This is a genomic window from Marinobacter santoriniensis NKSG1, from assembly GCF_000347775.1.
Classification (GTDB): Bacteria; Pseudomonadota; Gammaproteobacteria; order Pseudomonadales; family Oleiphilaceae; genus Marinobacter; species Marinobacter santoriniensis.
Genome location: NZ_APAT01000024.1, coordinates 1 through 115,343, shown reverse-complemented (window position 1 = coordinate 115,343; position 115,343 = coordinate 1). Strand labels below are relative to the sequence as shown.

At 60.4% G+C, this 115,343-nt stretch carries 103 protein-coding genes and 1 riboswitch (1 of these 104 running past the window's edge); of the genes, 48 read left to right on the top strand and 55 right to left on the bottom strand.

Going from position 1 to position 115,343, the window contains the following annotated elements; genetic code table 11:
* From MSNKSG1_RS16495 to MSNKSG1_RS16470, 6 genes are all read left to right on the top strand, one after another.
* Positions 1-789, top strand: the 3' portion of a protein-coding gene (locus MSNKSG1_RS16495) for a DUF2955 domain-containing protein (RefSeq protein WP_008940437.1). It extends 264 nt beyond the left edge of the window; only the last 789 of its 1,053 coding nucleotides appear in the window; its start codon lies off the left edge, out of view; it ends in the stop codon at positions 787-789.
* Between the two features lie 104 nt (positions 790-893).
* Complete coding sequence (nfsA, locus tag MSNKSG1_RS16490; protein WP_008940436.1) at positions 894-1,631, top strand: oxygen-insensitive NADPH nitroreductase; 738 nt, start codon at positions 894-896, stop codon at positions 1,629-1,631.
* Positions 1,632-1,779: 148 nt separating this feature from the next.
* Positions 1,780-3,306 (top strand): malate dehydrogenase (quinone), encoded by a 1,527-nt coding sequence (mqo, locus tag MSNKSG1_RS16485; RefSeq protein WP_008940435.1) that lies wholly within the window; start codon positions 1,780-1,782, stop codon positions 3,304-3,306.
* Positions 3,303-4,472: a Re/Si-specific NAD(P)(+) transhydrogenase subunit alpha gene (locus tag MSNKSG1_RS16480; protein WP_008940434.1), complete on the top strand. Its 1,170-nt coding sequence runs from the start codon at positions 3,303-3,305 to the stop codon at positions 4,470-4,472. Before mqo ends, MSNKSG1_RS16480 begins: the two co-directional genes overlap by 4 nt.
* Positions 4,472-4,759, top strand: a complete 288-nt coding sequence (locus MSNKSG1_RS16475) for an NAD(P) transhydrogenase subunit alpha (protein WP_008940433.1) — start codon at positions 4,472-4,474, stop codon at positions 4,757-4,759. The genes MSNKSG1_RS16480 and MSNKSG1_RS16475 overlap by 1 nt, the downstream gene beginning before the upstream one ends.
* Positions 4,760-4,761: 2 nt before the next feature.
* Positions 4,762-6,156, top strand: coding sequence for an NAD(P)(+) transhydrogenase (Re/Si-specific) subunit beta (locus tag MSNKSG1_RS16470; RefSeq protein ID WP_008940432.1), 1,395 nt, complete (start codon positions 4,762-4,764; stop codon positions 6,154-6,156).
* Positions 6,157-6,235: 79 nt separating this feature from the next.
* On the opposite strand, the gene MSNKSG1_RS16465 is transcribed toward MSNKSG1_RS16470, so the two are convergent.
* Genes MSNKSG1_RS16465 through MSNKSG1_RS16455 form a run of 3 tightly spaced genes read right to left on the bottom strand, consistent with a single transcriptional unit; the run spans position 6,236 to position 9,187 of the window.
* A complete protein-coding gene (locus tag MSNKSG1_RS16465; RefSeq protein WP_008940431.1) occupies positions 6,236-6,907 on the bottom strand; it encodes a LutC/YkgG family protein in 672 nt (223 codons plus the stop codon).
* A gap of 1 nt (position 6,908) precedes the next feature.
* On the bottom strand, positions 6,909-8,354 hold the full coding sequence (locus MSNKSG1_RS16460; protein WP_008940430.1) for a LutB/LldF family L-lactate oxidation iron-sulfur protein: 1,446 nt from the start codon (positions 8,352-8,354) through the stop codon (positions 6,909-6,911).
* Positions 8,351-9,187: a (Fe-S)-binding protein gene (locus MSNKSG1_RS16455; protein ID WP_008940429.1), complete on the bottom strand. Its 837-nt coding sequence runs from the start codon at positions 9,185-9,187 to the stop codon at positions 8,351-8,353. Before MSNKSG1_RS16455 ends, MSNKSG1_RS16460 begins: the two co-directional genes overlap by 4 nt.
* A 229-nt stretch (positions 9,188-9,416) precedes the next feature.
* Between MSNKSG1_RS16455 and MSNKSG1_RS16450 the strand changes: the two genes are divergently transcribed.
* Both MSNKSG1_RS16450 and MSNKSG1_RS16445 read left to right on the top strand, forming a co-directional pair.
* On the top strand, positions 9,417-10,202 hold the full coding sequence (locus MSNKSG1_RS16450; RefSeq protein WP_040887031.1) for a GntR family transcriptional regulator: 786 nt from the start codon (positions 9,417-9,419) through the stop codon (positions 10,200-10,202).
* 100 nt (positions 10,203-10,302) lie between these two features.
* Positions 10,303-11,262, top strand: coding sequence for an MBL fold metallo-hydrolase (locus MSNKSG1_RS16445; RefSeq protein ID WP_008940427.1), 960 nt, complete (start codon positions 10,303-10,305; stop codon positions 11,260-11,262).
* A 39-nt stretch (positions 11,263-11,301) separates the two neighbouring features.
* Here the strand turns inward: MSNKSG1_RS16445 and MSNKSG1_RS16440 are convergent, their stop codons facing one another.
* Genes MSNKSG1_RS16440 through MSNKSG1_RS16430 form a run of 3 tightly spaced genes read right to left on the bottom strand, consistent with a single transcriptional unit; the run spans position 11,302 to position 14,084 of the window.
* Entirely contained in the window at positions 11,302-12,060 is a 759-nt protein-coding gene (locus MSNKSG1_RS16440; protein WP_008940426.1) for a putative 4-mercaptohistidine N1-methyltransferase, read from the bottom strand.
* A 43-nt stretch (positions 12,061-12,103) separates the two neighbouring features.
* Positions 12,104-13,246, bottom strand: a complete 1,143-nt coding sequence (locus tag MSNKSG1_RS16435; protein WP_008940425.1) for a mechanosensitive ion channel family protein — start codon at positions 13,244-13,246, stop codon at positions 12,104-12,106.
* Between the two features lies 1 nt (position 13,247).
* Positions 13,248-14,084: an Nmad3 family putative nucleotide modification protein gene (locus tag MSNKSG1_RS16430; protein WP_008940424.1), complete on the bottom strand. Its 837-nt coding sequence runs from the start codon at positions 14,082-14,084 to the stop codon at positions 13,248-13,250.
* A 93-nt stretch (positions 14,085-14,177) separates the two neighbouring features.
* On the opposite strand from MSNKSG1_RS16430, the gene MSNKSG1_RS16425 reads away from it, so the two are divergent.
* The 7 genes from MSNKSG1_RS16425 (at position 14,178) to MSNKSG1_RS16395 (ending at position 20,019) form a co-directional block, all read left to right on the top strand.
* Complete coding sequence (locus tag MSNKSG1_RS16425; protein ID WP_008940423.1) at positions 14,178-14,807, top strand: metallophosphatase domain-containing protein; 630 nt, start codon at positions 14,178-14,180, stop codon at positions 14,805-14,807.
* Between the two features lie 8 nt (positions 14,808-14,815).
* Positions 14,816-15,811, top strand: coding sequence for an LLM class flavin-dependent oxidoreductase (locus MSNKSG1_RS16420; RefSeq protein ID WP_008940422.1), 996 nt, complete (start codon positions 14,816-14,818; stop codon positions 15,809-15,811).
* A complete protein-coding gene (locus MSNKSG1_RS16415; RefSeq protein WP_008940421.1) occupies positions 15,808-16,344 on the top strand; it encodes an alpha/beta fold hydrolase in 537 nt (178 codons plus the stop codon). The genes MSNKSG1_RS16420 and MSNKSG1_RS16415 overlap by 4 nt, the downstream gene beginning before the upstream one ends.
* Positions 16,345-16,486: 142 nt before the next feature.
* On the top strand, positions 16,487-17,521 hold the full coding sequence (locus MSNKSG1_RS16410) for a TRAP transporter substrate-binding protein (protein ID WP_008940420.1): 1,035 nt from the start codon (positions 16,487-16,489) through the stop codon (positions 17,519-17,521).
* A gap of 109 nt (positions 17,522-17,630) precedes the next feature.
* Positions 17,631-18,224 (top strand): TRAP transporter small permease, encoded by a 594-nt coding sequence (locus MSNKSG1_RS16405; RefSeq protein WP_008940419.1) that lies wholly within the window; start codon positions 17,631-17,633, stop codon positions 18,222-18,224.
* A gap of 34 nt (positions 18,225-18,258) precedes the next feature.
* Positions 18,259-19,545, top strand: a complete 1,287-nt coding sequence (locus MSNKSG1_RS16400) for a TRAP transporter large permease (protein WP_008940418.1) — start codon at positions 18,259-18,261, stop codon at positions 19,543-19,545.
* 30 nt (positions 19,546-19,575) lie between these two features.
* Positions 19,576-20,019 (top strand): universal stress protein, encoded by a 444-nt coding sequence (locus MSNKSG1_RS16395; RefSeq protein WP_008940417.1) that lies wholly within the window; start codon positions 19,576-19,578, stop codon positions 20,017-20,019.
* Positions 20,020-20,035: 16 nt separating this feature from the next.
* On the opposite strand, the gene MSNKSG1_RS16390 is transcribed toward MSNKSG1_RS16395, so the two are convergent.
* The 11 genes from MSNKSG1_RS16390 to MSNKSG1_RS16340 form a co-directional block, all read right to left on the bottom strand.
* Positions 20,036-22,222 (bottom strand): GGDEF domain-containing protein, encoded by a 2,187-nt coding sequence (locus MSNKSG1_RS16390; protein WP_227498049.1) that lies wholly within the window; start codon positions 22,220-22,222, stop codon positions 20,036-20,038.
* A gap of 158 nt (positions 22,223-22,380) precedes the next feature.
* A complete protein-coding gene (locus MSNKSG1_RS16385) occupies positions 22,381-23,238 on the bottom strand; it encodes an ABC transporter permease (protein ID WP_008940415.1) in 858 nt (285 codons plus the stop codon).
* A gap of 4 nt (positions 23,239-23,242) precedes the next feature.
* Positions 23,243-24,103 carry an ABC transporter permease gene (locus tag MSNKSG1_RS16380; protein ID WP_008940414.1) on the bottom strand — a complete coding sequence of 287 codons (861 nt, stop codon included), beginning with the start codon at positions 24,101-24,103 and terminating at the stop codon, positions 23,243-23,245.
* Positions 24,100-25,194, bottom strand: coding sequence for an ABC transporter ATP-binding protein (locus tag MSNKSG1_RS16375; protein ID WP_008940413.1), 1,095 nt, complete (start codon positions 25,192-25,194; stop codon positions 24,100-24,102). Before MSNKSG1_RS16375 ends, MSNKSG1_RS16380 begins: the two co-directional genes overlap by 4 nt.
* Positions 25,195-25,199: 5 nt before the next feature.
* The gene (locus MSNKSG1_RS16370) at positions 25,200-26,279 is read right to left on the bottom strand and encodes an extracellular solute-binding protein (protein WP_008940412.1); all 1,080 of its coding nucleotides are present in this window, start codon (positions 26,277-26,279) and stop codon (positions 25,200-25,202) included.
* Between the two features lie 112 nt (positions 26,280-26,391).
* Positions 26,392-27,429, bottom strand: coding sequence for an ABC transporter substrate-binding protein (locus MSNKSG1_RS16365; protein ID WP_008940411.1), 1,038 nt, complete (start codon positions 27,427-27,429; stop codon positions 26,392-26,394).
* A complete protein-coding gene (gene potC, locus MSNKSG1_RS16360; protein ID WP_008940410.1) occupies positions 27,426-28,196 on the bottom strand; it encodes a spermidine/putrescine ABC transporter permease PotC in 771 nt (256 codons plus the stop codon). Before potC ends, MSNKSG1_RS16365 begins: the two co-directional genes overlap by 4 nt.
* Entirely contained in the window at positions 28,193-29,053 is an 861-nt protein-coding gene (gene potB / locus MSNKSG1_RS16355) for a spermidine/putrescine ABC transporter permease PotB (RefSeq protein ID WP_040887020.1), read from the bottom strand. The genes potC and potB overlap by 4 nt, the downstream gene beginning before the upstream one ends.
* A complete protein-coding gene (gene potA / locus MSNKSG1_RS16350; RefSeq protein WP_083871128.1) occupies positions 29,046-30,167 on the bottom strand; it encodes a spermidine/putrescine ABC transporter ATP-binding protein PotA in 1,122 nt (373 codons plus the stop codon). Before potA ends, potB begins: the two co-directional genes overlap by 8 nt.
* Positions 30,168-30,277: 110 nt before the next feature.
* Entirely contained in the window at positions 30,278-31,354 is a 1,077-nt protein-coding gene (gene dctP, locus MSNKSG1_RS16345; protein WP_008940407.1) for a TRAP transporter substrate-binding protein DctP, read from the bottom strand.
* Between the two features lie 110 nt (positions 31,355-31,464).
* Entirely contained in the window at positions 31,465-33,141 is a 1,677-nt protein-coding gene (locus MSNKSG1_RS16340; RefSeq protein WP_008940406.1) for a methyl-accepting chemotaxis protein, read from the bottom strand.
* Between the two features lie 204 nt (positions 33,142-33,345).
* Here MSNKSG1_RS16340 and MSNKSG1_RS16335 point away from each other — a divergent pair, with 204 nt between their 5' ends.
* Together MSNKSG1_RS16335 and MSNKSG1_RS18990 are read left to right on the top strand one after the other, a co-directional pair.
* The gene (locus MSNKSG1_RS16335; RefSeq protein ID WP_008940405.1) at positions 33,346-34,701 is read left to right on the top strand and encodes a CHAD domain-containing protein; all 1,356 of its coding nucleotides are present in this window, start codon (positions 33,346-33,348) and stop codon (positions 34,699-34,701) included.
* Complete coding sequence (locus MSNKSG1_RS18990) at positions 34,670-35,032, top strand: thiol-disulfide oxidoreductase DCC family protein (RefSeq protein ID WP_008940404.1); 363 nt, start codon at positions 34,670-34,672, stop codon at positions 35,030-35,032. The genes MSNKSG1_RS16335 and MSNKSG1_RS18990 overlap by 32 nt, the downstream gene beginning before the upstream one ends.
* A 39-nt stretch (positions 35,033-35,071) precedes the next feature.
* On the opposite strand, the gene MSNKSG1_RS16330 is transcribed toward MSNKSG1_RS18990, so the two are convergent.
* Both MSNKSG1_RS16330 and rarD read right to left on the bottom strand, forming a co-directional pair.
* Positions 35,072-35,287 (bottom strand): DUF3565 domain-containing protein, encoded by a 216-nt coding sequence (locus tag MSNKSG1_RS16330; protein WP_008940403.1) that lies wholly within the window; start codon positions 35,285-35,287, stop codon positions 35,072-35,074.
* A complete protein-coding gene (rarD, locus tag MSNKSG1_RS16325; RefSeq protein ID WP_008940402.1) occupies positions 35,284-36,174 on the bottom strand; it encodes an EamA family transporter RarD in 891 nt (296 codons plus the stop codon). The genes MSNKSG1_RS16330 and rarD overlap by 4 nt, the downstream gene beginning before the upstream one ends.
* Before the next feature lie 104 nt (positions 36,175-36,278).
* Between rarD and MSNKSG1_RS16320 the strand changes: the two genes are divergently transcribed.
* Entirely contained in the window at positions 36,279-36,659 is a 381-nt protein-coding gene (locus tag MSNKSG1_RS16320) for a rhodanese-like domain-containing protein (RefSeq protein ID WP_008940401.1), read from the top strand.
* Between the two features lie 7 nt (positions 36,660-36,666).
* On the opposite strand, the gene MSNKSG1_RS16315 is transcribed toward MSNKSG1_RS16320, so the two are convergent.
* Positions 36,667-37,125 (bottom strand): YchJ family protein, encoded by a 459-nt coding sequence (locus MSNKSG1_RS16315; RefSeq protein ID WP_083871125.1) that lies wholly within the window; start codon positions 37,123-37,125, stop codon positions 36,667-36,669.
* 97 nt (positions 37,126-37,222) lie between these two features.
* On the opposite strand from MSNKSG1_RS16315, the gene MSNKSG1_RS16310 reads away from it, so the two are divergent.
* Both MSNKSG1_RS16310 and MSNKSG1_RS16305 read left to right on the top strand, forming a co-directional pair.
* On the top strand, positions 37,223-37,954 hold the full coding sequence (locus MSNKSG1_RS16310) for a sulfite exporter TauE/SafE family protein (RefSeq protein WP_008940399.1): 732 nt from the start codon (positions 37,223-37,225) through the stop codon (positions 37,952-37,954).
* A gap of 85 nt (positions 37,955-38,039) precedes the next feature.
* A complete protein-coding gene (locus MSNKSG1_RS16305; protein WP_008940398.1) occupies positions 38,040-39,011 on the top strand; it encodes a sensor domain-containing diguanylate cyclase in 972 nt (323 codons plus the stop codon).
* A gap of 1 nt (position 39,012) precedes the next feature.
* On the opposite strand, the gene MSNKSG1_RS16300 is transcribed toward MSNKSG1_RS16305, so the two are convergent.
* The gene (locus MSNKSG1_RS16300) at positions 39,013-39,438 is read right to left on the bottom strand and encodes a hotdog fold thioesterase (protein WP_008940397.1); all 426 of its coding nucleotides are present in this window, start codon (positions 39,436-39,438) and stop codon (positions 39,013-39,015) included.
* 110 nt (positions 39,439-39,548) lie between these two features.
* Complete coding sequence (locus MSNKSG1_RS16295; protein WP_008940396.1) at positions 39,549-40,301, bottom strand: substrate-binding periplasmic protein; 753 nt, start codon at positions 40,299-40,301, stop codon at positions 39,549-39,551.
* A gap of 199 nt (positions 40,302-40,500) precedes the next feature.
* Here MSNKSG1_RS16295 and MSNKSG1_RS16290 point away from each other — a divergent pair, with 199 nt between their 5' ends.
* Positions 40,501-41,184: a type 1 glutamine amidotransferase domain-containing protein gene (locus MSNKSG1_RS16290; RefSeq protein ID WP_008940395.1), complete on the top strand. Its 684-nt coding sequence runs from the start codon at positions 40,501-40,503 to the stop codon at positions 41,182-41,184.
* On the opposite strand, the gene MSNKSG1_RS16285 is transcribed toward MSNKSG1_RS16290, so the two are convergent.
* A complete protein-coding gene (locus MSNKSG1_RS16285; RefSeq protein ID WP_040887019.1) occupies positions 41,114-41,686 on the bottom strand; it encodes an acyl-CoA thioesterase in 573 nt (190 codons plus the stop codon). The genes MSNKSG1_RS16290 and MSNKSG1_RS16285 overlap by 71 nt on opposite strands.
* A gap of 184 nt (positions 41,687-41,870) precedes the next feature.
* Here MSNKSG1_RS16285 and MSNKSG1_RS16280 point away from each other — a divergent pair, with 184 nt between their 5' ends.
* On the top strand, positions 41,871-42,599 hold the full coding sequence (locus MSNKSG1_RS16280) for a hypothetical protein (RefSeq protein WP_008940393.1): 729 nt from the start codon (positions 41,871-41,873) through the stop codon (positions 42,597-42,599).
* Entirely contained in the window at positions 42,596-43,642 is a 1,047-nt protein-coding gene (locus MSNKSG1_RS16275; RefSeq protein WP_008940392.1) for a peptidoglycan -binding protein, read from the top strand. The genes MSNKSG1_RS16280 and MSNKSG1_RS16275 overlap by 4 nt, the downstream gene beginning before the upstream one ends.
* 36 nt (positions 43,643-43,678) lie before the next feature.
* Here the strand turns inward: MSNKSG1_RS16275 and MSNKSG1_RS16270 are convergent, their stop codons facing one another.
* Positions 43,679-44,791: an S-(hydroxymethyl)glutathione dehydrogenase/class III alcohol dehydrogenase gene (locus MSNKSG1_RS16270; protein WP_008940391.1), complete on the bottom strand. Its 1,113-nt coding sequence runs from the start codon at positions 44,789-44,791 to the stop codon at positions 43,679-43,681.
* Between the two features lie 87 nt (positions 44,792-44,878).
* Here MSNKSG1_RS16270 and MSNKSG1_RS16265 point away from each other — a divergent pair, with 87 nt between their 5' ends.
* The 8 genes from MSNKSG1_RS16265 to MSNKSG1_RS16230 all read left to right on the top strand — a co-directional run bounded on the left by MSNKSG1_RS16265 (position 44,879) and on the right by MSNKSG1_RS16230 (position 52,224).
* A complete protein-coding gene (locus MSNKSG1_RS16265; RefSeq protein WP_008940390.1) occupies positions 44,879-45,466 on the top strand; it encodes a TetR/AcrR family transcriptional regulator in 588 nt (195 codons plus the stop codon).
* A gap of 66 nt (positions 45,467-45,532) precedes the next feature.
* A complete protein-coding gene (locus MSNKSG1_RS16260) occupies positions 45,533-46,660 on the top strand; it encodes an alkene reductase (RefSeq protein WP_008940389.1) in 1,128 nt (375 codons plus the stop codon).
* A gap of 83 nt (positions 46,661-46,743) precedes the next feature.
* Positions 46,744-48,066, top strand: a complete 1,323-nt coding sequence (locus MSNKSG1_RS16255; RefSeq protein WP_008940388.1) for a DASH family cryptochrome — start codon at positions 46,744-46,746, stop codon at positions 48,064-48,066.
* Positions 48,067-48,101: 35 nt separating this feature from the next.
* The gene (locus MSNKSG1_RS16250) at positions 48,102-48,581 is read left to right on the top strand and encodes a DUF6231 family protein (RefSeq protein ID WP_008940387.1); all 480 of its coding nucleotides are present in this window, start codon (positions 48,102-48,104) and stop codon (positions 48,579-48,581) included.
* A gap of 41 nt (positions 48,582-48,622) precedes the next feature.
* On the top strand, positions 48,623-49,039 hold the full coding sequence (locus tag MSNKSG1_RS16245; protein WP_008940386.1) for a YkvA family protein: 417 nt from the start codon (positions 48,623-48,625) through the stop codon (positions 49,037-49,039).
* A 67-nt stretch (positions 49,040-49,106) separates the two neighbouring features.
* Positions 49,107-49,883, top strand: a complete 777-nt coding sequence (gene pomA, locus MSNKSG1_RS16240) for a flagellar motor protein PomA (protein WP_008940385.1) — start codon at positions 49,107-49,109, stop codon at positions 49,881-49,883.
* Between the two features lie 3 nt (positions 49,884-49,886).
* The gene (locus MSNKSG1_RS16235) at positions 49,887-50,804 is read left to right on the top strand and encodes a flagellar motor protein MotB (RefSeq protein WP_008940384.1); all 918 of its coding nucleotides are present in this window, start codon (positions 49,887-49,889) and stop codon (positions 50,802-50,804) included.
* A 211-nt stretch (positions 50,805-51,015) separates the two neighbouring features.
* Positions 51,016-52,224 carry an ammonium transporter gene (locus MSNKSG1_RS16230; RefSeq protein WP_008940383.1) on the top strand — a complete coding sequence of 403 codons (1,209 nt, stop codon included), beginning with the start codon at positions 51,016-51,018 and terminating at the stop codon, positions 52,222-52,224.
* On the opposite strand, the gene MSNKSG1_RS16225 is transcribed toward MSNKSG1_RS16230, so the two are convergent.
* The 5 genes from MSNKSG1_RS16225 to MSNKSG1_RS16205 are packed head-to-tail and all read right to left on the bottom strand — an operon-like array spanning position 52,221 to position 60,675.
* Complete coding sequence (locus tag MSNKSG1_RS16225) at positions 52,221-53,306, bottom strand: lipocalin-like domain-containing protein (RefSeq protein WP_008940382.1); 1,086 nt, start codon at positions 53,304-53,306, stop codon at positions 52,221-52,223. The two genes, MSNKSG1_RS16230 and MSNKSG1_RS16225, sit on opposite strands and share 4 nt — an antisense overlap.
* Positions 53,303-55,561, bottom strand: a complete 2,259-nt coding sequence (locus MSNKSG1_RS16220) for an FtsX-like permease family protein (RefSeq protein ID WP_008940381.1) — start codon at positions 55,559-55,561, stop codon at positions 53,303-53,305. The genes MSNKSG1_RS16225 and MSNKSG1_RS16220 overlap by 4 nt, the downstream gene beginning before the upstream one ends.
* A 6-nt stretch (positions 55,562-55,567) precedes the next feature.
* Positions 55,568-56,263, bottom strand: coding sequence for an ABC transporter ATP-binding protein (locus MSNKSG1_RS16215; protein ID WP_008940380.1), 696 nt, complete (start codon positions 56,261-56,263; stop codon positions 55,568-55,570).
* Positions 56,264-56,278: 15 nt separating this feature from the next.
* Positions 56,279-59,437 carry an efflux RND transporter permease subunit gene (locus tag MSNKSG1_RS16210; protein WP_008940379.1) on the bottom strand — a complete coding sequence of 1,053 codons (3,159 nt, stop codon included), beginning with the start codon at positions 59,435-59,437 and terminating at the stop codon, positions 56,279-56,281.
* The gene (locus MSNKSG1_RS16205; RefSeq protein WP_008940378.1) at positions 59,434-60,675 is read right to left on the bottom strand and encodes an efflux RND transporter periplasmic adaptor subunit; all 1,242 of its coding nucleotides are present in this window, start codon (positions 60,673-60,675) and stop codon (positions 59,434-59,436) included. Before MSNKSG1_RS16205 ends, MSNKSG1_RS16210 begins: the two co-directional genes overlap by 4 nt.
* Positions 60,676-60,801: 126 nt before the next feature.
* Here MSNKSG1_RS16205 and MSNKSG1_RS16200 point away from each other — a divergent pair, with 126 nt between their 5' ends.
* Positions 60,802-61,251 carry a potassium channel family protein gene (locus MSNKSG1_RS16200; protein WP_008940377.1) on the top strand — a complete coding sequence of 150 codons (450 nt, stop codon included), beginning with the start codon at positions 60,802-60,804 and terminating at the stop codon, positions 61,249-61,251.
* Positions 61,252-61,269: 18 nt separating this feature from the next.
* Here the strand turns inward: MSNKSG1_RS16200 and MSNKSG1_RS16195 are convergent, their stop codons facing one another.
* The 3 genes from MSNKSG1_RS16195 to MSNKSG1_RS16185 all read right to left on the bottom strand — a co-directional run bounded on the left by MSNKSG1_RS16195 (position 61,270) and on the right by MSNKSG1_RS16185 (position 67,758).
* Positions 61,270-64,494 carry an efflux RND transporter permease subunit gene (locus MSNKSG1_RS16195; RefSeq protein WP_008940376.1) on the bottom strand — a complete coding sequence of 1,075 codons (3,225 nt, stop codon included), beginning with the start codon at positions 64,492-64,494 and terminating at the stop codon, positions 61,270-61,272.
* Positions 64,491-65,552, bottom strand: a complete 1,062-nt coding sequence (locus tag MSNKSG1_RS16190; RefSeq protein WP_008940375.1) for an efflux RND transporter periplasmic adaptor subunit — start codon at positions 65,550-65,552, stop codon at positions 64,491-64,493. Before MSNKSG1_RS16190 ends, MSNKSG1_RS16195 begins: the two co-directional genes overlap by 4 nt.
* A gap of 214 nt (positions 65,553-65,766) precedes the next feature.
* Positions 65,767-67,758 (bottom strand): TonB-dependent receptor domain-containing protein, encoded by a 1,992-nt coding sequence (locus MSNKSG1_RS16185; protein WP_008940374.1) that lies wholly within the window; start codon positions 67,756-67,758, stop codon positions 65,767-65,769.
* A 142-nt stretch (positions 67,759-67,900) separates the two neighbouring features.
* Here MSNKSG1_RS16185 and MSNKSG1_RS16180 point away from each other — a divergent pair, with 142 nt between their 5' ends.
* The 3 genes from MSNKSG1_RS16180 to MSNKSG1_RS16170 all read left to right on the top strand — a co-directional run bounded on the left by MSNKSG1_RS16180 (position 67,901) and on the right by MSNKSG1_RS16170 (position 72,063).
* A complete protein-coding gene (locus tag MSNKSG1_RS16180) occupies positions 67,901-69,169 on the top strand; it encodes a sensor histidine kinase (RefSeq protein WP_008940373.1) in 1,269 nt (422 codons plus the stop codon).
* Positions 69,166-69,699 (top strand): response regulator transcription factor, encoded by a 534-nt coding sequence (locus MSNKSG1_RS16175; RefSeq protein WP_008940372.1) that lies wholly within the window; start codon positions 69,166-69,168, stop codon positions 69,697-69,699. Before MSNKSG1_RS16180 ends, MSNKSG1_RS16175 begins: the two co-directional genes overlap by 4 nt.
* Positions 69,700-69,936: 237 nt before the next feature.
* Entirely contained in the window at positions 69,937-72,063 is a 2,127-nt protein-coding gene (locus MSNKSG1_RS16170; RefSeq protein WP_008940371.1) for a sensor domain-containing protein, read from the top strand.
* A 38-nt stretch (positions 72,064-72,101) separates the two neighbouring features.
* Here MSNKSG1_RS16170 and MSNKSG1_RS16165 read toward each other — a convergent pair whose 3' ends face one another.
* From MSNKSG1_RS16165 to MSNKSG1_RS16135, 7 genes are all read right to left on the bottom strand, one after another.
* A complete protein-coding gene (locus tag MSNKSG1_RS16165) occupies positions 72,102-72,761 on the bottom strand; it encodes an energy-coupling factor ABC transporter permease (RefSeq protein ID WP_008940370.1) in 660 nt (219 codons plus the stop codon).
* An 82-nt stretch (positions 72,762-72,843) separates the two neighbouring features.
* Positions 72,844-74,580 (bottom strand): SulP family inorganic anion transporter, encoded by a 1,737-nt coding sequence (locus MSNKSG1_RS16160; protein WP_040887018.1) that lies wholly within the window; start codon positions 74,578-74,580, stop codon positions 72,844-72,846.
* Between the two features lie 7 nt (positions 74,581-74,587).
* Positions 74,588-75,454, bottom strand: coding sequence for an MBL fold metallo-hydrolase (locus MSNKSG1_RS16155; RefSeq protein WP_008940368.1), 867 nt, complete (start codon positions 75,452-75,454; stop codon positions 74,588-74,590).
* A gap of 82 nt (positions 75,455-75,536) precedes the next feature.
* Positions 75,537-77,054 carry a sensor domain-containing diguanylate cyclase gene (locus MSNKSG1_RS16150; protein ID WP_008940367.1) on the bottom strand — a complete coding sequence of 506 codons (1,518 nt, stop codon included), beginning with the start codon at positions 77,052-77,054 and terminating at the stop codon, positions 75,537-75,539.
* A gap of 72 nt (positions 77,055-77,126) precedes the next feature.
* Positions 77,127-77,915, bottom strand: a complete 789-nt coding sequence (locus tag MSNKSG1_RS16145; RefSeq protein ID WP_008940366.1) for an SDR family oxidoreductase — start codon at positions 77,913-77,915, stop codon at positions 77,127-77,129.
* Positions 77,902-80,088, bottom strand: coding sequence for an AMP-binding protein (locus MSNKSG1_RS16140; RefSeq protein ID WP_008940365.1), 2,187 nt, complete (start codon positions 80,086-80,088; stop codon positions 77,902-77,904). Before MSNKSG1_RS16140 ends, MSNKSG1_RS16145 begins: the two co-directional genes overlap by 14 nt.
* Positions 80,072-80,779 (bottom strand): thermostable hemolysin, encoded by a 708-nt coding sequence (locus tag MSNKSG1_RS16135; RefSeq protein WP_008940364.1) that lies wholly within the window; start codon positions 80,777-80,779, stop codon positions 80,072-80,074. Before MSNKSG1_RS16135 ends, MSNKSG1_RS16140 begins: the two co-directional genes overlap by 17 nt.
* A gap of 206 nt (positions 80,780-80,985) precedes the next feature.
* On the opposite strand from MSNKSG1_RS16135, the gene MSNKSG1_RS16130 reads away from it, so the two are divergent.
* From MSNKSG1_RS16130 to MSNKSG1_RS16100, 7 genes are all read left to right on the top strand, one after another.
* Positions 80,986-81,399 (top strand): GtrA family protein, encoded by a 414-nt coding sequence (locus tag MSNKSG1_RS16130; RefSeq protein ID WP_008940363.1) that lies wholly within the window; start codon positions 80,986-80,988, stop codon positions 81,397-81,399.
* Positions 81,383-82,378 (top strand): glycosyltransferase family 2 protein, encoded by a 996-nt coding sequence (locus MSNKSG1_RS16125; protein WP_008940362.1) that lies wholly within the window; start codon positions 81,383-81,385, stop codon positions 82,376-82,378. The genes MSNKSG1_RS16130 and MSNKSG1_RS16125 overlap by 17 nt, the downstream gene beginning before the upstream one ends.
* The gene (locus MSNKSG1_RS16120) at positions 82,362-83,873 is read left to right on the top strand and encodes an ArnT family glycosyltransferase (protein WP_008940361.1); all 1,512 of its coding nucleotides are present in this window, start codon (positions 82,362-82,364) and stop codon (positions 83,871-83,873) included. The genes MSNKSG1_RS16125 and MSNKSG1_RS16120 overlap by 17 nt, the downstream gene beginning before the upstream one ends.
* A complete protein-coding gene (locus tag MSNKSG1_RS16115; RefSeq protein ID WP_008940360.1) occupies positions 83,866-84,405 on the top strand; it encodes a cytochrome b/b6 domain-containing protein in 540 nt (179 codons plus the stop codon). The genes MSNKSG1_RS16120 and MSNKSG1_RS16115 overlap by 8 nt, the downstream gene beginning before the upstream one ends.
* 37 nt (positions 84,406-84,442) lie before the next feature.
* Positions 84,443-84,727 carry a PepSY domain-containing protein gene (locus MSNKSG1_RS16110; protein ID WP_008940359.1) on the top strand — a complete coding sequence of 95 codons (285 nt, stop codon included), beginning with the start codon at positions 84,443-84,445 and terminating at the stop codon, positions 84,725-84,727.
* A 67-nt stretch (positions 84,728-84,794) separates the two neighbouring features.
* A complete protein-coding gene (locus tag MSNKSG1_RS16105) occupies positions 84,795-85,475 on the top strand; it encodes a response regulator (RefSeq protein WP_008940358.1) in 681 nt (226 codons plus the stop codon).
* Positions 85,472-86,896, top strand: coding sequence for a sensor histidine kinase (locus MSNKSG1_RS16100; RefSeq protein WP_008940357.1), 1,425 nt, complete (start codon positions 85,472-85,474; stop codon positions 86,894-86,896). The genes MSNKSG1_RS16105 and MSNKSG1_RS16100 overlap by 4 nt, the downstream gene beginning before the upstream one ends.
* Here MSNKSG1_RS16100 and MSNKSG1_RS16095 read toward each other — a convergent pair.
* From MSNKSG1_RS16095 to MSNKSG1_RS16080, 4 genes are read right to left on the bottom strand one after another with little or no spacing between them, the layout of a single operon-like run.
* Positions 86,883-87,647 (bottom strand): ABC transporter ATP-binding protein, encoded by a 765-nt coding sequence (locus MSNKSG1_RS16095; protein WP_008940356.1) that lies wholly within the window; start codon positions 87,645-87,647, stop codon positions 86,883-86,885. The genes MSNKSG1_RS16100 and MSNKSG1_RS16095 overlap by 14 nt on opposite strands.
* Before the next feature lies 1 nt (position 87,648).
* Entirely contained in the window at positions 87,649-88,572 is a 924-nt protein-coding gene (locus MSNKSG1_RS16090) for a FecCD family ABC transporter permease (RefSeq protein WP_051067807.1), read from the bottom strand.
* Between the two features lie 37 nt (positions 88,573-88,609).
* Positions 88,610-89,491: a cobalamin-binding protein gene (locus tag MSNKSG1_RS16085; RefSeq protein ID WP_008940354.1), complete on the bottom strand. Its 882-nt coding sequence runs from the start codon at positions 89,489-89,491 to the stop codon at positions 88,610-88,612.
* Positions 89,492-89,519: 28 nt separating this feature from the next.
* A complete protein-coding gene (locus MSNKSG1_RS16080) occupies positions 89,520-91,352 on the bottom strand; it encodes a TonB-dependent receptor plug domain-containing protein (protein ID WP_008940353.1) in 1,833 nt (610 codons plus the stop codon).
* 130 nt (positions 91,353-91,482) lie between these two features.
* Positions 91,483-91,707, bottom strand: a riboswitch (cobalamin riboswitch).
* A 131-nt stretch (positions 91,708-91,838) separates the two neighbouring features.
* Here MSNKSG1_RS16080 and MSNKSG1_RS16075 point away from each other — a divergent pair.
* Positions 91,839-93,716: a DUF294 nucleotidyltransferase-like domain-containing protein gene (locus MSNKSG1_RS16075; RefSeq protein ID WP_008940352.1), complete on the top strand. Its 1,878-nt coding sequence runs from the start codon at positions 91,839-91,841 to the stop codon at positions 93,714-93,716.
* Positions 93,706-94,434, top strand: coding sequence for a 3'-5' exonuclease (locus MSNKSG1_RS16070; RefSeq protein ID WP_008940351.1), 729 nt, complete (start codon positions 93,706-93,708; stop codon positions 94,432-94,434). Before MSNKSG1_RS16075 ends, MSNKSG1_RS16070 begins: the two co-directional genes overlap by 11 nt.
* Here MSNKSG1_RS16070 and msrB read toward each other — a convergent pair.
* From msrB to MSNKSG1_RS16045, 5 genes are all read right to left on the bottom strand, one after another.
* Positions 94,431-95,612 carry a peptide-methionine (R)-S-oxide reductase MsrB gene (gene msrB, locus MSNKSG1_RS16065; protein ID WP_008940350.1) on the bottom strand — a complete coding sequence of 394 codons (1,182 nt, stop codon included), beginning with the start codon at positions 95,610-95,612 and terminating at the stop codon, positions 94,431-94,433. The genes MSNKSG1_RS16070 and msrB overlap by 4 nt on opposite strands.
* A gap of 96 nt (positions 95,613-95,708) precedes the next feature.
* Positions 95,709-97,199: an ATP-binding protein gene (locus tag MSNKSG1_RS16060; protein ID WP_040887016.1), complete on the bottom strand. Its 1,491-nt coding sequence runs from the start codon at positions 97,197-97,199 to the stop codon at positions 95,709-95,711.
* A gap of 3 nt (positions 97,200-97,202) precedes the next feature.
* Complete coding sequence (locus tag MSNKSG1_RS16055) at positions 97,203-97,904, bottom strand: response regulator transcription factor (protein WP_008940348.1); 702 nt, start codon at positions 97,902-97,904, stop codon at positions 97,203-97,205.
* Between the two features lie 106 nt (positions 97,905-98,010).
* Positions 98,011-98,907 (bottom strand): SMP-30/gluconolactonase/LRE family protein, encoded by an 897-nt coding sequence (locus MSNKSG1_RS16050; RefSeq protein ID WP_008940347.1) that lies wholly within the window; start codon positions 98,905-98,907, stop codon positions 98,011-98,013.
* Between the two features lie 3 nt (positions 98,908-98,910).
* Positions 98,911-99,891, bottom strand: a complete 981-nt coding sequence (locus MSNKSG1_RS16045) for an NAD(P)H-dependent flavin oxidoreductase (protein WP_008940346.1) — start codon at positions 99,889-99,891, stop codon at positions 98,911-98,913.
* Between the two features lie 55 nt (positions 99,892-99,946).
* Here MSNKSG1_RS16045 and MSNKSG1_RS16040 point away from each other — a divergent pair, with 55 nt between their 5' ends.
* On the top strand, positions 99,947-100,528 hold the full coding sequence (locus tag MSNKSG1_RS16040; protein ID WP_040887015.1) for a QsdR family transcriptional regulator: 582 nt from the start codon (positions 99,947-99,949) through the stop codon (positions 100,526-100,528).
* A gap of 56 nt (positions 100,529-100,584) precedes the next feature.
* Here the strand turns inward: MSNKSG1_RS16040 and MSNKSG1_RS16035 are convergent, their stop codons facing one another.
* From MSNKSG1_RS16035 to MSNKSG1_RS16015, 5 genes are all read right to left on the bottom strand, one after another.
* Complete coding sequence (locus MSNKSG1_RS16035; protein WP_008940344.1) at positions 100,585-102,003, bottom strand: aldehyde dehydrogenase family protein; 1,419 nt, start codon at positions 102,001-102,003, stop codon at positions 100,585-100,587.
* A 37-nt stretch (positions 102,004-102,040) separates the two neighbouring features.
* Positions 102,041-103,147 carry a zinc-binding dehydrogenase gene (locus MSNKSG1_RS16030; protein ID WP_008940343.1) on the bottom strand — a complete coding sequence of 369 codons (1,107 nt, stop codon included), beginning with the start codon at positions 103,145-103,147 and terminating at the stop codon, positions 102,041-102,043.
* Between the two features lie 45 nt (positions 103,148-103,192).
* The gene (locus tag MSNKSG1_RS16025; RefSeq protein WP_008940342.1) at positions 103,193-104,995 is read right to left on the bottom strand and encodes an acyl-CoA dehydrogenase; all 1,803 of its coding nucleotides are present in this window, start codon (positions 104,993-104,995) and stop codon (positions 103,193-103,195) included.
* A gap of 15 nt (positions 104,996-105,010) precedes the next feature.
* On the bottom strand, positions 105,011-106,195 hold the full coding sequence (locus MSNKSG1_RS16020) for an acetyl-CoA C-acyltransferase (RefSeq protein WP_008940341.1): 1,185 nt from the start codon (positions 106,193-106,195) through the stop codon (positions 105,011-105,013).
* Between the two features lie 197 nt (positions 106,196-106,392).
* Complete coding sequence (locus tag MSNKSG1_RS16015) at positions 106,393-108,486, bottom strand: 3-hydroxyacyl-CoA dehydrogenase NAD-binding domain-containing protein (protein ID WP_008940340.1); 2,094 nt, start codon at positions 108,484-108,486, stop codon at positions 106,393-106,395.
* A 327-nt stretch (positions 108,487-108,813) separates the two neighbouring features.
* Here MSNKSG1_RS16015 and MSNKSG1_RS16010 point away from each other — a divergent pair, with 327 nt between their 5' ends.
* Entirely contained in the window at positions 108,814-110,223 is a 1,410-nt protein-coding gene (locus tag MSNKSG1_RS16010) for an alpha/beta hydrolase family protein (RefSeq protein ID WP_008940339.1), read from the top strand.
* Between the two features lie 74 nt (positions 110,224-110,297).
* Here MSNKSG1_RS16010 and MSNKSG1_RS16005 read toward each other — a convergent pair whose 3' ends face one another.
* Together MSNKSG1_RS16005 and MSNKSG1_RS16000 are read right to left on the bottom strand one after the other, a co-directional pair.
* Positions 110,298-111,122 carry an IclR family transcriptional regulator gene (locus MSNKSG1_RS16005; protein ID WP_008940338.1) on the bottom strand — a complete coding sequence of 275 codons (825 nt, stop codon included), beginning with the start codon at positions 111,120-111,122 and terminating at the stop codon, positions 110,298-110,300.
* A gap of 275 nt (positions 111,123-111,397) precedes the next feature.
* Positions 111,398-112,747, bottom strand: a complete 1,350-nt coding sequence (locus MSNKSG1_RS16000) for a hypothetical protein (protein WP_008940337.1) — start codon at positions 112,745-112,747, stop codon at positions 111,398-111,400.
* Between the two features lie 176 nt (positions 112,748-112,923).
* Between MSNKSG1_RS16000 and MSNKSG1_RS15995 the strand changes: the two genes are divergently transcribed.
* Together MSNKSG1_RS15995 and MSNKSG1_RS15990 are read left to right on the top strand one after the other, a co-directional pair.
* Complete coding sequence (locus tag MSNKSG1_RS15995) at positions 112,924-114,129, top strand: 3-oxoadipyl-CoA thiolase (RefSeq protein WP_008940336.1); 1,206 nt, start codon at positions 112,924-112,926, stop codon at positions 114,127-114,129.
* Positions 114,130-114,146: 17 nt separating this feature from the next.
* Positions 114,147-115,316 (top strand): acyl-CoA dehydrogenase, encoded by a 1,170-nt coding sequence (locus MSNKSG1_RS15990; RefSeq protein ID WP_008940335.1) that lies wholly within the window; start codon positions 114,147-114,149, stop codon positions 115,314-115,316.
* Positions 115,317-115,343: the final 27 nt, after the last annotated feature.

The following is a 115,343-nucleotide window of genomic DNA, read 5'->3' as shown; positions in this document are numbered from 1 at the left end:
ACCGGGCTGGTGTTTCTGATTTTCTGCGGTCGCTTCCGGCTCATGGCCCGCGGCCCGATGTTCCTGTTCGGCGCGAACGGCGTGCTGACGCTGAGCATCATGTTCCATTTCGCCAGCTATCCCGGGGTCGACGTCTACGACCTGGTCACCAGCAACTTCGTGGCCAGCGTCCTGGCGGTCTTGATCGCGGGTCTCATGCACTGGCTGTTTCCCGACGTGGCACCGCGCCAGGCCATGGCCCGGCCGGCCAAGCCTGAGGCGCAGGTACGGCACGAAACCCTGATGGGGGCCGTTACCGCCACACTGTCGTTCGCCACATTCCAGATCTTTGACCTGAGAGATTCGCTCTCGGCACAGATGGCCACGGTTCTTATTTTGTTTGCCCTGAGCTTCCCCGGCGCCCAGACCTCGGCGTTCAAGCGGGCGGTGGGCGCGTTGCTGGGTTGTAACCTCGCGCTGGTGATGCAGGTGATCCTCTACAATCAGAACCACCATATTCTGCTGGTGATTCTCGCCTACTGGCTGGGACTGATGATCTTCGCGCGCCTGCACCTTCTGGAGGGGGGCGGATCGGCCATCGGTTTCGGTGGGCTGACCACCCTGGGCATCCTGTTCGGGCAATACCTGGCCCCCCACCAGGACCTGATCTACAGCGCCCTGTACCGGTTTTCATCGATGGCGGTTGCACTGATCGCAACGCTGGCGTTCATGGCCTGCCTGCACTGGCTGCTCAACCGCTGGGCCGCCACCCGAGCCCATGATCGCGATCCCCGGGAAATATTCGAATAGTGCGAACAGACCGGTTCTGGCACTCTGAACGTACTCAGATCAGCGATCTCTGGCAAAGATGCCATTTATTGAATCAAAGACAGCACACTGGGAAAGAGGGAACCATGAATCCGACGATTGAACTGCTCAAATCTCACCGCTCCATCCGGAAATTCAAGGATCAGAAGATTCCCCAAGACCTGTTCGAAGAGCTTATCCGCGCCGGTCAAAGCGCGGCCACGTCCAATCACGTCCAGGCCTACACCATTATTCATGTGGTGAACCCCGAGAACCGGAAAAAGATCGCCGAACTCGCCGGTGGTCAGTCCTACGTGGCGGATGCCTCGGATTTTCTGGTGTTCTGCGCCGACATGAAACGATCCACCGAAGCCGCCGAGCGGGCAGGCGCGGATGTGGTCCGGGGCACGACCGAACAGCTGGTGGTTGCCAGCGTGGACACAGCTCTCATGGCACAGAACGTTGCCATTGCCGCCGAATCCGAGGGGCTGGGCCTGTGTTACATCGGCGGGATCCGGAACAACCCCGCGGAAGTCGCCGACATCCTTCGCCTGCCGGAACACGTGTATCCGGTTTTCGGCATGTGCCTGGGTTACCCCGACCAGAATCCCGAGGTGAAACCCCGGCTGCCCGTCAGTGCAATCCTCAAGGAAGACTATTATGATGACCGCCGCGACGAGGAGCTGGTCGCGGAATTCGACGACCGGATGCACCGCTACTACCTGAAAAGGACCGGTGGCAACAAGGAAACCAACTGGTCCGAGCAGCTCAAACCGCTGTTCACGACGAAGTTGCGCCCCCACATGCGGGACTTCCTGAATGGTCGCGGATTCGGGGTCAAATGATCCCGGAAACAGAACCACTAATTGACGGTTATCAACTATTACATCGATATTTTCGATAAATACGTATTGTTAAAACCGGTTCTAATTGCTCGCAGTTTCGACTAAAGTATGACCCCTTTTGTTTGGGCACTACTGAAAAGGTCACGAAATGGCGAGTCAAAATACCGATATCCTGCTGATTGGAGGGGGCGTAATGAGCGTTACGCTCGCCTCCCTGATATCCCAGCTGGATGGCTCGCGATCAATCACCCTGGTCGAGCAGGCCGGGCAACTGGGCGACGAAAGTTCGGAAGCCTGGAACAATGCCGGCACCGGTCATGCCGGCTACTGCGAACTCAACTACACGCCGCAACAGGCCGACGGCTCGATCCAGACCGATCGCGCGCTGGCCATCAACGAGCGATTCGAGATTTCACTCCAGTTCTGGAGCTCACTGGTTGAACGCGGCCTTTTACCGGATCCCTCGCACTTCATTCATAACGTGCCCCACCTGAGCTGGGTCCAGGGTAAGGACGCCTGCGACTTCCTGCGACGCCGGCACGCTGCGCTCCAGTCGCACCCCCTGTTCGGGGAGATGGAGTTCAGCGAACAGCCTGAGACGCTGAATAACTGGCTGCCGCTGATCATGGGCTCCCGCCCGGACAACACGCCTACGGCCGCAACGAAGGTCGCCCATGGCAGCGACGTCAACTTCGGCGCACTGACCCGGCTCCTGGGCGAAACACTGTCAAAGCAGGCCAATACCGATATCCGGCTGGGCACCCGGGTGACCGGACTCAAGCGGAACGGCAAAGGCTGGCGCGTCACCCTCAAACACCTGGAGTCCGGCGAAACCACAGAGCTGACAGCCGGCTTTGTTTTCATCGGCGCCGGTGGTGCGGCGCTTTCCCTGCTCCAGAAAGCCGGGGTACCCGAAGCGCGTGGTTACGGCGGCTTCCCGGTCTCGGGCCTCTGGCTGGCCTGCGAAAACGAGTCGCTGGCCCTCGATCACCACGCCAAGGTCTATAGCCAGGCGCCTGTGGGGGCACCCCCCATGTCGGTGCCTCACCTCGACACCCGATTCATCGATGGCAAACCGGCCCTGTTGTTCGGCCCCTTTGCCGGCTTTACCACCCGCTTCCTGAAAACCGGAGGCATCCTTGATCTGGTCAAATCCGTGCGCGGACACAATCTGCGCAATCTGCTCGACGTTGCGGTCGCCAACTGGCCGCTGACCCGATACCTGATCAAGGAAGCGCTCAGCTCAAGGGATGCTCGGCTGGACGAACTCAACAAGTTTTTACCGGACCACGATCCGGAGCAGTGGCACCTGCGCCGGGCCGGACAGCGGGTGCAGATCATCAAGCCCAACGAACGCAACCGCGGCACACTGGAATTTGGCACCGAAGTCCTGAACACCGAGGACCGTTCCCTGGCCGCACTGCTCGGTGCCTCCCCGGGCGCCTCCACCTGCGTCTCCGCCATGCTGGATGTGATCGAACGCTGCCTTCCGGAACTGGTAACCGGCAGCCATCGCCAGACTCTACAAACACTGATCCCGAGCTACGGTCAGTCACTCCTTACCGACCGTTCCCTGCTCGGGGACGTGCGGCAAATGACTGTTTCCACGCTTGGGCTGAATTCAAAGTCCTCTCACCCCTCAAAACTCACCTCTGAACGGAGTGTTTACTCATGATGATTGGTATACCTAGGGAGAGAACGGCCGGAGAAAACCGCGTCGCTATCATACCGTCGGGCATCACCGAGTTGATGGAAGCCGGCTATGAAGTCATTGTCGAGAGCGGGGCCGGCCTGGCCGCCCACTTTACCGATGACGAATACCGCCATTGCGGTGCGATCATCGCCGACGACGCCGAGTCCCTCTACCGTCAGTCCCAGATCATTCTGAAGGTCCGGGCACCGGAGAAGGACGAAGCATCACTGATCCAGTCCGGCGCCACCCTGATCTGCATCCTGGACCCCTGGTTCAACAAACCTCTGCTGGAACAGCTGGCAAGCCAGTCCGTGCAGACCTTTGCCCTGGACCTGGTACCCCGCACCACCCGCGCCCAGTCCATGGACGTACTCAGCGCCATGGCCGGCATCAGCGGTTACCGTGCGGTGCTCAGCGGTGCCATGTCCCTGCCCCGTTACTTCCCGATGCTGATGACCGCCGCCGGCACCATTCATCCGGCGCGGGTACTGGTGATCGGTGCCGGGGTTGCCGGCCTGATGGCCATCGCCACCGCTCGCCGCCTGGGTGCGGTCGTGGAAGCCTACGACCTGCGTCCGGAAGTAAAGGAACAGGTGGAGAGCCTGGGTGCGGACTTCATCGAGATCGAAGTGCCTCAAACCGATTCCACCGGTGACAGCGGTTACGCCAAGGCCCAGAGCGAAGAGTTCTACAAGAAGCAGCGCCAGCAGCTGTCTGATTGTGTTGCCCGCGCGGACCTGGTCATCACCACCGCTGCCGTGCCCGGCAAGCGTGCGCCCCAGCTGATCGATGGCGACATGATCCACCGCATGAAGAGCGGTTCGGTCATCGTCGACCTGGCAGCCGACAAGGGCGGCAACGTCGAGGGCACGGTCCTGAATGAAAAAGTGGACGTCGATGGCGTCACGCTTGTGGGCCACGCCAACCACCCCTCCCGGGTACCGGTCCATGCGTCCCAGCTGCTGACCCGCAACATCACGGGCTTCCTGTTCAACATGACGGAAGAAGGCAAGCTGGCGCCCAGCATGGAAGACGACATTGTCGCCGCCACCCTGGTGATAAAGGACGGTGAGATCCTTCACGGCAAAGAGCCGAAGAAGGCCGAGAAGCCGAAGAAATCAGCAACCGACGTTGAGGAAAAAGCCTGATGGAAATGTTTGTTCTGAGCTTCACCATTTTCATTCTCGCCCTCTTTGTAGGGGTCGAGCTCATCAACAAGGTACCGCCCACGCTGCACACTCCGCTGATGAGCGGTACCAACGCCATTTCGGGCATCGTCATCGTCGGCGCCATCATCAGCGCCGGCAGCACTGACCTGTCGCCCACCGTGGCCGGCGTTCTCGGCTTCCTGGCCGTGACCCTGGCCAGTATCAACATCGTGGCCGGCTTTCTGGTCACGGACCGTATGCTGAACATGTTTAAGCGGAAAGGATAACCATGTTTGTACTGATCAACTTTTCATATCTGGCGGCTGCGGTGTGCTTCATCCTCGGCATCAAGGGCATGACCAAGCCCACCACCGCCGTACGGGGTAACCAGATCGCCGCCATCGGCATGCTGATTGCCGTGGTTGCGGCCATGCTGGACAAAGACATCATCAGTTATGCCACCATCATCGCCGGCATGCTGCTGGGCGGTGGCATTGGTGTCTGGCTGGCCAAGCGGACCGCCATGACCCAGATGCCGGAACTCGTGGCAAGCCTTAACGGCATCGGCGGCGCCGCCTCCGTTGCCGTGGCCACAAGCACCTGGCTCAACGCCCTGGCTGCCAACAACCTGGGTTCCAGCGGCTGGTCGGTCGCGATCCTGGCCTCCATCATCATTGGCGCCGTGACCCTGACCGGCTCTCTGGTCGCCGTACTGAAACTCAAAGGCAGCATTGGCGAAACCACCAAGGGCAAACTGTGGCAGGCCGTCACCCTGATCACCCTGATCACGGTCATCGCCGGCAGCGCCCTGTTTGTCACCAGCAGCGAACACAATCCGCTGGCGCTGGCTGCGCTCGTTGGCCTGTGCCTCCTGCTCGGCGTTGGCCTGGTGCAGCCGGTCGGCGGTGCGGACATGCCGGTCGTGGTGGCCCTGTTGAACGCCTATTCCGGCCTTGCCGGTGCGGCCACCGGCTTCGTGCTGGATAACCAGGGCCTGATCATTACCGGCTCCCTCGTGGGTGCTTCCGGCCTGATCCTGACCGCTGTCATGTGTAAGGCCATGAACCGGTCGCTCCCGAACGTCCTGTTCGGTGGTGCGTTCGGCCAGACCGACAGTGGTCCGAAGCAGGACGAAGGCGAGTTCTACGCGGGCAAGGTCAAGTACGCCACCCCGGACGACCTGGCACTGCTGCTCGACGGCGCCCGCAACGTTGTGATGGTACCGGGTTATGGCCTGGCCGTGGCCCAGGCCCAGCACGCGGTGAAAGAGCTGGCTTCCCAGCTTGAGAAGCGGGGCGCGAAGGTCAGCTACGCCATCCACCCGGTTGCCGGCCGCATGCCCGGTCACATGAACGTGCTCCTGGCCGAAGCGGAAATCCCGTACGACCAGCTCAAGGACATGGACGCGATCAACCCCGAGCTGCCCCAGGCAGACGTGGCCATCGTTCTGGGCGCCAACGACGTAGTCAACCCGGCTGCCGCCGAAGATCCGGGCTCGCCCATCTACGGCATGCCGATCCTCGACGTCCACAAGGCCAAGACGGTCATCGTGGTCAAGCGGAGCCTGTCACCCGGTTTTGCGGGCATCCCCAACGGCCTGTTCATCCGCGACAACAGCCTGATGGTCAAGGGCGACGCCAAGGACGTACTCCAGGCGACAACCAGCGCCTTCAAGGAACTGTAAGCCGCCACTTGATCGGCGCAGTTGCAGCCCCGGGGTCTCACGGCCCCGGGGTTTTCTTTTTCCCTTCCCCGCTTTTTTGCTATTCGTCCTCGATCACCAGAACAACCAGCTCCTTCGGCCCATGGGCACCATAGGCCAGAACCTGCTCGATGTCCGCCGTCTTCGACGGTCCCGAAATCAACAGGGCATTGGTGGGCAAGCCTGATGACCAGTTGTGTCGCTGCATCATCGTATAAAGGTTGTCTTCAATCTGGCTGGCCCGGAGCAGGGCAATGTGCAATGGCGGAAGCAGACTCATCAGGCGCGGCTCGTGCCGATCCGGCCAGAGCACCAGAGAACCGGTGGCGGCAATCCCCCCGACGGTCCCGGTAATACTGGCGTCCACGCTCCAGAACAGGGTGTCTTTCCAGTCCTCAACCGGCCGATCATAGGCCAGCAGTTCAATGGCCTGTTCCGTCGACCGCCAATAGTCCCCCAACTGCGTGCCATGACCGGTTTCCGGCGCATAGAGCAGGTTGTTGAGATTGCGTCTGGCCAGAAGGCCGGCCACGGTTTCTGGCCAGTCCTCACCGCGAACGGAATGAACCTCGGTCTGGACCGCCTCCATCAGGTTTTGTAGACGCGCGATGCGTTCCTCCGGTGGGTACTGCCAGGGTTCGGTCACCAGTCGCTCGTCGAAGTCGTCCGGACGTGGCGTGGCTCCGGCAAGGCCGGCCCGGAGCTTGTTCAATATATTACTTCGAGCACTCATGTTACCGCCCTCCCTGTCGGGCCAGATGGTCTTTCGCCAGGTCGTGCAGAGATCGCCGGGCAGGCACTGGCGCGGTATGGTTATCGGTCCAGGGACCGGCCTTCGCCGGCGTCAGTTTCCGGAACCGGGTCGCACCCCACAGAAATAGCCGGTAAAGCAACGGACGGGTATTGAGCTGCTGCCACAGGCCCCAGACCAGCCGTTCGCTCCGGGAGTATTTAGCGCCACCGTCTTTCACCTTTGGCGCCTCATCCGGGTTCTTCACGTTCTCCTGACGAAGGCGCTGGAGCAGTTCGGGAATCGGAATCTTGACCGGACACACCTCGCCACAGGCACCGCACAGGGACGAGGCGCTGGGGTGATCCGGCACCTTATGCAGGCCAACCATGTGTGGCGTGACGATCTTGCCAATGGGACCGGGATAGACCTCGCCGTAGGTGTGCCCACCCACCCGGGTGTAGACGGGACAGTGGTTCATGCAGGCACCGCAGCGGATACAGTTCAGGGTCTGGCGCATCTGGGCATCGGCAAAGGCACCGGTGCGACCGTTGTCCAGGAGCACCAGGTGCACCTCTTCCGGCCCGTCCAGTTCCTCCGGCTTACGCGGGCCGGAGATCAGGTTCACATAGGTCGTGATCGGCTGACCGAGTGCGGAGCGGGTGAGCAGGGACAGCAGCGGCACCACGTCCCGCAGGTTCTGGACGACCTTTTCGATACCGGTCACCGCAATGTGTACCGGTGGCGCGGTCGTGCTCATCCGGCCATTACCCTCGTTCTCAACCAGCAACAGAGTGCCGGTCTCGGCAATGGCGAAGTTCACTCCGGACACGCCCACGTCGGCGTCCATGAACTTCCGGCGCAGGGTCCGTCGGCCGATCCGGATCAGTTCGTTGACGTCATCGGTTTCGGGTTCGCCGAGATGGTCGTGAAACAGTCGGGAGACCTGCCGGCGATTCTTGTGGATCGCCGGCATGATGATGTGGGAGGGCTTTTCGTCATCCAGCTGGACGATGTACTCCCCCATGTCCGACTCGAGGCTCTCGATACCCCGCTCGGCCAGGTAGGCGTTCATCTCCATCTCTTCGCTGACCATGGACTTGCCCTTCACCACGCGGCTGCCCTGACGCCGCTCGATGATGCCGTGCACCAGCCGATTGGCTTCTTCCACCGTTTCCGCCCAGTGCACCTGGACGCCGTTTTCGGTCAGGCGGGTTTCGAGCTGCTCCAGCAGATCCGGGAGGCGGGACAGCGCCCGTGCCTTTATCCGGTTACCAAGCTCCCGCAACCCTTCCCGCTCTTCCTCGTCCGGGAAGGCGTCCGCCCGCTTGGTCATTAACGAATCCATCGCGGTGCGAAAGTTGGTCCGCAACTGGTCATCCCCCAGCGCATCTTCTGCACGCTGGCGAAAATCGCCGGTCAGCTCGGTGACGGGTATACGCTGGCTCATGCGACCTCCTCTTTACGTTCACCGGAAACCCGCTCCCAGAGGAAACTGGCCAGGTGCCGTCCCCGGAAGGCCTCCCGTTGCTTGTCGAGTGAACCATTGATGTTCATCAGGCAACCGCCATCGGCCGTTACCATTTCATCGGCACCGGAGGCGACCAGGGATTGCGTCTTGTCTTTCACCATGGCGCCGGAAATTTCCGGCATCCGCACCGAGAAGGTTCCGCCAAAGCCGCAGCACTCGCTTTCATGGTCATGATCGACACGTTCCACATTGGACAGTTTGTCCAGCAGCTCACGGGCGTGCAGGTGCGTATTCATCTCCCGCCGGGCCGAACAGGAGGTGTGCAACGCCACACGGGTTGGCGATCCCAGATCCTGCCAGTTCACGCGACAGACGTGGACCAGGAATTCCGACAGTTCGAAAGTCTGCTCCGACAGGCGTTCGACTTTTTCCAGCATGCCGGCATCGCCGGCGAACAGCTCACGGTAATGCTGCCGAAACATCCCGGCACAGGATCCCGAGGGGACCACCACCGGCAGGCCCGCATCCAGCAACTCCAACTGGGCCCGTGCGACGGCCCTCGCTTCCGCTACATACCCGGAGGTCCAGGCCGGCTGGCCACAACAGCTCTGATTTGCCGGAAAGCGGACCTGGATACCCTCCCGTTCCAGCAATCGGATCGCATCAAGGCCGGCCTCGGGAAAAAACAGGTCCACCACACAGGTGCCAAACAGAATGACCTCAGGCGGTTTGGCGGGGTAATGACGGGGTACCGGCCGCTCGGGCGCAACGCGGGTGGCATTGGGCGCTGCATCGTAAAACAGCTCACTCATCAGGATCTCCTTGGTGATCGCCCGGGTTCCGGAGCGACCACCCAAATTGGTCAGACCATTAAACACTCAGGGAAGTGGACAAATCTGGAGGGTGACGACGGGCCAGTCAAAGGCGTTATCTAATACTTTAGTATCAGGCCCTAGCGCGCACTCTGTAAACACAAGGCGCAGCAACGGTACACTAATTATTGGTCGGACCAATTTTTACACCAACATGAACGACGCCATCATGCCCATTGGAAAAATCACGCCCCAGCGACTGGCGGATACCATCGTTGAAGCGCTCGAAACGATGATTCTGGAAGGTACCCTCAACCCGGGCGAGCGACTCCCACCGGAACGCAGCCTTGCAGAGCAGTTCGGGGTGTCCCGCGCCTCACTGAGAGAGGCGGTGCACAGGCTCGCCGCAAAAGGGTTGCTGATCAGCCGCCAGGGTGGCGGCCATTATGTAACGGAGAACCTGGGCACCAGCTTCAGCGATCCGCTGGTCGAGCTGCTGGAACATCACCCGGAAGCCCGCCGCGATCTGCTGGAATTTCGGCGGACCCTGGAAGCCGACTGCGCTTATTACGCGGCTCAACGGGCGACCCAGGCGGATCGCGCCCGACTGACCGAGACTCACGACGCGCTTCAGGCCTGCTACGCTGATGACTCAGGCCGGAATGTGAAAGCCGAGGGCGAAGCCGACGCCCGCTTTCACCTGTCCATTGCCGAGGCCAGCCACAATGCGGTGCTGTTGCTCACGGTCCGGAACCTCTTCCGGATGCTTGAGCGCAGCATGGTAACCAACATCGACGGCATGAACGCCAGTGAGACCGAAAACCGGAACGGCCTGAAACAACAGCACAGCCTTCTGTTCAACGCCATTATGGAGGGCCGCGCGGAGGATGCCCGTTCGCTTGCTGGCGCCCATATCCAGTATGTCCAGCGAGCCCTGTCGGAACGCACTGAAACCCGTCGGCGTCAGGAACGCGCAAGCCGACGGGAAATGCTGTCCCGGGGACGGCCCGGGTAGGTCAGGGCAGCTACCGACTGATCGGCCTCGGCAGAAGAGCCGTATTCCTCCGTCTCGCAGTTCTGATGAAAACACCGACAACCTGAATCTGGAGGAACCTATGCAGACCACACTTCGCCGTTCAACAACCGCCGCTCTGGTGGCGGGGGCCCTGTTTACCGGACAGGCCCTGGCTGGAGCCCCCATGGTCAAGGAGCAGGCTCCGGGCTATTACCGGGTCATGCTCGGCAATTATGAGATCACCGCCCTGTCTGACGGCACCGTCAAACTGCCGGTCGATGATCTGCTGCTCAATACAACCAAAGAACACGTCCATGAGCGCCTGGCCAGTAATTACCTTTCGGCGCCGCTGGATACCTCCGTAAACGGCTATCTCATCAATACCGGAGAAAAACTGGTGCTGGTCGATACCGGTGCCGGCAGCCTGTTCGGACCCACCCTGGGAAATCTCGTTGAGAATCTGCGCGCCTCCGGCTATGAGCCGGAACAGGTCGACGATGTCTTCATCACGCACATGCATCCGGATCACGTCGGCGGTCTGATGTCCGATGGCAAGATGGCTTTCCCCAACGCCACCATTCGGGCCAGCCAGGACGATGCCGATTACTGGCTCAGCGAATCCAACCTGGAGGCGGCCAATGAAGACGCCAAGGGCTTTTTCAAGGGTGCCATGGCGTCCCTGAACCCCTATGTGAAGGCCGGGCACTTCAAGGCCTTCGAAGGCGACGCGCAGCTGCTCCCGGGGATCAAGGCGGTTGAAGCGCCGGGGCACACGCCCGGCCACACCATGTATCGCGTGGAAAGTGATGGCCAGGTGATGATGCTGTGGGGCGACCTGATTCACGTCGCGACGGTCCAGTTCCCTGAACCCGATGTCGCGATCCAGTTCGACACCACTCCCGAGAAAGCAGTCATGGAACGCAATCAGGAGTTCGCCCGGGCTGCGGACAAGGGCTATCTGATCGGATCGGCCCATCTGTCATTCCCGGGGCTCGGTCATCTCAACAAGGCCGACAAGGGCTATGAATTTGTGCCCGCCAATTACCACGGCGGCCTCTGATCGGCACAAAAATCCAGGCCGGGGCAGCAACGCCCCGGCTCAGCCTTCCCGTTTTTCCCAGACGGTCACTTCCGAGAAGCTGTGTTGGTATTTGTTGCGGGTTTCCCGAATTACGAACGGGATGCTGTGGGGCCCTACCAAGAGCTCGAAGTGCGGTGCAAGCAGGTCTTTAAGCCCATCGAGGGTCGTGTAGGCCTCCCCGTTCCTGAGAAAGCCCCCGACCCATTCCGCCTTCGGCGTATACTCCTCCAGCCACGTGTACGGAGATGCGATCACCAGCAGCCCCTGATCATTGATCCGCTCATGGATCCGGGTCAGGAATTCGGAGGGCTTATACAAGCGGTCGATCAGATTGGCCGCCAGTACCAGATCGTAGCCACCGAATTCTGAACCCAGCTGACAGGCATCACCCTGATGAAACGCCACTTTCCCGGCGGTCTCCGCCAGCCCGAGTGCGGCCAGGCTGACCTCCCGGTGACTGACCAGCTCCCCCTCTTCCGGCCTGGCGTAGCGCACCCATCCGTCCCGGGCCATCGTGGAGGCCTGCCGCACAAAAGCGTCAGAGAAATCAATGCCCTCAACATGATTAAAGTGGGTCGCCAACTCAAAGGTCGCGCGTCCGCATGCGCACCCGAGATCCAGTGCTTTGCCCGGATAACGACCGTCCATCGCATCGATGCACAGTCTCGCCAGTTCTTTTGGAAAGTTCGGTTCGCCATGCCAGGCCTCACCGAAATGAAATTCCAGGTATTGCGCCAGAGTCGTGTTGTTTTCGTAGTAATCGCCTGCCTCTGCCACGTGTACCTCCTTTGATCCGGTGGATTAATCCACGACGACCCTGCTACTGCGCCATCTTTGGATAAAGCGGTTCGATGACGGGCTTCAGGCCCTTGGCATCGTCTATAAAGAGCTGCAAATGAGGGAACGGAATTTCGATACCGGCAGCGTCGAGGGCTTCTTTGATTCGTTCCAGAATGTCCGCCATGATCCGCGGCTGCACATCAAGGCTGTCTGGTGCAATCCAGGCCTGGACCGTCAGGTTCACCGACGAATCCCCGAGGCTGGTCAACAGCACCCTTGGCTCGAATCCGATCGACTGGAGAACCTCGGGGTGAGCCCTCAATACCGGCATGATGGATTCCCTGGCCGCCTGGGCGGATTCCTTGTAGGCAATGCCAACCGGTATGTTCAGCCGCGTCGCGCCTTCGGCACTGTAATTGACGATTTCCGACGAGGCGACACTGTCGTTGGGGATCATGGTGAAGATGTTGTCCCGGGTTCGAAGCCAGGTGGTCCGGAGGGCAATCTTGACGACTTTTCCATCCTGAACGTTAATCGTTACCCAGTCACCAATCCGGAAGGGCCGCTCCACCAGCAGCGTAATACCGGCAATAAAATTGGACAGCGTCGACTGGGCGGCGAAACCCACGGCGATACCTACGACGCCCAGCCCCGCAACGATCGACACCACATCAAAACCGAACTGTGCCAGGACGGTGGCAATCGCGAAGGTCACCAGGAGTACGGAAAACAGGTTTTCGACCAGCTGTCGGATGGAGGGATCCACTCGATAACGGGCCATCGAGCGCCGGAGGACATGGCCGATGATCAGCCAACCCAGATAAAACCCCATGGCCATGAAACCGGCCTTGGCCGCCGCGGTCAAAAACGCAGCCCCCGCGCCGAACTGAGCCAATATTGCCAAAAAAGCACCCAATATCGCCAGATATCGCAGGGCGGCCGTCGCATGTCCGAAGGCCGGAGACTGGGCTCTCGATCGGCCAATCACCAGTCGCGCCACCCAGGTAATGACCAGATATCCCCCGAAAAACAGACCGAGGTAGACAAGGGAAACCAGAACCTGACTCAAAAGATAAACGCCCAGTTCGCCGAGATTCACCGGACCGCCTCCGAGCGCATCCAGAGTGTCGCCCAGGTTCTGTCTGAACTGCGCGACAAGAGACTCGATCAGATTCTCCGCCATCTTATATTCCCCGTTCTGTCGTCACTCCGGCCTCTTCAGTAAGCGCCGCCACCCAACCTTCAAGCTCTGAATACACGCTCAGATCCAGCACAAACTCCTGCCCCCTTGCCGCGCACGTGAGGTAACACCAGGGAGGATCGAGCCGCCAACGATCCGGATTATGGTGATAGCTTAGCGGGATTTTCCCACCGGATGGGAAAAACGCCGACGGCAGGCGCCATCGGGTCGGCAGTCGGGCAGCCGGATCGGTCAGTATCAGCCGGTCCGCCAAACGCGGAAAGACGCCGCTGTCCGACGCGACATACAGCGTATTCGAAGGGTCCTGCGAATACCGGAAGTGCGGATGATACCGGGCCCAGGGCAATTCGCTTGCCTCAAGTTTATCGACCGGGATCACCTGCCCCACTTCCAGCCACCCCCAGATGGCATGGAAGGGACGAGTGCCCGGCACAAATCGCCAACGCCGCTGATGTATATGCGCCGGGCGGAATACGCCAAAAAACAGAAAGAGATCACCCGCCTGCACGCCCTGGTTGCGCAGGTGGCCCTGGGCCGCTCCCATCTGGCCGAGCAGTGGCCGCCAGCCCGATGCTCTGGGCAGGGACGATGCCAGCAGATCGGGATCCAGGTGGGCTCCATGCCCCCGCCCCACCCGACCACCGGTCAGGTCAGCAGCAATCTTGCCAAGCTGTCGACCTCCGTAATGAATATCTGAATACCGTATGCCGGACTGGGGATCGGGAATGGGTAGCACACATAAAGAGCCGTCTGGCAGCACCGGGCTCGGACAACCACCGGCGGAGGAATCGAAACCCTTCCGGCTCAGGATCAGACGCATGAACGCTCCATAGGATGGGGTGTCAGTGGACGGAAATGGTATCGTAGATGCTGAACGTTTGCCCCTGGACCACGCGACACAGGATCCGAATCAATGAGAATCGTCTGTATTTCGGACACCCACGGCATGCACCGCCAAATTCAGGTCCCCGAAGGCGACCTGCTGATTCACGCCGGGGACAGCCTCGCCCGGGGCACACTCGACGATCTGGAAGACCTGGATGACTGGCTGGGAAGTCTGCCCCACCGACACAAGATCCTGATCGCCGGCAACCACGACTGGTGCTTTCAGGATGAACCGGAGGAGGCCCGTGGCCTGTTGAAACACGCCTGTTATCTGCAGGACGGCGGCGTCGAGATTGAAGGTCTTCGGTTCTGGGGCAGTCCATGGACACCGGTGTTCTTTAACTGGGCCTTCAATCTTGAACGGGGCGATGCCATCGCTGAACGCTGGTCCATGATCCCCGAGAAAATCGATGTTCTGATCACCCATGGGCCACCCGCGGGCATCCTGGATATCGTGCCGGACGGCAAAGGCGACCTGTCCGTCGGCTGCGAGGATCTTGCCGTCGCCGTTGAAAACCGGCAGCCCAGACTCCACATTTTTGGCCACATTCACGAAAGCTACGGGCAGAAACAGCAGGGTAACTCGCTGTTCGTCAATGCCAGCACCTGCACTGGCAGTTTCAAGCCACTGAATCCGCCCGTGGTTCTGGACCTCTGAGGAGCGCCATGTCCGATCAACCCGATTATTCCCTGCTCGAGCTTGCCTCGGTTCGCGAAGGTGACAACGTCGGCACCACACTGGCCAATAGCGTGGCCTATGCCCAGCATGCCGAGGCGCTCGGTTTCAGGCGATTCTGGCTTGCCGAACATCACAACATGGAAGGCATTTCCAGCTCCGCCACTTCGGTTTTGATCGGTCACATCGCCGGCCAGACCCGGAGCATCCGCGTGGGTTCCGGCGGTGTAATGCTACCGAACCATCCACCACTGGTGATCGCCGAGCAGTTCGGGACGCTGGAGTCCCTCTACCCGGGCCGGATCGACCTGGGCCTGGGGCGGGCGCCCGGCACCGATCCGGTCACCGCACGGGCCCTGCGCAGGGACGGACTGGGCGCGGAGCAGTTTCCGGAGGACGTAAGCCGCCTCCAGACGCTGCTGGGGCCACTTCAGCCCGGCCAGTCGGTCAAGGCAATCCCCGGCGCCGGCACCCATGTGCCCATCTGGCTCCTGGGGTCCAGTCTTTTCAGCGCCCAGTTGGCTGCCATGCGAGGCCTCCCCTACGCGTTTGCCGGCCACTTTGCGCCTCGTCTGTATCGGGAAGCGCTCCGGGTCTACCGGGACAACTTCCAGCCCTCGGATCAGCTGGACCGCCCCTACAGCATGCTGGCGGTGCCCGCGATTCCCGCCGACTCCGTGGATGAGGCCCGCTTCCTGGCCACCACCAGCTATCAGCGTATCCTCGCACTCTTCCGGGGCCAGCCGCTCTGGATGAAACCACCGGTCAAATCCATGGCGGGCCTCTGGAACGCCGGCGAGGAAGCCAGTGTGAAAGATTTTCTGGGGTTACAGCTACTGGGAGACGCCGAGGCCATTCGCCAGCAACTCGACCAGTTGCTGAGCACGGTGGAGGTCGATGAATTGATGTTTACCGTGGACATCTACGACCCTGAGAAACGGCGACACGCCCTCGATATTCTTGCAGCCACCCGGAGCCCGCAATGACCGACACTCTGCATGTCTTCCTTTCCCACGGCCTCGAAAGCGGCCCGGGAAGCACCAAGATCCAGGCCATGAAGTCGGCCGCAGGGGCCTTTCCAGGCGTCCATGCGATTGCAGTCGACCATCGCAGCAGCAAGGACCCGGACGTGCGGCTTTCCCAGATGCGCGACGCGATGGCGACCGCCGGGGCCACGCCTGAACGCACCGTACTCGCCGGCTCCAGCATGGGTGGCTGGGTGTGTGCACAACTGAGTTCAGAGTCTCCGGTGCTCGGGTGTTTCATGCTGGCACCGGCACTTGCCCTGCCCCGCTATCCCCAGTCACGCCCCCTGATCCAGGCCAGGTACAGCCGGATCATTCATGGCTGGGACGACGATGTCGTCCCGGTAATGCCGGTTCTGGAACTGGCCCATGAACAGCGCCTGACCACACTGGTGTTACCCGACGGGCATCGGCTCGAACACAGCGTTGATCGGGTGGTGCAGGAGTTCACGGAGTTCCTTGCCAGCTGCCTTGGCGAACCGAATCAATCCTAAATTCATGCACTTGCGATTCCGCTAAAACCTGTATACCGGGTTTAGTTATTTCCGCCATTTTCTTGCGAAAAGCCCATTGTTTTGCCAGTCTTTATAAATGTAACAATGGATTAACGTAAAAAAACGAAGCGGAGACAACCCGATGAGCAGCTTGAGTAAATTCAGGAAACTGGCCGGCATTACGGCCCTGGCCCTGGCAGGATTGACCGCAGCTAGCGTGGTTAACGCAGATACCTGGCGCTACGCCCACGAAGAGTACGAAGGCGACGTCCAGGACGTATTCGCTTACAAGTTCAAGGAATACATCGAGGATCATTCCGATCACGATGTGAAGGTTTACCGTTTTGGTGAACTGGGTGAATCCAGCGACATTATGGAGCAGACCCAGGCCGGTATCCTGCAGTTCGTGAACCAGTCTCCCGGTTTCACCGGTGCGCTGATTCCTGAAGCCCAGATCTTCTTCATCCCGTATCTGATGCCGACGGACATGGACAGCGTTGTCCGGTTCTTCAAGGAGAGCAAGGCCATCAACGACATGTTCCCGAAACTGTATGCGGAGCATGGCCTGAAACTCCTGCAGATGTATCCGGAAGGGGAAATGGTGGTCACGGCGGACGAGCCAATCACCAAGCCGGCGGATTTCAAGAACAAGAAGATCCGGGTCATGACCAACCCGCTTCTCTCCGCCACATACGAAGCCTTCGGCGCCACCCCGACGCCACTGCCCTGGGGTGAGGTCTACGGCGCACTGCAGACCAACATGATCCAGGGTCAGGAAAACCCGATCTTCTGGATCCAGTCCGGTGGACTGTATGAAGTATCCCCGAACCTGATCTTCACCCACCACGGTTGGTTCACTACCGCCATGATGGCGAACCAGGATTTCTACAACGGCCTGTCCGACAAGGACAAGCAACTGGTCCAGGACGCAACGGATTACGCGTTCAAGAAGATTCTGGTGCACATCGACGGTCTGGCTGAGGAAGCCCTTCAGAAGATCAAGGATGCCAGCGACAAGGTCACCATCACCCGTCTGACCGACGAACAGATCAAGGCCTTCAAGGCGCGCGCGCCGCAGGTCGAGAAGAAGTTCATCGAGATGACTGGCGACAGCGGGAAGAAACTGCTGGACCAGTTCAAGGCGGATCTGAAGAAAGTTCAGTCTGAAACCAACTGAACCCGGTAAGGAGGCTCCCCAACAGGGGAGCCTTCCTGTCTGAAGAGTTTAACCCGCGATCCTGACGACGTCCTTCCCGAACAGGGTCGCTTTTTCGGAGCAGAATCCCATGTCCGAGAAGTCTCCGGAGATTGAAGACGACACCGGTTCCTACGAGTCCGGTCTGCCCGGCTTTCTGGGCACCATCGATATCGCTATCAGCAAAATCGAAGCGGTCATGCTTGCCCTCGGCGTTATTCTCATGGCGCTCAACACCTGTGTGAACGTGATCGCCCGCTTTGTGTTCCAGGAGGGGCTGTTCTTCTCCGGTGAGATTAACCGGATTCTCATCATCCTGATCACCTTTGCGGGTATTGGCTATGCCGCAAGGCACGGGCGCCACATCCGCATGTCCGCGGTTTACGACGCGCTTCCCGTAAAAGGCCGAAAGGTACTGATGATCATCATCGCCCTGTTCACTTCTCTGGTGATGTTCTTCCTCTGTTACTACTCCTATGGTTACATCGAAACCCTGTTCAGCCGTGGGCGGATCCTGCCTGCATTGGGCTTCCCGATCTGGTGGATCTATATCTGGGCGCCCGTGGGGTTTGCTATCACCGGCATCCAGTATTTCCTGACCGCAATCAAGAATTTCACGAGCGAGGACGTCTACCTATCGACGGGGGTTGTCGATGGTTATGCGGATACCGAGTCGGAAATCTGAGCCCTGCAGCAGCATTAACGAAGGATAAGAGACCATGGCAACAATAATGATGGCCGTCATGATTGGGTTGCTACTGCTTGGCTTCCCAATGATGGTTCCACTGATTACCGGCGCGGTAATCGGCTTTGTGATGACGTTTGACGGCTTTGGCCAGATGCAGACGTTCGTCCAGCAAATGATGGGCGGCATCCGCCCGGCTTCTCTGATAGCGGTCCCCATGTTTATTCTGGCCGCCGACATCATGACCCGCGGACAGTCCGCAGACCGGCTGATCAATATGGTGATGGCCTTCATCGGCCACGTAAAAGGCGGCCTGGCCATCAGTACCGCCGCTTCCTGCACCCTGTTTGGTGCGGTGTCCGGTTCCACACAGGCGACGGTTGTGGCGGTGGGCTCTCCCCTACGCCCCAAAATGCTCAAGGCCGGCTACTCCGATGCGTTCACCCTGGCACTGATCATCAATTCCAGTGACATCGCATTCCTGATCCCCCCCAGTATCGGCATGATCATCTATGGGGTTATCTCGGAAACGTCCATTGCCGAACTGTTCATTGCCGGCATTGGCCCGGGGCTTCTCATTCTTTTCATGTTCTCTCTCTACTGCCTGTTCTACGCCTATAAGAACAACGTCCCCGTTGAAGAGAAATCCACCTGGAAAGAACGTGCAATCTCGGTGAGGGACGCCCTCTGGCCGCTGTTCTTCCCAGTCATCATCGTCGGCGGCATCTACGGCGGCATCTTTAGTCCCACCGAAGCTGCGGCGGTCTGCGTGCTGTATGCATTCCTGCTGGAATTCGTCGTCTTCCGCTCGCTCAAGCTCTCGCACATCTGGACCATTTCCAAATCCACAGGGCTGATAACCGCCGTCGTGTTTATTCTGGTGGCCGTCGGTAATGGTTTCTCCTGGATCATCTCCTTTGCCCAGATTCCACAGACCATCCTTGAATCTGTCGGCGTCAATGAAGCGGGACCGGTGGGCGTTCTGATCGCCATCTGCGTGTCGTTCTTTATCGCCTGCATGTTTGTGGATCCCATTGTGGTGATCCTTGTGCTGACGCCGATTTTTGCGCCAGCGGTCCAGGCGACCGGACTGGATCCAGTACTGGTCGGTGTACTCATCACCCTGCAGGTCGCCATCGGCTCGGCTACGCCGCCGTTTGGCTGTGACATCTTTACGGCCATAGCCATCTTCAAGCGTCCCTATATGGACGTTATCCGTGGCACACCGCCGTTCATTGTCATGCTGGTTGGAGCAGCGGGGTTGATCATTGCGTTCCCCGACATTGCGCTATTCCTGCGGGATATCGCCTTCAGAGATTAAAACGCCGGTCAGGTACCTGAGGAGAGATACATGTTCAAGCGAATGCTGGTGGCCGTCGATGGTTCCAAGACGTCAATGAAGGCCCTCGACCAGGCGATTGAGCTTCAGAAACTCATGCCGGACGCCGAGATTCTCATTCTGTGCGTCTACAAGCACCACAGTCTGTTCGAGGCCTCCCTTTCCATTGGCCGCCCGTCCGACATGGACATCCCGGACAAGGTTTTGTCTGAATACGCCAAGGGAGTGGTGAATCACGCCAAGGAACTGGCGAAGGAGCACGGTGCCACCAAAGTGCGGGGATTCGTAAAAGCGGGGAAACCGTCAAGGGCGATCATCAAGTTTGCCGAAGAGAAAGACGCAGACCTGATCGTCGTTGGCACCATGGGCACGAACAGCGACAAGGATGGCATCTTCCTCGGCAGTGTCTCCCACCGTGTGGCCTCCCACGCCAAATGTCCGGTACTGGTGGTCTGATTCGTCAGCCTGCCGTTCAAACGCTCTGGGGGGTGGCCGACGCAACCCGGTCACGCCCCCCGGCCTTTGCTCGGTAAAGAGCCTGGTCGGCCTGACGAATCAGGTTGCTCATAAGCTCTGTTGACTCGGGCCAGCTGGCCACTCCGACCGATACCGTGATTTTCCCCAGGTCCACGCCTTTTTCCAGACAGGTTGCCCGGGCAATGGATTGTCTCAGATCCTCGGCACGTTCCGCGGCTTCCGCCAGCGGCGCCTGCGGCATCATCACCAGAAACTCCTCGCCACCGTAGCGGCAGACAGTATCACTCTCCCGGAACTGTTGCCGGAGCAAGTCGGCCACCATCCTCAGGACGCCATCGCCCGCCGGATGACCATAGGTATCGTTGAACTGCTTGAAGTGATCGATATCGATCAGGAGCAGACTCAGGGGGTGGCCATTACGCTGTGCCAGCGCGCCTTCATGGGCGAAGAGTTCGTCGAAAAACCGCCAGTTTTTCAGCCCGGTGAGGGAATCTTCGTAGGAAAACCGCTGTAACTCCTCCCTCAGCAGGATGCCGGACAGTGTCACGCCTATCTTGTCGAGAAACTGTTGGGTGGAAGACACAATCCGGGCACTGCCGTAGTCTCTGAGCCCTTCTTCCAGGACCGGCCCATCGAGCAGGAGAACGCCTTCCGTTAAGAGGCCAGAGGGCGACTGCACGTTCATACGAAAACAGATAACGCCGTCGCCACGGCCCGCCATACTGCCGTCCTCCAGCAACCGCGTCTCCGGAAGTGGTCCGGCTCCTCCCAGGGACACAGGGAAGCGATGACTGGACGGCGCATCTGCCCAGCAGACGACCCGCTCATAGAAATTGTCCGCCACGCGTCGGTAAAACGCCCCTGTGAGGGGCCGGCAGAGTTCCGGTATGGAAGACGCGAGAACCTGAAAGGCCTGATCGATTCCGTCCTGGTCCTGCAGCTTCGCAATCACATTCGCCAGCTGACGTCCTTTGCGTGTTTCCAGCATTAGCAGCCTTGCCCGGGCCCGCTCGCGCTCTGCCAGCGACTCCGCCCGGGCGGTACGTTCCCTGACTTGCTGCTCCAGCGTCCGATTCAGTTCATTCAGGGAACGCTGGGACGAGACATAGTGCCGTGCAGTGATGGTCACGACCGCCAGCGAGAACGCCAGGGCGCCCCAGCTCACCGGAACCCGGCCCCAGGGCAGGATACTGTGGGCAACCGCCATGTCCAGGACCAGCAGCAGGGAGAAAAGCCCGAAAGTACCAAGCAGCACCTGTTGTTCCCGCAATAACCCTCGAAAATGACGGATGGCGATGGCCGTCATCAACACCAGACTCACCAGGAACAGGGCATCGAATACCGGAAACGTTGACGACAGATCCACGGCCCCGACCAAAGCCAGAGCAATCGCCCCGGCCGCGTATCCCAGATGAAACTTCCAGATCCACTCCAGCCATTGCACAGACTGTGACTTCAGCCATTGGGACAGGAGCAACGCCATGGCCACAGGAATCAGATAGTAGGACCCCGCCGCCAGGTAATCCCACACCAGGGGATGATATGAGATCAACAGACTCGCCTGACTCTCGGATACCAGCATGACGGCAGTCGCTGCAGAAAACAGCGCCAGACTGGTGAAGTTCGGGTTCTGGGGCTGCATCATCGCAAACAGCAATGCCAGCATCGCGATCAGCGCGCAAAAACCCGCGATCACCAGTGACTCAGTGGATGTGTCCAGAACTCTCAGAACGAGGTCCGGTTTGTCCATGATGGCCACTTCACCCCACAGGCCGATATCGGTGTAATTGGAGAAAACCCTGAAATAGATCGGTTGGCCCGCGTAGTTTTCCGGGAGTGAAATGGCGTGCCAGGGCCAGCCTTCGAAGGGCCCTTTCCCCTCGGCATCAAAGGTGCCGTACTGATAGATCTTCTTACCGTCGAACCAGACCTGGACGATGATGTCGACACTGTAGATATAGAGGATTGGTGCCTGCCAGCTGCCTTCCGGCAAGGTCACCCTGAACCAGGCATGGTCGTGACCGTTCCGGCCGGGTGGATTGGAGGGAAAGGCAATGGAGTGCCACTGCTCCGGGGCGTGCTGCCGGGTCCACACAGGCACGCCGGCCTTGTCGAAGGGTGAATCGCCCCAGCGGTACTCCCAGCCCTCATCCACGGACTGGGAGGCAGCAAATGCAGCCACCGGCAGACAGCAAATCAGCCAAAGCCGCAGAAACCAGATTGCAGGAGTTGCCAGTTGTTGCACCGTGAGGAACCTGAGAGATGAAGCCTTTGGCGTCAGTATAGCCTCAGTCCATGAACAAAAGGGAGCCTGGGATAAAACAGGCCCGGCAAGCCATCCTACGATTTCCTGGTGTCCCCCCGGGTCACCAGCAGGGCAAGGAGAGCGGACGCGACCATCAGGAACAGGGCGACCGCATTGAGCACCGGCGTCGAACCTTCCCTGAGGCGGTTGAAGAGCGCCACCGTTAACGGCGTATCGCTTCCGGTGAGCATCACCGTGGTGTTGAAGTTCTCGAATGACATCAGGAATGCCATGGCCGCGGCCCCGAGAATCGATGGCATCAGCCAGGGCAGCGTCACGGTAAACCAGGCCACAACGGGCGTCGCACCCAGATTGAGCGCTGCCTCTTCGAGCTGCCGGTCAAACTTTCGCAGCCGAGAGGCAATCACCAGGGTTGCCAGTGTGGTGATGAAGGTTACCTGTCCCATCACGACCAGCGTCATGCCCGGGCGGAATACATCCAGTTCTATGCCCCAACTCCGGGAAAGATCGTTGGCCATACCACTGTAGAACACCAGGATGGAGACCCCGAGAATCACGCCCGGGATCACCAGGGGAAGCAGCATCAGCAGGTACAGAAGCTCCTTGCCACGGAATTCGAGTCGCTCGAACAGCACGGCGTTGGCACAACCGAGTGCCACGCTGCAGAGCGTCACCCAGAATGCAATCTGGGCACTGACCCACAGCGCCGACAGCAGAGTGTCGTCATGGAACAGACCGGTCCTTCCACCGGACCCATCCGCGAAATACCAGTCCAGGGTAAACCCTTTCCATGGTAACGACGGAAAGGGGGCGTCGTTGAAGGCAAAGACCGCGGTCACCAGCAGAGGTAGGGCCAAGTAGACGAAAAACGCCACCAGGTAGGTCAGGTAAAGAGCATCAAACAATCGGGAGCGTGGAACGGAACGGATCATGACATTACCCCATCACCTTGCGCAGCGACTGTCCGGTCACCCGGAGTCCGATCCAGACGATGAAGGACGACAGGACCAGCAACAACACCCCCAGGGCAGCCCCCTGCTCCCAGTTGAAGCGTGTGATGAACTGGGTGAAGATCTGCTGGGTGAACCAGGCGCTGTCCTTGCCGCCCATCAGGATCGGCGTCAGGTAACTGCCGAGTGTGAGCATGAAGACAACGATGCAGCCGGAGACAATACCGGGCATGGCCCAGGGCACGACGATTTCCCGCAGAACGGTGAAATGGCCGCCGCCAAGGTCGTAGCCGGCTTCCACCAGGTTTTCGTCCATACCCTCAAGGGTTGTCACCAGCGGCACAACCATGAATAGCAGGCCGTTGTAGACCAGGCCAATAATCACGGCCACGTCGTTGTACAGCATCTCCACCGGGCCGTCCGCCCAGCCCAGCGCCTGTAGCCAGGTACTGAACACACCACTTTCCCGCAGCAGGATCATCCAGCCGTAGGTCCGGACCAGTTCGCTGGCCCAGAAAGGAATCAGGCAAGCGAGGAACAACAGCCCCTTGGAACGCCCCCGTGCCAGCTTCGCGATGTACCAGGCGATGGGAAACGCGATGACCAGGGTCAGAAAGGTCGTGAACAGGGACATCACCCCGGTCCGCACAAACGTCCGCCAGTAATAGGACTCGGAGAAGAAATTCTGGTACTGCTGAAGGCCCCAATCCAGCGTATCCCAGCTTTCACGGACCTGGAAAGACACCCTCAGCATCTGCAAATGCGGCAGGAGCACCAGCAGGACGATCCACAGCAGGAACGGGGTGAGTAAAAGCCACAGTGACAGGCGACCGGCGGAAGATCTCATGCACCCCCCGCAGGGAAAACCCGGGCCAGCATGGGATCCCAGCCGAGCTGCAATGTCGCGCCCTCGCTCAGCCCTGGCGCCGAACCGTCCTGGGGCAGGCGCGCGAACAGAGTTTGGCCGGAACTGGTCACTTCTACCCGACTGTTGGCGCCGTCAAACAGGGTTGTGTCAACGCTGGCCTGGACGGTCGAGAAATCCGGTTTGAGCGCCTCACCCGCCAGCACCAGCGATTCTGGCCGGACAAACAGTTCCGCCCGCTCGCCCACCGCCGGTGCCTGGGACGCCATACGACCCCGGACCAAGCCTCCATCGTCCAGCCGTACTTCTGCCAGCCCTTCACGGACACTGATCAGCTCACCCGCCAGGCGGTTGTTATCGCCGACAAAGCCAGCCACAAAGGGCGTTGCCGGTTCCCGATACAGCTCTTCCGGCGGTGCGACCTGGTCGAACCGGCCATTTTTCATGACCGCCACCTGATCGGACATCACCATGGCTTCGGACTGGTCGTGGGTAATGTAGACAAAGGTGGTGCCAAACGCCTTCTGGAGGTGCTTCAGCTCAACCTTCATCTGTTCGCGCAACTTCAGATCCAGCGCACCCAGCGGCTCATCGAGCAGCAGCAGGGTGGGCTCAAGCACCAGACACCGGGCCAGGGCCACCCGCTGGCGCTGGCCGCCGGACAACTGTTGGGGATTCCGGTTCTCCGTACCCGGCAAACCCACCTGCTCCAGCACCCGGGCGACACGCTTTTGCCGCTCCGCAGCCGGAACCCCCCGACGCTTGAGCCCATAGGCAATGTTGTCGCCGACGGACATGGTGGGAAACAGGGCCAGATGCTGGAACACCATGTTCACTGGCCGCCGGTTGGGCGGGACCTCATTCATCCGCTGGCCCCGTATACGGATTTCCCCTTCATCGGGGCGATCGAAGCCGGCCAACAGGCGCAACAGGGTCGTCTTGCCACAGCCAGACGGCCCCAGAATGGAGAAGAACGTACCCGCCGGTACGTTCAGGGAGACGTGGTCCACCGCGGCGTTATCGCCAAAGCGGCGGACCAGACCGCTGCAGGACAGGTCAGACTCGGATGCCATGGCAATCAGTTCGCCGCCTGAACCCGATCGAGCACCTGCCCTTCCATGGTTTCCAGTCCCGGGGGTACCGGCGGATACCATTTAATATTATTGATTGCCTGATCCGTGAAGCTGGCCCGGTAGGCATCCCGGAGATCCGATTTCACGTATTCGTCGGCGCCCTTGGAGGCGGTGAAATTCCCCGAGGCGTTGGTGATCTTGGCGGCAATCTCCGGCTGCATCACGAAGTTGATCCACTTGTAAGCAGCTTCTTCGTTCTCGCTGCGCCGGGGGATGGCAAAGGTGTCAATCCAGCCCAGGGCGCCGGACTCGGGCGCGACAAACCGAATGTCAGGATTTTCAGCATTCAGCTTCCAGCCACCGGCATCCCAGGCCATAGCCGCCTTTACCTCACCAGTGCGCAGCAGTGCCAGAAGCTGGTCGCCGCCGGTCCAGTAGGTTTTGACGTTGGCCTTGCAGTCGATCAGCTTGTCTTCCACTTTTTTCATGATGGACTGATACTGGTCCCGGTCGTTATAGGCGGCAAACGGATCCATTCCCATGGCGAAGGCAAATCCAATCAGCGTCGGGCGTTTGAGCCGGTAGCTGACGTCCCCGGCCACCGACGGATCGCACAGATCGGTGTAGTCCTTGACCGTGTCCGCCACGGAACTGTGCACAATCAGGCCACTGGTGCCCCAGACCGATGGCACGCCGTAGTAGTCGTTGCCCAGTTTGGTGGCATCCTGTGTGGCCTTGACCATGGAGGACTGCAGCTGATCGGTATTGATGCGGCTGTAATCGATCGGCTTGTAGATATTGAACTGGCGCTGAACACCAACGATACGGTCCTGGCTGGGCTGGGCCAGGTCGAAACCGGCACCCCCGGTGGCCCGGAGCTTGGAGATCATGTCCTCGTTATTGGACAGGGTGATCTTTACATCGATACCGGTTTCTTTTTCGAACTGGGCTACCACCTCATCGGGGGCGTAGCCACCCCAGGTAATCAGGCGCAGTTCTTCGGCGAACAGGCTGCCGGAGAAAGTCGCGGCAGCCAGGAAGGTGGCGCCAAGCAGTGCGGATTTCCGTGTCGTGCGCAATGTCATGATCGTTCATTCCCCTGATAGCGGTCGGTAACAAGTTTGCTAACCAAGTGTTATCAGGAAGTTATAGACCATGTATTGCAGTTTTGTGAAACCCGCCCTGCCTGCCGGAGGATTACTGGCCGGATTTCAGCATTTCCCAGTATTTGGCATAGACCTGAAGGGCCTCGTCACCGATATCTACCTGGAACTCAGCATTCTTCATGTCTTCCGGTGTCGGATAGCTGGCCCGATTGTTGGCCACGTCCTTGTCCAGCAGATCCCGGGCTTTGAGATTCGGTGTCGCATACCCGATGTCCTCACTGATCAATGCGGAAATCTCGGGCCTCAGCACAAAGTTGATGAACTTGTAGGCGGCCTCGGGATTGCGGGCATTCTTGGGAATCACGAAGCTGTCCAGCCAGGCAATGATGCCTTCTTTCGGATAGACGTACTTCAGGGATGGCATGGTCTCCTGGGCCATCACCGCCTCGCCGTTCCAGATCATGCCGACATCGGTTTCACCCTCGAGATAGGGCACACGGGGGGCATCCGAGTTGAAGGTACGGACGGATGGCATCAGCTCCTTGAGCTTCTCATAGGCGGCCTTGATTTCGTCCGGGTTGGTACTGTTGCCGGAATACCCCAGCACCCGGAGACCAACGTGGAACACCTCGCGCATGTCGTTGGTGAGCATGACCCGGCCCTTGAACCGTTCGTCCCAGAGATCGGCCCAGGAATCCACCGGCTCTTTGACATCGGCGGTATCCACCGCAAGGCCGGTGGTACCCCAGAGGTAGGGAATGCTGTACTGGTTGTCCGGGTCGATATCCAGATTGGTCAGCTCCGGATCCAGATTGTCGAACCCTTTGATTTTGCTCCGGTCGATCTTTTTCAGCAGGCCTTCCTGGCGCATCTTGCTCACGTAATAGGTGGACGGAACGGCCAGGTCGTACGCAGCGCTGTCGTCCAGCAGCTTGAGCTTGGCATACATGGCTTCGTTACTGTCGTAGGTGGTGTAGACCACCTGGATGCCGGTTTCCTCCTGGAAACGATCCAGCACCTCCTGGGGCATATACTCGGACCAGTTGTAGAGGTTGAGAACCTGGGGTTCCTCGGAACTGCAGCCCGTCAGGCCCAGGGCCAGCAGGGCGGCCAGTGCGAGTTTTTTCATTGTTTGCTCCTTGTGAGTATCCATTGCGACAGCGATAGCATGACCAGTGAAAACACCAGCAACAGCGTGCCCAGGGCATTCACCTCAGGCTTGAGCCCCACCCGCACCATGGAATAGATGCGCAGCGGGAGAATCTCGTAGGTGGGGCCACTGACGAACGTACTGACCACCACATCATCCAGTGACAGTGTAAACCCCAGCAGCCAACCTGCCAGAAGGGCCGGCATGATCACCGGGATGAGCACCGTCCGGGTCATGGTGAAATCACTGGCACCCAGATCCCGGGCCGCTTCGGGCAGGCTCTCATCAAAGCCGCTGAGCCGGGCCATGACCGTAATCACCACGAAGGGCAGACAGAAGGTGACGTGGGCCAACAGCAGGGATACATACCCCAGCTGTATCCCCACCAGCAGGAACAGTGCCAGCAGGGAGATCGCCAGGACGATTTCCGGTGACATCATCACCACGAACAGCATGCCGTTCAGGACTCTTTTGCCGCGAAACCGGTAACGATGCAGCGCCAGGGCAGTCAGCCCCCCGATCAGGGTGGACACCGTAGCCGCGGAAAGCGCCAGCCACAGGGAGTTCCACATGGCCTCTACCATGGCGTGGTTGTTGAACAGGGTTTCATACCAGCGCAGGCTCAGGCCGCCCCAGGTGTAACCGCTACGGGAATCGTTGAAGGAAAACACCACCAGCACCGCAATGGGCACATACAGCAGTCCGTAGATGAGCATCAGCCAGGCTCGGGGTAGCCATCGGATCATGCCGATCCCTCCTCGCCGATGCGCTGTTTGCTGATACGGTGGGCCAGCATGAGAACGGCCATGGTGAGGGTCAGGACAATGCTCGCGGCGGCCCCGAAAGGCCAGTTACGGGCATCCAGAAACTGGTTCTTGATGACATTACCCACCAGCAGGTTCCGGGAGCCTCCGAGAATGTCCGGCACGAAGAACAACCCCATGGCCGGAAGCAGGACCAGCATGACGCCTGCCAGAACCCCCGGAAGGGTCAGCGGGACGATAACGTGCACGAAGGTCGCGAAACGACCGGCCCCCAGGTCGTGGGACGCCATGACCAGCTCCTCCCGGAGGTCATCGAACACCGAGTACAGGGGCAGAATCATGAACGGCAGCAGCAGGTACACCAGCCCGATAATCACGGCGCCCTCGGTGTACAGCATCCGCACCGGTTCATCGATCCACCCCAGTGACAGCAGCGCAGAGTTGATGAGCCCGTTGGTCGCCAGGATCAACTTGAGCGCGTAGGTCCGGACCAGCGAATTGGTCCAGAACGGCACGATCAGAAAGAAGATCAGCAACAGCTGACGCCGTTTCTCCACTTTCGAAAGCGCCCAGGCGAAGGGATATCCGATCAACAGGCAAGCCAGTGTCGTGACGGCGGCCATGTAGAGGGAGTGCAGAAACACATCCAGGTACAGCGGATCCATCAACTGGCGATAGGCGTCGAGATTCAGGGGCAGCGAGAGAAAGCTGCCGGGATCCCGGGTCATGACACTGGCGCCGACCACCAGCAGATTCGGCGCCAGTACCAGGAACAGCAACCAGCCCCACACCAGGACCAACACGGCCGTTCTGAACGGCTGCTGGCGAATGCTAGACATCGTCGGCGAGACTCCCGATGTTGGCAACCGTGGATTCTTCCGGCAGCAGCCACTCCCAGCCATCCACCCAGCTCACCCGCACCGGCTCGCCCAGCCGATAGTCGAACGCCGGATCGTCCTCGTCGAAAAACTCGCTGGCCAGTACCTCGGTGCCATCGTCAAGATGGATCACCGAGTCGAGCGTGCTGCCCTTATAGTTCCGTTCGACAATCCGGCCGGCCAGCCCCTGTTCATCGGACGGCTCCAGCACCCGGATGTCCTCCGGTCGCAAAAGCACATGCACGGTCTGCCCCGGATGGAGCTCGAAACCGGGTTTCCTCAGGGTCCGTTTCAGGCCGAAAACATCCACGATGATTTCACCGCCGTTAATGGCATCAACCGTTCCCGGGAAGAAATTGGTCTCGCCCACGAATCGGGCCGTGAAAAGGTTGGCCGGGCGCTCATACACTTCCCTTGGCGTGCCAAGCTGCTGGACGACACCGTCCTTGAGCACCACCACCCGATCGGACATGGACAACGCCTCTTCCTGGTCGTGGGTCACAAACACGAAGGTAATCCCCAGCTCCCGTTGCAGCCGTTTCAGCTCAATCTGCATGGTGCGCCGAAGCTTGTAGTCGAGGGCGGACAAGGGTTCATCCAGCAACAAAAGACGGGGGCGCTTGACCACTGCCCGGGCGATCGCCACCCGCTGCTGCTGACCGCCGGACAATTGCTGGGGCTTGCGGCGAGCGTAGTCCTGGAGCTGAACCATGGCCAGGGCTTCACCGACCCGATCGCGAATCTCGTCGGCGGGTCGCTTTTCCATCTTCAAGCCATAGGCAACGTTGTCGAAAACCGACATGTGGGGAAACAGCGCATAGTGCTGAAACACGGTGTTCAACGGACGCCCTTCAGGAGGCGTGCCTGTCAGATCCACACCGGAAAGCGAAATCGCCCCACAGTCCGGCTGCTCAAATCCGGCAATGAGTCGAAGCAGCGTCGTTTTACCGCAACCGGACGGTCCAAGCAGCGTGATGAACTCCCCGTCGTAGATATCCAGGTCGAGGGAATCCAGAACGGTCTTGCCGCCGAATTGCTTGGTGAGATTGCTCAGAGAAAGCAGTGTCTGTGTCATCGGCCCTGCCCGCATAAAGAGCGGCCTATTTTTCCAGAAAGCGCCAAAAACAAAAAGGGGCGTCGGCATTGTGCCGACGCCCCTCTCTTACGCTTCTGATCGGTATTGGATTACTCGGTCGCCGAGCTTTCCAGATACGCCTTGTCAGAAATGTTGGTCCATTTGCGGACAATCTTCAGGTAATCACGCTGGGAAGAAATGATCTTCCGGGCCATCGGATCCTTCTCGGCGTACTGCTCAAGCAGCTTGTCGGTGGTCTTGCGAAGGGCGTTGATGACCTCTGGCGGGAACACCTTGTGCTGCACGTCCGGGTAGTTTTCCTTCATCTTGTCCCACGCCATGGCATTCTCGTGGTAGCTTTCGATGTACATATCGTGGGCGGCGGTGCGCATGGCAACCCTCAGGATTTCCTGCAGGTCTGCCGGCAGCTTGTCCCAGGTCTTCTCATTCACCAGGAACTGCACCTCGGCACCCGGCTCCTGCCAACCGGAGTAGTAGTACTTGGCAATCTGCTGGAAGCCCATGGGGAAATCCAGAGCCGGACCGACCCACTCGGCGGCATCGATGGTGCCACGCTCCAGCGCGCTGAACAGCTCTCCCGGCGGAATGTTGGTCACCGCCACACCCAGCTCGGACATAACCTCGCCGGCCAAGCCGGGTGTCCGCATTTTCAGACCTTTCAGGTCGTCCAGGGATTTGATTTCCTTGCGGAACCAGCCGCCCATCTGGTTACCGGTGTTGCCCCCCGGGAACGAAAGCAGCCCATACGGACGATACACTTGTTCCATGAGGTCCATACCGCCGCCATAGTAGAACCAGGCATACATCTCCGGCGCGGTCAGGCCGAACGGAATGGTGGTGAAGTACATGGCATTCGGGATGGTGCCCTTGTAATAGTACGAGGCAGTGTGGCCCAGGTCGTACTGACCGGAACGCACCATGTCGAAGATGCCGAACGGTGCCTTGTGCTTGCTGGACGGATCAATCCGGATTTTCAGCCGGCCGTCGGACATTTTTTCCGCCATTTCGGCGAAGTGCTTGGTGGTCTCTGCCAGGATCGGCGTGTTCGGTCCCCAGGTCTGTGCGAGGCTCAGGTTGTAGGTTTCCTGGTCCTGGGCAAGCGCGGAGGCACTGAACGCCGAGGTCGCCACAGCGATCGCGGCCAAGAAGGTCTTGCGAAGATTCATGATGTTAGCTTCCGTTTTTGTTGGTATGTATGACAAGTGTCATTAACAGCAGCATAATAGCCTGCCAACGGCCCGAGGCCAATGGCCCCGGACCGACAACGCTCCGGTGGTCAGACCTTGAACTGTCCCACCAGCTCCCGGAGATTCTCACCCAGTCGCGCCAGCTCATGGCTCGCCTCGTTGGTCTGGGTTACGCCAGTGTCACTGCGCTGGGCAGCATCCACGATCCGGACCACGTTCTGGTTGATCTCCTCGGCCACCTGGCTCTGTTGTTCGGCCGCCGTCGCGATCTGCGTGACCTGGTCGTGGATCTGCGTCACCGACTTCTCGATGGTCGTCAGTGCCGAGGTCGCGTGATCAATCCGCTCCACGGTCGATTCCGAACTCTTCCGGGAATGATTCATCCGTTCAACGGCAGCCCGGGATTCTGTGACGAAGCCGTCAATCATCTCCCGTATCTGATCCGCCGATTCGGCACTGCGCTTGGCCAGCTGCCGGACCTCGTCTGCCACCACCGAGAAGCCTCGGCCATGCTCACCGGCACGGGCTGCCTCGATGGCCGCATTCAGAGCCAGCAGGTTGGTCTGTTCGGTCACCGCATGGATCACGTCGAGCACCTGCTGGATCTCGTCGGACTTTTCCGCCAGGGCATCGATGCTGGCCGAGGTGCTCTTGATCTCTTCGGACAGCTGATTCACCGAACTCTGGGCACTGGTGATGGTCTCGCCCCCTTCCCGGGCCATGCGATCGGCGTCAGACGCCGCACTTTCAACCTCATTGGCGTTACCGGAGATCTGCTGGATGGTGGCCGCCATTTCATTGATAGCAGAAGCGATCTGATCGGTTTCGGAGCCCTGCTCCTGTACCGACTGTCGGGTTTCATTGGCCACCCGGCTGAGCTCTTCAGCAGCAGACGCCAGCTGATCCGTGGTCGCGCCCACATCGCGAATGGTGTTCTGGATCTTTACCACGAAGTGGTTGAACCGTCGGCCCAGCTCGGACAGCTCATCGGTTCCTTCCTCAGGAAGGCGCTGACGGAGATCGCCGTCGCCATCGGCAATCTCCTGCATCATGTCACTGACGCTCTTCAGCGGTTTGGTCACCGTGCGGCCGACAAACAGCCCGATCAGTACCGCAATGACAACCACAATCACGGTCGCCAGCAGAATAAAGCCCAGCGCCCGATCAATGCTCTTTTCAATTTCGACCTTCGACGCGGCCACCACCTTCTTGATGTCGGTGACGTAAACACCGGTACCGATCATCCAGTCCCACCCCGGGATAATGGTGGAGTAGGACACTTTCGGTTCTTCATTGCCCGAGGCCGGGTTCATCCATGTGTAAGACAGGAAACCACCCTTCTGGGCTGCCTTGAACAGGTTCGCGACCAGATCCTTGACCACCGGGTTTCCGGTCGGCCCCTCTTTCGACGGGTCCGGCGCATAGGCCAGATTGAAGACATCGCGGGTGTAGGCAAACACATAGTTGTTATTGCCGAAGGTAATCGACCGCAGGCGCTGCCGGGCCGCTTCTTTGGCCTCCGACTCCGACAGATCGGGGTCGTTCTTGGCCTCCATCACCACCGAACGAGCTGTCGAAACCAGGCTCTTCAACCCTTCTTTACGGGCGTCAAGCAGATTGGCCTCCAGCCTTTTGAGCTCTTCCTGTCCATTGGTCTGGATTCGGCTGGCGGTGATCCAGGCCAGAGTGCCCGCCGTAAGGAGTACGGGGACCAGAACGGCTACAAGCAGGCGAACTCTTATACTGAGCCGGTTCAGAACCTTCATAGTAATAATCTCTCCGCGCTTCGTTTCAGGGTGATTATCCATATCCCGGGCAAAGGGACCGTTCCATTTTGTAAGACAGTTTTTCGCCCCGCCTCCCTCTGCACAGACGGGCCAAATGTAAGCTACGCTTCTAGAAGCATTTTCACGTTCTTAGTTTAACGACCGTCACAACTCTGACTTGAGATCACCCCATACTAAGGTCCCATGAAACATCTGTTCCTGGTACGCCACGCAAAATCCAGCTGGACTGACGACACCCTCCGGGATCGGGACCGTCCGCTGAACCATCGGGGAGAAAGCCAACTACCCTCTCTCTCCCGCGCACTGACCAGACTGGGGGCGTTTGGTGGCCGAGCATATGCCAGTAGCGCGACACGGGCCCGCACCACGCTCGAGGGCATTCTGCCACCCGGATTTCCAACTGACCGGGTGTTTGTCCTTCCAGAACTCTACACCTTTGATCACCGGCGTCTATTACGCTGGCTGCAGAATCGGGACGAGAGCGAAGAAACCGTGCTGCTGATCGGGCACAATCCCGCCCTGATTGAGCTGGCCGGCCACTTATTGGGGGCAGATCCCCACGCGCTGCCAACCGCTTCCATCGCTCACATCAACCTGCCTGACAAACCCTGGCGAAAACTGAAGGCCGGAAAGGGCACCCTGGAGGTCCTGCTGACGCCGAAGGACTTCAGCTACCAGCAGTTCAACCGGAAACGTCGCAAAGACGGCTCGCCCGAGGCGGACATTGTCGCCGCTCTGGACCAACAGCTCAGGCGCATCCGGGATCTGGAACGGGGCGTGCGGGTTGGTGTGGACGATGAATTCCTGCACCAGTACCGGGTCGCCATCCGACGCAGTCGTGCCATTGCCGAGTCTGTGGGGGAAGTGACCCGAAATCATTCGCTGAGCCGTTCGATCAAGGCCCTCAAGCGGCATGCCCGGGCCACCAGTCGACTGCGCGACCTTCACGTCTTCCGACAGCAGTTGACGGGAATCTGCCAGGGCAACGAGGAACTCGCCACTGCACTGGCGACGTGGGCCGAGACCGAAATCGACAAATCCCACAGCGATCTGCTCCATCACCTGGATAGCCGATACTACCGGAACAGTCTGGACGACTGGAGCAACCAGATTCATGCCCGGACGTTCCGTAAGCTGACCCGTGGAATGACATCGAAAGACATCCGGAATGCGGTGGCGCGACGTATCAAAGAGTTCAACAGGCGTGACGCCGAATTGTTGCACTCAGCGCCGGATGAACCTGTCCATAGCCAGAGGAAACGCATCAAGCGCATTCGTTACCTGATGGAACTGGACCGGTCCCGATGGCAGGACGCCCTCGGCATCCTGAAAAAACGTCAGGAACTGTACGGTCGCTTTCAGGACCTGCACGTGCAGATGGAACTGCTCGATGCCTTCCGGGACAGTGCACCGGATGTGCGGCCCGAGGCCATAGCGGGTCTGAAGGCCGAGCTTGAGCAACAAAAAGCGGACGTCAAACGCCGGATACTCGCCCTGGGAGGACTTGATGGCGCCGCGATACGACACGCTCTTCTATGATGGCCAATGCCCGCTTTGTGCCCGAGAGGTACGAACCCTCAGACGACTGCAGACGGGCCAACTGCTCCTCGCTGACATCCATGGCCAGCGGAACCAGACGCTACCAGACCGGGAGACACTTCTGCGACGCCTGCACCTGATGACCTGGACCGGCGAATGGTTCACCGGGCTCCATGCCACCGTTCGAGCCTGGTCACATACGCCACTGGGATTCCTGTTCAAACCCTTACTATGGCCAGGCGTTTACCAGTTGGCGGCACCAGTCTATGCGCGGTGGGCGGACCGAAGATACGAACGGAAATACGCCTGCGGGGAATGCAAAATCGGCTAGCCGCTACCCGATATGGCTAGCGGCCAGCCTGATACAGATTCAACCAACCGGTCGATCATCGGGCGGGGCGCCCTCATCGCATTTCCGGCAATCCAGTTCGACGCCAAGCCTCGACGCCCTGCCTTCCGGGGTCGTCACCCAGGGGCGGTTGATCCAGGGCGGATCGTGACGCACGTGCTGGTTGTGACCACAGGCCAGCTGGGCGACCCAGTGATCTTCGTCGTCCTTGTGATAACCGGTGATCGGTTGTTTCATCGTGACATACCTCTTTCTTTCCACGCCGACCACGAATAGATCCCCAAAGCAATCCAGATCATGACAAAGCTCATCAGCTTCGCCAGGCTCAGCGGCTCGTCGAAAACGAACTTCGCGATCAGGAACTGAAGCGTCGGATTGATGTACATGAGAAAGCCGACGGTGGCCAGTCGCAAACGCCGGGCAGCGCCGGCAAAGGCCAGCAGAGGAACCGCTGTGACCACACCGGACGACAGAAGCAACAGAAGGCCACCGGTGCTGTGCGAGAAATGGGACAAATCCTGATGTCCCAGCCAGGCCCAGGCGATCAGAGCGACGGGCAACAGAAGTAGGGTTTCCACGAACAGGCCCGACAGACCATCCAGTTCGACCTTCTTCCGGAACAGACCGTAACTGCCGAAGCTGAACGCCAGGACCAGGGTAATCCAGGGCACGACACCAAGAAGGAACAGCTGATAGAGAATGGCCAGGGCCGCCAGTACGACAGCCAGCCCTTGCAGTCTGGAGATCCTTTCCCGGAGAACAATCATCCCCATGGCCACGTTTACCAGAGGCGTCAGGAAATAGCCCAGGCTCGCCTGGAGCACATGCCGGGTCTCGACCGCATAAATATAGACACCCCAGTTCAGGGCGATGAAAACGGCGCAGGCAAGCACAAAGCCCAGCCGGCGCGGCTGGCAAAGAGCGTTGCGAACCGGCTGCCAGCGTTTCAGTAATGTGATGACGATGGCGAGGAACAGACAGGACCAGATGATCCGGTGAATCAGGACCTCGTAGGCGGGGATGCCCTCGAACAGGGAGAAATACAGTGGAAAACTGCCCCAAAGGGTGTAGGCCGCCAGGCCAAACAGTACGCCTCTGGTTGCTTCGCTGCCGGTCGCTTTCATAGGTTCCTCATTATCCAGGCGCGTCAATTTACCACAGCCCGGATGACGAAGGCTCGCCAAATGTCCTAACCTGAAGGTCTGATCCAACCGGTGGAGGAAATCCGATGAAGAGTGCCCACGATCTGGTGGAAGACGCCAGGAAAGAAATACAGGAAGTGTCGCTGGAGAAGGCCGACGAGGCGATCCGACAAGCCGATCTTTTGCTGGATGTACGCGATCCGGACGAATACCGGAGCGGGCACATTCCCGGCGCCGTCAATATTTCCCGGGGCATGCTGGAATTCAAGTTTTCCAATGACCCGTCCCTGGAAAACCGGGACATGAAAATCGTGCTCTACTGCAAGACGTCCGGTCGCGCGGCCCTGAGCGCGCAATCACTCAAGGCAATGGGATACCGCAACGTGCAGTCGATTGAGGGCGGATTCGACGCCTGGGTCGACGCCGGTAAAGACATTGTTGAACCGCAATTGCCAGCGTTCGAATAAACCGGGATTACAGACAGCAGGCCTTGTACTTTTTACCACTGCCGCACGGGCACCGCTCGTTGCGGCCGGGTTTCAGGACGCCTTCACCGGTCTCCCCGGAAAGGTAGTACCAGTGCCCGCCCTCCTTGACGAAGTCAGACACCTCCTCCAGATAGCCCCATTCGCCGCTCACGCGGTAAATGGCACGAAAATGCACCTGCCCCCGGCGCTCATGCTCTTCGCTGCTGATGACCTGAAGTGACGTCCAGTCTGGAGAATCGTCCAGGTCGAGCGTGACCGGACGGGTATCCGGGTGCCAGGTAGCCCGCAGGTATTCCGGTCGCTTCTGGACAAACGCCGCGAAACGCGAACGCATCAACGCCTCTGGCGTGGACGCAGGATCACCCAGATGCATCGGTTGGCAGCACTGCTCATAGGGTTTGCCCGAACCGCAGGGGCAGTTGGCTTTTGGGTCGTCGGATGGCATAGAGTGTCCGATTCAGCTTCAGCATGCGTGTTAACCGCCAGTTTACCAACTTCAGCGTCGGGAACCGACCACGGCGTTCAATGGGGACAGACAGACCGTGTTTGATATCTCTTGGTTGCAGATCATTCTTGCCAACCTGGCGCTTCTGGCGGGAGCCTGTCTCCAGGGTGTGGCCGGTTACGGCATAGGTACACTCTCGGCACCGCTGTTATTCCTGATCAGTCCGATATTGTTGCCGGCGCCATTGATTCTGAACGCGACCCTGCTGACCATCCTGATGCTGATCCGCAATCGGGGGTCCGTGGAAATCCGCCAGGTTCGCTTTGCCATTGGCGGCGGGTTTATTGGCGTGCTGCTGGCCGGGGTCACCCTGACCCTGATTTCGCCCAAAGGCTTCGAACTGATGTTCGGTGCTCTGATCCTTCTGGGCGTTGGTCTCAGCGTGGTTGGTCTCAAGCCCCGTTTGAATGCCCGAAACAGCATGATCGCCGGCGCTGCCTCTACGTACATGGGCACCATCACCGCGGTGGGCGGCCCACCGATTGCACTGATCTATCAGAATGAAAAGGGACCGCTGGTTCGTGCCAACATGTCGGCGTTCTTCCTGGTTGCCAGCGTGTTCAGCCTGATGACCCTTGCCCTCTCCGGCTACCTCGGCCGCTCACAGGCAGCCCTGTTCATTGCGACATTTCCGGGGGTTCTGACCGGCTTCTGGCTATCCGGAAAGCTGGTCAACAGGCTGCCCTTCGACGGGTTGCGCCCGGTTATCCTCGGCATTGCCGGAGTTGCTGGCCTCGCGGCCCTGATTCGAGGGCTGATCTACCTCTGAACGGGCTATGATTGCAGAATGCAGCTTTCTCCAAAGTCCACTGCTATACTGCGGTCCCAAATACCCCCACACCTTCTGGATTGCCATGAAAGCCTCCGAGCCGTCCACCAACATTGCCTCGGATTCTCCGGACGACCAACCGCTTCTTTCCAGCCCCCAGGGACTGCAGGCCGTACTCGATAACCTGGACGCACTGGTGTATGTCTCCGATTTCGAGACCCACGAACTGCTCTACATGAATGCCTACGGGCGCCGAAACTGGGGACAATTCGAGGGGCGCCGTTGCTGGCAGGTGCTTCAGGAGAGCGACGGGCCGTGTACCTTCTGCACCAATCACCTGCTGATCGATAGCAAAGGCAATCCCACTCCGCCCTACATCTGGGAATTCCAGAATCAGGTGGATCAGCGCTGGTACCAGTGTCGTGATCGGGCAATCCGCTGGACCGATGGACGCCTGGTCCGCATGGAAATTGCGACCGACATCACCGACCGCAAGCAAATGGAACTGGCCCTCAAGGCCGCCCACGAAAAGGCCCGTGCGGCAGCGCTGGAAGACGAACTGACCGGACTTCACAACCGACGCGCGTTCTTCGAGTTCGGCATGCAGGCACTGAAGCAGGCGCGCCGCAACAAAACCTCCCTGGCGGCAGTGATGTTCGACCTCGATCACTTCAAGGTCATCAACGATACCCACGGCCATGAAGCCGGCGATGAGGTCCTCAGGCGTGTGGGCGAGCTGCTGAAGGCAAAGGTTCGCGAAGCTGACATCGCCGCGCGTATTGGTGGGGAAGAGTTTGCCATCCTGCTGACCAATTCGACGCCAGGAGAGGCGCGCGAGATGGCTGAACGCTTGCTGCTTCTGATCCGGAGCAACGGCATTCCATTTCGAAATGTGAAAATTGCGCCCACGGCCAGCTTTGGACTGGCTATGATGTCCGATGCGGACACGCGCCTGGAACCACTGCTGGCTCGCGCCGACGAGGCCATGTACGAATCCAAGACCGGTGGTCGAAACCGGATCACGGTCTATAGCGAGCCGGGGTCGGGACAGGCCTGAATCAGGCCCGCCGGGTTACCGCCATGGTGAGCCGGGAAATACAGGTGGTTTTGCCTTCCTCGTTTTCCAGGCGAATTTCCCAGACCTGGGTAGCCCCGCCAATGTGCAAGGCCTTTGCCGTGCCATAGACCCAGCCCTTGCTCACAGGCCGGATATGGTTAGCGTTGATATCCAGACCCACCGCGACGGTTTCAGGATCCCTGAGACAGCAGTTCGCGGCCATGCTGCCGAGCGTCTCGGCCAACAAGACCGATGCGCCACCGTGGAGAATACCGAACGGTTGCACGGTGCGCTCATCGACCGGCATACGTCCCTTGACGTAATCGTCTCCGATTTCAAGGTATTCAATGCCCAAATGCTCAACGGCGGTATTACGGCTGTTTTTGGCCAGCTGCTCAAGATTGGGTTCGCGGGTCCAGATTGCCATGTCGGGATCGTCTCCTGAGTCTTCGTTTGACGGATAGTGGAGACGAGTCTATCCGGTTAGCTTGCTCAGCACCACGAAAAAATACCGGACAGGGGCGCGCGATAATAGCCTTACGGAAGGGGTTGTCCGAGGTATTTCAGAAGCAGCGACTCCCGCTCCCCTTTCATATCCATCAGCTTCAATGCGGCCCGGATATCGTCAGCATAGCGAAGGGCCGGCGAGTTTTTCGCCACGGCAATCCAGGAGCGCTCCCCTGGAACAAAAAACGGAGAAATGTGGGCGTCCAGTCCCAGCTTGTTTATCGTATACCGGCCCACCAGCTCCGGTGCGATCACCACATCCACCCGTCCCCTCTGCATCATCAGCATCAGGTTTTCGTAGCGCTTGGCTGGTTCTTTGAGCAGATCACCGTCTTTATCAAACCGGTGGAAGTAGCTTGCGCCCTCCAGCACACCAATACGTTTACCGTACAGGTCAGAGTAACGGCTGATGCGGTTGTCAGCATTGAGGTAAAAAAACAGCCGGCGCTCCGGCGGGAAGGCCGGGGCAATATACGCCAGTTTCTTTTCCCGCTCCGGGGTCTTCAGGGGGCCCAGCATGATATCCACCTCGCCCTGTTCCATCATGAGCAGAACCCGCCGGAAAGGCGCCTCCCGGAACCGGACCCGCCACCCCAGCAACCGGGCCACTTCCTTGAATATGTCGACGTAGAGACCGGTGGCCCGGCCGGGCTCGATGATCCGATAGGGGGGTGCATTATTGACGCCAACCGTAACGGTTAACGGTGGCACCGTTTCGGTACCCTGCTGGGCTGCGCAGGGCACCGACAGCAGCAAAAGAAGCGAGAAGTAAACCGTCCGCATACAGGCCTGTCCCTGAACGAATGAATGTGCGGTACCGAACCTCCGTCGTCCGGATATCCCGTCATTATAGACATTTCCGTCAAATCCGCCGCCCGACGATTTTCGTAACCATGGTTGAATTCCATCCGGCACGGATCCATCTCCCCTGTGTACCGGATCCAATATCCAACGATCTTCAAACGAACGGAGCAAACCTGACATGAAAATACTGATGGTTCTGACATCCCACGACCAAATGGGCGATACCGGCCACAAGACCGGTTTCTGGCTGGAAGAATTCACTGCTCCTTTCTACGTATTCAAGGATGCCGGGGCCGATATCACAATCGCATCCCCAAAGGGTGGCCAGCCCCCGGTTGACCCGAACAGTGAGGCGGAAGGCGCCCTCACCGACACCACCCGCCGCTTCATGGACGACGGGCACGCCAAGGAGATGCTCGCCAGCACCAAGAAGCTGGGCGATGTCGACATGAACGACTTCGATGCCATCTTCTATCCGGGGGGTCACGGACCGCTCTGGGACCTGGCCAATGACGACCACTCCGTTGCCCTGATCAAGACCGCTTACGAACAGGACAAGGTGATCGGCGCCGTCTGTCACGCACCGGCCGTTTTCAAGAAGGTGTTCATCAAGCCGGATCAGAACATCGTGGGCGGTCGCACCGTCACCGGCTTCACCAACACCGAGGAAGAGGCCGTCCAGCTGACCAACATCGTGCCGTTCCTGGTTGAGGACATGCTCAAGGAAAACGCAGGGGAATACACCCGCGGAGACGATTGGGCCCCGCACATTGTCGTGGACGGCAAGCTGATTACCGGCCAGAACCCGGCGTCCTCCGAAGGTGCCGCCAAAGCCGTGCTGCAGGCCTTGCAGGAAAGCTGAAGGCGACCCGGGAAAGGGTAACCGGGTTACCCGGCCCTGAAGTCGGGCTGCTGCTCGCCGGCGTGGCTGAGCAGCACGCCCGGCGCCCCGGCTTCAAGCAGTGCCCGGATCCGATCGGGAATCGCGATTTTTCCATCACCGACGGCCGTATCATCACGTCAGTGATGTCGGCATCTGCAATGAACTGCCCGTCTGCAAACCGATAAAACTCCAGATGAAGCGTGAAGGACGTACGGCCAATCCGGCCGGTCCGAATCCGGGCCTCGAGTACGTCATCAAACCGCGCCGGCGCCTTCCAGTTGATGGTCAGACTCACCACCTGAATATCCAGATCCTGGTCCAGAAGATTCTGGTAATCCCCGAACAGCACCCGGATATACTCATTGACGGAGATATCAACGAAATCAGCGTACCGCGCATTGAACACAACGCTCTGGGCATCGCACTCGCCGTAGCGCACGCGAAATCGGAAACGAAAGGGCATATCGCTGGATTCAGGCATGTGGCATCACTCACCGTTACTGGATTCTCGAGTCTCAAGGCCGCCTACACGAGGTCGGCGCATCTGGCACTATACTATCGATCCGAATCCGGAAAGACAGCCCTGCCCATTCGCGACTGTCACATCATAAACGGTCACTCTGTGCTAACGTTTTGGAGAATCTCTCAAAAGGTTGGCCGCACTCATGAGCAATCCCAAACACACGCTGTTCTGGATGACGCTGTTTCTCGGTGTTGTGATCATCGTTGGCGCACTCATCCACAAACCACTGATCACCGCGTTCATGGCCAACTGGGTGTTCAATCTGCTGATTGTCGGGGTACTGATCATCGGGATCGGCCTCACCTATCGGCAGGTATTCGTCCTGTTTCCGGAGCTCCGCTGGATCGCCCAGTTCCGCACCGGTCATTCGGGACTGTCCGTCCTGCAGGAGCCCCGGCTGCTCAAGCCCCTGGCCCGGCAACTGGGGGAAGAGGCCAAGCGGGATCGTTTCACCCTGTCCACGATGTCACTGCGGACGGTACTGGACGGCATCCATTCCCGGATGGACGAACAACGGGAAATCACCCGGTATTTCATTAACCTGCTGGTGTTCCTGGGGCTTCTCGGGACCTTCTGGGGGCTGCTGGGAACCATCAACGCCGTGGGCGACGTGATCGCCGGGCTGGACATGAGCCAGGAAGACTTCGGCAAGGTCTTTGGCGACCTTCAAGCGGGGTTGCTGACACCGCTGCAGGGTATGGGTACGGCGTTCAGTTCCTCCCTGCTCGGCCTTGGAGGCTCACTGATCCTCGGCTTTCTGGATATCCAGGCAGGACACGCCCAGAACCGCTTCTACGACGGCCTGGAGGAATGGCTGACCGGGGTCACCAACCTGGTGGACCGGGTCGATGACGAGAAAGACCTGTCATGATCGGTTCCCGGCGGCGCTCCCGAAGCTCAACCAACGTCTGGCCCGGCTACGTCGATGCCCTGTCCGCCCTGCTGATGCTGGTGATTTTCGTGCTGATGGTCTATGTGGTCAGCCAGCTGTACCTGTCTCAGACCCTGTCTGATCGGAATTCCCAGCTGGTTCGACTGAATGCCCGCCTCGACCAACTCTCGGAACTGCTGGGACTGGAGAAGGACAAGACGGCGGCCATGGAAGATCAGATGGCGTCACTCCAGAACCAATACAGCGACAGTCTGGCCCGCAATGACGAACTGGTGGGGCAGCTCGAATCGACACGAGAGCAGCTCATGCAGCAGACGGCCACGGCCGACGCCCAGTCGGAGCGACTGGCTGGCATGGAACAGACGTTGAAGGACAAGGACCAGATGTCCGCCAGCCAGCAAGCAATGATCCTCCGTCTGTCGAACCAGATCGCGTCTCTTCAGGGACAACTGAGAAAGATTGCCGCGGCACTGAAACTCCAGAAGAATCTGACGGCGGAGAAGGAATCGGAACTGAACAAAGTCAGCCAGCGGCTCAACACCCTGCTCGCCGAACGGGTCAATCAGCTGGAACAATACCAGTCCGAATTCTTTGCCCGACTGCGAAATATCCTTGCCGGCAATGACAATATCCGGGTGGTCGGGGACCGGTTCCTGCTGCCCTCGGAGTTACTGTTCGCCTCCGGATCGGCGGATCTGGGTGCCGATGGCAAGCGAGAACTGGACAAGCTCGCAGGCGTGCTCCTGGATGTAGTGGGCAAGATCCCGGACGACGTGGACTGGATCCTGCGGGTAGATGGCCACACGGACATCATTCCGATCAACACGCCGAAATTCCCGTCGAACTGGGAACTGTCGACGGCGCGAGCGGTCGCGGTGGTGCGCTACCTGGCGGCGCAGGGTGTGCCTGAAAAACGCATGGTGGCCGCCGGCTTCGGTGAATTCTTCCCGGTCGCCGAAGGCACCTCACCGGAAGCCCTGCAGAAGAACCGGCGGATCGAACTCAAACTGACCGACCGGTAAACGTCGGTCAGTTTGAGCGTCAGGCTGGAAAACCGGTCAGTAATGGATGACGGACCGGATACTCTTGCCTTCGTGCATCAGGTCGAAGGCCTTGTTGATGTCCTCCAGCTTCATCTCGTGGGTGATGAACACATCCAGCGGGATTTCACCTTCTTCTGCCTTTTTCACATAGCCGGGAAGCTCGGTGCGCCCTTTGACGCCACCAAATGCGGAACCACGCCAGACCCGACCGGTGACCAGCTGGAACGGACGCGTGCTGATTTCCTCGCCGGCACCGGCCACGCCAATAATGGTCGACTCACCCCAGCCCTTGTGACAGGCTTCCAGAGCCGCCCGCATCAGTTTGACGTTACCCACGCATTCGAAGGTGTAGTCGGCACCGCCATCGGTCATCTCGACGATGACCTCCTGAATCGGCTTATCGTAGTCGTTGGGGTTGACCACGTCGGTGGCACCGAGCTGCCTGGCAATGTCGAACTTGCCCGGGTTGATGTCGACACCGATGATGCGACCGGCCTTGGCCATTTTCGCGCCAATGATGGCGGCAAGACCAATGCCACCCAGACCGAAGATGGCCACGGTTGCGCCTTCCTCAACCTTGGCGGTGTTCAGAACCGCGCCAATGCCGGTGGTGACGCCACAGCCCAGGAGACACACCTTGTCCAGCGGCGCTTCCTTGGGAATCTTGGCCAGTGAAATCTCCGGCAACACGGTGTACTCGGAGAAGGTCGAGCAGCCCATGTAGTGATACAGCGGCTGGCCCTTGTAAGAAAAACGGGACGTGCCATCGGGCATGACGCCCTTTCCCTGGGTTTCCCGCACGGCTCCACACAGGTTGGTCTTGCCGGACGTACAGAATTTGCATTTGCCACACTCGGCCGTGTACAGCGGAATCACATGATCACCGACCTCCAGCGAGGTCACACCCGGACCGACAGCTTCAACAATACCGCCACCTTCGTGGCCCAGGATGGTCGGGAACAATCCTTCCGGGTCTGCACCAGAGAGCGTGTACGCATCGGTATGGCAGACACCGGTCGCCACGATACGCACCAGCACCTCACCCTCTTTCGGGTCTTCGACATCCACTTCGACGATTTCGAGCGGCTTGTTGGCTTCAAACGCCACCGCAGCACGAGATTTGATCACTGTAAGGCTCCTTTGGGGTATGGATTTCGGCTAGTTCGTACACCAGGCCTTTGACGCCCGTTAGACGACCGGTCTAATATACCAGCCATGGCTTCCAACGACACCCGTCATCACATCATTGAGACCGGGGCCGACCTGATCGGCCAGAAAGGCTTCGGTGCAACCGGCATCAATGCCGTGCTCACCGCCGCCGGCGTGCCCAAGGGGTCGTTCTATCATTACTTTAGCAGCAAGAACGATTTTGGCCTGGCTGTCATCGACAGTTTCGCGGAGGAATACGATGCGAGGCTGGACCGGATTCTCAATGACAGCAGCCGGTCCTGCATCGACCGCCTGCGCGCCTACTTCGATACCGGTTTTGAAACCATGACCAGCTGCGAGTACACCCGCGGCTGCCTCATCGGCAATCTCGGACAGGAGCTGGCCGGCCAGAACGAAACCTTTCGCACCCGGCTCGACAAGGTCTTTTCCGGCTGGGAGAAGCGTTTTGAACGCTGCATATCCGAAGCCCAGACTGCCGGTGATATTGACGCCCGCATTGATTCCGCCGACGCTGCCAGCTTCCTGCTCTCCGGCTGGGAGGGCGCGATCCTGCGGTCCAAGGTGCTCAAGTCAACGGAGCCGATGGAGCGTTTTGTACGGGTATTCTTCAAGCAGTGCCTGGGCATCGACTGAATTTTTTTCGCCTGATGACTAGTAGACTGGTCTATTTATTTACACCCGATTCGCAAGGAGTAAACCATGAACAATCAGCACCCGAATGATCCGTTGTTCGAGCCATTCAACCTGGGCGACCTGACCCTGCCCAACCGGGTTCTCATGTCTCCCCTCACCCGCTCACGCTCAAGCCAGCCGGGCGATATTCCCAACGACATGAACGCCCATTACTACCAGCAACGCGCCGGCGCCGGCATGATTTTCAGTGAGGCGACCCAGGTCTCGCCTCAGGGCAAAGGCTATGCCTTTACACCGGGCATCCATTCCCGGGAACAGATTGACGGCTGGAAAAAGGTCACTGGCGCGGTGCACATGGCCGGCGGTCGCATCCATATGCAACTGTGGCATGTAGGCCGGATTTCACACCCCGCGCTTCAGCCCGATGGTGGGCAGCCGGTGGCTCCCTCTGCAATCAAGCCTGAGGGTGCCAAGACGTTTATCAGCGCGGATTCCGGCATGGTGGATGTCCCCGAGCCACGGGCGTTGGAGACGGGCGAAATGGCCGATATCGTCGAGCAGTACCGTCAGGGTGCCAAAAACGCCAAGGAAGCCGGGTTCGACGGTGTTGAAGTCCACGCCGCCAATGGTTACCTGCTCGACCAGTTCATCAAGAGCGGCAGCAACCACCGCACCGATGAGTACGGAGGGTCCGTTGAGAACCGTCTGCGCTTGCCGCTGATGGTGATCCGGGCGGTCATCGATGTGTGGGGCAAAGACAACGTGGGCGTTCGCGTAAGCCCGACCGGCAGTTTCAACGCAATGTACGATGCAGACCCGGTTGAAACCTTTGGCACCTTTGCCAGGCACCTGAACGAGCTGGGCATTGCCTACATTGAGGTGGTTGAAGACTCATTCCAGGGCAACCACGCCAACGGGCGCCCGGAAGAAGTGATCGATGCCATCCGGACGGCCTTCAAGGGCACCTACATCGCCAACGGCGCCTACACCGCCGAAGAAGCGCGCACCCGTATCAGCGAGGGCCGCTGCGACCTGGTCACTTTCGGTCGCCCGTTTATCGCCAACCCGGATCTGCCGGAGCGCTTTCGTCAGCACGCGCCACTCAACGAGTGGGACGACAGCACCTTCTATGGTGGCGATGAACACGGCTATACCGACTATCCGACACTCAAAGAACTGGAGGCCAGGGCCTGACCCGGGCCATTGATCCGCCTAATCTTTTTAACCGTCTGCGGCGTATGCTGTCAGTACCGTCTTTAAATCCGGACTAGAGTACGATGCATACGCTTTACTGGTTTACCCGAGACCTGCGATTACACGACAACGCGGCCCTGCTGGCAGCCTCCCGATCGGATGCGCTGCTGTGCCTTTATGTGGTGGATCCGCAGTGGTTTCGTATGGGGGCAATGCAGAGCAAAGCGATGGGCAGCCACCGGTGGCGTTTCCTGTGGCAGAGCCTGATGGCGCTTGAGCGAAATTTGAGAGCCATGGGCCAGCGACTCCACATTGCCTTTGACAATCCGGCATCGGTGATTCCCGAACTGGTAAAGGCCCATGGAATCGGCCGGGTCGTCCGATCTCGCTTGCCCGGCACGGTGGAAGGCGATCAATGGCGGGCACTCAAGGACGCCCTGCCCGAGACCGCGTTTCAGCAGTTTGAAACCCTCTCGCTGTTTCCGGAAAGCGCCCTGCCGATGCCTCTGAACGAACTGCCGGTAACCTTCTCCCAGTTCCGGAAGCAGATTGAGAAAAAGAGCGATACCAATACCGACCTGTTGCGAATTCGAACCCTCACCGCGCTGCCCCCGGCCCCCGGTTTCCCGGACGACAATCGCGGCGAGTGTCCGGCCATCGACGAGCCTGTGCATCCGCTGCGCTTCATCGGTGGCGAAGAGGCGGGCCTGGACCAGCTGCAGGATTACCTGTTCACCAATCACCACATCGACCGTTACAAGGAGACCCGCAACGCCCTCGATGACTGGGACAGTTCGTCCAAGCTTTCGCCCTGGCTGGCGAACGGCAGCCTGTCGGCCCGGGAAGTGGCGGCCAGGATTGCCGAATATGAGCACACCGTGACTCGCAACGACTCCACCTACTGGCTCTGGTTCGAACTTCTGTGGCGGGAATACTTCCATTGGTACGCGCTGAAACACGGAGCCAACCTGTTCCGCCGGGACGGCGTCCAGCGCAAGCGACAACAGGCAACCTTCTACGGACACCGTTTCAAGGCCTGGTGCGAAGGCAATACCGAGTATCCTCTGGTCAATGCGGCCATGAACCAGCTCAGGGAAACCGGATACATCAGCAATCGGGCCAGGCAGATCGTAGCCAGCTGTCTGGTCAACGAACTGGAACTGGACTGGCGTTACGGAGCGGCCTGGTTCGAACAGCAACTGATCGACTACGACGTAGCGAGCAACTACGGCAACTGGCAGTACGTGGCGGGTGTCGGAGCCGATCCCCGGGGCGGCCGGCATTTCAACCTTGAGAAGCAGGCCCGGCAGTTCGACCCCTGCGGCACCTTCGTTGATCGATGGGAAGGCGAATCCGACCAACCCGTCGGCAATCACACGGTCGATGCGGCAGACTGGCCGTTGTAACAGACTAGAAAGCATGAGCAATATATACTGGCGAGATGGATATTGAGCAAAAAGCCCTTATCGGCTTGATCAAACAGGCAAATCCACGAACGCTGATCACGATCGGATTGTCTGTCAATCTGGCAGGCGCAACCTGGCAAAAAGCTGCTGGAAAAGATGCCTGTCACCTCGCACTGACATGGGACCAGCTGTCCGATCCCGCCAGTTTTGACCAGAACATCGACCTGGCCCTGGTCAGCGACACGCTCGAACAGATACCCCATGAGGCGGGTGAACAGTTGCTGGGAACCTTGCGCAACCTGGGCGTCCGTCAGATCGCCGTGCTGGTGTCGAACAACGCGTCCTGGACCTTCAGGGACTTCATTGCACTCGGTTTCCGAAAGCAGCCCTCCTCCGGCACCGAAGCCGAAAAGACGCTTTATACCTATAACCTCGACACCTACAATCACAAGCGAACCTGGAACAACCCCGACTATTGGGCAAACCCGGAAATGTGGGGCAAAGCCTGGTGGTAACCGACGGCCCCCACCGGGCTCCGGAGCAATAAGGAAAGTTCATGGCACTGTTTACTGAGAAAAATGCCCGAAAACAGCTGGATTCCGAAGCCGGAAAGGTGCACCGGGCAGATCTCGAGACGGTTCTCGAGCGACAACGAACGATCGAACAAAAGGTTAAGAGCAGCGGCAAGCTCAAGCGCTTTGGCACGGACATCAAGCTGATGTTTTCCATGATTCGTGATTACTGGTACGGCAACTACCGCAGTGTCCCCTGGAAAACCATCGCTGCCGTGGCCGGTACCCTGCTCTATGTCCTGAACCCACTGGACGTCATTCCCGACTTCATATTCGGCTTCGGCTTTCTTGACGATGCCGGGGTGGTCGCCATTTGCCTGAAACTGGTGGAATCCGACCTTCACCGGTATGCCGCCTGGAAAACCTGCCGGGATGAAAGTGCGCCAGACGCACGGAATTGATTAATTTATAAACTGCGGGTAATCTTGCACCCCGTATTATGTCGAGCTGTTTTCCCCTGGAGAAATCGTGGACTTCGCCACCCTCATTGGCCTTGTTGGTGCCATTCTGCTTATTGCTTCTGCGGTCATACTGGGCGTATCGCCCGGCGTGTTCCTCAATGGCCCCTCATTATTGATCGTAGTCGGCGGCACCTTATTGGTTGTGCTGGCGAAATTCAGCATCCGTCAGTTTTTCGGGGCTTTCAAGGTGGCGGTGCGGGCCTTCAAGTTCAAGCTTCCGGACACCCAGGAGAGCATCGAAGAACTGGTGGAAATTGCCAATGTCGCCCGTAAGGAAGGCGTTCTCGGTCTCGAGGGACGCGACGTCAGTTCCCCGTTTCTGGGACAGGGTGTCCAGATGCTCGTGGATGGCCAGGATGCCGACACCATAAAAGAGCTCCTCGACAAGGAGCGACTGATGACGCTGGACCACAACCGGTCGGCTTCCAAAGTCTTCATGGCGATGGCGGATGTCGGCCCGGCCATGGGGATGATTGGCACCCTGATCGGCCTGGTCCAGATGCTTTCCAACATGGAAGACCCGAAATCCATCGGTCCAGCCATGGCCGTCGCTTTGCTGACCACGCTGTATGGCGCCATCATCGCCACCATGATTGCGACGCCGATTGCCGACAAACTGTCCCTGCGCATGACCGAAGAAGCCCGCCTCCAGTCACTCTATACCGATGCGCTCGTCGCCATCCAGCAAGGCACGAACCCCCGAATCATCGAACAGTTGCTGTCCAGTTATCTTCCGCCGAAGGAGCGGGAGAAGAACGGCGCCGCTGAGCCGGCGAACGGGTAGACCATGGACGAGTTACCGGAGGAGGAAAAACCGGGCATTCCGGCATGGGTCGTCACTTTCGCCGACCTGATGTCGCTGTTGATGTGCTTTTTCGTCCTTCTCCTGTCTTTTTCTGAAATTGACGCCCAGAAGTTCAAGCAAATCGCGGGCGAGCTGTCGAAGGCCTTCGGCGTTCAGCGGGAAGTACCAACGCTGGAAATTCCCAAGGGCACCAGCCCGATCTTCGACAAGTTCTCTCCGGCACCACCCGAGCCCACGGTCATCAACCAGGTCAAGCAGACCACCACGGATGAAAAACCCGAACTGCAAACCCTGAAGAGCCCCACCGACCAGGCTGTCGAATCCGCCATCAACGAAAAACTGCAGCAGGATGTAGCACAGATCCGATCCATCCTGAAGGACGCCATCCAGGATGGTCGCGTCGACGTATCTCTGGATCAACGCCGCATCGTGATCCGCGTGGAAGAAAAAGGCTCGTTCCCGTCCGGTTCTGCGGAATTGACCTGGGAATTCGAAGGCCTGCTGCTGGACATGGCCAAGGTGCTGGCTGACATGCCGGGCAAGCTCACGATTGAAGGCCACACCGATGATCTGCCGATCCACACCAGTCGCTTCTACAGCAACTGGGACCTGTCAGCGGCCCGGGCAGCTGCGGTGGCCAACGTCCTTCTGGCCAGTGGCGCCATTGATCCTATCCGTATGGCGGTCAAGGGCCTCGCCGATACCCAGCCTCGCGTGCCGAACACCTCCGCGGAGAACCGGGCGAAAAACCGGCGGGTCGAGATCATCATCGATCTGTCCGGCCCCCTGCAGGAAGAAGAGATCCGGCTGCGGGAACTGATCAAAAGCAAAGCCGACGACCAGAACACCAATATGGGCATCGAATCCTCCCATTCTGATTCCGGCTCGATCACCTGGTAGATTCTCCATTGTGGTGCGCCAACCCCAAAAACGCACAGTTACAGTGCGTTTTTGGTCTCAGAGAATGCCGCCCGAACTCCTGCTGCCGCTCCAAACCCCGACTGGATCAGGCGATGCCTCTATTTGGAACACTTCTTGCTATCTCTGCACTCCGTTAATGCATCCCAACGATCCGAAGAGATCGAACCCGAACATTCAGGAGCCCTAACCCGTGGACATCACGAGTGCAGTACAAACCCTGACGGAGAGCGCCAACACGCTGTTCATTCTGATCGGTGCCATCATGGTACTGGCCATGCACGCCGGATTTGCCTTCCTCGAGGTCGGCACGGTACGCCACAAGAACCAGGTCAACGCCCTGGTGAAAATCATGACGGATTTCGGTATTTCCACCGTCATGTATTTCTTTGTTGGCTACTACATTGCCTACGGGAACACCTTCCTGTCCGGCGCAGAAGAGCTGACCGCCCACAACGGCTACGAACTCGTGAAGTTCTTCTTCCTGATGACCTTTGCCGCCGCCATTCCCGCCATCGTGTCCGGCGGAATCGCCGAGCGTGCCCGGTTCTACCCGATGCTGATCGCCTCCGGTCTGATCGTCGGCCTGGTGTACCCCTTCTTCGAGGGCCTGATCTGGAACGGCAACTACGGCTTCCAGGCCTGGCTGGAGAGCCAGTTTGGTGCAACCTTCCATGACTTTGCCGGCTCCGTTGTGGTGCATGCCGTCGGCGGCTGGATTGCCCTGGCGGCCGTTCTGCTTCTGGGTGCCCGGAAAGGGCGCTATCGCAATGGCAGGGTCGTCGCCTTCGCCCCGTCCAACATTCCGTTCCTGGCCCTGGGTGCCTGGATCCTGACCGTCGGCTGGTTCGGCTTTAATGTCATGTCCGCCCAGACACTGGACGGCATCAGCGGCCTGGTGGCGGTCAACAGCCTGATGGCCATGGTGGGTGGCATCCTGGTTTCCATGCTACTCGGTCGGGCAGACCCGGGCTTTATCCACAACGGCCCCCTGGCCGGTCTGGTCGCCGTGTGCGCGGGATCGGACCTCATGCACCCCGTTGGCGCACTGATTACCGGTGGCGTCGCCGGCGCCCTCTTCGTCTACCTGTTCGAATGGGCCCAGGACAAGATCGAGCGTCTCGATGATGTGCTCGGTGTCTGGCCCCTGCACGGCGTCTGTGGCGTCTGGGGCGCGATTGCCTGCGGCATCTTTGGCCAGAGCGCGCTGGGCGGACTCGGCGGCGTCAGCTTCGCAGCCCAGCTTATCGGATCGATTGCCGGTGTCCTGGTTGCCTTTGTCGGCGGACTGGTCGTATACGGGGCCATCAAGGCCATCTCCGGTCTTCGCCTGAGCGAAGAGGAAGAATTCAACGGTGCCGACCTGACTATCCACCGGATTGGCGCCAACGCCCTGGATTAATACCCCGTCAGTTCCATGTAACCAACCCCGGTGCGGCTTCCTTCTACCTGCACCGGGCTTTCCCAGTAGGGAAAACGCCCCGGGTTTACATACCGGCCCGGTGGCGCGGCAACCTGAAGATCAAGATTCCGGCTCGGCACGCGGATCCGCCAGCGAACGGGATACCCATCCCGTGAGTCGACGATAGCCAGGGACAGATCCTGGTTGCCGAGCGCTTGCGGATTGCCCTCTTTCGGTATCCAGGTTCCCGACACGAAGGGCTGCTCCGATCCCCGGAGCCGAAAAGCCATCAGCTTGTCCCCGGAATCCAGGTGCAAGGCAAACCAGTCCCAGCCCTGCTGGCCACTTTTCAGAAACTGGCTGCTCCACTCCCGGTCAAACCAGCCCTGCCCCGTTACCGGGATGGTGTCGTCTCCGATGGTGACCGTACCGCGAATATCAATATCCACCAGGCTGAAGTACATGGATCCTTCGCCACTGGCCGATTTCGCACTGAAGCCATTCTGACCGTGAAGCACCGGTTCCCCTCTGAGGGTCAGGGTCAGATCGTAACGAAATGCTGCAGCCGGCTTGTGGCTCCGGACGTTAAGCTGCCAGGTTTTGCCTGACAGGGCCTTCAGTTGCCAATCATCCAGCCAGACATCCAGGGGGTCTGCCCGGGCACCGGCCGCGCCGGTATCGGCACGGGCCAGCCGCTCGGCGAACCAGTGCCGGCCTTGCCAGCTGACGGCCGCGTGGGCCATCCAGGCGGCATCCAGAGACCAGGCCCCGGGCTCCGGGGCTGCCGCCGGGTCGCGCGGCCGGAATCCCTGCCGGAACTGGGTCCACTGGACTCCCAGCGGCGCTCCCGAAGGCGTGACCAGATTCGCGGTCAGGTACCACCATTCGACCCGGTATCGTGGATGAGGCCCGAAATCTTCCGGCAGGGATATCCCGATATCCGGCCCTGGCTGGAGGAATCCGCCATTGCCCGATGGCGAGGTGACCGACTCCGCCAGCCCGGCAAAGCCAGTATCGTCTCCGGAATCCGAGCATCCGGCCATGGCCAGCATCAGAACGATCATCAGAATTCGAGCGATCAACGTTCACCTCCGCCACTCTGGTTCGCCGGCAAGGCAACCATCCTTCCCGGACGCAACTGACGCCCCATGAGCGCCGCGATGCCCAGACCGATCACCGTACTCAGCGCCAGCAGTTCCAGCCAGAAGCCCGGATACACGGCCATCGGCAGGGACCAGCCAAATGCCTGCGGGTTGATCCGATGGACCAGAACCCAGGTCAACCAGACGCCTAGTGGCAACGCAAGCAGGGATACCGTGGTAGTGAGCCCGAGGGAAACCCGCACCAGCTCCCCGAACGCCTCGCGGCGGGACAAACCCCAGGTAACCAGCAGTTGCAGGTACCAGGCGCGACTGGTGATGAACACCCATCCCATGATCAGCAGAGCCGTGCCCGCCAGGGTGAGGGTCAGGAACGTCATGGCACGGGTCAGGACGAAGGTCTGTCGGAAAACCCGCGTCGCCATGGCCCGAATGTCACTGTTCTCGCGGATCTCGATCTCAGGCACCTGCCAGATCCGCTCAAACCCCGATACCAGCCATGCTTCCCCCCGGCCTCCCGGTGAAATCGAGAAACTCTCGAACTCGGGCTGAAAGTCTGCGGGCAGATCGGCACCGTTCACCAGCACCTCTCCGGACGGCCGCCCATAGTCGGCATAGACACCCAGCACCGTCCGGGATTGCACCCGGCCGTTCAATGTCAGCACCAGTGAATCCCCTACCCCGACTCCGTAGCGCAATGCCAGCTGCTCGTTGATCAGCACCCCCTGGTTATCCGCAAGGAGCTTCCAGGGATGCGCCAGTGACGATTGCAGCGTCCACTTTTCCATCAGGGGCCCGATCGGCGACACGGCCAACAGATCGACGCGGTGCGAGGGGCCCGCGCCCGAGTCGACCATCACGGTTCCCCGTCGGATCCGATGCCAGGCAGCCGTGCCCGGCTCCAGCTTTTGGGCGAGCCAGTCTGCCGCCCGGTCGCCACTCCGGCCTTCCGGCACCTGCACGTACCAGTGAGCCGCCAGACGCTGATCAAGCCATTGCTCGAAAGTCGCCTCGAAGGTCGTTACCAGCGTCTGCACCGCCAGCACCAGTGCGAGGGTGAACTGCAGCGCCACCACCGGCAATGCCAGCTGCCTTGCCATAACGCCCAGCTCCCGATAGCGCCATCGCCCGAGAGGATCGTCGACGCGAGATGACAGCGTCGCCATGATGCCCGCCATCAGCCGGGGGACCAGGACACCGGCACCGACAAACACGAGTCCGACTGCCACGAAGGTCCAGACCAGTCCCGGCGACCATGCGACCCAGACCATTCCGATGGCGAGCAGGCCCAGACCGAGCCACCCGACGCCACGGGACCGTTTCAGCCAGTGGGGTAATGTGCGAACGGGCAGGCAGGCGATCAGGACCACGATCATCATGACAAGAATCGATCGCCACCACTGGCTACCATCGGCATAGAGAGTTACGTCAAATAGCCCTTCGAGCGAGCGCCCGAAGCCCTCCCCGAGCGCCCGGGCCAGTTGCGCACCGGCCCATACCCCGGGCAACACGCACACGCCGGCAAGCACCAGCACCTCAATCATCAGAAGGCCGTTGATGCGCTTACCGGGAACGCCAAACCGGTGCAACAGGGCAAAGCTGTCCCTGCGCTGGACGATGCTCAGTTGGTAGACTGCCCGAAGCAATAACGCCGTTATCAAAAGAACCAGCACCCCGAGGGCATCCAGGTTCAGCAGGAAGCTGGCCCCGAGTTCACCGGTGTCAGGTCCCCGCGCGAATGACGCCAGGGCATAGCCTGTCGGCAAACCATCGGCGCTGACCGAGTCTGCCGCCAGCAGAACCAGAGGAGGGGCCTCGTCACCCGGTGACCCGGCAAGCCTGGCCGCCCGGGCCATGTCGATGAAGGGCTCGCCATCCAGCGCCGGCTGTTCGCCCGACATTGCCCCGGACGCGAAACAGGCAGCGGCCAACGGATCAATACCGATCAGACGCCCGACGCCATCCGGATCCGGGACCTCCAGCCAGGGCATGACGCAGAGTCCGGCCCGGCGCAGACGGGCGAAGTCTGCCACGGTCACAGGCGCACCATCCTCGCGGATCACCTGTGATCCTTCTGACAGGCTCTGCTCAGCCCGTCCCAGACTCGACCGGGCCTGATCGGTCAGATGGTTCATCCCTGACCAGAGCATGGTCGAGATCAGGATCATCAGGGCAAGGGCGACCAGTTGCAGGGGATGGCGACGGTAGTGGCTGAACAGGGCGGCGGCTGCATTCACGGGAGATCAGCCTCCCGGGCCGGGGTCATTCCGGTGGGCCATGTCGAGGATCGATTCACATCGCCCGGCCAGTTCCGTGTCGTGAGTCGCGAGGACCAGGGTGACGCCGGCATCAGCCTGTAACGCGAAGAGCGTGTCGGCGACTTCGTCGGCGGTGTGACGATCGAGGCTGCCAGTGGGTTCGTCGGCGAGGATGAGGTCCGGCTGCATGGCAAAGACCATGGCCATGGCCGCCCGCTGGCGCTGACCACCTGACACCTGGTCCGGATAACGGTTTGCCAGTTCCCCGATGCCCAGGCGCTGCAGCCAGTCCTGGCTGTCAGTGGTCGAACGGCCGGCCAGTCTTGCCCGCAATCGGACGTTATCAGCCAACGACAGCGCCGGCATCAGGTTGGCGTCCTGGAAGACCACGCCAATACGCTGACGCCGGAGACTGGCCCAGCGCCGTTCCCGGGCCCGTGGAGACTCCGCGTCCCCGGTATCAAAGCGCTGGCCGAGAATGCTGACGGTGCCACAATCCGCCGACTCAAGCCCGCAGACAATATTAAGAAGGGTGCTCTTACCAGACCCCGAACGCCCCACCAGCGAGAGGGATTGTCCCGGCGCCAGGGAGATATCCAGACCGGAAAAGACGTCGACCCGTTCGGTACCGCTGACGAACGACTTCGACAGACCCTTTGTCTCCAGTACCGGCGGTGTCATCGACCCTCCCCATGATCAGGATTGGCTGCCTATCGGTTCGGCGTGCTCGCCGCGCTTCTGCGCTCGCCATTCGCGGAACTGCTCCAGCCAGGACAGCAGCGCCGGGATCACGAACAGCACCAGTGCCGTGGACAGCCCCAGGCCAAACGCAATGGACGTAGCCATGGGTATCAGGAACTGGGCCTGAAGCGAAGTCTCGAACATCAGCGGCAACAGCCCCCCGATGGTAGTCAGAGACGTCAGCAGCACTGCGCGGACCCGCTGTACCGCGGCCTCGTTCAGGGCTTCGGTGATGTCCAGCCCCTTGCGCCGTTGCTGGTCGTAGAAACTCACCAGGATGATGGCATTGTTCACCACGATCCCAGACAGCCCGAAAAGGCCGAACAGGGACAGAATGGTCAGCTGCAGCCCCATGATCCAGTGGCCCAGCAAAGCCCCGACGAGAGCGAAGGGGATGATGGCCATCACAATCAACGGCAGTGTCCAGGAAGCAAACACCCACGCCAGTACTACGTACATCAGCCCCAGTCCGATGAACAGACCGGTCTTCATGTCCGCCATGGTTTCTCTCTGGTCGGCGGCACGCCCCTCGAACGAATACCGGACACCATAACGGCTGGCGATATCCGGCAAGGCCTCCGCCTGAAGGCTTTCGAGGGTCTGGTCTGTGGTGGCTACCCGGGTGTTCAGGGCCGAGGTGACCTCCACCGCCAGGTTGCCGTCGGCGTGTCGCAATGCTTGGAAGCCCTGGCTGTGATCCAGGTTCATCACCTGGGTCAGTGGCACGAACCGGCCATCGGGGACACGTATGGTCATGCGTGACAGCGTGGACAAACGTTCGCGCTGGTCCCTGGGTAACTGGACCCGGACTTCCATCTCGTCCCGCCCGTCCTGGTATATCTGGGCAACCCGGCCATCAAACGCGGCCCGCAGCTGTCGACCGAGATCGGCGGTGGTCAGGCCCAGGGCTTTGCCGTAGGCACTGACCTGATAGATCATCTGCTCCCTGCCCCAGGGCATGTCGTCTTCCACGTCCAGTACCCCGGGCAGCGTACCCAGCGCCTGGGCCAGCTCCCCGGCCGCTTTCTTGAGGGTCTCGGCGTCGTTGCCGGTCAACCGGACATTGACGTCACGGCCCGGGGGACCCGCCTGACGTTCGGAGATGGTGAGATTGTCGATTCCAGCCGGCAGGTCGAGACGATCCCGCCAGGCCTTGATGAATTCAGGATTGCGCACGGAACGCTGATCGGAGGGCACCAGCTCCACCAGCATCGACCCGAGTTCGTCACCATTGCGGGAGGTTCCTTCCGCCCCCTGGGTCGCGCCCTGGGTGGTGACGGCGTGCAGGATCAGGTGTCCGCCGAAGGCCTTTTCCGTGTCATTGAGTGCCTGTTCCATCCGCGACAGAAACCGGTCAACCGTGCCGTCGTCGGTGCCGGCGACAAAGCTGACGTTGGCGTAGAACACCGAGGGTTCGGGCGTCGGGAAGAAATTGAAACCCAGACGACCACCGGCCAGCAGACCCACCGTCGCAATGGACAACGCCAGGGCACCCGCTACGGTGGCACCCCGGTGCTTCAGCGTGAAGTGGGAGAAGCCCCGGAACGGCCCATCCCGGAACCGGTCGAAGCCGGACTCGAACCGGTTCCGAAGGCGCGCCACCGGATTGGCCGGCTGTCCGTCTGCCCGGGTAGACGCTTTTCGGCCCGGCGTAAACGCATTCCGCAGGTGAGCGGGCAGGACGATAAAACATTCCAGCAGCGAGGCCGCCAGCACACAGATCATCACCATCGGGATGTCCCCGAGGATATTGCCGATCACGCCGCCGACAACCAGCAGGGGCATGAACGCCGCCACCGTGGTCAGTGACGATGCCAGTACCGGCCAGACCATCCGTTTGGCCGCGCCTTCGGAGGCATACATGGAAGCCTCACCCATGCGGGCGTGGGCGTCCGCATCCTCCCCGACGACAATGGCATCATCCACGATGACGCCCAGCGCCATGATCAGTGCGAACAGGGAAATCATATTGATCGAACCGCCCACCAGCCACAGCACGGCCATGGCCGCCAGAAAAGCGGTGGGGATCCCGACGGCCACCCAGAAGGCCACCCGCCCGGGCAGGAACAGATAGAGCAGACACACCACCAGCACCAGGCCACCCAGACCATTGGTCACCAGCAGCGAGATGCGATCACTCAGTAACTGCCAGGTCTCGTCGTACACTTTGAGTTTGACGGACGGCGGCAGGACCGGCCGGGTGTCTTTCAGCCACTCTGAAAAGGCCTGGGCCGCGTCCAGGGAGTTGCCGTTCTCGGTCCGCTGGAGCTGGAGTTCCACCGCGGGCTGACCGTTGGTCTCCAGGGTGGTCTGGTTGTCCCGGGATTCCTGCCGGATGGTAGCGATGTCGCCGAGACGGAGCTGGATGCGGTCACCACTGAGCACCGGAATGGTCTCGAAGGCCTGGGGACTGCGGCGTTGCTCCACGGATCGCAATTCCCGGGTGGTGTCCTGCTGGGCCAGGAGACCGGCGGGCAGATCCCTGGAGATGGAGGCGACCCGGTCAGCAATCTGCTCCAGTGAGAGATTCAGGGACTCGAGACGCTCCACCGGCACATCGATACTGATCTGCTGCTCCGGCAATCCGCGGATATTGACCCGGTCAATGCCCCGGTCCAGCAACTCGTCCTCGTACCGATACGCCAGTTCCCGGAGCTCGCTGCGGTCCACATCGCCGTAAATCAGCAGGCGGGCCACGGGTTCGTATCGCTCAATCCGGGTGACCTGGGGTTCCTCCGCTTCCGCCGGAAGATTGTTGAACTCCGCCACCTGCTGACGCACATCATCCAATGCCTGGATGGCGTCGGTGCCCTCATGAAATTCCAGGGTAATCGAGGAGACCCCCTGAGCCGAGGTGGAGGTCATTTTTTTCAGACCGTTAACACTGCGCAGTCGCTGTTCCAGCGGATCCGTGATGCCCTGTTCCACATCCTCCGCCGAGGCGCCACTCCAGACCACCCGAACGCTGACGACATCCAGCGCAAACGTGGGAAAAAACTGAATATTCATCCGCGTCAGCGCCAGGAAGCCTCCCAACAGCATGACCAGCATCACCAGATTGCCGGCAACCCGGTGATGGACGAAAAATCCAATGACGCCCTGCTTGCGCTTCATTGGCCTGACTCCCCGGCCGGCGCGGCGACTTCCACCTTGAGACCGGATATCGCATTGGGCAGATGGGTCGTAATCAATTGCTGACCGTTCTTCAGCTGATCACCGGCGATCAGAAGCATGCGTTCGCCGCCCGGGTTCTGCACTTCACCGATCCGTTCGACCTCCGCCCGTTGCATGCGGTGGTCATCGTCCATCAGATAGACGGTATCGGCCCCGTACAACGCACTGAACGGCACCACCACACTCCGGTTCCGCGACGGTCGCTGCAGCACCACGGGCACAAGCGCTCCGGGCCGAAAACCGCCAGGGTCGCCTTCAAGCGACAGGATGGCTTCGGCACCCGCCGGATCCGACAATCCGGCGAACCGGACCAGGCGGAATCGCTGCCCGGACTTCTGGGCGACGGCCATCAGTGATTCATCCTTCTCCAGCGCATTCAGAAGTTCGGTCTGAAAGCGCTCTGGCACTCGGGCCCGCAACTCCAGCCCGTCCAGCGGGTATACCGACAGCAAAGGCGCATTCCGGGCAACCTGGTCGCCGGTGGAGACCTGCACGTTGGTGACGACGCCGTCGAACGGTGCCCGCACACGGGCCCGATCGCCATCCCGTTCGACCGAGGCGAGATTGGCTTTTGCCTGGTCCAGACGGGCCTGCAGGCTGTGCAGCCGGGAAGGGTGCTCCTCGATGGCCCGTTGCCGACTGCTGACGGTCAGCTTGGCACGGGCCAGGCCATCGGTAGCCGCTTCCAGGTTTTCCCGGGAAGCCAGATTCCGTTTCACCAGGGATTGGATCCGATCAAACTGGTTCTGGGCGTTGTCGAGAATGGCTTTTTCGCTGTCCAGGGCTGTCTGATCGTTCCGGAAACGCACCTGTTCCGAACGGAGCTGGGCTTCCAGATCCGCAACCTGGGCCTTCGCCTGGGCCAGCACCGGTTCGATGTCCGCCTGGTCCAGCGCCAGCAGGAGATCCCCTTTACGGACCCGTTGTCCTTCCGCCACCGGGCGCTCAGCAATCCGCCCCGCCAGGGTGGCGGACACATCCACCTGGTCCGGCGCGACAATCTGGCCGTAAAGCGGCAGGACCGGGGTATGCATCCCGGGTTCGACGGTTTCGGTCTCCACCCGCCAGCTCCGCTCCGTCGGGCTGACTTCGGCCGGTTCAGGCCGCGTCGCTTTCAGAACAAGAAAACCGGCAATGCCGACAGCAAGAATCAGAATCGGTAAAAAACGTTTAAGCATCAGTGAGTAGCCAATCAGTGTGAATCCGGAACACGGCGCGAAGCGTGTGAATCTACTATACAATCAGGGGCGGGTTTCAGATCCCCTTTTCGTGAGGAATGGGTCAAAGTTCGCACGGCGGAGTCAATGTTCATGGAAAACCACGTCAATCTGCTTCTGGTCACCCTGCTGAACATCGCCATCGTGTGTCTCGTTGTGGTGCTGCACAATCAGGTATTGATCCGTCTGAGCGGCATTCTCGCCCAGATGCGCCTGCGCCACCAGTTTCGCCTGATCGTCGCCGTGCTCGGCTGCCTGGCCGCCCATGCGGTGGAGGTCTGGCTGTTCGCCGCCGCCTACTTTTACATGCACCACGCCGATGGCTGGGGCCAGCTCATCGGCAACTTCAGCGGCACGCTCCTGGACTGCGTCTACTTTTCGTTTACCACCTTTACTACCCTGGGCTATGGCGACATCGAAGCGCTCGGACCGCTGCGCTACCTCACCGGCATCGAAGGCCTGACCGGCCTGGTCCTGATCACCTGGAGCGCGTCTTTCCTGTACGTGGAAATGCAACGCTACTGGCCCACCCGTTAAGGCGGGCCAGACCGGGCGTTATAGCCACTTGCACCTTGCCAGCGTGTAGTAGAGAAGCGGAACCACAATAATGGTGAACAGGGTCGACATGGCCAGACCAAACACCAGGGAAACCGCCAGGCCGCTGAAGATCGGGTCGCTCAGTATGAAATAGGCACCGATCATCGCCGAGATCGCCGTCAGGGCAATCGGCTTGATCCGGACGGCACCGGCGAGTATCACGGCCTCACCAAGCTCGACCCCTTCGTCCACCAACTGCCGTATGAACACCACCAGGAGGATGGAATTGCGCACGATGATGCCCGCCAGCGCGATCATCCCGATCATGCTGGTGGCGGTAAATTCCCGCCCGAGCAGCGCGTGACCGGGCATGATGCCGATCAGCGTCAGGGGAATCGGCGCCATGACCACCAGAGGCAGCAGGTAGGACCGGAACTGGGCCACCAGCAGGACAAAAATCATGAAGATACCCACACTGTAAGCCACGCCCATGTCCCGGAAGGTATCGTAGGTAATCTGCCACTCGCCGTCCCACTTCAGGGCACCGCCTTTGGGCAACGTCGGCGGATTGATGAAGTACTGTTGCGGTGGATCCGACCAGGAATCCAGCCGATCCACCATGGCAAACATGCCATAGAGCGGCGAATCCACGGCTCCGGTCATGTCGGCGGTGACATAGGTAACCGGCAACAGATCCTTGTGGTAGACCGCTCCCATCCAGTCCGCCTCGCGCACATCCGCGACGCTGGCCAGGGGAACCAGTTCGCCACTGCGGCTGCGCACCTTCACCGACAACAGGGCCTCGGGCTGGGCCTTTTCTCCCTCGCCCAGGATGATCCGGATGGGCACCGGATATTTGGCCTGATCATCGTGGAGGAAACTCACACCGCGGCCACCGAGCGTCGTCTGCAGGGCGCCGACAACCTGAGCCTGTGACACGCCCAGTCGCGCGGCCCGATCCCGGTCGACCACCACCTCCCACTGGCGGGTTGGCGCTTCCAGGGTGGTATCGATATCCACCAGCCCATCAACCTTGCCCATATCCTGTTCAAGCCGGCGAGCCAGGGCCGCACGATGTTCCGGGTCACTGGCATAGACCTCTGCCACCACCGGAGACAGTACCGGTGGTCCAGGCGGCACTTCCACGATCTTCACCTCAGCACCGTACCGATCACCGATCGCGGTCAGGGGTGCGCGCAGGGACTGGGCAATATCGTGGGACTGCCGGTCCCGATGTTCCTCGTCTACCAGGTTGACCTGGAGATCGCCCTGATAGGGCGCCTGCCGCAGGTAATACTGACGCACCAGGCCATTGAAATTGATCGGAGAGGCGGTACCGGCATAGGCCTGCCAGTTGGCCACTTCATCCACGCTTTCCAGGTAGTGGCCCATCTCGGTCAGCACCCGCTGGGTCTGCTCCATGGGCGTTCGCTCCGGCATGTCCACAACGACCTGCAGCTCGGACTTGTTATCGAACGGCAGCATCTTGAGGATCACGGACTGGAACACCGGCAGCGAGGCTGCCCCCAGCGTCAGCAGTACGACCCCGAGTGCCAGCAGCCGCCGACGCCAGGGATGGTCTCCGAGAAACGGGGACAGCAACCGCCGGAAAATCTTCAGGGAAATGGGACTGACACCTTCGGCAGCACTGGCCGCATCGTCCCCTTCTCCGGCGGTCTGTCCCTTACGGTGCCGGAGCAGCCGGAAGGCCAGCCAGGGCGACACCACAAAGGCCACGATCAGCGAAATCAGCATGCCCGCCGAGGCGTTGATCGGAATCGGACTCATGTAGGGCCCCATCAACCCGGTGACAAACGCCATCGGAATCAGTGCAGCCATGATCGTCAGGCTCGCCATGATCGTGGGCGTCCCCACTTCTTCGACGGCGATGGGAATGATACTGGCCACCGGCTTGTGGGAACTCTGTATGCGCCGGTTGATGTTCTCTGTTACCACGATGGCATCGTCGACCAGGATGCCAATGGAGAAAATCAGCGCGAACAGGGAGACCCGGTTGAGCGTAAAGCCCCAGGCCCAGGAGAAAACCAGAGTGAGCAACAGCGTGACCAGCACCGCAACGCCAACAATCAGTGCCTGGCGCCAGCCCATGGCCGCCAGTACCAGCAGCATGACCGCCAGGGTGGCGGACACAAGATCGGAGATCAGCTTTTGCGCTTTTTTCGAGGCCGTCTGTCCGTAATCCCGTGTAACGAGGACTTCAACGCCGTCCGGCAGAAGCCGGTTTCGCAATTCCCCAAGGCGCTTCTGGATCGCAGAGGTAATATCAATGGCGTTCTCACCCGGTTTTTTCGCAATCGCCAGGGTCACCGCAGGCCAAACTTCCCCTGGTGAGCCATCGCCTTCGGCACCCGGGCCGAAACCGGCCATCACACTCTGCTCCGGCACCGTGCCACCCCGTCGCACGTCGGCGACGTCTTCCAGACGCACCGCGGCACCGTCGTGCATGCCCACCACCAGCTGGCGCACATCCTCGACCGTTTCCAGGAGGGTGCCCACCTGTACCGGGATCGACAGATTGTCCCGGGTCACCCGGGATTCCTGACTGCTGGTGTTCGCAGACTGCAGGGCCTGCTGGAGGTCGTTCACGGTCAGGCCGAAGCCGGCCAGCAGCGCCGGATCAAAACGCACATCCACCCGATCCGGAATGCCTCCGACCGTGTAAACATCGCGGGTACCCGGAATCCGCTTGAGCGCCACTTCCAGAGCATGGGCGAGCCGGGTCAGTTCCTCGCCGGTATGGCCATGAGCCGGATCATAAAGCGTCAGCGACATCACCGGCACGTCGTCGATACCCTTGGGTTTGATCACCGGTTGCGTGGCCCCGAGGTTTGACGGCAGCCAGTCCTGGTTGGAAAAAACCTGATTATAAAGACGGACCAGGGCCTCCTGACGGGGAACCCCGACCTTGAACTGAACCGTGATCACCGCCTGCCCCTGCCGGGAGACCGAATACACGTGTTTGACGCCCTTGATCTCGCTCATCACCTGCTCGGCAGGCGTGGCGATCAGGCTCTCCACCTCCCGGGTGGAAGCACCGGGAAAGCCCACCATGATGTCCGCCATGGTGACGTCAATCTGGGGTTCTTCTTCCTTGGGGGTCACAATCACCGCCAATACCCCAAGGACAATGGCCAGCATGGCCATGAGCGGCGTTAGTCGACTGTCCTGAAACGCCCGGGCGATGGTGCCCGACGGCCCCACCGGAGTGCGATCTTCCTTCACCGCAACGCCTCCCCGGATGCACGCTCATCAAGCCAGGTGCTCCCCACCAGGGCCGACGGGTCGGTCACTACTTTTTCGCCCTCGCTGACACCGGAAAGGATCTCCAGACGGTCTCCCTGGCGGGCTCCGACGCGAACCTGGCGCAGCCGGGGCCGCCCCTGTTCGTCCAGCACATAGAGCGCACGAAGCTCACCGTGCCGGACCAGGCTCTCCGCCGGAACCATCAGCGACTCGCGGCTACCGACAGGCACCCGGACGTTGACCAGCATGCCCGGAAAGAGAGAGCCGTTGGGTTCAGTCAGTCGCATGCGCAGGCGAAACGTGTGGGTGGCCGGATCGGCGTAAGGGTAGAAGGTCATTTCCCCGGTTTGCAGCACGCGACCGTCGCCGAGGGTTACGGTTGCCTGGCGCTGGGAACGGGCCAGATCGGCGTATTTCTGGGGCAGGCTCACCACCACGCGCAGCTGTTCCAGGGAGAGTCCGCTGAGCAACGGCTGGCCCGGTCGAACCGATTCACCCAGCTGGACATGGCGTTCGGTCAGGATGCCACTGTACGGCGCGACTATGCGGGTATAGCCCAACTGTTTCTGCGCTTCATCAACCCCGGCCCGGGCCCGCTCGACCCGGGCCTCGGCAGCGGCGAGATTGTTGCGGGCCTGATCGAATTCCTGCCGGGAGACCAGCCCCCGTTCGTGCACCGCTTCGATACGCTTGAATCGCTGACGGGCATCCACCAGGGCTGCCTGCGCCTCATCCAGACCCGCCTGGGCCTGATTCAGCCTCGCCTGTTGCTCACTGTCCTCAAGCTGAACAATCAGTTGACCTGCGGAGACCGAATCGTCCACGTCAAAAGGCAGTTTCTGGACCGTGCCACTGGTTTGCGCCGACACCGTACTTTGCTGGACGGCCTCGATCACACCATCCAGCCGGACGTTTTCATCGAAGGTCACCCGCGCAACCGGCGTCACTGACAGATCCGGCGTCTGGGCCCAGAGCTTCAGGGGCATCCACAGTATCAGTACGGCAAGCCAGCGCCAGGAACGCAATGCAGTCAACATGGGCAACCGATTCCTTTTGATTATTTACTAATAACCACATCATAACAGCGGCAACGATCGCCTTAAACGTGGCGGCCCGTCCATTCCTAGCATAGTAGACAGGCATGCCGGCACCTTGACTTGCCACAAAAAAAGCCCTGCATGAACCCATTTTCCATGCAGGGCCGAATGTCATCCGCCGGCTATGAGAAGCGGACGACCGCCATACCGCCCATTACCAACGGGCAGTCAGAGCTACCTTGAACGTTCGACCAGGCTCGTTCACCCGATAGGCGTCGCCGGTAAAGACATCCTCACGGCTGACATGAGGCGCCCAGGTCTTGTCGAACAGATTATCCGCCGCCCAGCTCAGTGTGAGATTCTCAAGCAGAGGGTGACGACCGGAGAGATTGACCACCCCGTAACCGGGCGAGGTGCCGGGATCCAGTCCGGATTCCGGGTCAATCCGGTCCTGGCGTCGGGCCAGCTGCCATTCCGCCTGAATGCTGTTGCCGTGGTACTGCCAACCGATGGTCTGGGTGTACTGGACGGGCGGAATCTGCGGCAGGGGCCGACCATCGCTCTGGTTCGTGCCACGAACCGTGGCAAGCTTGCCGTCCACGCTCCAGGTACCGTCGCTCCAGCCCAGTTGCCCTTCAACGCCGAGCAGCCGGGCATCCACATTGGTGTAGCGAATCACATCGGGAGACGGCTCGTACCGTAGGACAAAGTCATCGACTTCATCGATCCAGACCGCCGGGCGCCAATGCCATTCGCCCTGCTGGCCGGTAAGTCCGAGCTCCAGCTTGTGGTGCTTTTCGGTCTTGAGGTCCGGGTTCCCCACCCAGGCAGTACCCTTCACCACGTAGCGTTCATTCACGCCGGGCGATCGAACGCTGCGACTGGCCGTCACATCCAGCGTCTGGATCGCCGAGAAGCGCCATTCACCGGAGACAAAACCACTGACATTGTCGTCGGTGGCCTCGGCATCGGACACGCCATAGACTGACTGGTAGACCCCCGCCGGCGTCATCGCCATCATCCCGGGCTTCATGGTGAACGACTCGTCAGCACGGGTGGCATCCATGGTAATCCGGTCGTACCGGACACCGGCCCCCAGCTGAATCGCCGGACGGATCCGGTGGAAGCCTTCAGCGAAGACACCCACCCGATCCCGCTCGACCCCGGGCCACAGGAGCGAGCCAACGTTGTCCAGCGCCATGCCGTTATACATGGTCGCATCCCAGTCGTTACTCTCGACATCCACGCCCAGGGCGATGTCTTTGGTGGTATCGAGGGCCTGGTCCAGAGTCAGTCTCGCCCCCCGCGTCCGGGTTTCGGAGTCGGTCTGCATTTTCATCATGGCGTCGCGCAGACTGAAGTTGTCCATGGTGTGGTCAACATCCGCCCGCCAGGTCATCAGATTCCATTCACCGTTGGCGACCGGTGCGCCAAGTTCGAGCCGGGCCATATCGGTGTCCGTTTTCGGGGCGTCCATCAGGGAGGCGTATTTCACATCCCGCTCTTCCTGACGACTGATCATTGCTTTCACATGGAACCCGTTTTCAGCGCGCCATGCGCCATCCAGCCGGCCTTCCGAATTCTTGAACGCGCTGCGAACGGTTTCACCGTCGCCATCCTCGTAGTCGTCCGCTTCCTCGTACCCGGCCGAAAGACGAACAAAGCCATCGTCATTCCCCACGGCGGCACTGCCGTTAACCAGCCGTCCATTGCCGTTGTCGGAACCTCCGATGGTCAGATGCCCGGTGGTGCCGGAATCGCCAAACACCGGGTCCGCCGTGGTGGCAATGACCTGACCGCCCGCAATGGGCCCCCACCGCAAGGTGCGATTGCTGGTGCGCACGTCCAGAATCTGGGGTAGCGCTGTGCTGAGTCGACTGGTGGGCGGGTCCATGCGATTGGGGCACGCCCCCTCCACCCGCATACCGTCCAGCAACACATCCACGCGCTCCTGTCCCTGCCCCCGCACCACCGGGTCCAGTCCCCGGCCGCCCAGCCGGGACAGCGAAACCGCCGGGTCGGAATCCAGTCGGGACACCGGTTCTGATGCCAGTGCGGCGTCCGACAACCGCTCAAGTTCTGCGGACTGGCCTTCGGTAACGCGAATAATCATCTCGCCGTTATCGGACATCTGGGCGGAAACCGGAAGTGCAGCGCATCCGCAGACAATCAGTCCGATGCTGCGTGCGAGGGGTTTAACAATCATGGAAAGACATTCCTTGGCAACGGATTTTAAACAGGCATCAGAGGCGGGCCATGATAAACACTGCCCCTGCAGCCGGCTTGGGACAGAATGCCGCACCCCGAAAGGGGTACCCCCGCTCAACGGTCGCCGCTAGAATCCCAGCATGGAATGGCTCACACACTCACAAACCGGCAACCAGCAGTCGGCTCGTTACCTGCTGGGCATGCGCCTGGCCATCATCGCGATCGAACTGGTCGCGATTGCGGTCATGGATTCCTTCATCCATCTCACCTATCGGGCTGAAGCCCTGCTGGTGAGCCTGCTTTATGGTGTCCTGGCGACGCTGGCCTGGATATGGTTCACCCGCCGACCGCCCGCGTCTTCCCTGGCGGTCAGTGGCGGGCTGATCGCGGACATCGCCCTGATCGCGCTCTGGCTGTTCCTGACCGGCGGATACACCAACCCACTGGTGTCCTTGCTGCTCCTTCCGATTGCCGTTGCCATCATCCTGGTGCCATCGCTGCAGAGCTTGCTGGTGACCCTTGCCGGCATCGGCGGCTACACGGCTCTGGTGGTGTGGCATACCCCGCTCTCTCACGAACACGTCGCCACCCAGCTGGCGCAGCTCCACCTGGTCGGGATGTGGGCGACCTTCGCCCTGACCGCGCTGATTCTGCTTCTGATCGTGGGCACCCTGGCCCGCCGGCTGCGCCGGCAGCAGTTCCAGCTGGCGCAATTCCGCGAAAATCGCCTCCGCGACGAGCAGATCATTGCCCTGGGGCTTTCGGCCGCCGCTGTCGCCCATCGCCTGGGCACCCCGCTGAACACCCTGACACTCCTGCTTGAGGAGATCCGCTCAGAGGCCACCCGACCGGAACCATCGAAGGTTCTGGAGGAGGATCTGGACACCATGGAACAGCAGCTCCAGCTATGCGGACAGCATCTGCAGCAGTTAACCCATGCCGCAGTCGAAGCCAAAGCTGCACAGCGCCAGGTCGTGCCGGCCGGAGACTGGATAAAGCGACTTCGGGAATCGGCCACCCTGCTGTGGCCGTCCGGTCCCATCGAGTGGCAACCCACCTTCCCGGACACTCCCATTGCCGTTGACGCGACGCTGGACCAGGCCGTGCTGAACCTGCTGGCCAACGCCCTTACCGCCAGCCCGGAATGGGTGCGAGTGACCGCCAGAGACGGTGACAATGGCCATGTCGAGCTTGTGGTCGAGGATCGTGGGGACGGACTCGGCACGACGCTCGACGGCGCGCCCGGCGAGGACATTGTCGAATCCCGCCAGGGACTGGGCGTCGGGCTGTTTCTGTCCAACGCCACCATCCAGCGGCTGGGCGGTGAGCTGAAAGCGCAGTCCGACCAACAGGGCACCACCATGATCATCGACTTGCCGCCTGCCAACTCCTCGGGAGAGCCTTCATGAACGAATCCGCCGTCTGGCTTCTTATTGATGACGACGAAGCCTTCCTCCATATCCTGCAACGTTCTCTCGCCCGGCAGGACATCGAGTCGGTGACCACGACCTCCGGTTCCATGGCACTGACGGCGCTCTCCGATCACCGGATCCGCTATTGCGTCCTGGACCTGAACCTGGCCGGTGAAAGCGGGCTGCAGCTATTACCCCGTTTGCTGGAACGCCGTCCAGAGCTCCAGATCCTGGTGCTGACCGGTTATGGCAGTATCGCCACCGCCGTGGAGGCCATGCGACGGGGCGCCACCAACTATCTGTGCAAACCGGTCACCGTCAGCCAACTGCTGAAAGGGTTCGAGGCACTGGAGGCACCTCCCGGGCTCCGGGAAGAACCACCGTCGGTAGAAGAGATGGAATGGGAGCACATCCAGCGGGTACTGAACGAGCACGAAGGCAACATTTCCGCGACCGCCCGGGCGCTGAACATGCATCGCCGGACCCTGCAGCGGAAACTGCAGAAGCACTCGCGATGGCGTAACTGAGTCAAATTTGATTCTTATCAAACAAACCCTTCGAAACGCCAATGGCATTACAGGCCACTTCGTGTAGCATGCGACAGATAACGCGCCCGTTGCAGTATCTGGACAGGGAAACTACGCACAAGCCCCACCGTCAACGGCTGTTCTAGGCATTCCCACGTACTTTGTTAGACTCAAGGCGAGGAGTCGGACGGAGGCCGCAGTTACCACTAAACAGATAAAGGGCTAAAGGCAAATCAGATGCCGAAATCGACGGACCTGCTGAAATCTCCCGAGGGTATTGATGCCAAGCGACTCACCCTGGTCGCCGCTGCAACGCCCAACCTCTTGCTCATTCTGGACGCAGCCGGTTGCATCGACTGGGTAAACCCCAGTTTCGAGGAACACACCGGTCACCTGCTCGCAGACATCCGGGGCAAGCAGCCCAAGGATGTTCTTTACGGGCCCGACACCGACCCCGATACCGCCGCACGGATCAACCGGAAACTGCACCTTGGAGACGTCTTCGAAGAAGACATCCTGCATTACACCCGGTCCGGCACACCCTACTGGGTTCATACCTTCTGCATGCCGGTCGGCGAAAAACAGGGCGTCGCTCCGGGCTACATCGTCATCCAGAACAACATCTCGGATCGCAAGCACAGCGAGCGCGGGCTGAGGATTGCCGCCAGTGTCTTCGACAAGAGTCACGAGGCCATTCTCATTACTGACCGCAACAACCGGATTCTCGATGTAAACCCCGCCTTTTCGCGGATCACGGGATACGCCCGGGAAGAAGTGCTCGGCCTCAATCCGGCCATTCTCAGCTCAGGTCGCCACTCTCCCGGCTACTACCGCTCCATGTACCAATCGATCGAAAAGACCGACCACTGGCGCGGTGAGATCTGGAACCGCCGCAAGAACGGTGAGGAGTACGTCGAACTGCTGTCGATCAGCCGCGTGCACCTGGAAGAGCCGGGGCAGTACTACCATGTCGCCGCCTTCTCAGACATTACCGCGCTGAAGAACCACGCCCGGGAACTGGATCGCGCGGCGAACTACGACGATCTGACCGGGTTGCCCAACCGGCAACTTCTTGAAGACCGCCTGCGGACCGCCAGCCAGCACGCCGATCGGCAACAACGGGCCATTTCCGTGTGTTACCTGGACATCGACGGGTTCAAGACGATCAATGAACGCCTGGGGCATGCCGCCGGCGACCAGGCCCTGCGGACCGTCGCGGAACGCCTCACCCGAACACTCCGAAGCGGTGATACCGTGGCCCGTATCGGCGGGGATGAATTCATCCTGATGCTGCAGAGTGATGCCAGTGAGCACGTATACCAGCGCATCCTGTCGACCGTCTCCGAAGTCATGGAGATCGGTGGCAAGGACGTCACTCTCACAGCCAGCCTGGGCATCACACGCTATCCGGACGACAACGCCGACCCGGAAGGCCTGATCCGGCACGCGGACCAGGCCATGTATTCCGCCAAGGAAAAAGGTCGCAACCAGTTTCATTTCTTCGATCCGGGGCTCGACGAACACCGGCGGCAACGGCGCAATCAGCTGACCGAAATCACCCGGGCACTGGAAAACGACGAGTTCAAACTCTACTTCCAACCCCAGATACAGGTGGACAATGGCGCCATTGTCGGGGTCGAGGCCCTCATCCGCTGGCAGCATCCGGACCACGGATTGCTCAACCCGGCGCAGTTTCTGCCCGCCGTGGATAATAGCCACCTGGAAGTCCCCCTGGGTCAGTGGGTCCTCAAGGAAGCCATACACCAGATGAACGCCTGGCAGGCAGAGGGGTTATCCCTGGCGGTGAGCATCAATATCAGTGCCCGCCACCTGATGGACCGCAGCTTTGTTGATTATCTGGAAAGCTACCTTCACAGCCATCGGGAACTGAATCCCTCGAGGGTGACCCTGGAAGTCCTGGAATCCGCCGCCCTGGAAGACACCAACCGGGCCAGTAACGTGTTGAACCGCTGTCGTTCACTGGGTCTGCAGATTGCCCTCGATGATTTCGGCACCGGTTTCTCCTCGCTGACCTATCTGCGCACCCTGCCGGTGGACGTGATCAAAATTGATCAGAGCTTCGTGCTGAACATGCTGGACGACGCCAATGATCGGGCGATCGTCGAGAGCGTGATTTTCCTGGCACAACGATTTGCCCATCCGGTACTGGCCGAGGGCGTGGAAACCATGGAACACGCGCGGCTGTTACGGGATATGGGATGCAACCTGGTTCAGGGATATGGCATTGCCCGGCCCATGCCCGCAACAGACCTTCCCGCCTGGGTCCAGCGCTGGGAGACCAGACGTGAAAACCGCGAGGACGACCTGCTGTCGCCCGTGGTCGCCGGAGGAGAAGGGATATAGTGTCCTGCAGTAGATCAGCGAATTAGCCAAACGGGATACTACCGATACCGGCTCTGATCCAGCGTGGTCAGCCGATCCGGGTGAAACACCATCAGTCCGGTCACGATGGTGCCATTTACAAAGCCCTCCGGCAGCATGAACAGAGGCAGATACCGGATGTATTCGTTGACCAGATCCTCAAATTCGTAGGCCCCGCTGGTCCAGAGCAACAGGCACATGACGGTTCCCGCTGCCATGACGGCCAGCCCGGCGCCGAAGAAACCGCAGAAGAAAATGTAGGCAAAAAAGTTACTGAAATTCCGGCGCCGTTCCCACAGCATGATTCCGTGGCTCACCAGGGCCGGAACCATCACGGTAATCAGCCCGTTGGCGGCAAACATCGTAGCCGGCTCCCGGCCGGTAATCACCGTAATGACCAGCGCAAGCAGGCCACTGAAAACCGCCAGCGCCCAGCCAAGCATCAGGGTGATCACGGTCATTCCGAAGATATGGATGGCCAGCCCCGGGGAAATGCCCGCGCGCATCTGCCACAGAAAGCCAAGGGCCACGGCGGCGCCGAAGAACGAGTGCTGAAGCGCGTTGTCCCGGCTGAATCCCCGCCAGTCGACCGATCGTGCCGCCTGGACCAGCACCAGCAGAAACAGGACAGCGGTCACCAGCCATTGGCCCGTTGAGAGCAGGTTTTCCGTCATCCCCATGGCAGTCGGCTTCCTGAGTCCCGTGCGTGTGCGTGAAACCCAATGATAACGGGTTACCCGGACCTTTTACCAAAGGTCCTGCTCAGGCGGTTTTGTCCAGGGCCTGACGGTGACCGGTCAGCGTCTGCCACGCGTCAAAGGTACTGAGAAACACGGTTCCTCCCAGATGAGCAAGCAACTCGGTCTCTTTCAGGCGATCCATCACCGGCCCCTTTATTTCAGACAGGTGGAGGCGCACGCCGGCATCCCGGAGGCGCTCATTGATGGTCTCAAGGCTTTCCAGGGCCGAGGCATCAATGAGATTCACCGCCGGGCACATCAGAACCAGGTCACGGAGTTCCGATTCCCGGTTGACCAGATCCAGCACCGTTTCCTCCAGGAAACGGGCATTGGCGAAATAAAGGCTCTCATCCACCCGCAAAAAGGTCACTCTCGGGCACAGCTCGACGTCATACCGCAAAACATTGCGAAAATGCTCCGTTCCCGGCACCCGTCCGACAACGGCACAATGAGGCCGGCTGGTGCGATACAGGAAAAGGCCTATCGACAGAGCCACGCCGGCAATGATGCCTGCCTCGACACTGTGCACCAGGGTCAACAAGATCGTGGCCAACATGGCGCCAAAATCCGATTTCGAGTAGCGCCAGGTGGTCCGAAGGGTTTTCAGGTCAATCAGCGTGACCACGGCAATGATGATCGTACTGGCCAGGGTCGCCCTTGGCAGCCAGGCAATGGCCGGCGTTAGAAACAGGGTGGCCAGCGCAATACCAACGGCGGCATAGGCACCGGCCGCCTGGGTTTTCGCCCCGGCATCGAAATTCACCACCGACCGGGAGAGACCGGCGGTAACCGGCATGCCACCGGACAGGCCACTCGCCAGGTTGGCCGTGCCCAGCCCGATCAGCTCCTGGTTCGGATCAATCCGCTGCCGGCGCTTGGCGGCCAATGTCTGTCCCGCCGATACCGAGCCCACAAACCCGACAATGCTGATGAGCAGCGCACTCGTCCCCAACTCGCCCCAGAGCGGCCCGCCGAAGTCGGGCACAACCAGGGAAGGCAGACCGGACGGGATGTCACCGACCAGGCGGACACCTGCGGCATCCAGGTTTAGTCCCCACCCGGCGAGAATGCTGAGGATGACTGCGATCAGCGGCGCCGTCTTCGACAATACCCTCGACCAGGCCGGGGACAGCCCCCAGCGAACCAGCCACGATTCCAGATGACTGCGGGCCAGCCAGAGAAACGCCAGCGTGCCGATTCCAATTGCCAGCGACTCCGGATTGGTGTTGTCCAGATGGTCGAGCAGAGACCGGCCCATCACCAGGAGGTTCTGACCGTACTCTTCAACGCCCAGTATGTGTTTGAGCTGACTGGCAATGATGATGATCGCCGACGCCGTCATGAAGCCGGAAATCACCGGATGGCTGAGAAAATTGGCCAGGAATCCCAGCCGGAAAACCCCCATCAGGGTCAGCATGACCCCCGATAGCAGGGCCAGGATCAGCGCCCCGGTGAGATAGGTCGCCGTGCCGGGGTCGGCAATGGGCGTCAGGGCGGCAGCGGTCATCAGCGAAGTGACCGCCATGGGTCCCACGGAGAGCGTCTGGCTGGTACCGAATATGGTGTAGGCCACCAACGGCAGGATACTGGCGTAGAGTCCGACCTGGGCCGGCAAACCGGCAAGGACGGCGTACGCCAGCGACTGGGGAATGAGCATCACGGTAACGATCATGGCGGCCACCAGATCACTGGTGGCCTGGTCACGACGATACTCAGATGCCCACTGGAGGATGGGCAAATACCGTTTGAGGCCTGTCATTCCGGAATCAGAACAGATTGACCGGCACTTTCAGGTAGACCTGCCCATTATCTTCGGCCGGCGGCATATGACCTGCCCGCATGTTGACCTGGACGGATGGCAGGATCAGCCTCGGCATCTCGAGGGTTGCGTCCCGTTCGGTCCGCATTCTGACAAACTCCTCCTCGGAGACACCTTCGTGAACATGGATGTTGGCCTTGCGCTCGTCGCCAACGGTGGTCATGAACTCGTAATGGTCCCGTCCGGGCGCCTTGTAGTCGTGGCACATGAACAGCCGGGTTTCCGCTGGCAATGAGAGTACTTTCTGAATGGACTGGAACAGTGTCCGGGCATCGCCACCGGGGAAGTCACACCGGGCGGTTCCGAAATCCGGCATGAACAGTGTATCCCCGACGAAGGCCGCATCTCCGATCACATAGGTCAAACAGGCCGGCGTGTGACCGGGCGTGTGCAGGACCCGCCCCTCAAGCTGGCCGATCCGGAAGGTATCGCCGTCTTTGAACAGCTGGTCGAACTGGCTGCCGTCCCGGGCGAACTCGGTACCTGCGTTGAATGCCTTCCCGAAAATCGTCTGCACATCAACGATGTGCGCCCCTATGCCAGTTTTTCCGCCGAGCTTTTCGTGAAGATAGGGAGCGGCGGACAGGTGATCGGCGTGGACATGGGTTTCCAGGATCCACTCTACCGTCAGGTCGTTGTCGTGCACGTACTGAACAATTTCATCAGCAGAGCGCACATCCGTCTTGCCCGCTGCGTAGTCGAAATCCAGCACCGAGTCGAGAATCGCGCAGGCATTGGAGTCAGGATCCCGAACCACATAACTGAACGTATTGGTCGGCTCATCGAAAAAATGTTGAACCACTGGATTGCTCATGACATTCACCCCGAAGATCGCTCTCAACGAATATTATTCTAAGGATATACTAAAAGGTAATATTGAGGGAAATGCCGATTCCTCATATACGCACAGTTCCTGATGCATCCACAAGGCAGTTCCGCCCCGACTTTTTCGCCAGATACAGACGATGATCCGCGAGGTCGATCAACGCGTCCGGGGATGCCGGCCCACTGGATAACTCGGTAATGCAGGCAAGGCCGGCGCTGGCCGTCAGGTGAACGTCACTGTCGTTATAGGTGAAAGCAGTGGATGCGATCGACTGAAGGATTCTCTCTACCAGCTCCCTCACCTCTTCAGGCCGCCTGACCGCACTGAACGCGACCACGAACTCCTCGCCGCCAAATCGGGCGACCACATCGGTGGATCGGGTCTGCTCCCTCAGCTCCTCGGCGAAACGCTGCAGAATATAGTCGCCACCAAGGTGGCCGAGGGAATCATTGATGTCCTTGAAATGGTCAAGATCGAACATGGCCAGGGCGAAGCTTTCGCCATAGCGGTTACGGCGTCCCAACATTTCCGTCAGACGAGGCATCAGGTACCGCCGGTTGTGAAGGCCGGTCAATGGATCCCGGATAGACTGGTTCAGAAGCTCCTGCTCCAGCCGATTCCGCTCCAGCGCGCCGGATAACAGACCCGAAACAATGATCAACAGGTCTTCCTGATCCGTTCTCCAGCTCCGGCGACTGAGCGACTCAACGCCGAAAAACCCGCAAACCCGTCCGCGAATCCGGATCGGGACACAGAACAGTGAACTGACGCCCTGGGATTGGAGCAGCGTTTTTTCATCAGGGGCGTCGGCAGGCAAACAGTCAACATCCTCGACGAACATGACCCGATTCTGCTCGATCATCGACTGCACCTGTCGGCTCCACCATGGCAGCTCGGTCACGGAAATTGCCCGGGACGAATCCCGTTTGTGACCAACCCCGGGAGCACACCATTCGTGGCGGTTGTACATCCATCGATAATCGTCGGAGAACTGGTACAGGTACGAACGATCGACATCGAAGAATTCGCCAATGGTGCTCAACAGTTCCTCGATACACAGATCGATATGTTCGAAACCCAGATTGATGAACTCCGCGGAAAGCTGGGCAATCAGGTTCTGGAAGCGGGCCTGAAACGCATGCTCGGCCTCGCTTTCACGGAGTTCCGATTCCAGGTCCTTGTAATGCTGAACATCATGGAACTCCCCATACCATACGGTACTGCCATCGGCCTGACGCTCGGGCTGGGAGTAGGCCTCAAACCAGCGGTAGTTTTCGTCAGCCAGACGCAGGCGGGCCTGATACCGCCAGGGATTGAGTCGGGTAGCAGATTCGACAATCGAATGTTCAATGAGCCCGAAGTCATCGGGATGTATCCGCTGAAAAAGCGGATCCGCAGAAGTCCGCAAACTGGGGCGTTCAATACCGAACAGATCCGTGATCTGCCCGCTGACAAACGGAAAACAATGCTGCTCCCCGTCAGCACTCAACCAGTAGCAGAACAGGATGCCCGGAACGCCGGTGGAAAGCTTCCCGAACAATTCGTCGGGTGTTTCCGGACCGGCGACCGGAACAAAGGATTTGGCCATGCAGGCACCGTCCCCCGGACGCTGGATTTCCTGTTGTTTAGTCTAGTCCAGCGTTCGGGAGCCAGCGAATTCTCATGATCCGGACAGGGCCTCTGGCTTCAGAAACCGCCGAATCACCGGAAGCTGTTTCAGCATTGCCTTGTCAACCATTCTCGGCAGGATGCCATTGAGAACGACAAACAGCTTTTCCGGCCACCCCAGAAAACGGCGCTGATCGTCTTTTTCCATGGCCTGGAGAATCTGTGCCGCCACTGCCTCTGGCGCATCCATGGTATTGCCAAGGGCCCGATTCAGCTCGTTGACCGCCTGCGGGTTCATGTCCGTTGCAGTGGCCCGGGGGGCAACATAGACCACCTGTACCGGGGTATCCGCCAGCTCGCGACGTAATGCCTCTGAAAATCCGCGCAGTCCGAATTTGGTGGCGCAGTAGGCGGTGTAACCGGGAAAGCCAATGCTTCCGAAGGTCGAACCCACGAAAACCAGCGCACCAGAGCCGGCTTTTTCGAAGAGGGGAACGAAATGCCGGGCCACCAGCATGGCGGAACGGAGGTTCACGGTCATCTGGGCATCCAGCTCGGCGACGGTCATATGTTCCAGACTGGCGAACCGGTTCTGGCCCGCACAGTGGATGACACCATCGATGTCCGGATAGGCATCGCTCAGACGCTGGAGCTGCCCGTCCAGATCGGCGGCAGCAAGGTCCAGGTGCACTGGCGACACGCCTTCGCGGTGGGCCAGTTTCTCAGGATGACGGGATGCAATGATCACCCGGGCTCCGGCCTCCACCAGTGGGCCGACCATCGCCTGGCCGATGCCGCCGGTACCGCCCAGCAGCAGGAATACGCGATTATGCAGCCTCATGTTTGGTTTCCTCCTGCCGCGAAGGCAACGGGATGCTGTGCAGCATATCCCCGTACAGCCGGTAGACCATCCGGGCCGAGTCAATGATGGCCTGCTGGTCCTCGGGGTCCGTGATGCTGTCCATCAGGTTGCGGAAGAATTCGAAATGATCCTGGTCCAGCGCCCCGTGGGAATACAGGTAACTGAACGCCTGGTTGGGCAGTTCCAGCTGCTTCTGGATGGCCTCGCCCAGCGGCGTTGCGAGCTCGATGGAGGTTCCCTCCAGCACCTGGACCATGCCGAAGAAAGCCGCCGGGTTACCGCGGTTGATCCGGTCGTACAGGTAAGCAATCATCAGTTCGATGGAGACGTCCGGCTTGCCCTGACGAACGCTGTCCTTGTCGATCCCGCAGGCTTCCAGATCATTGAGGATCCACTCATGATGGCCGTATTCCTCCTCGATGTATTCCACCAGCGCCTTGCGAACGTCTTCCAGACGCTCCGGCAGACGGCTGCCACAGGCCATCATCAGCGGCACGGTGTGTTTCACGTGGTGGTAGGCCTGGGTCAGAAACCAGGTGTAGCCCTCCAGGGAGAAGCGGCCCTCCCGGATGGCTCCGATCACAGGAGCGCCAGTCACGTGGGCCCGGGCTTCAGCGGTTTCGGATTGAAGACGGTCGAAAAATGCCATAGTGGTTTCTCCTGGCGTGTTGGCAGAGTCTGACGCTTCATCGGTCAGATTCAGAAAAAGGGGAAAAGCACCGGCCATCAGGGTCGGAAGGTCGGCGGATATCTGGTGCCGGACGGGCCGGCCGTTGGCGGTCACGTAACCCCGGGCCTGGGTCAGCGGTTGGCGCAGAATGTAAACAGCGTCCAGCTGCGCGTAGTCGGGCAGACCGCTATTGAGCTCGTGTACCTGCGTGCGGATGGTTTCCGGCGCTCGCCCGTCCGGGACCACCAGCAGGGCGCGGGGATGGGCTTCTCCGTCACCGAACACCACCGCCTGGCGGGCACCTACCGATTGAACCAGTTCGCTCTCCAGCCATTCCGGGCTGATATTCCGCCCGAAACTGGTGATCAGCAGATTTTTCGCCCGACCACTGACGGACAGAAAGCCCGCTTCGTCGATCGCACCGATATCACCGGTGTCGAGCCAGCCATCGGGCTCCGGCTCATCGCCCAGGTAACCGAGGTGGGTATTACCCCGAACCCGGATATGACCCTGGTCATCGACTGCCACCTCAACGTGGGACAACGGTCGCCCAACGGACTCGGAGCATTCACCGCCCGGGACATTGAGCGCCACCACAGAGCCGCACTCCGACAGGCCATAGCCCTCGTAGAGCGGCAACCCTGCACTGCGGCCGCGTATCAGAAGGTCGGAGGATACCCGGCCACCGCCGACCGCGAGAAAACGGAATGCTGAGGGATCCAGCATTCCCTGTTCGGTTGCACCAACCAGCGCCATCGCCAGTTCCGGCACCAAAATAAGGGACTGCGGGGCCACCCGATTGATGCCCTGCACGAGTCGCTCCAGATTGAGCCCACTGCTGCCGGTCATCCCGAGGCTTTCCAACGGTGCTACCGAGACCGTGGCCCCCATCAGCAGTGGCAGGTAAACGCCGGCAATGTTCTCAAGCAGGGTTGCCAGCGGCAGGATACACAGGTGATGGCGCATGGACACACCATCCAGTCGGGCCCTGAGTGCCAGGGTGGTGGCCGTCATCTGCTCGGTCGAGAGACAGACCCCCTTGGGTGTGCCGGTGCTGCCGGAGGTAAAGGTTATTTTGGCGGTCTGTTCCGGCATCCAGGCTGACGCGGCCGACACCGGCAGATGACGGAACCGGACACCATGACCCAACGGCTCGCTGTCGGGCAGTGCGTCGCCGGACAGCAGCCCCTCCAGGCCGGCCCGTTCGGTCAGGTGCTCGGTCTGTGCCCGGGAGAAAAATACCGGCACAGGCACGCAGACAACACCCGCCATCAGGCAGGCCAGATCGGCCAGGATCCAGGGCAATGAGTTATCACCGCACAGACCCACCCGCCTCAGGCCCATCCGTTTGAGTTGGTCTGCCAACGCGTCCACCGCAGCCATGGTCTGGGCATAGGTGAGAACGGTATCGCCGTCCTGTAGCGCGATGTCTGAGGGGTGTTGTTCGGCCTGCTGTTTCAGCAGATCAGGCAGTAACGCCATATCGGCCTCCGTTGGAAGACATTCGGGTATCCGGTTCGGACAGAAAGCGGGCAAGCCGCAGCAGGCCCGTGCGCTCGAGGGCCGTAATCGTCTCCTGCACATGGATTGCCATGACCACCGGACGATGCTCGTAGTAGCGGCCCCATCCTGCGCCGCCGTCCGGCAAACGACGTGGATCGGCCTCCGCCATGACCGCGGTATCAATACCGAGGCGATGGAAACTGTTGCGCAGCTGGCCCGTGCCGGTGCAGACCACCCACTCGAAACGGGCAGCGTTCAGCCACAGCGCCAGTGTGGTGAACAGGTACTGACTAACCCCTGCCTCAACGCCGGCGAGATGCGCAATTTCCGCAATCCGGTGCCGGGGAATGCCGGGCAATGGCATCACCTCTTCGACCGGCACGGTCAAGTAATCCTCCAGGAACAGGCGCTCCCGGCTTGCGTCCCGCACGCCGACTGCCGCCAGCAGGGAACCCTGCCCGGTTGTCAGCGCCAGTAATCCGGGAATTCTCAGAATCGGCTCGGCACCGTAGGCCATCAAGAAACGCTGGCGAATAAAGCCGGTAACGAGGTCGGCCACGCCAGTGCCAGGGAGGATCTCGCTCAACCAACGCCGACCGCAGCGCAGGACGGGAACCACGTCTCCCGAATCCAGGGGACAACACGTGGACATCATCAAGGGGTCTGTCATTGCACTCTCCGGTCGCCCGATCAGGCGAGACTTCTACGACGCAAACCAGACTAGGCAGGGTGCCTTAAACCAGTCTTAAGCCGACCGGACAGAAAGCTTATGAGGGCCTTAAGGTTTTTCAGCCCAGTGCGTTAAGGCTTGTTTAAGAAAGGGCTTTTAAAGTGCAAACCTGAAATATAAGTGCAGCAGAACCTTCACGAGGTTGAATGAAACTACTGGCCATGCTTGAAACCCGACTCGGCCGATTGCCGCGTTTCCTGGTCGCCGGTGGCGGCGCCACCCTGATTCACTGGCTCACCATGTGGGCACTGGTGCAGACAGGGGTGGACGCTCGGCTGGCTACGTCGATAGGCGCCGGCGTCGGGCTGCTGGTCAACTACCTCGCCCAGCACCGCTTCACCTTCGAATCCAACCTGGCCCACGGTGTTGCCTTTCCCCGGTATCTTGCCGGCGCCGCACTGGGGTGGGTTCTCAATCTCGTCGCCTTTTCCGCGCTGATCGGCGCCGGAGCAGGCATCGTCTGGTCACAGGGCATCGCTACGGCAGTGGTTGCGCTGGCCAACTTCCTGTTCGCCCAAAGATTCGTGTTCCATGAGGCACCCGATGAAACCCCGGAATAACATTACTCTCAGCATCGTCGTCCCGGTTCACAACGAGGCCGACGTCCTGCCCACCCTGCTGAACCGACTGGCCATGGTCAGTCGGCAAATCGAAGGCAAGGTAGAGCTTCTGTTCGTTGATGACGGCAGCCAGGACAATTCCGTGGCCCTGCTGCTGCAGGCCCGGCGGCGTCATGAGGACATCCGGATACTGCAACTGTCCCGGAACTTCGGTAAGGAAGCCGCAGTGAGCGCCGGGCTGCAGCATGCCCGCGGAGACGCCGTTGTGCTGATCGACGCCGATCTGCAGGACCCGCCGGAACTGATCCCGGAGATGGTGTCCGAATGGCACAAAGGCGCCGACGTCGTGTTGATGAAGCGCCGCTCCCGCTGCGGCGAAAGCTGGTTCAAACGCACGACCGCATCGCTGTTTTACCGTCTGATCAATCGCATCAGCGACGCGCCCATTCCCGTGGACATCGGCGATTTCCGGTTAATGAGCCGGCGCACCGTCGACGCACTGAACCAGTTGCCGGAGCGCAACCGTTATCTCAAGGGCATGTTCGCCTGGGTGGGCATGCCGACCGTCACACTGGAATTCGACCGCGATCCGCGGGCCGCCGGCACCACCAAGTGGAACTATTTCAAACTGATGCACCTGGCCATGGAGGGGATTACCTCTTTTTCCACACGGCCGCTGCGGATTGCGCTGATTCTTGGCTTTCTGGCCGCTGCCGCCGGGGGATTCTTCGGTGCCTGGCAGGTACTCAAGGCGCTGATGCTGGGCATTTCCACGCCGGGTTACGCCTCCATGATCGCCATGATCACCTTTCTGTCCGGGGTGCAACTGCTGTGCGTGGGACTGCTCGGTGAGTACGTGGGCCGCATCTACATGGAAACCAAACAACGACCGGTCTTCATCGTCGCTGACGACAGCAACGACCATGCCGATGAATCTGTTCCTTCACTGAGAGTGGCTGGCGATGACGCGCACGGTTAATACCCTTTTCTGGACCCTGGTGTCGATCCTGGCACTTCGGCTCGGCCTCTCTGCCCTGCTGCCCATGGCGGATACCACCGAGCCCCGCTATGCGGAAATCGCCCGGGTCATGGCCACCAGTGGCGACTGGATCACCCCCTGGTTCGATGCGGGCGTGCCTTTCTGGGGCAAGCCACCGCTCTCCTTCTGGTGTCAGGCTCTGTCATTCAAACTGTTCGGTTTCAACGAATTCGCCGCACGCTTGCCCTCCTGGCTGGCGAACGTCGGTATCGTTTACCTCGTCTATGCCACGCGGGTGGCGCTGCACCCGGAAAAGGAACCCGACAGCGCGCAGCGCGCCGGTCTCTGGGCGGCACTGATCTACGCCACCATGGCGCTGGGGTTCGTCAGTGCGGGAACCGTCATGACCGATTCCTTCCTGGCGCTGGGCACCACCATGATCCTTGCGGGCCTGATTGTCAGACTGCAGGGTGGCGGCGACCGCTGGGCCTGGCTGTTCTTTCTGGGGCTGGTGATTGGCCTCCTGGCAAAGGGTCCGGTTGCCGTGGTTCTGACCGGCGCGCCCGTGTTCTTCTGGGCCCTGTTCAGCCGACAGTGGCAACGGCTCTGGCAGTGCCTGCCCTGGGTTCGCGGCACCCTGGCCATGCTGGTGCTGGTGTTGCCCTGGTACATCCTGGCCGAGCTCAAGACCCCGGGCTTCCTGGATTACTTCATCGTGGGCGAGCACATCAAGCGCTTTCTGGTGAGTAACTGGCAGGGCGACCTGTACGGCGATGCCCACGACTTCCCGCGCGGCACCATCTGGCTGTATCTGGTTCTGGCGAGTTTCCCGTGGGGGCTGATTGCGCTGGGCGGGTGGATCAAAAAGCAGTGGCGTCGGAACGGCGACCAGAACCAATGGCAGACACGGACGCGGGGCGTAACCGGTCTGGTGATCGGCGCGGCACTGACGCCCGCCCTGTTCTTCACGCTGGCAGGCAATATCCTCTGGACCTATGTGCTGCCGGGTCTGCCTTTCCTGGCGGTACTGGTTTCCAACCTGCTGCCCCGCGAGCCAGCCCGAATGGGCCGGAACCTCGTCGTAGCCAGTATTCTGGCAGCACCCGTGCTGTGTACCGGCGCCACACTCTGGCTCAGCCTGCATCCGGACGACCTGAAGACGGAGAAGGCCATGATTGAGCGCACCCGTCTGCGCTCGGACCTGGCAAACCATCCGCTGGTCTATCTGGACAAGCCCCCCTTCTCCGCCCGTTTTTATGGTGACGGGGAAGTGCAATCCATTCCCTCCGAGACGCTCAATCAGAAGCTGGCCTCGGGCACGCTTGATCGCCCCATGCTACTGGCCGTTCCGAAGAACGATCGGGCACTTCGGCAGAAACTGGACAACCAGGCAGAACAGATCGACCGCAACCGTCGCTACATTCTCTTTCGCATTCCGGTGAATTCGAATTCCACCGTCAAAACTCAATCTCCTGAAGGAGCAGACAATGCCTGAATCCGTTCGCGTGTGGGACCCGCTGGTCCGCATTTTCCACTGGTCCCTGGTCGGTTTTTTCACGTTTTCCTGGATTACCGGGGGCGAATGGGACGATCCCCACGAGATCTCCGGCTACATCATCGCCGGACTGCTGACCTTTCGGGTTATCTGGGGGCTGGTCGGTTCCCACTACGCCCGGTTCCGCCACTTCGTTCACCATCCCCGGGTCGTGGTGGACTACCTGGGCGACATTGTTGCCAAACGCGAACGCCGCCACATCGGCCATAACCCGGCCGGCGGTGCCATGGTGGTCATGCTGATGATTGCCCTGGCGGCAACCGCCTTCACCGGCTGGCTCCAGACCACCGACATGTTCTGGGGCGTAGAGTGGATGGAGGAAACCCATGGCTTCCTGGCCGACGGCGTCATGGTTCTTGTGGTTGCACACCTGGCCGGGGTGTTTGTAGCCAGTCGGCGTCACGGTGAAAACCTGCCGCGCGCCATGATTACCGGCAAAAAGCGAGCGCCGGGCGGCGATGACCTTGCCTGAGCGTGACCTTGCGTTTATCACTCAAAAAGGAGTTACCATGAAAGCAAAGACGATCACCAAAGCCCTGACCCTGGCCCTTGCGACCTCCGTTTCCGGAATGGCCCTGGCCGAACCGGAGTGTACTAACGCGCCCAAGTCGTCCTGGAAAGATCAGGACATGTTTCGTCAATCTCTTGAGGAGCAAGGCTACAAGATCAAGCGCTTTGAAGTGACCGACACCAACTGTTATGAAATCTACGGTTGGCAGAAAGACGGAAAGCGTGTCGAAATCTACTACAATCCGGTTAACGGCAAGCCCGTGAAGGAAGAGATCGACGACTGATCGATCGGACTGGCATCATCGAAGGCCCACGCCAGGACGTGGGCCTTTTTATTGGTGGAACGGATACATGCGGATATTACTGGTTGAGGACGATCACATGCTCGCCCGCACCATGCTCGACATGCTGCGGGAGAACCACAACACCGTGGACTGGCTGGACGATGGCCAGCAGGCCATGAATGCCCTGTGTGAGGAGCATTTTGACCTGGTGATCCTGGATCTTACACTCCCCCGGGTCGACGGCCTGGACATCGTCAAACGCATCCGGCAACAGGGCAACCATGTGCCCGTCATTATCCTGACCGCGCGAACAACCCTGGATGAAAAGCTCAATGGTCTGGATGCCGGAGCCGACGATTACCTCACCAAACCCTTTGCCATGGCCGAGCTCAAGGCCCGCATTCGCGCGGTGACCCGCCGGGGCTCTGCCAGCAGCCCGGTGTCGGGGCTCAGCGTCGGGCGGCTGACTCTGGACACCCAGACCGCCCAGCTGGCCATTGATGGCGACAGTGTGGCGCTGCCCAAGAGTGAGTTCCAGATCCTGCACTACCTGATGCGTCATCCCAATCAGGTGGCAACCCGCCGCCGACTGGAGGAACAGCTGTATGGCTGGGAACAGGGGGTCGAGAGCAACGCACTGGAAGTCCACATTCATCATCTTCGACGACGGGTTGGCAAAAACACCATCCGGACGGTGCGCGGCGTTGGTTATATGCTCGACAGCACCGCCGCCGGGGAATCCGCATGAGCCTGACCCGCAAACTGACCATTCTGATCACCAGTACGGTTTTTCTGATCGCCTCCGTCGCGGCCATCTGGGATTTTGTGGTCAGCGATCATCAGCTCGAGGAGCTGTTCGATGCCGAGCTCGCCCAGAACACCCGGATCGTCCAGGGGCTGGTGCAGAACCTGGCGCCCGACCAGCCGACAAACCAGCTGGCGAACATACTCTCACGTACACTGGCACTGCCCCAGCCTGCCAACGGGGACAGCAATGGCGATGATGAAATTCTGCCCGGCGGTAGGGGACACAAATACGAGCGCAAGATTGCGTTCGAGGTCTGGGCGCCGGACGGCAAGCCGATACTCGACACACTGCCGATGGACGAATCCGGGGGGCTCAAACCGGGATTTGCCTGGCGATCCCTGACCGACTACCGATGGCGGACCTTCACACTGCAGGATCCGGCAAGCGGTTTCTGGATACGAAGCGCGCAGCGGGAAGACGTCCGTGACGAACTCAGCCGCGAAATCGCCCTGGCCAACGTGCTGCCCCTGGTGGTGATCCTGCCTCTGTTGGTAATCGGTGTGATCATCTCCATCCAGCTGGGTTTCCGGCCACTCCGTGTACTCGAGAAGCCGATCCGGAACATGGCGCCGGAACGCATTCATCCGCTGGATGCCCGTCATGCGCCCAAGGAAGTCGCCGGCCTGGTACAGGCTGTCAACGGCCTGCTGAGACGTCTGAATCAGGCGCTCGAACGGGAACGGCGATTCTCCGCCGATGCCGCCCACGAACTCCGTACGCCCCTGTCAGCCCTGCGCCTGAATCTCGAGCGACTTGCCACACGACACCCGGAGGAATTCGATTCCCTGACCGAATCGGTGGACCGGATGGTGCACCTTGTCGAGCAGATGCTGCTGCTCAGCCGGGTCGATGCCGGCACCGGCTTTCACGCGGAGCCCCTGAACCTGGCGGAACTGGTCGAACAGAGCATCGCAGATGTGGTTCCGCTGGCCCTCAAGAAGCAGATCGAGCCCGAACTGGACAACCAGTGCGTGCTGGCCATGGTGTCCTGTCACAGCGCACTGATTAATACGATGATGCGCTCGCTGCTGGCCAATGCAATCCAGTACAGCCCTCCCGGCACCAAAGTGACGACCACCATGCGGGAGGAAGCGGGCGGATTCCTGGTGCGGATCTGCGATCAGGGGCCGGGCATTGCCGTGGAGGACCGGGAGCGAGCGTTGAGTCGCTTTACCCGGCTGGATCAGCGCCAGGGAGCGGGCGCCGGCCTTGGCCTTGCCATCGCCCGACGCATTGCCGATCTTCACAAAGGCAGTCTGACGCTCGGCGATCGTTCGGATGGCCAATCCGGCCTTTGTGTCGAGATCTGGCTACCCGCCAGTGACCGGAAAACACTGACCGCACCGGTCAGACCGGAATGAATACCGGGCATCCGTCCAGCTCGGTCGCCTTGAGTGGCTGGCCATACAGGGATTCAAGCACCGACGGGAGCAGCATCTCGCGCACCGGCCCCCAGCAGGCCCGACCGTCGGGAAACATGAGCAGGACCTGGTCACACCATCGGGCCGCCAGGTTCAGGTCGTGGAGCCCCATCAGGATGCCACGTCCGGCACCGGCCAGCTCCCGCAGCAGCTTCATCACCGCTACCTGATGGTGCAGATCCAGGTGATTGGTCGGTTCGTCGAGCAGCCAGATGGCCGGGTCCTGGGTGAGTACCGTGGCAATACTGACCCGCTGGCGCTCTCCGCCGGACAGTGTATGCACCAGCCGATGCTCCAGGTCGACAGCGTCCATCCGTTCCAGGGCATCCCGGGCCCGGCCCAGGTCCGATGCCGATTCCATCTGCCACGGAGACAGCCAGGGATGACGCCCCACCAGCGCGGTTTCCAGAACCGTCGCCGGGAATCCGTCCTGATGTTCCTGAAACACCAGCCCCAGATGCCGGGCAATCCTTCGCCGTCCCATGTCGGCGAGCAGGTTGCCATCCAGCCGGACCTGACCGGACCGGGGAGTCCGAAGTCCCGCAAGGGTGTGCAGCAGCGTTGTCTTGCCAACCCCGTTCGGACCGAGCACGCCCCAGACCTCGCCGGGCGAGAGGGTCAGGGACAGGGCAGACCCCGACGCCCTGCCGGGAATATCGATGACCAGTTCGTCCGTCTTCAGAACACTCATGTCAGCGACTCCGGTACAACAGGTACAGGAACGTGGGTACCCCCATCAGCGCGGTGATCACGCCGACAGGCAGCTGTTCCGGCGCGATCACCACCCGTGCCACGGTATCGGCCACCAGCACCAGGGTGCCACCGCCCAGGGCGCAGGCCGGCAGGATCAGGCGCTGATCGTTTCCGATCAGGAGCCGCAGCATGTGGGGCACCACCAGTCCGACAAAACCGACCGTGCCTGCGGTGGTCACCGCCACCGATGTCAGCAGACTGGCAAGCAGGTAGACCAGCCATTCGAGCGGACGGACCGACACACCCAGCACCGCCGCCTGGACATGCCCCCGAGCCAGCACATTCAGGGTGCGCCCCAGGGGAAACAGAAGCGCGCAAACTGCCACCAGCACCAGCAGAGCGGGCCAGGGCGATCCGGCATGAGACAGGTCGCCCATCAGCCAGTACAACATCCCGGGCAACCGGCTTGTGGGAGCCGTGGCGAGGAGCAGCGTAATCATTGCCCCCCAGCCGGCCGCCACCACCACGCCAGTGAGCAGAAGCCGCGCCGGGGTCCAGCTGCCGCTGCCATGGGCCAGACCGAACACCAGGAGGGTCGACAGCATGGCCCCGGCGAACGCGGACCCGGACACCAGCCAGCCAGCAAGGCCGCCGAGCATCGCCAGCAGCGCCCCGATCGCCGCGCCCCCGGACAGGCCCAGGACATACGGATCTGCCAGAGGGTTTCTCAACAGCACCTGCATCAAGGCACCCGCCACTGCCAACAGTCCTCCGGTGGCGAACGCGCTCAGGGTACGGGGCAAACGGAGATCCAGGATCAGGGTACGCTGCAGCTCGTCGCCGCCGCCAAACAGAACCGACACCACGTCACCGGGGTGCAGGGGGACACTGCCAACACTGAGTGAAGCCGCAACGGCCACCATAGCCAGCAGGACCAGCACACCGAGCGCCCCACGCCGGTCAGAGATGATCACGGGCGACCTCCAGTGTCTGGCACAACTCCCGCGTGCCATCCAGCATTCTCAGGGTGGGTCGTTGCAACAGATCCGGCGTCAGGGCGAACAGATTTCCGCTCTCAACCGCGGCCAGGCCCGGGAACGCCTGCCACGGCGCCAGGCCATTCGCGCTATCCCCGCCCGGGCCTGCGGTCAGAATCGCCTGGGGGTCAGCGGCAATCACCGCTTCCCGCGACACCCGGGGGACCAGGCGCGGCGAATCGGCAAACACGTTCACCCCGCCGCAAAGGGCGATCGCCTTGCTGATCAATTCCTTGCCGTTCACCGTCATCAACGGTTCGTCCCAGACCTGATAGAACACGCGGACCGGCGGGGCATCGCCAAAGCGAGCCCGCAAACTGTCCAGTTCCCGCTGAAAACGGGCCGCCCTTTGCCGGGCAACGGAAGCGTGTCCGGTTAATATTCCCAGCGTTTCCACCGCGCTTGCGATCGCCTGGAACTGTCGGGGAGCCAGCCAGAAGACCGGAATACCCAACGCGGAAATCCGGTCGAGCTGGGCCCGGGAATTGCCGTCGGTCCACGCCACCACCAGATCCGGCTGCAGGGCGACAATGGCCTCGAGATCCAGACGCTGACTGTCGCCGACCCTGGGAAGGTCCCGGGCCGCCGACGGGTAGTCACTCCACGCACTGACCGCCAGCACGGACGCACCGGCTCCCGCTGAAAACAGCAGTTCCGTGGTCCCCGGTGACAGGGAAACGACCCGTCCGGCAGGGCCGGGCAAACACACGCGACGGTCGAGCGCATCGGTGGCACAGAGATCGGCGGCAACCCCCGCCAGGGGGATCAACCAGAGGATCAGTGCCAGAATCGGATACGCCCGCATAGGGTGTTACGCCGCTTTTTTGAGTGGGTTAGTGGCCGAAATCATAGCGCACCGACGCCAGAAACGTCCGACCGGCTGCCAGATAACGGAAATTTTCCATGGCGGTGCTGTCGTAGCCCAGACTGGCGGCGTAACGACGGTCAAAGACGTTGGCGACCTTCAACTGCCCGGACCAGCCCGGCAGGAACTGCCAGGTTCCGCGCAGGTCCATGGTGCCATAGCCAGGCAGCAACTTCCGGTTGTCCTCATCATTGTAGCGATTGCCTTCGGCCACCAGGGTGGCACCCATCGACCACCGATCGAACAGCCGGTCCACGTCCAGGCGGGCGGTTTTCCGGGCCCGGCGGGGCAGACGTTTGTTGTTGTCACGGTTCTCGGCATCGGCATAGGTGAGCGCCGCCTGAATGTCCCACTGGCTCGTACGGTAACCGGAAGTCCACTCGACCCCCTGGATGCGGGCGGTTTCCACGTTATCCATGATGTTCCTGTCATCGTCATAGGTGATCAGATCCCGGACTTCGTTCTGATAAACCGCCACATCCCAGAACCAGGTCTGGTAGCGGCCGGAAAATCCGGCTTCGACCATCCGGCCTTTCTCCGGCCGCAGATCCGGATTGCCGCTGTAGTAAGGGGTCACCAGGTACAGGTCGTTGAATGTGGGCGCACGAAAGGACGTCGCGTAGCTGAGCCGCACGCGATGCGAGCGGTCCAACTCGTGTCCGAGGGCAATGCCACCGGTCTCATTCCGGCCGTAAGCCTCATTGTCATCCATGCGCAGGCTGCCGGTGACGTTCGTCGCCCCGAAGTTCAGCCGGCCCTGGCCGAAAACGGCGGTATTGGTGCGGCTGTTCTCGGCAAACTGGTCGCTGCCGTCCACTTCGTCCTGGGAAATTTCCGAGCCCAGGACCAGCTCATGCACACCCGCTGTCAGCGTGTTTTCCCAACGGGCCGACCGGGACAGCGTGTTGTAGACACTGGGATAGTCGCCAAAGGTTTCCTGCTCGTCCCGTGATTCGGAAAACTGGATGCGGGTCCGCCAGTAATCGCTTGCAACCGCCTCCAGATGCAGCCCGGCTGCCCGGATCATAAAGTCGGTATCGCCCCCTTCGAACTCGGTATTACCCTGGGATTGCAGCACCGTGACGCCGACGCCGCCACCACGCTCAAACCGGTGACTGACCTTGGCCAGACCCGCCGCATTACGGTAGCCACGGTCGTCACCGCCTTTACGCAGATTGGTGCCATCGGTATCCGAATAGAGACCACCGAGCAAAACTGAGGTGTTGTCTTCCGTGGCCGCCAGCCCAGCAGATGTGGACCGGGTATCATGGGAGCCACCGGCCACATCCACCCAACCACGCTGGCCCTCGGACGGAGTCAGGGTGAACGCCTGCACCACCCCGCCAACGGCGTCGGCGCCGTAAAGGGAACTCTTGGCACCCCGAACCAGCTCAACGCGATCGATCAGATCCGTCGGCAGGAACTGCCATGGCGGAATGCCCGCCGTGGCAGAGCGCAGACGAATACCATCCAGCAACAGGACCGTACCGGAACTTCCCGCGCCGCGCAGGAACACGCTGGTGGTTTTGCCATAACTTCCGTCGGAAACCACATTGATACCCGGCTGAGCCCTCAACAGATCGCGGAACTCGGCCGGCTGCTGACGACGGATTGTGTCCTGGTCGATCACCGTAACCGAGGACAGACTCTCGCCCACGGTCTCCGGGCCGAGGGTTGCGGTGACGACGATCGGGTCCAGTCCGGCACCTTCGGTACCGGCTTTGGACTGTGCCAGGGCTGGGATGGGCAGGAACGCCAGGCTCACGCCTAGCAAGGGAACAGGAAAGCACTTATTGGGCATTGTTGGTTCTCCACTGACCGCGCGCACCCGCACGGGAAATCAGGTTCGGATCGCGGACAGAGGGAGGGCAGGCGGAAGACGGGATGCTCAGCAGGGCCGGACGTCGCCCACCCAAGCCGCCCACCGCAGCTCCGGGTGTGTTTTCCAGGCCGGTCTCCGGGCTTGCAGGCGGAACCATCGGTTCCCGGGCGATCACCTTCCCATGCCGAGGGCACAGTGGCGCGACAGATCGCCGGTTCCTGCTTACCGTTGCGGGGGCAGCATCGGACTTGCACCAGTGGGTTTCACCAGGCTCACCGATTTCCCGTTTCACCCGTCGCGCTTTGCGACGGACACCTGAAAAAGTGCGGCAAGGCTAGCAATTGCCTGCAAAGTGGTCAATCGAATCGATCCCGCATCGGCCGTGGCCAGTGCCTCCGGGTGTTGCTATAGTCCTTGATTAACTGACATTTTTCAGTATCCACGGATCGCCCATCAGGGAGCGTTATGCAGCCGGAGCTCATCGACATCCGCAACCACATGGCCCAATTCCCGCCATTCGACGAGATGCCCGAAGCGCTTCTCGATCAGGTCGTTGAAAGTATCGAAATCCAGTATTTCCGGGCCGGCACCACGATTCTTGAGTTCGGCGCCGCCAACACCTGGTTGTATTACATCCGCAGCGGTGCGGTGGAGGTCTTCCGGCGCTCCGGAGAGCTCTACAGCCGGCTCGGCGAGGGGGAGATTTTCGGGCAATTCGGGTTGCTGATGCACAAGAAGACCCGTTTCCCGGCCAAGGCCCTCGAAGACACCCTGGTTTACCGGATTCCGGATACCATCTTTCAATTCCTCTTCGAGAACGACGAAAACTTCGCGGATTTTGTCGAGATCGAGGATCGGAGCCGCCTGCGCTCTGCGCTTTCCCGACGGGAGAAGTCCAACGACCTGATGACCTCCCGCGTCACCCGCCTGATCTCCCGCGCGGTTGTTTCGGCACCCTCCACCGTACGCCTGCAGGAGGCAGCACGGATCATGACCGACCAGGGCGTATCAGCGCTGCTCCTGATGGACGAAACCGGCGACACGCCAAAACTGCACGGCATCATCACCGACCGGGATCTGCGCACCCGCGCCGTCACTGAAGCCCTGCCCTCCGAGACACCCATCTCGGACATCATGTCAGAAGACCTGATCACGATCCGCGCCAACTCGTTTATCTTCGAAGCCATGCTCACCATGCTGCACAACAACGTTCACCATCTTCCGGTGATGGACAGGGACGAAGTGCGTGGGGTCATCGCCCTGTCGGATATCGTGAAATACGAAAGTCAGAGCAGCCTCTATCTGGTCAGCAACATCTACCAGCAAACCAACGTCAAAGGGCTGAAGCGTATCAGCCTCGGCGTTCGGGACACCTTCGTGCGGATGGTCAACGAGGACGCCAACTCCCATATGATCGGCAGTGCCATGGCCGGGATTGGTCGCAGCTTTACCCAGAGACTGCTTGAACTTGGCGAGGAACAACTCGGGCCGCCACCGATTCCCTATTGCTTCATGGCGCTCGGCTCCATGGCCCGGGACGAGCAGCTGGTGGTGACCGACCAGGACAATGCCATGATCCTGGACGACAGCTACGTGCCTGAGGAACATGATCCCTACTTCCTGGCGCTGGCCAAATTCGTCAGCGACGGACTCGCCGAATGTGGCTACAAGTACTGCACCGGGGACATCATGGCGACCAACCCGAAATGGCGCCAGCCACTGGCCGTCTGGAAGCGTTACTTCACGGACTGGATCGAGAACCCCAGGGCCGATGCCCTGCTCAACAGCAATATTTTCTTCGACCTGGATGGCATCCATGGCCACACCGAATTCGCTGAATCACTGAAAACCCTGGTGGCCGAGAAAGCCAGCCACAGTCAGCGCTTCCTTACGCTGCTGGCCCGTAACGCCCTGAACCGTACACCGCCACTGGGATTCTTCCGGACGTTCGTACTGGAAGAAGACGGCCAGCACCGCAAGACCTTCAACCTCAAACGACGGGGTACAGCACCGGTGTCGGATCTGATCCGGGTACATGCGCTGGCCTGCGGCTCCCGGGCCCAGAATTCTTTCGACCGGCTCCAGGCAATCGGCAAGACCAAATTGCTGCTGGACGACGACCTGGGCAATCTCAGGGACGCGCTGGAGTTCATCTCCATCGTCCGGATCCGGCATCAGGCACTGGCGATCGAGGCCGACCGGGAACCGGACAACAATGTCCGCCCCGAAGACCTGTCACCCTTCGAACGCAGCCACCTGAAGGATGCGTTCCAGGTCGTCAGCAATGCCCAGAAATTCCTCCGGTTCCGGTACAACGCCCAGGTGGGTCGCAATGCCCAGTAATCCAGCAAATGCGGGAAACCTTCATAGTCTCCCCTGGCCGGACCAGTATGCCGCCCTGGCAAAACAGGCCAGGACACCGTTACTCAAGGCCTTCTACGAGGCCGGATGTGTCGATCCGGAAACGCCGATTTCCGACGCTCCCCTGGTGGCGCTCGACTTCGAGACAACGGGGCTGGACCCGAGCCAGCACTCCATTGTCAGCGTTGGCGTGGTGCCGTTTACCCTGAATGCCATCGAACTGAATCACTGCTGGCACCAGGTAGTTCGACCGGCCCTGCCGCTGCACCAGACTTCCATTACCATTCATGGCATTACCCACAGTGATATCGATGAGGCCCCGGATCTGGGCGAGGTTCTGGACAGGCTTTTCAGCTTCCTGAACGGACGCATCCCCGTCGTCCACTATCGGGACATCGAACGACCGTTCCTGGACGTCGCCCTGCAATGGCGACTTGGTGAGGGCATCCGGTTTCCGGTCCTCGACACCATGGCGATCGAGGCTCACCTTCACCCCGACCGTCGCCCGAGCCGCTGGCAAAGGCTGATGGGGAAAAAGCCCGTGTCGATCCGCCTGGCGGACAGCCGGGCGCGCTACGGGCTTCCCCACTACGCCTCTCACAATGCCCTGATCGATGCCCTGGCGACATCGGAGCTGCTACAGGCGCAAATCTGGCATCATTTCAGCCCGGACACCCCGGTCCGGGATCTCTGGCTTTAGTTCCCGGCCCCGGATTCGCCTTTAACCTCGTCGATGTATTGGCCATAGCCCTCAGCAGCCATCTCCTCGAGGGGGATAAAGCGCATGGCCGCCGAGTTCATGCAATACCGCAATCCCGTGGGCGCAGGACCGTCATCAAACACGTGCCCCAGGTGGGAATCGGCGTACCGGCTGCGGATTTCCGTGCGGGTCGTGAAGAACGAGGTGTCCTTCTTTTCAACCACCGCATCCGGGGTGATCGGCCGGGTAAAACTGGGCCATCCGGTGCCGGATGAGAACTTGTCCCGGGAGGAAAACAGCGGCTCTCCGGAAACGATGTCGACATAGAGCCCTGCACGCTTGTTGTTCCAGTACCGGTTGTCATAGGGAGTCTCGGTGCCTTCCTCCTGGGTCACCTCGTACTGCAGATCCGTCAGTTCCCGCCTGAGCGTCTGGTCGTCCGGTTTGGTGAAGGCATCCGGATCAAACCCCTTGCTGGTCGATGGCGCATCCATGGCATCGGGCTTGAAGCGGGAGAAATCCAGCTCATAGTCTTCGCCATACACCTTCTCGATAAACTGGTAGCGGCCCGAATTGAAGGTGTAGAAGTGGTACCGGATCGGATTCTTCTTGTAGTAGTCCTGGTGGTATTTTTCCGCTGGCCAGAACTTCTTAAGGGGCTCGATCGCCACCACGACCGGCTTGTCGTAGATGCCGGACGCCTGCAGCTTCGCCTTCGCAGCTTCCGCTTGCCGCCTCTGCTTCTCGTTATGGTAGAAAATCACCGGCCGGTACTGGTTGCCCCGGTCCACAAACTGACCCTTGGCATCGGTCGGGTCCATCATCCGCCAGAAACCCTGTAGCAGGCCCTCGTAGGTCATTTTCGTGGGATCGTAATAGACCTGCACGGATTCGGTATGGCCGGTACCCCCGGACGAGACCTCCTCGTAGGAGGGATCATCCACATGGCCACCCGCGTAGCCGGACACGGCCTCGACAACACCGGGTATCTTCTCGAACCCCGATTCCACGCACCAGAAACAGCCTCCGGCGAAGGTCGCCACTGCCAGATCCGGATTGTCCGGCGCAAATTCCGTGTCACCGCCTGCACTGTTTTCTGCCGAAGCCTGTACCGCGAACAGCGTTGCACCAACCGCCATCGTCAGCATCAGAACGGCCGCTTTCATTTTGCGTTTCATAAACACCTCCTCTGATCATTCCATACGATCAGCGTACCGCTGAGGTTTCACAAAACCGTTCTCCGTTTATCACGAATCCATAACGGAACGGACTGATCAGCCGGTGCTGATTGCCGTCTGATCGGCCAATGGCAACCAGACCCGGAACTCAGCGCCCCCGGCGGGCCGATTACAGACCGAAATGCGACCGTCCTGCAGAGCAGCAAGCCTGTGGGCGATGGCCAGCCCCAGACCGGCATGGCCAGGGCGGGCGCTTCCCTGGTAGAACGGTTCGAACACATGCTCGACCTGATCAGGCGCAATGCCGGAGCCCGCATCCGCCACCGAAACAACCACACCGCCTTCATCACGGCGCACCGACAATGTCACCGGCTGCCCCTCAGGCGAATGATTGATCGCATTACCAATCAGGTTGTCCAGTATCCGCTCGCACAAGGCGATGTCCGCCATCGCCCTGGCCGGTTCCACGGCATCCAGCTGCAGGGGTACCCCTGCCTGTTCTGCCTCGGGCTGGTGTTTCTGGACCACATCGTGCACCAGTTCCGCCACCGCAAACGGTTCCCGCACGGCCTGTTTCTCCCGGGCTTCCAATGCCGCCAGTTCAAACAGTTCATCCACCAGCCGGGCCAGTCGGCGACTCTCCGACAGGGCTACCTCGAGGAAGCGGCGCTGCTCTGCCGGTTCCAGACTGTCCTGTTTCAGCTTCAGGGCTTCCAGGTAACCCTGGACGGAGGCGAGCGGCGTGCGCAAATCGTGGGAAACCTGAGCCACCAACTGGCGACGCTGGTGGTCCTTGTCCTTGAGCAATTCAAGCTGGGCAACAATTCGGCGGGACATCTGATCGAACCGGGCGGACAGGTAATCGATGTCGTCGCCGGTCACGGGGCGCTCATCGGCCGGATCGGTAACGGCGCTTCCGGCATCTGCCTCGAAGGCCTCCACACGCTCCGTGAGCCGGGCCAGCCGCCGGGTCAGCAGCCGGAAAAACAACAGGCCGGCCAGCAAGCCCACGAACAGGCTTACGGCCAGCGCACCCGCACCCATCTGCAACAACTGGTGACTGTGGACCATACTCTCGGCCAGGTCGTATTCCTCGCCCCGCAGGACCACATACAGATACCCGGTGGGATGGGCTTCGGACGGCACCGGGGTGACGGAAAACACCTTTCGACGATCGTGGCTGCGGGGGTCATCGCCGAGAAGCGGGAAAGCCTGTGGATCGCTGAGCAGCTCCCGGATCGGCGCCAGTGAAACCCGTTTGCGCTTGATCTTGTCGGGATCCGCCGAGTAGGAGAGGATGCGACCGTCCGAGTCGAGCAGGTAGATCTCGATGCTCGGATTGATGGTCATGTAAAGCTCAAAGAGCTTTTTCAGCGCGTCCCGGTTGAGCTGACCATCGGTCACCAGGTTACGGTCCGAGACAAGATTTCGGGCCAGGTCCCGGTTGAGTTCCTGGTTCACCGCCGCGGTGTACTCGCGCACCGAATACAGGCTTAGCACCGTGAACAGCCCTCCCACGGTGACCAGCAGCAGGAAGAGCGCCAGGGCCAGTCGGCCATAGAGTGTTCGCAACATGGGTCTTACCATGGCTCAGTCCATGAACCGGTAGCCGACGCCCCAGACCGTCTGGACGTAGTGTGGATCGGCCGGGTCGGCCTCGATCTTGTTACGGAGCCGGTTGATGTGGGTATTCACGGTGTGTTCGTAGCCGTCGTGGTTGTAGCCCCAGACCGCATCCAGCAGTTGGGCCCGGCTGAAGACACGGCCCGGGTGACGGGCAAAATACCAGAGCAGGTCAAACTCCCGGGCAGTCAGTTCCACCTCCTGGTCCCGGACAGTGACCCGGCGCCGGACCGGGTCAACGCGCAGCCCGTCGACGACGATCTCCTCCGGCTCGGGCGTCGCCTCGGCCCTGGCCGCGAGCGCATCCACACGGCGGAACAGCGCCTTGATCCGGGCCGACAGCTCCGCCACGCTGAACGGTTTGGTCAGGTAGTCATCGGCCCCCATTTCCAGTCCCAGCACACGGTCCAGCTCGGTGCTCTTCGCGGTGAGCATCAACACAGGCACATACCCCTGGCCAGCGCGGATGTCACGGCAGACCGCCAGTCCGTCCATGCCAGGCAACATCAGGTCGAGGATGACCAGATCGATACCGCCCTGGCGAAAACGGACCAGGCCCTGCTCGCCGTTATCCACCAGGACCGGTTCCATGCCCAGATCAGCCACCTGCATGCGCACCAGTTCGCCGATACCGGGGTTGTCCTCGATGATCAGTACGGTTCGTGTCATGGTCTCCCCGGACTCCCGTTCCTTTTTCGTGACTTTTCCTGAGTCTAGCCCAGAAATATCACGAAACGATCACGTCCGGAGAGATACGCAATGCCGGGGATACGACTCAGGGCCGGCCAGCGTGGGGCACAGCTACCCGGGCGGTCATCAGGACGGCCTCCCGGGCCTGCTTGCGACGACCCGCCGCAGAATCAGGTGCGCAGCACAGCAGCAGCGTCCGGCCGTCTTCACCGCCGAGCATGCAGGCAAACACACCCTGACCTTCCGGGGCACGAATCTCATCGGTGATCTCGCCACCTTCAGCCACCCGGATGCAGCGCTGGTTGAACGCATCGGCAATCCAGATCTGGCCCTCGGCATCCAGACAGCAGCCGTCCGGCCCGACCGCCAGTTGCTTCAGCATATCCCTTCGGGGTCCCCGCTCCGGACGCTCACCAAAGGCGGCCCAGGGACGGCGATTGGAAAGCTCGCCGTCCGTGCCGATGGTAAATGCCGTCATGCAGTTGCCGAACGTCTCGCCGACGACCAGCATGCGGTTATCCGGGGTAATGACCATGCCGTTCGGAAACCACAAGTCCTCGGCAACAGCGGTGACGGTGCCATCGGTGTCGATCCGGACCAGCGTCGCCGGTTCCAGATCCGCGCCACCCATCAGGTCGAAGCCGAAGTTACCGACCCAGGCGGTGCCGTCCTCGGCAACCACCATATCGTTGACGTGGCCGGTGGCATGGTCATTCAGGTCGGCATAGATTTCTGTACCGCCATCGGGCCGCCGGCGCAGGACCTTGTGATCGAGCATGGAGACCACCAGCAAGGATCCGTCCGGCAGCCAGCCTAGACCGGACGACTGCTGGGGCATGTCCAGGACCTTTTCCATCTCGCCGTCAGGCGTCACCGTGAAGACGCCGTGACGGTAGAAATCGGAGACCCACCAGCGACCATCACGCCAGCGGGGGCCCTCGAAAAAACAGCCACCGTCGGCCAGCAACGACAATCCGCTCATGGCTCAGCCTCCCAGAAAGCCGGTCAGGCGTTCGTGAACGATCGCGTTGGCATCATCGACGATCCGGCGGATCAGCTCATCGCAGGTGGGAATATCGTGAATCAGGCCAGCGACCATACCGCAACTCCAGGCGGCTTCGTCCATCTTGCCTTCCTGCAGCACCAGACGTCCCTTGGCGCCGGTCACCAGATGCCGGATATCGTCGATGGTTTCCGCCTCGCCCTTCTCGTGTTCGATCCGGATGATTTCCTGCACGGCGGCATTGTTCATGACCCGCTCGGTGTTGCGAAGGTTACGCATGATCAGTCGTGTCTGGAGCTCATCCGCCTCCAGGATGGCCTGCTTCACGTTGTCGTGGATGGGCGCATCTTTTGTGGCCAGGAACCGGGTCCCCATGTTCATGCCCTCGGCACCGAGTGCCATGGCGGCCACCAGGCTCCGGCCATCGGCCATACCACCGGACGCCACGAACGGGATGGTCAGTTCCTCCGCCGCCCGGGGCAGCAGGATGAAGTTGGGGATGTCGTCCTCGCCCGGGTGTCCGCCGCACTCGAAGCCATCGACGCTGGCCGCATCACAACCGATCCGTTCAGCCTTCAGGGCATGGCGCACCGACGTGCACTTGTGGATCACCTTGATGCCCGCCGCCTTGAGCTGGGGCATGTACTGTTCCGGGCTGCGCCCGGCGGTTTCCACCGCTTTCACTCCGCCCTGGATGATGGCATCGATGTATTCGGGATAGGGGGGCGCCTTGAACGACGGGAGAAACGTCAGATTGACGCCGAACGGCTGATCGGTCATCTCGTGACAGCGGGCAATCTCTTTGGCGAGATCTTCCGGGGTTGGCTGGGTCAGCGCGGTGATGATGCCCAGTCCGCCAGCGTTCGAGACCGCTGAGGCCAACTCGGCGTAACCCACGTGGTGCATACCGCCCTGGATGATGGGATAACGGATGCCGAACAGTTCAGTGATTCTTGTCTTCATAGCGGGTTTTCCGTTTTGTCGTTAGAATGGTTCGCAACTGTGTTATGAGGTTCCTGTGACAGCCAGAGCAACAACAAAGCCAACACCGGCAGACGCCTTCAAACGTGCCCGACGGATGTGGTTAAAGGGAGAACGCATTCACCTGGCCTCCCTTTCCGATGAGTTGAACATCGGGCGGGCCACGCTCTTCCGCTGGGTCGGCAACAAGGATTTGCTGATCGGCGAGGTGCTCTGGTCCCTCTACGAGCCGCTGCGCCAGGAAGCCCTCGCCATCACACCGGGTCACGGCATCGACTTCGTGGTTGGCGTCTACCGGCACATCAACTCCACCGTGCTGCATTTCGAGCCGCTCCGACGCTTCATTCATCAGGATCCAGAATACGCCCTGAAGATCCTGACCTCGTCCCAGTCGACATTGCGGGCCCGCACGGTCGAGGCCAACACCCGGATTCTCCGGGACCAGGTGGCGCGGGGCTATATCACCCCGCCCATGAACATCGAGAGCCTGTCCTACTTCATGGTCCGACTCGCCGAATCCTGCCTGTACAGTGATATTCTCGGCGGCCGGGAACCCCGGGAAGAAGAGCTGGAGGACGCCTGTACCGCCGTGCGAATCCTGCTCGGCGGCAAGGTCTGACCTCAACCTCCGAGGTCGGGGTCAGATGAAATTTTCATCTGACCCCACTTTAAGCTCTAAAGCTGAAGTGAACGGACTTCCAGGAACTCTTCCAGCCCCCACTTGCCGAATTCACGACCGATGCCGGAATGGCCGAAACCGCCGAACGGCGCAACCGGGTTGAAGGCTCCGCCGTTGACGAACACCTGTCCGGTCCGGAGCTTGCCGGCCACACGCTTGGCGCGGTCCGCATCGCCCGACCAGACGGCGCCGGACAGGCCATAAGGCGTGCCATTGGCGATGCGGATCGCCTCTGCCTCATCGGTGTAGGAAATAATGCTCAGCACCGGGCCAAAGATTTCCTCCTGGGCAATCCGGCTATCCGGCTTGACGTTGCCAAACACCGTTGGCCGGACAAAGAAGCCGCCCGGATTACAGCCCTCGGGCGCTTCGGGACCACCGGCTACCAGGGTGGCGCCTTCCTCGATGCCCAGTTTGATGTAGTCGATGACCCGGTCGCGCTGCTGGCCCGACGCCAGGGGGCCCAGGCGTGTGGTTTCGTCCAGCGGATTGCCGGGCGTCATCTTGGCTACGGCCGCAGCGGCCAGTTCGCAGGCTTCGTCGTGCTTGTCAGCCGGCACCAGCAGGCGGGTCAGTGCGGTACAGGTCTGGCCCGAGTTGAGCAGACAGTTGTTGACCGTCCCTTTGACCGCCGCCGCCAGATCCGCATCCGGAAGCACAACCGAGGCGGATTTGCCCCCCATTTCCAGGGCAATTCGCTTGAAGTCGTCCGCCGCCGCATGGGCAATAAGATGACCGGTCCGGGTGGAACCGGTGAACGACACCATGCGCACGTCAGGATGCTTGATCAGCGTGTCGCCCACGGTATGGCCGAGGCCGCAGACCAGGTTGAACACACCTTTGGGGAGGTCGGTGCCATCCAGAATGTCCGCCAGGATGTAGGCACTCTGGGGCGCGATTTCCGACGGCTTGAGGACCACCGTGCAGCCGGCGGCGATGGCCGGAACAATCTTCAGGATCACCTGGTGCAGCGGATAGTTCCACGGTGTGATGCAGCCGACCACACCGACCGGGGCGTACTGCACTTCGGAGTTACCGGACTGCTCGGTAAACGGAAAGTCCGGGAGCATTTTCAGGTAGGTCTTGGTAACGGTGGCCGGCATACCCGCCTGAATGGCTGTGGCCAGCTTGATCGGCATGCCCACTTCCCGGCACACGGTCTCGGCAATCTCCGGCGCCCGCTCCTTCAGTCCGGCGTGGAGCTGCTCCAATACCTTGATCCGCTGTTCCAGCGTGCTTTCGGACCAGGACTCAAATGCGGCATCAGCCGCGGCCACGGCCTGTTCCATTTCCTCGCGACCGGAGGCCGGTACCCGTGCAATCACCTCGCCCGTGCCGGATTCGTGGACGTCGATGGTCTCACCAGACCACGCGACCCATTCGCCATTGATGTAATTCTTGCTCAGATCATTCATAAGGTTCCCCTTGATCAGTCTCTGTCCGCCAGGGTGTTCATTCGAACACGATCACGCCCCGGGCGTTCTTGCCCGCCACCATATCATCGAATGCCTGGGCGGCGTCCTCGATCGGATAGGTGCGGGTGATGAGTTCGTCCAGCTTCAGTTTACCGGCCTTGTAAAGCCCAAGGATGCGCGGGAAATCGTGCTGCGGGCGGGCCGAGCCCAGCCAGCTGCCCTTGAGGGTCTTCTCGTCGGCAGGCAGCGTCAGGGTGGTGAGCGACGTCTTGTCCTTCGGATCGGCCACGCCCACCACGACGGCGGTGCCGCCGCGGCCCAGGCTCTTGTAGGCCTGCTCGACGACCGGTCCCGCTCCGACGCATTCAAAGGCATAGTCGACACCACCCGTGAGCTTCTTCACCGCCTTGGCAGCGTCCTCGACCTCGTTGATATCGACGGTATGGGTCGCGCCAAATTCCCGGGCCATTTCCAGTTTTTTCGGGTTACTGTCGACCGCCACAATCATCTCGGCACCGGCGGTGGCACAACCCTGGATCGCGTTCAGGCCGACACCGCCAATACCGAAGACCGCGGCCCGGGAGCCCGGCTCCAGCTTTGCGGTATTGAACACCGCCCCGACACCGGTCATGACGGCACAGCCGACCAGCGCGGCATTCTGCATGGGTACCGACTGGTCCACCTTGACGCAGTTATCGACGTGCATGGTGGCGTACTCGGCCATCACACCACAGGCCCCGAACACGTTCAGAGGCTCGCCGTTGGCGTCTTTGGTGCGCACGGTTCCGTCCGGCAGGGTAAACATGGCTTTTCTGGCGTTTTCACAAAGAACCGGACGTCCGCGGACGCACTGGCTGCACTTGCCACACATGGAGATGAAAGAGCTGACCACATGGTCGCCTTCCTTGAATTCGGTCACGCCCTCGCCCACTTCGATCACAACACCGGCGGCTTCATGACCCAGGACCAGGGGAGGCGGATACTGGATCTTGCCCGTGGTGGCGGACAGATCGCTGTGGCAGACACCACAGGCCGCAATCTTGATGGTGATTTCGCCCCGTTTGGGGCCCTCGACGGTGATGGTCTCGACCTGGACGGGCTTGCCCCATTCCCGGCAGACCACCGCTTTGGCTTGTCTGTCCATCTGTACTCCCCTTGTTTTGTTGACGTTGTTGTCGTGTTCGGCTTTCTAGAATTCCTCGTCGGCCATATTCAGGGCGGTTGTATCGACCGCTTTCAGCAACTCGGCCGTGTGCAGGACCCCAGGTAATTCGTAACGGGCAAAATAGTCACAGGCCCTTAACTTACCTTCATAGAACCCCGCTGTCTGCTCACCGTCACCCGCCAGCCCGGCGAGCGCCCGGATACCCTGACGCAACCAGAGCCAGCCAACCACCAGTTGACCGAAAGCATCCAGGTACAAGGTGGCATTGGCCAGCGCCTGCTCTTTGTCTCCGCCGGATTTTTCGGCATTGATGGCGTCGGTTGCCTCGGCCATCGCGCGGACGGCACGCTCCAGCCGATCGGCATTATCGGTCAGGCGCGGGTGCTGACGGGCCTCGCCAATCGACGTTTCGATACGGTCCATCAGGGCCTGGTAGAAGCGACCGCCTGCCAGCGATACCTTGCGCCCGAGCAGGTCCAGCCCCTGGATACCGTGGGTGCCCTCGTGAATCGGATTCAGCCGGTTATCCCGATAGAACTGCTCGACCGGGTACTCCCGGGTATAGCCATAACCACCGTGCACCTGGATCGCCAGACTGTTGGCCTCCAGGCAGTATCGCGATGGCCAGGACTTGATGACCGGCGTAAGCAGGTCGAGAAGACCGGCCGCCAGCTCCCGCTGTTCCCCGGTCTCGGCAAATTTTTTCTCGTCCACCAGCATCGCGCCCTGCAGGCATAACGCCAGTCCACCCTCTACATAGGCCTTCTGGGCCAGCAGCATGCGGCGGATATCGGCGTGGCGAATCAACGGAACCTGGGGACTTTGCGGATCTTTCTCGCCCACCGGCCGCCCCTGCCGACGTTCGCGGGCGTAATCCAGCGCATGCAGGTAGCCGGTATATCCCAACATTACCGAACCCAGACCCACGCCGATGCGGGCCTCGTTCATCATGTGAAACATGGCCGCCAGGCCCTGATGCGGCTGGCCAACCAGATAACCGACGGCACCGTCCTTCTCACCAAAATTGAGCATGGTGGAGGTGGTTCCCCGGTACCCCATCTTGTGGATCAGGCCGGCCAGCGCGACATCGTTCCGTTCACCCAGGCTGCCGTCTTCATTGACCAGGATCTTGGGCACCAGAAACAGGGAGATCCCCTTGACCCCCGCGGGCGCATCCGGGAGGCGCGCAAGCACCATATGGACGATATTGTCACTGAGTTCGTGATCGCCACCGGAGATGTAGATCTTGTTGCCGAACAGGCGATAGCTTCCGTCCGCCCGAGGTTCCGCGCGAGTCCGCAGATCGCCCAGGGAAGACCCGGCGTGGGGTTCGGTCAGGCACATGGTGCCGAAGAACCGCCCCGCCAGCATCTGCTCGGCGTAACGGCTTTTCTGTTCATCACTGCCGTGGGCCAGGATCAGGTTGGCAGCCGCGATGGTGAGGCCGGCATAGCCCTGGGTCCCCACATTGGCCCCTTTCAGCATGCCCACACACATCTGGGCTACAGCCGCTGGCAGTTGCATACCGCCACGCTCGTAGTCCTGACTGGCCGCCATCAGGCCGGTGCCTTTGAGAACATCCAGCGCCTTGCGAACCTCCGGGCGCATTTCCACCCGGCCGTTCTCAAAGGTGGGCTCTTCTTCGTCCACCAGCCGCGCGTGAGGCGCAAACTCCTCGGCCGCGACCTTCAACGCAAGGTCAAGCGCCGCCTGCAGCGTCTCGCGACTGTGATCCGCATACCGATCAAACCTCAGGACACTTTCCACATCGTGCAGTTCGTACAGCTGGAAGGCCAGATCACCGGGATTGACGATTTTCTGCTGCATGGCGACGCCCCTCCGTTATACCACTTCGAACAGACCGGCAGCGCCCTGGCCACCGCCGATGCACATGGTCACCACCACGTACTTGGCGCCGCGGCGCTTGCCCTCGATCAGGGCGTGGCCGGTCAGACGGGAGCCGGTTACACCGTAGGGATGTCCGACAGCGATGGAGCCGCCGTTAACGTTCAGCTTGTCCATCGGGATGCCCAACCGGTCACGGCAGTAGACCACCTGGGACGCAAAGGCTTCGTTCAGCTCCCACAGATCGATGTCGTCCATGGTCAGGCCGGTGCGCTCAAGCAGACGGGGAATGGCGAACACGGGGCCGATACCCATCTCATCCGGCTCACAACCGGCAACGGCAAAGCCGCGGAAGATACCCATGGGCTCAATGTTGTTCTTCTCGGCGTAGGTGCTGTTCATCACCGTACAGACCGACGCGCCGTCGGACAGCTGACTGGCGTTACCCGCCGTCACGAAGTTGCCTTCACCCCGAACCGGATCCAGCCCCTGCAGACCTTCCAGCGTGGTGTTCGGACGGTTGCACTCGTCACGGGTCAGCGTGACATCCTTCTGGCTGACCTCGCCGGTCTCCTTGTCCTTCACCAGCATGGTGGTGTCGTAGGGCACGATCTCATCGTCAAACTTGCCGGCTTCCTGGGCCGCGGCGGTCCGCTGCTGGGAAATCAGCGCGTACTCATCCTGGGCTTCCCGGCTCACGTTATAACGCTGGGCCACGATGTCCGCAGTCTCGATCATGGACAGATACAGCTCGGGCTTGTGCTTCATCAGCCACTCATTGGTGGCATGGAAGCTGTTCAGCTTGTCGTTCTGGACCAGAGAGATGGACTCCACGCCACCGGCAACCATCGCCGGCACCTTCTCGGACACCACACGCTGGGCCGCGATGGCGATGGACTGCAGACCGGAGCTGCAGAAACGGTTGATGGACAGACCGGCGGTGGTCACCGGCAGCCCGGCACGAATTGCCGCCAGGCGAGCCATGTTCTTGCCCTGGGCGCCTTCGTGGAAAGTCGCACCGAGAATGACATCCTCGACAATCGCCGGATCAATACCGGCACGCTGAACCGCGTGCTGGATCACATGACCGGCTATATCCACGCTGTGGGAGTTATTCAGTGCACCCCGATAGGATTTGCCCAGACCGGTGCGGGCAGTGGAAACAATAACGGCATCAGACATAACAAACGTCCTCATATGGTCGAATGGGTTGTACGGCGTCTCATTGCAGCCCGTTCCAACCCGAATTCAAAATTCTGTCGGTCGCGGGGCGGGAACCCTTTTCCGCCGGGAAAAAGATGTCTGAGCGAAGCGAGTTCTTTTCCCAAAGGAAAAGGGTTCCCGCCCCGCGACCCGCCCCCGAGTTGAGTCCCGAGTAATCAGAGATCCCCGAACGTCTTACCCTCAGCAACCAGCTTCTCCAGCAACGCCGCCGGCTTCCACTGCTCACCACCCACGGTGTCCTGATAGGTCTTCACGGCCTCCAGAATGGTGTCCAGGCCCAGCTGATCGGCCCAGAACATGGGACCACCACGGTAGGCCGGGAAGCCATAGCCGTAGATCCAGACAATGTCGATATCCAGCGACCGGTCCGCGATGCCCTCTTCCAGGATCTTCGCGCCCTCGTTGATCATCACGTACATGCAACGCTCGAGAATCTCCTGATCGGAAATCTCCCGCGGCGTAATGCCCTGCTCCTTACGGAATTCCTCGATCAGCTTGTCAACCTCGGGATCCGGGATCGGCTTGCGGCTGCCTTCCTCGTAGCGGTAGACACCGGCCTGGGTCTTCTGGCCAAGGCGGTTCTGCTCGGCCAGCTTGTCCATCCAGCTCGGCTCCACGTGCTCACCCGCATTCCGGCGCTCCTCGCGGATGCGGTAGCCGACATCAATACCGGCCAGGTCCGACATGGCGAACTGCCCCATCGGGTAGCCCAGATCGGTCAGCACCTTGTCCACCTGCTGCGGCGTGGCACCTTCATTCACCAGTGACATGGCTTCGGCACCGCGCTTGTGCAGCATCCGGTTGCCCACGAAACCGTGGCAGTTGCCCACCAGGACACCCACCTTTTTAATCTTCTTGGCAACCGCCATCACGGTGGCCTTCACCTCGTCAGAGGTCTTCTCGCCGCGGACGTTCTCCAGCAGCTTCATGACGTTGGCCGGGCTGAAGAAGTGCATGCCCACCACATCTTCCGGACGCTTGGTGGCGGAGGCGATCTCATCAATGTCCAGGGTAGAGGTATTGGACGCCAGGATCGCACCCGGCTTGCAGACCGCATCCAGCTTGCTGAAGATCTCTTTCTTGATGGCCATGTTCTCGAACACCGCCTCGATCACCAGATCGACGTCCTTGAAGTCGTCGTAGGTCAGGCTCGGTGTAATCAGCGACATCCGCTCTTCCACCTGCTCCTGGGTCAGCTTGCCCTTCTTGGCGGAGTTCTCGTAGTTGCGACGGATGATCGCCAGGCCCTTGTCCAGGGCTTCCTGTTTCACTTCCACCATGGTGACCGGAATCCCGACGTTGGCGAAGTTCATGGCAATACCACCGCCCATGGTGCCGGCACCGATCACACCCACGGTTTTCACATCACGGACCGGGGTATCCTTGGACAGCCCCTTGACCTTGGACACTTCCCGCTCGGCAAAGAACGAATGGATCAATCCGGCGCGCTGGGGCGACTCCATGCACTCCATGAAAAGCTCACGCTCGCGCTTCATGCCTTCGTCGAACGGCAGGTTGAAGGCCGCTTCCACCGCATCCACGCACTTGAACGGAGAGAACAGGCCGCGGGCGCGCTTTTTCAGACCTTCACGGAACTGATTGAACACGTCACTGCCTTTCTCGGCATCGATCTTGTCGGTGATGTCACGAACACGACGGACCGGCTTGCCCTCGTCAGCCAGCTTGTTGGCAAACGCGAGGCCGGCGGCGCGAATGTCTGAACCATCCTCGACGGCATCGACAATACCCAGTGCCAGGGCGTCTTTTGCACCCACAAACTCACCGGTCGTGATCATTTCGAGCGCTTTCTGGGCGCCGGTCAGACGCGGCAGGCGCTGGGTGCCACCGGCGCCGGGCAGCAGCCCCAGCTTCACCTCCGGCAGCCCGACCTTGGCACTGCTCAGGGCAACCCGGTAGTGACACCCCAGGGCCGTTTCCAGACCGCCACCAAGGGCCGTACCGTGAATGGCGGCCACAATCGGCTTGTCGCTGCTCTCAAAGGTATTGACCACTTCGGGCAGGCCCGGCTCCTGCATGGGCTTGCCGAACTCGCGGATATCGGCACCGGCAATGAAGGTCCGGCCTTCGCAAACCAGAAGCAGCACCTTGGCTTCGGCATCTTTCTGGCCCTGTTCCAGAGCGGCAAGCAGCCCGGAGCGGACCGCATGGCTGAGGGCATTCACCGGCGGATAGTTCACGGTGATGACACCGCTGCTTTGTTCACGGGAATAGGTAACGACGTCCGACATAGAGCCTCCTTCAGTAAACCGGATACAGGCGTCGACCATGCAACCCAGCACCAGACAGTGCAAGCATCGTCGACGTTTATGTTTTTTCGAAATCTAGTTTTATGGTGCGAAACTAGGATCAATGTACTACGGGTTTTCTTCGATTTTCAACCAAATTTGAGTTCCACGAAATCAGATACTGCAAATCAGTACCATTCTTGACTTATCAGGACTTAAGTGCCTTAATTTTTTGCCATGGCAGCATATTGTTCTGCCATGCAAAACCAAAAACCACAAAAACAATGAAGCGGCCTTTTCGAGGGACCACTTCAAACAAAGGACTGAAACATGCCTATCTCAAAGCACGCCCTGTGGGCGACTGCCCTGGCTTCCACGCTGGCGCTGACCGCCTGTGGTGGCAGCAACAATGAATCCACCACTGTAACAGACCAATCCGAGCCGGCCCGCGATCAGGATACCCGATCGTTCGCGGTCGATCCGGCAAGCCTGGAATTCGAATCCGAGACCGGAACCACCACCGACACCTGGTGGGGCGTCATGGATAACGGAGCCGGCTACCGGGTGGAAGTTCCCGATAACTGGAACGGGGTTCTCGTGATGTACGCCCATGGCTATCGCGGCACGGGCGAAGACCTTACCGTGAGCAATCCCGCCATCCGCAGCTGGCTGATCCAGAACAATTATGCCTGGGCCGCATCCAGCTACAGCAAGAACTACTACGACGTGCAGGTCGGTGTCGAAGACACCAACGAACTGGCCCTGAAATTTACCGACATCGCCAAGGCCAATGGCCGCACCCTGGCAGCCCCTCACCAGACCTTTATTATCGGCCACTCCATGGGTGGTCACATCGCTGCGGCGGCTGTGGAGCAGGAAACACTCTCGTCGGCGCGGAACAAGGTGTATTACGGCGGCTCCATGCCCATGTGCGGGGTTGTCGGCGGCACCTACGAGTTTGACTACCTGCTCGACTTTACCTTTGCCGCCCAGCACGCAGCAGGCCTTGGCCCCGACAGTTACCCGGCCGATTTCGACCAGGCCGCGATTGACAGCGTGCTGTGGACCACTGCGCCCTCATTCGCTCAACAAGGAGTGCCAACGGCCGAGGGCCAGAAGCTTGAAGCCATCGTGAGAAACCTCACCGGGGGTGATCGTCCGGTCTTCCAGGCTGGATTCCGCGGCGGCTACTACAACGTAGTGATGGGAACGGGTGGACGTGACGGCACCGTCAACGGCATCCTCAGCCGCGACCTGAGCGGCAACATGGATACCTTCTATCAGCTGGACAACGATCCGACCCGCTCCGCAGAGGAAAACACCTTCAACAACACCATCCTGAGAGTCGAAGGGGACCCAATGGCCAACGCACCACAGGCGGACGGCCTGCGCTACATCCCTCGCGTAAACGGCCAGTTCTCGGTGCCGGTACTGACCCTGCACGGACTGGGCGATCTGTATGTTCCGTTTGTGCACGAACAGCTGTATCGCAAACGTGCGATCGCCAATGGCAGCGACAACCTGCTGGTCCAGCGCGCCATCCGGGAGCCACTGCACTGCAACTTTACCGAGGCGGAAGAGTCTCAGGCCTTCAGCGACCTGGTCAACTGGGTAAACACGGGGTCCAAACCGGCGGGAGACAATGTACTGGATGCCTCACAGGTGTCCCAGTCCAAGTACGGATGCCAGTTCTCGGACAGCAACCGCACGGACTTCATGGGTGACTGTAGCGCGATCTGAATGGTGGTCGTATAAATAAAAAGGGGCAGCCTGACCGGGCTGCCCCTTTTTATGTCCACATCAGCAAATGACGCTCAGACCCCCAGGGATTCAATATCCCCGGCCAGCATTGCCAACTGGTGAGCCACCGATTCACGGAGCTTTTCAGCCGACACCAGATAGGACGGGGCGGCACAGGTCAGCGCCATGATGGTGCCATCCTGCAGATGGATGGGCACGCCGGCAGAGTTGATGTTCCGGTCCCACTCTCCCAGGGACAGGCAGAAACCATGCTCTTTGTAATCCTGCATGGCCTGCTCCAGACCGGCCTTCTTCTCGGGCCAGGAATCTCCGTATTTTGCCTCCATGGATTCGTCAATCAGCTTACGACCATTGTCGCTGATGGCGCAGTAGTAAGCACGCCCGGCGGATGTCGTGGCCATGGGCAGTTTCAGCCCGATTTCCATGCGGAGCAGGGACGCTTCTGGCGGCAGGCGGTTCTCCACGTAAATCATGTGAAGACGGTCGCGGCAGGTCAGCCCCACGGACATGTTGGTCTGGCGCGCGAACTCATCCATATAGGGCTTGGCGAGCTGACGCACCTTCAGGTTCGAGACATAGGCGTAACCGAGTGCCAGAACCCCTGAGCTCAACTGGTATTTTTCCAGCTGGGTGTTGTAACTGAGGTACCCCAGCTTGGTCAGCGTGTAAGTCATCCGCGACACAGTCGGTTTTGGCAGACCGGTAATCCGGGCGATGTCCTGGTTTCCCAGAATCACGGATCCCTGACTGAAGGCCCTGAGGACGTCCAGCCCGCGCGAGAGCGCCTCCACAAACTTGCGATCCTTCTCCGGCTTTACCGGTACGCCATCGCCGGACGCCACCCGTAATTCTGGTGAATCAATGTTTGCTTTTGCCATATTCGGGCGCCTCCAGCAGCTTAGCCTGATCCGGTAACCGGGATATTAGTATTATGAATAACCAAAGATGCGTTATTTTAATCATTGAACAACTCAAGTGCCAGCAACTCTTTTCAAAAGTCGTGCCAAATGTGAAACACTCTGGCGTTATGTTTCAAAATAAGACTCGCTTAGCGGTACACACGTGCGATTTTTGCCCACTTTTTCGATATTTCATTTTGCTGGTCGGAATTTTTAGGCCTGCACCTTTCCCAATTGGTGAGCCGAAACGGTTATCAGGATAACCAGAGCAGCACCAATGCAGTCCAGACGGCCAGTACGGGCAGTGCGATCAACACAAACACTCCGTTCCAGCGGAACGCCACAATCCAGCGGGATACCTGCCCAAACCGCGACAACAGCATGACCGAAGGACCAAATGGCGACAGCATCATGGCCAGGGAAAACCCGATCACAAGCGCTACGGCGATGACCAGAGGGTCCAGCCCATCCGCCACCAGTGCGGGCAGCAGTCCCGCCTGGACACTGAGCACCGTAATCGGAATCACACCGAGCATGGAGAAGAGCGGCAGCATCAACAATCCAATAACCGCCAGCAAAAACACCCCTTCGCCGGAATCGACAATGCCATGCAGGGAGTCCGCCGGAATCATCGCCGACAGGGCCACCCCGAGAATGGCCGATGCGGCAAAGATCGCCATTTCATTCGCCATGCCGGCGACCTGCCCGACGGCTTCGTCGAGAACCGACAGGGTTCCGCTCTCAATGGCCATATAAAGGAGGGTGACTGCCGGAACCGCAAACATGGCGGCCACCGACACCTTGAATCCGGTCAGCAAAACCAGCAGCGCCATCAACGCAAAAACGATGGTCAACAGAACGAGCAGCTTTGCGGTGCCCGTCGGCCAGGCATCGAGCACCATTCGTTCACCACTGATCTGCCGAAAACGGCGATGCTCCAGAAACCAGCCAATCAGAACCAGCAATAAGGCGGACACCGCACCGTAAGGCAACAGCTGCGACCAGCTCAGCTGTGGTAATTCTCTCGTGAGGATGGCCACAGCGACGCTGGTCGGAGCCACCAGGGGAACCAGGGCAAACCCCCGCAGTGCACTGATAAGGACGCTCCGAAGCCAGATCAATCGGGATCCGCCCTCAATCCCCCTCTCCCTCAGCGTCTCCGAGAGCGTGCCACACAGGAGACTCATCATTCCGAAACTCAGAACGGATGCCACACCACAACTCACGAGGGCGTATTTGGGGTACAGCCAGAAGGCTCTCCCCCCTAACAGGACATCATGAATACGGCGCAAAACCTCAAACCGCCGGACCAGGCACTGCATCATGCCGAGACTGCCAAGAAATGCCGCATAGAATGCGGCGTCCGCAGAGGCCTTGAACCATTGCTCCGGAGTCAGGTGCCCGGCAATTCCGACCACCATGAGCGTTGCCAGGGACAGCAAAAACAGGGCACGGGCATAACCATTGAGGCGTGGAAGCGCCGCCAGGAAAGCCAGCACCACCAGAACACCGGCAATCTCGCTGACCGCGCGAACACCGGAGCCGATTGCCAGCAGCTCCAGGAGGACCGCGAGTGTCAGCAGCCATTGTAACGCCTTGCTCATAAGGCGGGCTCCGGTTCACCGTTTAACACTGCTTGCATTTCCCATACGTGCAGATTAGTCTTTTCCAACCGTTTTACAAAACTTGGTTTCGCTTGTCGAAATCATATTAGCACAAGTGGCAGCGCAACTCCGACCCTCCCGTTCTCGCCTGCCCAGAATTGCATGAGGGATTCCCTATGAGCGCGTACATATATGATGGTCTGAGGACCCCCTTCGGCCGTCACGCGGGCGCCCTTGCCAGGGTTCGTCCGGATGACCTTCTCGGTCACGTCATCAAGGCCCTGGTGGAACGGAATGACTTTGCGCCGGATGCCTATGAAGACGTCATTGCCGGCTGCACCAACCAGGCTGGCGAAGACGCCCGCAACCCGGCCCGGCACGCCGGCCTGCTCGCCGGTCTTCCGGTGGAAACCGGCGGACTGACGGTCAACCGCCTCTGTGGCTCCGGACTGGCAGCCATTATCGATGCGGCCCGTGCGGTACGGTGCCAGGAAGGCGAACTGTTCGTCGCCGGCGGTGCAGAGAGCATGAGCCGCGCCCCGTTCGTCATGGCCAAGGGCGAAACGCCTTTCAGCCGCGACTTCCGTGCCTTCGACAGCACGATTGGTGCCCGCTTTCCGAACCCGCGTATCGAACGCGAGTTCGGGTCAGACACCATGCCGGAAACCGCCGACAACATTGCCCGGGAACTGAATCTCAGCCGGGATCTGGTCGACCGCTTTGCCGCCCAGAGTCAGGCCCGTTATGAGGCGGCCCGGCGCACCGGCTTCTTTGAGGGCGAGATCCTGCCCATCGACGTGCCCCAGGGTCGTAAAAAGCCCCCGTTGAGCGTCGAGCATGACGAACACCCACGCCCCCAATCCAATCTTGAGGCCCTGTCCGGCCTGCGCCCCCTGTTCGAAGGCGGGGTTGTTACCGCCGGCAATGCGTCCGGCATCAACGACGGCGCGGCGGCCCTCCTGATCGGTTCGAGGGAAGCGGGCGAAAAAGCGGGTATTGTCCCTCGCGCCCGCATCGTGTCTGCGGCTATCGCCGGTGTTCCACCCCGGGTGATGGGCTATGGTCCGGTACCCGCCAGCGAGAAAGCCCTGGCTCGGGCCGGGCTTGCCCTGGCTGATATGGACGTTATCGAAATCAACGAGGCGTTTGCCGCGCAGGTACTCGGTTGTGCGACGAAACTGGGAATTGATCCATCCGACAGCCGACTCAACCCCAACGGCGGCGCTATCGCCGTTGGCCATCCGCTGGGCGCTTCCGGCGCCCGCATCGCCCTGACAGCCCTTCGCCAACTGGAACGCAGCGGCGGCCGCTACGCCCTGGTCAGCATGTGCATTGGCGTCGGTCAGGGCATTGCCGCCGTTATCGAACGGGTTTCCAACTAATTTTCAGGAGAACATGTATGGCTTCCGCACCTTGGGACGACCTGCTCAACTTTGATCAACAACTGGACGAAACCGAACGCCAGGTCCGGGACAGCATTCGCAGCTTCTGTGACCAGCGCCTGATGCCGGGCATCATCGAAGCCAACCGGCACGAGAAATTCGATCGCACCATCTTCAACGAAATGGGCGAGCTGGGTATGCTCGGTGCAACCCTGCCGGAGGAATACGGCGGGCCCGGGCTCAACCACGTCTGTTACGGCCTGATAGCCCGTGAAGTGGAACGGGTTGATTCAGCGTACCGTTCAGCGCTCAGCGTCCAGTCCTCCCTGGTCATGTACCCGATCTTCTCCTATGGCCAGGAAGCGCTGAAAAAGCGCATCCTGCCAAAACTGGCTTCGGGCGAGATGGTGGGGTGCTTCGGTCTGACTGAACCCAACCACGGGTCCGATCCGGGTGGCATGGAAACCCGGGCCAAAAAGGTCGACGGCGGCTACCTGCTCAGTGGCTCCAAGACCTGGATCACCAATTCACCCATCGCCGACGTCTGTGTGGTCTGGGCCAAGCTCGACGGCACGGTCACCGGCTTTGTGATTGAACGGGAAGGCGCGAAGGGCCTCGACACGCCGAAGATCCAGGGCAAGTTCTCGCTGCGCGCCTCCGACACCGGCTCCATCTTTATGGATGAAGTCTTCGTGCCCGAGGAAAACAAGCTGCAGGTCGAGGGACTGAAAGGCCCATTGAGCTGCCTGAACAAGGCCCGGTTCGGCATCAGCTGGGGTGCCCTGGGCGCCGCCGAATTCTGCTGGCACGCGGCCCGCAACTACACGCTGGAGCGCAAGCAGTTCGGCAAGCCGCTGGCTGCCAACCAGCTGATCCAGAAGAAGCTGGTGGATATGCAGACGGAAATCACCATCGGTCTGCAGTCCGTTCTGCAACTGGGCCGGATGATGGACGCGGGCATCGCGACACCGGATGCGGTGTCACTGCTCAAGCGCAATAACTGCGGCAAGGCACTGGATATCGCCCGGGTTGCCCGGGACATGCACGGCGGCAACGGCATTGCCGATGAATACCACGTCATCCGCCATGTGATGAACCTGGAGGCCGTGAACACCTACGAGGGCACGCACGATGTCCACGCGCTGATCCTCGGACGCGGCCAGACCGGCATCCAGGCATTCAGCTGAATCGCCTGACAGCGGGTTGACCCCGAA

Coding starts and splice junctions, on each gene's coding strand:
- nfsA (WP_008940436.1), top strand. CDS start 894: ATGAATCCGACGATTGAACTGCTCAAATCTCACCGCTCCATCCGGAAA.
- mqo (WP_008940435.1), top strand. CDS start 1,780: ATGGCGAGTCAAAATACCGATATCCTGCTGATTGGAGGGGGCGTAATG.
- MSNKSG1_RS16480 (WP_008940434.1), top strand. CDS start 3,303: ATGATGATTGGTATACCTAGGGAGAGAACGGCCGGAGAAAACCGCGTC.
- MSNKSG1_RS16475 (WP_008940433.1), top strand. CDS start 4,472: ATGGAAATGTTTGTTCTGAGCTTCACCATTTTCATTCTCGCCCTCTTT.
- MSNKSG1_RS16470 (WP_008940432.1), top strand. CDS start 4,762: ATGTTTGTACTGATCAACTTTTCATATCTGGCGGCTGCGGTGTGCTTC.
- MSNKSG1_RS16465 (WP_008940431.1), bottom strand. CDS start 6,907: ATGAGTGCTCGAAGTAATATATTGAACAAGCTCCGGGCCGGCCTTGCC.
- MSNKSG1_RS16460 (WP_008940430.1), bottom strand. CDS start 8,354: ATGAGCCAGCGTATACCCGTCACCGAGCTGACCGGCGATTTTCGCCAG.
- MSNKSG1_RS16455 (WP_008940429.1), bottom strand. CDS start 9,187: ATGAGTGAGCTGTTTTACGATGCAGCGCCCAATGCCACCCGCGTTGCG.
- MSNKSG1_RS16450 (WP_040887031.1), top strand. CDS start 9,417: ATGCCCATTGGAAAAATCACGCCCCAGCGACTGGCGGATACCATCGTT.
- MSNKSG1_RS16445 (WP_008940427.1), top strand. CDS start 10,303: ATGCAGACCACACTTCGCCGTTCAACAACCGCCGCTCTGGTGGCGGGG.
- MSNKSG1_RS16435 (WP_008940425.1), bottom strand. CDS start 13,246: ATGGCGGAGAATCTGATCGAGTCTCTTGTCGCGCAGTTCAGACAGAAC.
- MSNKSG1_RS16430 (WP_008940424.1), bottom strand. CDS start 14,084: ATGCGTCTGATCCTGAGCCGGAAGGGTTTCGATTCCTCCGCCGGTGGT.
- MSNKSG1_RS16425 (WP_008940423.1), top strand. CDS start 14,178: ATGAGAATCGTCTGTATTTCGGACACCCACGGCATGCACCGCCAAATT.
- MSNKSG1_RS16420 (WP_008940422.1), top strand. CDS start 14,816: ATGTCCGATCAACCCGATTATTCCCTGCTCGAGCTTGCCTCGGTTCGC.
- MSNKSG1_RS16415 (WP_008940421.1), top strand. CDS start 15,808: ATGACCGACACTCTGCATGTCTTCCTTTCCCACGGCCTCGAAAGCGGC.
- MSNKSG1_RS16410 (WP_008940420.1), top strand. CDS start 16,487: ATGAGCAGCTTGAGTAAATTCAGGAAACTGGCCGGCATTACGGCCCTG.
- MSNKSG1_RS16405 (WP_008940419.1), top strand. CDS start 17,631: ATGTCCGAGAAGTCTCCGGAGATTGAAGACGACACCGGTTCCTACGAG.
- MSNKSG1_RS16400 (WP_008940418.1), top strand. CDS start 18,259: ATGGCAACAATAATGATGGCCGTCATGATTGGGTTGCTACTGCTTGGC.
- MSNKSG1_RS16395 (WP_008940417.1), top strand. CDS start 19,576: ATGTTCAAGCGAATGCTGGTGGCCGTCGATGGTTCCAAGACGTCAATG.
- MSNKSG1_RS16385 (WP_008940415.1), bottom strand. CDS start 23,238: ATGATCCGTTCCGTTCCACGCTCCCGATTGTTTGATGCTCTTTACCTG.
- MSNKSG1_RS16380 (WP_008940414.1), bottom strand. CDS start 24,103: ATGAGATCTTCCGCCGGTCGCCTGTCACTGTGGCTTTTACTCACCCCG.
- MSNKSG1_RS16375 (WP_008940413.1), bottom strand. CDS start 25,194: ATGGCATCCGAGTCTGACCTGTCCTGCAGCGGTCTGGTCCGCCGCTTT.
- MSNKSG1_RS16370 (WP_008940412.1), bottom strand. CDS start 26,279: ATGACATTGCGCACGACACGGAAATCCGCACTGCTTGGCGCCACCTTC.
- MSNKSG1_RS16365 (WP_008940411.1), bottom strand. CDS start 27,429: ATGAAAAAACTCGCACTGGCCGCCCTGCTGGCCCTGGGCCTGACGGGC.
- potC (WP_008940410.1), bottom strand. CDS start 28,196: ATGATCCGATGGCTACCCCGAGCCTGGCTGATGCTCATCTACGGACTG.
- potB (WP_040887020.1), bottom strand. CDS start 29,053: ATGTCTAGCATTCGCCAGCAGCCGTTCAGAACGGCCGTGTTGGTCCTG.
- potA (WP_083871128.1), bottom strand. CDS start 30,167: ATGACACAGACACTGCTTTCTCTGAGCAATCTCACCAAGCAATTCGGC.
- dctP (WP_008940407.1), bottom strand. CDS start 31,354: ATGAATCTTCGCAAGACCTTCTTGGCCGCGATCGCTGTGGCGACCTCG.
- MSNKSG1_RS16340 (WP_008940406.1), bottom strand. CDS start 33,141: ATGAAGGTTCTGAACCGGCTCAGTATAAGAGTTCGCCTGCTTGTAGCC.
- MSNKSG1_RS16335 (WP_008940405.1), top strand. CDS start 33,346: ATGAAACATCTGTTCCTGGTACGCCACGCAAAATCCAGCTGGACTGAC.
- MSNKSG1_RS18990 (WP_008940404.1), top strand. CDS start 34,670: ATGGCGCCGCGATACGACACGCTCTTCTATGATGGCCAATGCCCGCTT.
- MSNKSG1_RS16330 (WP_008940403.1), bottom strand. CDS start 35,287: ATGAAACAACCGATCACCGGTTATCACAAGGACGACGAAGATCACTGG.
- rarD (WP_008940402.1), bottom strand. CDS start 36,174: ATGAAAGCGACCGGCAGCGAAGCAACCAGAGGCGTACTGTTTGGCCTG.
- MSNKSG1_RS16320 (WP_008940401.1), top strand. CDS start 36,279: ATGAAGAGTGCCCACGATCTGGTGGAAGACGCCAGGAAAGAAATACAG.
- MSNKSG1_RS16315 (WP_083871125.1), bottom strand. CDS start 37,125: ATGCCATCCGACGACCCAAAAGCCAACTGCCCCTGCGGTTCGGGCAAA.
- MSNKSG1_RS16305 (WP_008940398.1), top strand. CDS start 38,040: ATGAAAGCCTCCGAGCCGTCCACCAACATTGCCTCGGATTCTCCGGAC.
- MSNKSG1_RS16300 (WP_008940397.1), bottom strand. CDS start 39,438: ATGGCAATCTGGACCCGCGAACCCAATCTTGAGCAGCTGGCCAAAAAC.
- MSNKSG1_RS16295 (WP_008940396.1), bottom strand. CDS start 40,301: ATGCGGACGGTTTACTTCTCGCTTCTTTTGCTGCTGTCGGTGCCCTGC.
- MSNKSG1_RS16290 (WP_008940395.1), top strand. CDS start 40,501: ATGAAAATACTGATGGTTCTGACATCCCACGACCAAATGGGCGATACC.
- MSNKSG1_RS16285 (WP_040887019.1), bottom strand. CDS start 41,686: ATGCCTGAATCCAGCGATATGCCCTTTCGTTTCCGATTTCGCGTGCGC.
- MSNKSG1_RS16280 (WP_008940393.1), top strand. CDS start 41,871: ATGAGCAATCCCAAACACACGCTGTTCTGGATGACGCTGTTTCTCGGT.
- MSNKSG1_RS16275 (WP_008940392.1), top strand. CDS start 42,596: ATGATCGGTTCCCGGCGGCGCTCCCGAAGCTCAACCAACGTCTGGCCC.
- MSNKSG1_RS16265 (WP_008940390.1), top strand. CDS start 44,879: ATGGCTTCCAACGACACCCGTCATCACATCATTGAGACCGGGGCCGAC.
- MSNKSG1_RS16260 (WP_008940389.1), top strand. CDS start 45,533: ATGAACAATCAGCACCCGAATGATCCGTTGTTCGAGCCATTCAACCTG.
- MSNKSG1_RS16255 (WP_008940388.1), top strand. CDS start 46,744: ATGCATACGCTTTACTGGTTTACCCGAGACCTGCGATTACACGACAAC.
- MSNKSG1_RS16250 (WP_008940387.1), top strand. CDS start 48,102: ATGGATATTGAGCAAAAAGCCCTTATCGGCTTGATCAAACAGGCAAAT.
- MSNKSG1_RS16245 (WP_008940386.1), top strand. CDS start 48,623: ATGGCACTGTTTACTGAGAAAAATGCCCGAAAACAGCTGGATTCCGAA.
- MSNKSG1_RS16235 (WP_008940384.1), top strand. CDS start 49,887: ATGGACGAGTTACCGGAGGAGGAAAAACCGGGCATTCCGGCATGGGTC.
- MSNKSG1_RS16215 (WP_008940380.1), bottom strand. CDS start 56,263: ATGACACCGCCGGTACTGGAGACAAAGGGTCTGTCGAAGTCGTTCGTC.
- MSNKSG1_RS16210 (WP_008940379.1), bottom strand. CDS start 59,437: ATGAAGCGCAAGCAGGGCGTCATTGGATTTTTCGTCCATCACCGGGTT.
- MSNKSG1_RS16205 (WP_008940378.1), bottom strand. CDS start 60,675: ATGCTTAAACGTTTTTTACCGATTCTGATTCTTGCTGTCGGCATTGCC.
- MSNKSG1_RS16200 (WP_008940377.1), top strand. CDS start 60,802: ATGTTCATGGAAAACCACGTCAATCTGCTTCTGGTCACCCTGCTGAAC.
- MSNKSG1_RS16190 (WP_008940375.1), bottom strand. CDS start 65,552: ATGTTGACTGCATTGCGTTCCTGGCGCTGGCTTGCCGTACTGATACTG.
- MSNKSG1_RS16185 (WP_008940374.1), bottom strand. CDS start 67,758: ATGATTGTTAAACCCCTCGCACGCAGCATCGGACTGATTGTCTGCGGA.
- MSNKSG1_RS16180 (WP_008940373.1), top strand. CDS start 67,901: ATGGAATGGCTCACACACTCACAAACCGGCAACCAGCAGTCGGCTCGT.
- MSNKSG1_RS16175 (WP_008940372.1), top strand. CDS start 69,166: ATGAACGAATCCGCCGTCTGGCTTCTTATTGATGACGACGAAGCCTTC.
- MSNKSG1_RS16170 (WP_008940371.1), top strand. CDS start 69,937: ATGCCGAAATCGACGGACCTGCTGAAATCTCCCGAGGGTATTGATGCC.
- MSNKSG1_RS16165 (WP_008940370.1), bottom strand. CDS start 72,761: ATGGGGATGACGGAAAACCTGCTCTCAACGGGCCAATGGCTGGTGACC.
- MSNKSG1_RS16160 (WP_040887018.1), bottom strand. CDS start 74,580: ATGACAGGCCTCAAACGGTATTTGCCCATCCTCCAGTGGGCATCTGAG.
- MSNKSG1_RS16155 (WP_008940368.1), bottom strand. CDS start 75,454: ATGAGCAATCCAGTGGTTCAACATTTTTTCGATGAGCCGACCAATACG.
- MSNKSG1_RS16150 (WP_008940367.1), bottom strand. CDS start 77,054: ATGGCCAAATCCTTTGTTCCGGTCGCCGGTCCGGAAACACCCGACGAA.
- MSNKSG1_RS16145 (WP_008940366.1), bottom strand. CDS start 77,915: ATGAGGCTGCATAATCGCGTATTCCTGCTGCTGGGCGGTACCGGCGGC.
- MSNKSG1_RS16140 (WP_008940365.1), bottom strand. CDS start 80,088: ATGGCGTTACTGCCTGATCTGCTGAAACAGCAGGCCGAACAACACCCC.
- MSNKSG1_RS16135 (WP_008940364.1), bottom strand. CDS start 80,779: ATGACAGACCCCTTGATGATGTCCACGTGTTGTCCCCTGGATTCGGGA.
- MSNKSG1_RS16130 (WP_008940363.1), top strand. CDS start 80,986: ATGAAACTACTGGCCATGCTTGAAACCCGACTCGGCCGATTGCCGCGT.
- MSNKSG1_RS16125 (WP_008940362.1), top strand. CDS start 81,383: ATGAAACCCCGGAATAACATTACTCTCAGCATCGTCGTCCCGGTTCAC.
- MSNKSG1_RS16120 (WP_008940361.1), top strand. CDS start 82,362: ATGACGCGCACGGTTAATACCCTTTTCTGGACCCTGGTGTCGATCCTG.
- MSNKSG1_RS16115 (WP_008940360.1), top strand. CDS start 83,866: ATGCCTGAATCCGTTCGCGTGTGGGACCCGCTGGTCCGCATTTTCCAC.
- MSNKSG1_RS16110 (WP_008940359.1), top strand. CDS start 84,443: ATGAAAGCAAAGACGATCACCAAAGCCCTGACCCTGGCCCTTGCGACC.
- MSNKSG1_RS16105 (WP_008940358.1), top strand. CDS start 84,795: ATGCGGATATTACTGGTTGAGGACGATCACATGCTCGCCCGCACCATG.
- MSNKSG1_RS16100 (WP_008940357.1), top strand. CDS start 85,472: ATGAGCCTGACCCGCAAACTGACCATTCTGATCACCAGTACGGTTTTT.
- MSNKSG1_RS16095 (WP_008940356.1), bottom strand. CDS start 87,647: ATGAGTGTTCTGAAGACGGACGAACTGGTCATCGATATTCCCGGCAGG.
- MSNKSG1_RS16090 (WP_051067807.1), bottom strand. CDS start 88,572: ATGGTGGCCGTTGCGGCTTCACTCAGTGTTGGCAGTGTCCCCCTGCAC.
- MSNKSG1_RS16085 (WP_008940354.1), bottom strand. CDS start 89,491: ATGCGGGCGTATCCGATTCTGGCACTGATCCTCTGGTTGATCCCCCTG.
- MSNKSG1_RS16080 (WP_008940353.1), bottom strand. CDS start 91,352: ATGCCCAATAAGTGCTTTCCTGTTCCCTTGCTAGGCGTGAGCCTGGCG.
- MSNKSG1_RS16075 (WP_008940352.1), top strand. CDS start 91,839: ATGCAGCCGGAGCTCATCGACATCCGCAACCACATGGCCCAATTCCCG.
- MSNKSG1_RS16070 (WP_008940351.1), top strand. CDS start 93,706: ATGCCCAGTAATCCAGCAAATGCGGGAAACCTTCATAGTCTCCCCTGG.
- msrB (WP_008940350.1), bottom strand. CDS start 95,612: ATGAAACGCAAAATGAAAGCGGCCGTTCTGATGCTGACGATGGCGGTT.
- MSNKSG1_RS16060 (WP_040887016.1), bottom strand. CDS start 97,199: ATGGTAAGACCCATGTTGCGAACACTCTATGGCCGACTGGCCCTGGCG.
- MSNKSG1_RS16055 (WP_008940348.1), bottom strand. CDS start 97,904: ATGACACGAACCGTACTGATCATCGAGGACAACCCCGGTATCGGCGAA.
- MSNKSG1_RS16050 (WP_008940347.1), bottom strand. CDS start 98,907: ATGAGCGGATTGTCGTTGCTGGCCGACGGTGGCTGTTTTTTCGAGGGC.
- MSNKSG1_RS16045 (WP_008940346.1), bottom strand. CDS start 99,891: ATGAAGACAAGAATCACTGAACTGTTCGGCATCCGTTATCCCATCATC.
- MSNKSG1_RS16035 (WP_008940344.1), bottom strand. CDS start 102,003: ATGAATGATCTGAGCAAGAATTACATCAATGGCGAATGGGTCGCGTGG.
- MSNKSG1_RS16030 (WP_008940343.1), bottom strand. CDS start 103,147: ATGGACAGACAAGCCAAAGCGGTGGTCTGCCGGGAATGGGGCAAGCCC.
- MSNKSG1_RS16025 (WP_008940342.1), bottom strand. CDS start 104,995: ATGCAGCAGAAAATCGTCAATCCCGGTGATCTGGCCTTCCAGCTGTAC.
- MSNKSG1_RS16020 (WP_008940341.1), bottom strand. CDS start 106,195: ATGTCTGATGCCGTTATTGTTTCCACTGCCCGCACCGGTCTGGGCAAA.
- MSNKSG1_RS16015 (WP_008940340.1), bottom strand. CDS start 108,486: ATGTCGGACGTCGTTACCTATTCCCGTGAACAAAGCAGCGGTGTCATC.
- MSNKSG1_RS16010 (WP_008940339.1), top strand. CDS start 108,814: ATGCCTATCTCAAAGCACGCCCTGTGGGCGACTGCCCTGGCTTCCACG.
- MSNKSG1_RS16005 (WP_008940338.1), bottom strand. CDS start 111,122: ATGGCAAAAGCAAACATTGATTCACCAGAATTACGGGTGGCGTCCGGC.
- MSNKSG1_RS16000 (WP_008940337.1), bottom strand. CDS start 112,747: ATGAGCAAGGCGTTACAATGGCTGCTGACACTCGCGGTCCTCCTGGAG.
- MSNKSG1_RS15995 (WP_008940336.1), top strand. CDS start 112,924: ATGAGCGCGTACATATATGATGGTCTGAGGACCCCCTTCGGCCGTCAC.
- MSNKSG1_RS15990 (WP_008940335.1), top strand. CDS start 114,147: ATGGCTTCCGCACCTTGGGACGACCTGCTCAACTTTGATCAACAACTG.